The organism is Paenibacillus sp. 01T47, from assembly GCF_056398245.1.
This window is the reverse complement of record NZ_JBFTPA010000005.1, coordinates 346,028-430,279: the sequence shown is the minus strand read 5'-3', so window position 1 is coordinate 430,279 and position 84,252 is coordinate 346,028. Positions and strand designations below refer to the sequence as shown.

69 protein-coding genes and 2 pseudogenes (1 of these 71 running past the window's edge) are annotated in these 84,252 nt (G+C 44.3%); 31 read left to right on the top strand and 40 right to left on the bottom strand.

Going from position 1 to position 84,252, the window contains the following annotated elements; genetic code table 11:
* Positions 1-7: 7 nt before the first annotated feature.
* The 3 genes from AC1DOV_RS13735 to AC1DOV_RS13725 all read left to right on the top strand — a co-directional run bounded on the left by AC1DOV_RS13735 (position 8) and on the right by AC1DOV_RS13725 (position 2,240).
* The gene (locus AC1DOV_RS13735; protein WP_477513024.1) at positions 8-133 is read left to right on the top strand and encodes a WGxxGxxG family protein; all 126 of its coding nucleotides are present in this window, start codon (positions 8-10) and stop codon (positions 131-133) included.
* 204 nt (positions 134-337) lie between these two features.
* The gene (locus AC1DOV_RS13730; protein WP_477550222.1) at positions 338-856 is read left to right on the top strand and encodes a DUF3231 family protein; all 519 of its coding nucleotides are present in this window, start codon (positions 338-340) and stop codon (positions 854-856) included.
* Positions 857-1,898: 1,042 nt separating this feature from the next.
* Positions 1,899-2,240, top strand: a complete 342-nt coding sequence (locus AC1DOV_RS13725) for a DUF2238 domain-containing protein (protein WP_477512553.1) — start codon at positions 1,899-1,901, stop codon at positions 2,238-2,240.
* Here the strand turns inward: AC1DOV_RS13725 and AC1DOV_RS13720 are convergent.
* The 18 genes from AC1DOV_RS13720 to AC1DOV_RS13635 all read right to left on the bottom strand — a co-directional run bounded on the left by AC1DOV_RS13720 (position 2,235) and on the right by AC1DOV_RS13635 (position 28,030).
* The gene (locus AC1DOV_RS13720) at positions 2,235-2,594 is read right to left on the bottom strand and encodes a hypothetical protein (protein ID WP_477550221.1); all 360 of its coding nucleotides are present in this window, start codon (positions 2,592-2,594) and stop codon (positions 2,235-2,237) included. The genes AC1DOV_RS13725 and AC1DOV_RS13720 overlap by 6 nt on opposite strands.
* Before the next feature lie 135 nt (positions 2,595-2,729).
* Positions 2,730-3,692, bottom strand: a complete 963-nt coding sequence (locus AC1DOV_RS13715) for a carbohydrate ABC transporter permease (protein WP_305953938.1) — start codon at positions 3,690-3,692, stop codon at positions 2,730-2,732.
* A 20-nt stretch (positions 3,693-3,712) separates the two neighbouring features.
* Positions 3,713-4,615: a carbohydrate ABC transporter permease gene (locus tag AC1DOV_RS13710; protein WP_321166097.1), complete on the bottom strand. Its 903-nt coding sequence runs from the start codon at positions 4,613-4,615 to the stop codon at positions 3,713-3,715.
* The gene (locus tag AC1DOV_RS13705; RefSeq protein WP_477550220.1) at positions 4,612-7,161 is read right to left on the bottom strand and encodes a DUF5696 domain-containing protein; all 2,550 of its coding nucleotides are present in this window, start codon (positions 7,159-7,161) and stop codon (positions 4,612-4,614) included. Before AC1DOV_RS13705 ends, AC1DOV_RS13710 begins: the two co-directional genes overlap by 4 nt.
* 12 nt (positions 7,162-7,173) lie before the next feature.
* Positions 7,174-9,267, bottom strand: coding sequence for a YIP1 family protein (locus AC1DOV_RS13700; RefSeq protein ID WP_477550219.1), 2,094 nt, complete (start codon positions 9,265-9,267; stop codon positions 7,174-7,176).
* Between the two features lie 20 nt (positions 9,268-9,287).
* Positions 9,288-10,169, bottom strand: coding sequence for a carbohydrate ABC transporter permease (locus AC1DOV_RS13695; RefSeq protein WP_076271716.1), 882 nt, complete (start codon positions 10,167-10,169; stop codon positions 9,288-9,290).
* A gap of 5 nt (positions 10,170-10,174) precedes the next feature.
* Complete coding sequence (locus AC1DOV_RS13690; protein WP_477550218.1) at positions 10,175-11,149, bottom strand: carbohydrate ABC transporter permease; 975 nt, start codon at positions 11,147-11,149, stop codon at positions 10,175-10,177.
* 18 nt (positions 11,150-11,167) lie between these two features.
* Positions 11,168-14,110, bottom strand: a complete 2,943-nt coding sequence (locus tag AC1DOV_RS13685; RefSeq protein WP_477550217.1) for an extracellular solute-binding protein — start codon at positions 14,108-14,110, stop codon at positions 11,168-11,170.
* A gap of 84 nt (positions 14,111-14,194) precedes the next feature.
* Complete coding sequence (locus AC1DOV_RS13680; protein ID WP_477550216.1) at positions 14,195-15,508, bottom strand: ABC transporter substrate-binding protein; 1,314 nt, start codon at positions 15,506-15,508, stop codon at positions 14,195-14,197.
* Between the two features lie 291 nt (positions 15,509-15,799).
* Complete coding sequence (locus AC1DOV_RS13675; protein WP_477550215.1) at positions 15,800-17,236, bottom strand: response regulator transcription factor; 1,437 nt, start codon at positions 17,234-17,236, stop codon at positions 15,800-15,802.
* Complete coding sequence (locus tag AC1DOV_RS13670) at positions 17,226-18,239, bottom strand: sensor histidine kinase (RefSeq protein ID WP_477550214.1); 1,014 nt, start codon at positions 18,237-18,239, stop codon at positions 17,226-17,228. Before AC1DOV_RS13670 ends, AC1DOV_RS13675 begins: the two co-directional genes overlap by 11 nt.
* Positions 18,240-18,360: 121 nt before the next feature.
* A complete protein-coding gene (locus AC1DOV_RS13665) occupies positions 18,361-19,950 on the bottom strand; it encodes a DUF4091 domain-containing protein (protein WP_477550213.1) in 1,590 nt (529 codons plus the stop codon).
* Between the two features lie 30 nt (positions 19,951-19,980).
* Positions 19,981-20,946 carry a metallophosphoesterase family protein gene (locus tag AC1DOV_RS13660; RefSeq protein ID WP_477550212.1) on the bottom strand — a complete coding sequence of 322 codons (966 nt, stop codon included), beginning with the start codon at positions 20,944-20,946 and terminating at the stop codon, positions 19,981-19,983.
* Between the two features lie 180 nt (positions 20,947-21,126).
* Complete coding sequence (locus AC1DOV_RS13655) at positions 21,127-22,731, bottom strand: response regulator transcription factor (protein WP_441880558.1); 1,605 nt, start codon at positions 22,729-22,731, stop codon at positions 21,127-21,129.
* A gap of 78 nt (positions 22,732-22,809) precedes the next feature.
* Positions 22,810-24,537: a sensor histidine kinase gene (locus AC1DOV_RS13650; RefSeq protein ID WP_477512556.1), complete on the bottom strand. Its 1,728-nt coding sequence runs from the start codon at positions 24,535-24,537 to the stop codon at positions 22,810-22,812.
* 119 nt (positions 24,538-24,656) lie between these two features.
* Positions 24,657-26,189, bottom strand: coding sequence for an ABC transporter substrate-binding protein (locus AC1DOV_RS13645; RefSeq protein ID WP_477550211.1), 1,533 nt, complete (start codon positions 26,187-26,189; stop codon positions 24,657-24,659).
* Positions 26,190-26,232: 43 nt separating this feature from the next.
* Positions 26,233-27,123, bottom strand: coding sequence for a carbohydrate ABC transporter permease (locus tag AC1DOV_RS13640; RefSeq protein WP_477550210.1), 891 nt, complete (start codon positions 27,121-27,123; stop codon positions 26,233-26,235).
* 37 nt (positions 27,124-27,160) lie between these two features.
* Entirely contained in the window at positions 27,161-28,030 is an 870-nt protein-coding gene (locus AC1DOV_RS13635; RefSeq protein ID WP_430060320.1) for an ABC transporter permease, read from the bottom strand.
* Positions 28,031-28,365: 335 nt separating this feature from the next.
* On the opposite strand from AC1DOV_RS13635, the gene AC1DOV_RS13630 reads away from it, so the two are divergent.
* The 4 genes and pseudogenes from AC1DOV_RS13630 to AC1DOV_RS13615 all read left to right on the top strand — a co-directional run.
* On the top strand, positions 28,366-28,884 hold the full coding sequence (locus tag AC1DOV_RS13630; RefSeq protein WP_477550209.1) for a hypothetical protein: 519 nt from the start codon (positions 28,366-28,368) through the stop codon (positions 28,882-28,884).
* Positions 28,869-29,267, top strand: coding sequence for a sulfatase-like hydrolase/transferase (locus AC1DOV_RS13625; RefSeq protein WP_477550208.1), 399 nt, complete (start codon positions 28,869-28,871; stop codon positions 29,265-29,267). The genes AC1DOV_RS13630 and AC1DOV_RS13625 overlap by 16 nt, the downstream gene beginning before the upstream one ends.
* Positions 29,260-30,228: a metallophosphoesterase family protein gene (locus AC1DOV_RS13620; protein WP_477550207.1), complete on the top strand. Its 969-nt coding sequence runs from the start codon at positions 29,260-29,262 to the stop codon at positions 30,226-30,228. The genes AC1DOV_RS13625 and AC1DOV_RS13620 overlap by 8 nt, the downstream gene beginning before the upstream one ends.
* A 52-nt stretch (positions 30,229-30,280) precedes the next feature.
* Positions 30,281-30,706 (top strand): annotated as a pseudogene (locus AC1DOV_RS13615) (SpoVR family protein); the annotation flags it as partial.
* Between the two features lie 696 nt (positions 30,707-31,402).
* Here AC1DOV_RS13615 and AC1DOV_RS13610 read toward each other — a convergent pair.
* The gene (locus AC1DOV_RS13610; protein ID WP_477512536.1) at positions 31,403-31,684 is read right to left on the bottom strand and encodes a hypothetical protein; all 282 of its coding nucleotides are present in this window, start codon (positions 31,682-31,684) and stop codon (positions 31,403-31,405) included.
* Between the two features lie 192 nt (positions 31,685-31,876).
* Here AC1DOV_RS13610 and AC1DOV_RS13605 point away from each other — a divergent pair, with 192 nt between their 5' ends.
* The 5 genes from AC1DOV_RS13605 to AC1DOV_RS13585 are packed head-to-tail and all read left to right on the top strand — an operon-like array spanning position 31,877 to position 34,190.
* The gene (locus AC1DOV_RS13605; protein WP_339204144.1) at positions 31,877-32,119 is read left to right on the top strand and encodes a spore gernimation protein GerQ; all 243 of its coding nucleotides are present in this window, start codon (positions 31,877-31,879) and stop codon (positions 32,117-32,119) included.
* Between the two features lie 12 nt (positions 32,120-32,131).
* Positions 32,132-32,518: a spore coat protein gene (locus tag AC1DOV_RS13600; protein WP_053376866.1), complete on the top strand. Its 387-nt coding sequence runs from the start codon at positions 32,132-32,134 to the stop codon at positions 32,516-32,518.
* Positions 32,515-33,651: a zinc-dependent alcohol dehydrogenase gene (locus tag AC1DOV_RS13595; RefSeq protein ID WP_477512534.1), complete on the top strand. Its 1,137-nt coding sequence runs from the start codon at positions 32,515-32,517 to the stop codon at positions 33,649-33,651. Before AC1DOV_RS13600 ends, AC1DOV_RS13595 begins: the two co-directional genes overlap by 4 nt.
* 31 nt (positions 33,652-33,682) lie before the next feature.
* The gene (locus tag AC1DOV_RS13590) at positions 33,683-33,883 is read left to right on the top strand and encodes a hypothetical protein (protein ID WP_339204146.1); all 201 of its coding nucleotides are present in this window, start codon (positions 33,683-33,685) and stop codon (positions 33,881-33,883) included.
* Between the two features lie 10 nt (positions 33,884-33,893).
* On the top strand, positions 33,894-34,190 hold the full coding sequence (locus tag AC1DOV_RS13585; RefSeq protein WP_477550206.1) for a spore coat protein: 297 nt from the start codon (positions 33,894-33,896) through the stop codon (positions 34,188-34,190).
* Between the two features lie 459 nt (positions 34,191-34,649).
* Here AC1DOV_RS13585 and AC1DOV_RS13580 read toward each other — a convergent pair whose 3' ends face one another.
* Positions 34,650-35,747 carry an L-dopachrome tautomerase-related protein gene (locus tag AC1DOV_RS13580; protein WP_477550205.1) on the bottom strand — a complete coding sequence of 366 codons (1,098 nt, stop codon included), beginning with the start codon at positions 35,745-35,747 and terminating at the stop codon, positions 34,650-34,652.
* 356 nt (positions 35,748-36,103) lie between these two features.
* Here AC1DOV_RS13580 and AC1DOV_RS13575 point away from each other — a divergent pair, with 356 nt between their 5' ends.
* From AC1DOV_RS13575 to AC1DOV_RS13565, 3 genes are all read left to right on the top strand, one after another.
* Entirely contained in the window at positions 36,104-36,451 is a 348-nt protein-coding gene (locus AC1DOV_RS13575; RefSeq protein WP_477512531.1) for an AMP-dependent synthetase and ligase, read from the top strand.
* A 40-nt stretch (positions 36,452-36,491) separates the two neighbouring features.
* Positions 36,492-36,635 carry a manganese catalase family protein gene (locus AC1DOV_RS13570; protein WP_477512555.1) on the top strand — a complete coding sequence of 48 codons (144 nt, stop codon included), beginning with the start codon at positions 36,492-36,494 and terminating at the stop codon, positions 36,633-36,635.
* A 139-nt stretch (positions 36,636-36,774) separates the two neighbouring features.
* Positions 36,775-38,454, top strand: coding sequence for a ribonuclease J (locus tag AC1DOV_RS13565; protein WP_477512530.1), 1,680 nt, complete (start codon positions 36,775-36,777; stop codon positions 38,452-38,454).
* 171 nt (positions 38,455-38,625) lie between these two features.
* On the opposite strand, the gene AC1DOV_RS13560 is transcribed toward AC1DOV_RS13565, so the two are convergent.
* Positions 38,626-38,814, bottom strand: coding sequence for a hypothetical protein (locus AC1DOV_RS13560; protein ID WP_477512529.1), 189 nt, complete (start codon positions 38,812-38,814; stop codon positions 38,626-38,628).
* 148 nt (positions 38,815-38,962) lie between these two features.
* On the opposite strand from AC1DOV_RS13560, the gene AC1DOV_RS13555 reads away from it, so the two are divergent.
* The 6 genes and pseudogenes from AC1DOV_RS13555 to AC1DOV_RS13530 form a co-directional block, all read left to right on the top strand.
* Positions 38,963-39,202, top strand: coding sequence for a glycine zipper domain-containing protein (locus AC1DOV_RS13555; RefSeq protein WP_477512528.1), 240 nt, complete (start codon positions 38,963-38,965; stop codon positions 39,200-39,202).
* Between the two features lie 1,049 nt (positions 39,203-40,251).
* Complete coding sequence (locus tag AC1DOV_RS13550; protein ID WP_477508854.1) at positions 40,252-40,911, top strand: DUF2238 domain-containing protein; 660 nt, start codon at positions 40,252-40,254, stop codon at positions 40,909-40,911.
* A gap of 789 nt (positions 40,912-41,700) precedes the next feature.
* A complete protein-coding gene (locus AC1DOV_RS13545) occupies positions 41,701-42,405 on the top strand; it encodes a L,D-transpeptidase family protein (protein WP_477550204.1) in 705 nt (234 codons plus the stop codon).
* Between the two features lie 132 nt (positions 42,406-42,537).
* Positions 42,538-42,864 carry a WGxxGxxG family protein gene (locus AC1DOV_RS13540; RefSeq protein ID WP_339204196.1) on the top strand — a complete coding sequence of 109 codons (327 nt, stop codon included), beginning with the start codon at positions 42,538-42,540 and terminating at the stop codon, positions 42,862-42,864.
* A 174-nt stretch (positions 42,865-43,038) separates the two neighbouring features.
* Positions 43,039-43,236: a hypothetical protein gene (locus AC1DOV_RS13535; RefSeq protein ID WP_477508856.1), complete on the top strand. Its 198-nt coding sequence runs from the start codon at positions 43,039-43,041 to the stop codon at positions 43,234-43,236.
* 32 nt (positions 43,237-43,268) lie between these two features.
* Positions 43,269-43,486, top strand: a pseudogene (locus AC1DOV_RS13530) (manganese catalase family protein); the annotation flags it as partial.
* A 454-nt stretch (positions 43,487-43,940) separates the two neighbouring features.
* Here the strand turns inward: AC1DOV_RS13530 and AC1DOV_RS13525 are convergent.
* From AC1DOV_RS13525 to AC1DOV_RS13495, 7 genes are all read right to left on the bottom strand, one after another.
* The gene (locus AC1DOV_RS13525) at positions 43,941-44,438 is read right to left on the bottom strand and encodes a DUF1854 domain-containing protein (RefSeq protein WP_477550203.1); all 498 of its coding nucleotides are present in this window, start codon (positions 44,436-44,438) and stop codon (positions 43,941-43,943) included.
* Position 44,439: 1 nt separating this feature from the next.
* Entirely contained in the window at positions 44,440-46,674 is a 2,235-nt protein-coding gene (locus AC1DOV_RS13520) for an ABC transporter ATP-binding protein (protein WP_477550202.1), read from the bottom strand.
* Between the two features lie 37 nt (positions 46,675-46,711).
* Positions 46,712-47,134 (bottom strand): S24/S26 family peptidase, encoded by a 423-nt coding sequence (locus AC1DOV_RS13515; RefSeq protein ID WP_477550201.1) that lies wholly within the window; start codon positions 47,132-47,134, stop codon positions 46,712-46,714.
* Positions 47,135-47,147: 13 nt separating this feature from the next.
* On the bottom strand, positions 47,148-47,426 hold the full coding sequence (locus AC1DOV_RS13510; protein ID WP_477508859.1) for a PqqD family protein: 279 nt from the start codon (positions 47,424-47,426) through the stop codon (positions 47,148-47,150).
* Entirely contained in the window at positions 47,423-48,217 is a 795-nt protein-coding gene (locus AC1DOV_RS13505; protein WP_477508860.1) for a hypothetical protein, read from the bottom strand. The genes AC1DOV_RS13510 and AC1DOV_RS13505 overlap by 4 nt, the downstream gene beginning before the upstream one ends.
* Positions 48,218-48,318: 101 nt before the next feature.
* A complete protein-coding gene (locus AC1DOV_RS13500; protein ID WP_157265932.1) occupies positions 48,319-48,465 on the bottom strand; it encodes a hypothetical protein in 147 nt (48 codons plus the stop codon).
* 136 nt (positions 48,466-48,601) lie between these two features.
* Positions 48,602-49,759, bottom strand: coding sequence for a nucleotidyltransferase domain-containing protein (locus AC1DOV_RS13495; RefSeq protein WP_441880537.1), 1,158 nt, complete (start codon positions 49,757-49,759; stop codon positions 48,602-48,604).
* Between the two features lie 436 nt (positions 49,760-50,195).
* Here AC1DOV_RS13495 and AC1DOV_RS13490 point away from each other — a divergent pair, with 436 nt between their 5' ends.
* Both AC1DOV_RS13490 and AC1DOV_RS13485 read left to right on the top strand, forming a co-directional pair.
* Entirely contained in the window at positions 50,196-50,789 is a 594-nt protein-coding gene (locus tag AC1DOV_RS13490) for a ferritin-like domain-containing protein (RefSeq protein ID WP_477550200.1), read from the top strand.
* A 308-nt stretch (positions 50,790-51,097) separates the two neighbouring features.
* Positions 51,098-51,364 carry a translation initiation factor 2 gene (locus AC1DOV_RS13485; protein WP_441880531.1) on the top strand — a complete coding sequence of 89 codons (267 nt, stop codon included), beginning with the start codon at positions 51,098-51,100 and terminating at the stop codon, positions 51,362-51,364.
* A gap of 690 nt (positions 51,365-52,054) precedes the next feature.
* On the opposite strand, the gene AC1DOV_RS13480 is transcribed toward AC1DOV_RS13485, so the two are convergent.
* The gene (locus AC1DOV_RS13480; RefSeq protein ID WP_477550199.1) at positions 52,055-59,134 is read right to left on the bottom strand and encodes an S-layer homology domain-containing protein; all 7,080 of its coding nucleotides are present in this window, start codon (positions 59,132-59,134) and stop codon (positions 52,055-52,057) included.
* Between the two features lie 265 nt (positions 59,135-59,399).
* Between AC1DOV_RS13480 and AC1DOV_RS13475 the strand changes: the two genes are divergently transcribed.
* The 7 genes from AC1DOV_RS13475 (at position 59,400) to AC1DOV_RS13445 (ending at position 68,464) form a co-directional block, all read left to right on the top strand.
* Positions 59,400-60,311, top strand: a complete 912-nt coding sequence (locus AC1DOV_RS13475) for an AraC family transcriptional regulator (protein WP_477550198.1) — start codon at positions 59,400-59,402, stop codon at positions 60,309-60,311.
* A gap of 51 nt (positions 60,312-60,362) precedes the next feature.
* Positions 60,363-61,928 (top strand): response regulator transcription factor, encoded by a 1,566-nt coding sequence (locus AC1DOV_RS13470; protein WP_477550197.1) that lies wholly within the window; start codon positions 60,363-60,365, stop codon positions 61,926-61,928.
* Between the two features lie 12 nt (positions 61,929-61,940).
* Entirely contained in the window at positions 61,941-63,701 is a 1,761-nt protein-coding gene (locus AC1DOV_RS13465) for a sensor histidine kinase (protein WP_477550196.1), read from the top strand.
* A 110-nt stretch (positions 63,702-63,811) separates the two neighbouring features.
* Positions 63,812-65,491: an ABC transporter substrate-binding protein gene (locus AC1DOV_RS13460; RefSeq protein WP_477550195.1), complete on the top strand. Its 1,680-nt coding sequence runs from the start codon at positions 63,812-63,814 to the stop codon at positions 65,489-65,491.
* Positions 65,492-65,652: 161 nt separating this feature from the next.
* Positions 65,653-66,561, top strand: coding sequence for an ABC transporter permease (locus tag AC1DOV_RS13455; protein ID WP_430060463.1), 909 nt, complete (start codon positions 65,653-65,655; stop codon positions 66,559-66,561).
* A 19-nt stretch (positions 66,562-66,580) separates the two neighbouring features.
* The gene (locus AC1DOV_RS13450; RefSeq protein WP_477550194.1) at positions 66,581-67,501 is read left to right on the top strand and encodes a carbohydrate ABC transporter permease; all 921 of its coding nucleotides are present in this window, start codon (positions 66,581-66,583) and stop codon (positions 67,499-67,501) included.
* A gap of 198 nt (positions 67,502-67,699) precedes the next feature.
* Positions 67,700-68,464, top strand: coding sequence for a helix-turn-helix transcriptional regulator (locus AC1DOV_RS13445; protein WP_441880519.1), 765 nt, complete (start codon positions 67,700-67,702; stop codon positions 68,462-68,464).
* Positions 68,465-68,496: 32 nt separating this feature from the next.
* Here AC1DOV_RS13445 and AC1DOV_RS13440 read toward each other — a convergent pair whose 3' ends face one another.
* The 4 genes from AC1DOV_RS13440 to AC1DOV_RS13425 form a co-directional block, all read right to left on the bottom strand.
* A complete protein-coding gene (locus AC1DOV_RS13440) occupies positions 68,497-70,047 on the bottom strand; it encodes a carboxylesterase/lipase family protein (RefSeq protein ID WP_477550193.1) in 1,551 nt (516 codons plus the stop codon).
* 96 nt (positions 70,048-70,143) lie between these two features.
* Complete coding sequence (locus AC1DOV_RS13435; RefSeq protein WP_477550192.1) at positions 70,144-71,901, bottom strand: type 2 periplasmic-binding domain-containing protein; 1,758 nt, start codon at positions 71,899-71,901, stop codon at positions 70,144-70,146.
* A gap of 43 nt (positions 71,902-71,944) precedes the next feature.
* Positions 71,945-72,889, bottom strand: a complete 945-nt coding sequence (locus AC1DOV_RS13430) for a carbohydrate ABC transporter permease (RefSeq protein ID WP_477550191.1) — start codon at positions 72,887-72,889, stop codon at positions 71,945-71,947.
* Positions 72,886-73,809 carry an ABC transporter permease subunit gene (locus AC1DOV_RS13425; protein ID WP_441880511.1) on the bottom strand — a complete coding sequence of 308 codons (924 nt, stop codon included), beginning with the start codon at positions 73,807-73,809 and terminating at the stop codon, positions 72,886-72,888. The genes AC1DOV_RS13430 and AC1DOV_RS13425 overlap by 4 nt, the downstream gene beginning before the upstream one ends.
* A 514-nt stretch (positions 73,810-74,323) precedes the next feature.
* Between AC1DOV_RS13425 and AC1DOV_RS13420 the strand changes: the two genes are divergently transcribed.
* Positions 74,324-75,547, top strand: a complete 1,224-nt coding sequence (locus AC1DOV_RS13420; RefSeq protein WP_477508871.1) for an SGNH/GDSL hydrolase family protein — start codon at positions 74,324-74,326, stop codon at positions 75,545-75,547.
* A 249-nt stretch (positions 75,548-75,796) separates the two neighbouring features.
* On the opposite strand, the gene AC1DOV_RS13415 is transcribed toward AC1DOV_RS13420, so the two are convergent.
* From AC1DOV_RS13415 to AC1DOV_RS13385, 7 genes are all read right to left on the bottom strand, one after another.
* Complete coding sequence (locus AC1DOV_RS13415) at positions 75,797-76,804, bottom strand: endo-1,4-beta-xylanase (RefSeq protein WP_477508872.1); 1,008 nt, start codon at positions 76,802-76,804, stop codon at positions 75,797-75,799.
* Positions 76,805-76,928: 124 nt separating this feature from the next.
* A complete protein-coding gene (locus tag AC1DOV_RS13410; RefSeq protein ID WP_477508873.1) occupies positions 76,929-78,443 on the bottom strand; it encodes a glycoside hydrolase family 43 protein in 1,515 nt (504 codons plus the stop codon).
* Between the two features lie 33 nt (positions 78,444-78,476).
* Complete coding sequence (locus AC1DOV_RS13405; protein ID WP_477508874.1) at positions 78,477-80,006, bottom strand: glycoside hydrolase family 43 protein; 1,530 nt, start codon at positions 80,004-80,006, stop codon at positions 78,477-78,479.
* A gap of 127 nt (positions 80,007-80,133) precedes the next feature.
* Positions 80,134-81,417, bottom strand: coding sequence for an endo-1,4-beta-xylanase (locus AC1DOV_RS13400; protein ID WP_477508875.1), 1,284 nt, complete (start codon positions 81,415-81,417; stop codon positions 80,134-80,136).
* A 131-nt stretch (positions 81,418-81,548) separates the two neighbouring features.
* Positions 81,549-82,499, bottom strand: a complete 951-nt coding sequence (locus AC1DOV_RS13395; protein ID WP_339209718.1) for a carbohydrate ABC transporter permease — start codon at positions 82,497-82,499, stop codon at positions 81,549-81,551.
* A 16-nt stretch (positions 82,500-82,515) separates the two neighbouring features.
* Complete coding sequence (locus AC1DOV_RS13390) at positions 82,516-83,424, bottom strand: carbohydrate ABC transporter permease (RefSeq protein ID WP_339204233.1); 909 nt, start codon at positions 83,422-83,424, stop codon at positions 82,516-82,518.
* Positions 83,421-84,252: the end of a DUF5696 domain-containing protein gene (locus AC1DOV_RS13385; RefSeq protein ID WP_477550190.1), read on the bottom strand. 1,721 nt of this gene lie beyond the right edge of the window; only the last 832 of its 2,553 coding nucleotides appear in the window; its start codon lies off the right edge, out of view; its stop codon occupies positions 83,421-83,423. Before AC1DOV_RS13385 ends, AC1DOV_RS13390 begins: the two co-directional genes overlap by 4 nt.

Here is an 84,252-nt window from a genome sequence, read left to right as displayed (position 1 = left end):
CACGGGTATGAATGCAAACAACTATCGGACAAATGCGACAACAGACGATAGAAGAAATAATTGGGGCTGGCTTGGTTTGCTTGGCTTAACGGGCTTAATCGGATTAAGAAGCCGAGATCGGGAACGTACTTAAGCAAGAATAGAGAATCATTTTTCATGAACCCCTGCATTTATTGGGGGGTTCATTTGAGTGCAAAATAGCTTCGTTTATTTTTTCTGACTAATCCGAAGTGTTTCCAAGTATTTTTGTGAATTTCACCATTACTCGTATTWTTTCTGTGTAGTTAAGCATATTAAGTCAGTTCAAAAAATTAATGAATCAAAAGGAGCAAATCAAATGGGAATTTTAAGCGGYAATCCAAAGGATGAACCAATGCACTACGGTGAAATATTTAGTGTTTGGCAGGCTTCAACTGTAGCAAAAGGCGCTGTATCCTGTTACCAAGCATACTTAAACCATGCTGGAGACAAAGACTTAAAAAAAATACTGGATGCTCTCATTGATCAAGCAAAGATGGAGATTAAAGAATGTGATACATTGCTTACTGATAACGGAATTGCTTCCGTACCTATGATGCCTGAAAGACCCCCTGTTAAACTCGAAGACATCCCTGTAGGTGCAAGATTCTCTGATCCTGAAATTGCCGCTAAAATTGCTGCTGACACATCACTTGGACTAGTTGCTTGTAGCCAAGTTATGGGTCAGTCTATTAGAGAAGATATTGGAGCTTTATTTGCGAAATATCATCTTACTAAAACTGCACTAGGTGTTAAAATACTCGAACTGAGCAAAGAAAAAGGTTGGCTTATACCTCCTCCACTTCAAGTAAAGCGACCAGAGACTGCTAACGCATAAGAATAAGTTGCCAACCTGCCCAATGGGCAGGTTTTTTAATCCTCCTCATGTAATTACAAATTTCCTTTTCAAACTGCTTTGAGATTAATGTAACATGCTTGCTACTCCCGTAATCTTCAATGTTCAACTTACCTGTATATTCCTTAACGACCATCGGACATAATAACTCAGGAGGTGAGTGCCTATGAAATGTGCATATTGTGAAAACTTAAAGCTTATAAAAGGAAGAAAAAAGTTATGTTATATTTGTGCTATCATCAAACGTTAAGAGAATGACAATCTAGTTTCAGAGGTCCCGTACATTAAATACGGGTCCTATAGTAATTCAATATTCAACGAATCAGCTAATGAAATACATTTTTAACCATCAGGCTAATAACCTCGGAGTTGAATTGAAACTGTTGAATTTTCAACTATTTTCACTGTTGACTGTCACTTTACCCCTCTAAAGGATTATATTTACCCTCTTATCCTCAGCCATATTTGCCGAGGATTTTTGTTGTATTACAATATTCAAATGGTTTTCCTACTTATCCAGCACAATGTTCCCGGCATTGAACTTATCTGTCACTGGCGAATGCACAAGCGAGCTAATATCCTTAAACATAAAGTAATCTAATATCATAAACTTCAGGAGGTCTTGGCGATTAGCATGAAGAAGAAATCAAAGAAATTAAAACCGTACATTCGATTGAAAGGCAACCGCATTAAAAGTACGTTTAATGAGCTTGAGCTTCTGGAACCTCATCCAAATAAGCAATTAAAGTCTTTACTCCACCATATCTATACTTACTTACCATCTGGCTCCTCTAAATGACTTCTATTCCAATTGGGTTGTCTGGGATAAATCTGTTAATACTATCCCAGCTACCCGTTTAAAAAACACAACATGACCTTCTCTTGCATCTAGCACCTCCCACGGTCTTCGATTTTGCTGCGGTGATTAAAATTTGATTTGATGATTCATAACTTGCCAGCGTTTTGTATTTACTTTCTTAAAACCGGGAACCATACTGTCACCAATGTAAGGAGTGAAATTCCCATGACTAATGAACGACTGGATTGGACAAGTACAAGCATTCCTTTTGCTCGAAATAAACCTTTAAAATTAATGATCTTCATCTTCATCCTAATTTTTGGTCTTATGGCCTTATCACCCACTGATCGATCTCATTGGCTAGCTGATAGTATACCGCTTATCCTGGTTATCCTTATCCTTGTCTTTACTTATAAGTGGTTTCGTTTTTCAAATCTGTCCTATCTTTTGATGCTTGTTTTCTTTTGTCTTCATAGATTCCAAGCGCTAAATAATATCAAGATTGGTGTAAGTAATATTACCGTCATTACCCATTTCATGGCCGTTCCTCAATATATTCGCTCATAATCGTAATGGGGTAGTAGTAATCTCTTTCCTCGTCGCTACCAAACAGATTGAAAATTTGCGCGGACCTTGTAGGTACTGTAAAGATACTTCAATAATTTCCCCACGAGTAGCTGCAATAGCTGGACCCTTTAAATCAATTTTATCACGTCGAAAATAAGCTTTCTCTAGCTGACCAATGATTTCCTCTTTGACCTCTTCCGTTAAGCGACCATCCAGCGCTACTAAATGCGCGGCCTCATATTCCTTTTTTTTGCAGTACTTGATCCCTATATGTAAGGTTCTCTCCACGCTGGGCTGAAACAAAAAATAGAGAATGAACAGAGATAATATAACGAATGCAATAACAGCTTTCATATAAAAATGCCGGCATGCTCGCAAAGCATGCCGGCTCCCCCCTTACTTATTTTAATTTGGTTGGGACCGTTGTGTTTTCTGAGATGGTATGTGCTCGAGTCTTTTGCGTAGATAACTAAACACTTCATTGATCATTTACCCGATCAATCCGCTGCGCTCTACGCTTTCTACGAAATAGCGCTGTGCAAACATATACAAGAGTACGATGGGTGCAATAAACAGCAGCTCGCCCGCGTTTTTAACCATATAGGCATAGAGTGGGTCCGTCATAGAGAAGGAAGCCCACATGACAGGCAACTTGGTCGATAATACATCTGTTGATGTCAGGAATAGAGAGACGAAATAATTGTCATTCCACTGCCAAACGAACGAGAACAGGACAACTGTAACGATCGATGGAATGGCATTAGGCAGCATGATACGGTAAAACGATTGAAAAACGGTACATCCATCAATGTAAGAAACCTCCTCCAGCTCCATAGGAATGCCTCGGAAAAACTGGAGAAAAATGAAGATAAACAAACCGCTCTTTATTCCCATACCGGTAGCAGATTGAAGAATAAATGGCCAATAGCTGTCCAGAAGATTAATCCCCTTCTGTCCAGTGAACAACTCGATAAGACCGAATACATCGAAGTAACGATAATTGAGATAAGTTGTAATCATAATCGTTTGCACGGGCACGATAATAGTAAAGATAACGCCCCCGAATAAGATCTTACTCCCTTTAAAGCGCAATCGTGCAAATCCAAATGCCGCCAGAGAACAGGAAATCACTTGCAAGAGAGTCGAAACTCCCGCAATCGTAAATGAGCTCATGAATGTCTTCGGATAGCGGAGCGCCTCAAAGGCAATTTTTAGCGTATCCAATGTGAAGTTTTTCGGAATCCAAAGTACGGTCGTATCATACAAATCCACACGATCCTTAAACGACACCGATAGCTTGAAAAATAGCGGATATAAAATCACAAAGCAAAAACCGATCACGAGTATCGTTCGAACAGTCACCCAGCTCCAATGCTTACTCCAATTAAGCAGGCTGAATCGCCTTGCACGTTCTCTCCAAGCTGTTGCGCTTGAACGGATGGCCAGCTTCACTGTATTCCCCCCTTTGCCTGTTAATCGTAATAAAATACTTTGCGTGAAACGAGTGTCATAGTCACAAGTAGAATGACGGATACGATAAGAAAGTACACCCATGCCATCGCTGCGCTGAGGCTGAAATTAAGTGTTTGAAACGCCGTATCCGTTATCATCTGGCTTAATGCGTTTGTACTATAGGAATCAATAACGGTATACACGATATTCGTCAGTAAAATAGGGCTAAGCATCGGGAAAGTAATTTTCCAGAACGCTTCATAGCCTGTCGTCCCCTCAATTTTCGCTGCTTCATACAAAGATGGTGAGATCGATTGGAGCGCTGCAAGGAATATCAGTATCTGCACACCAGATGAGCTGATAATTTCATAAATCCGATCGACTGATCCTGTAATGTAGCTAATAATCCCATTACCTACACCCGCCTCAACCAGCATTCGCTGAAGCTCAAAGCTAGTAAAAGCAAAGCCTCCATCCTCACTTGAAGAACCCGTAATCGTCGAGGCGATGGATGCCATCTCGGAGCTGTTCTCCAGTGATAGCACGGGTGCTGCAAGAAGTACCGGAAGAAAAAATACGGCTCGCGCAAATATCCTTCCTCTAAATTTCTGATTAATCAACGTTGCGACAAATAAACTAAATATCGTAATGGACGGCACATTAATCAAAATATCAGAAATTGCCTCAATCAGCGTTCGATTGAACGTTGGATGCGACATAAATAGCTGCTTATAAAATGAAAATCCTTCATATTTGGTATCGAAGCCGCCCTTACCAAGAGTTAGCGTATTTAAGCTATACAGAAAGGACTTATACAGTGGAATGCTAAACAAGAAAACAAAGCCTAGAAACCAAGGTGTTACGAAAAGAATGCCTAGTCTAGACTTTTTCTGCTGCAGCGTCGGACTTTTACGCTTCATCATAATCCACCGCCGGTCACGCGGTAACCCTGTGCTTCAATAGAAATATCGTCTACTGTTACCGCTGATTTATTGTAGTTCACTATTATTTTTTTGCCTTGTTCAAAAGTTGTTTCGAATACTTCATCAGCTAACTTGCGGTGGCCCTTAATCGTCTGATCCTGCACATCCCTTAAGATGGCATTGGATTCCTTATATAGTTGAACGGCCTCCTCAAACCAGTCTCCATAATGCGGAGAATATAAGCTGTTCAGCTTCGTATCACGAATCATAGTAGGCTGTGCGTAAAACCATTGATAAAATACAGTGGATCCTGTCTCCAGCGTTTTTAGCAAGGCGGTTCTCTGATCTTGATCACGGCCGAGGTTTATAGGCGTTCCGGCATAGTCCACATATCCGTGCAAAACCATAGAGTAGAAAGGCACATCTTCGTCAGCAATATTAAATTCACTGCTCGTGAGCGGAGCATTTACGATCGTCTTCGCATACGGCAATGTGTAAGCATTCCCTCCGCTAAGCATGATTTTCCCGGTTTCTTCTTTAATCTTCTGTAGATTTTCACCTATAATCCCTATGACTTCCTGTCGGTTAACGGTTTCATGAGAGGTAACATCACTGTTTAAATCCTCTCCCAAATCACGTAAGGAAACGCCATCGGAGTCAAATGATTTATAGTTCTTCAGAAACTTATCTACCACGCCCGTCAATTTACGAGGTGAGAGCAAATAGTAGAGCATATCTGAAGGATTGGTTGTTACAATATCATCATCGAAGCTTTTAGCAAATTTACGATTAAGGAAGCGCGTGGCATCTTTTGATGCTTGAAAGCCCTTGCCGTTTTCATAAACCCTCTGAAAAGCAACGTCCGGATATACCTCGATATTGTTTTCCTCTGCATAATTTAATAATTTCTCAAACTTCTTTTTTCCACCAAGAATAGAATCCAGCTTGATCGATGAAGGCAGCCTGTGCTGAACGCCCTTGTTAAACCAACCTGAATATTTGAGCTGGATTTGGGATATGTCACGTTGCTGCAAAGACTCCAGTATTTCTATCGCCTGTGAATAGGTAGTTACCGCTTCAGTAGATGGATAAGGAATACCTAGAAAGTTTTTACGAACTGGAATTGAGCCGATTAACTCCAGAACGAATGGCGTGTCGCCCCCGCTTTTATGCCGAGTCAAGCCATAGTGCTTAATTAGATAGTCCCTGTAGTAATTAGCCATTCCCGTATAATCAGCAGAAGAGTCTTCTAAAAAAGCATAGCGAATTTGAAGGCCACTATCATACATCTCCGAGTATTTAGGAACCTGCTTGGTAACCGAGCCCGTTCTAAACACAACTGGTTCCATATCTTTCATTTTGAAAGTGGCACCTACCCGGTTATAGCTATTCAGCTTGCCGCTCGTATCCGCCGTTATTGTTGCCTGGGCATCGCCCTGTTCAATAATGGCAAACATCGCGTGATTCTCTTGCTTCATTCCAAAAACAGGAAATCTAGAAACCTGTGTATATTGAACCTCAGTTCTCGAATTTTGCAGCGGTGTCTGATCGATGCCATACAGCGGAACCTCATAGGCACGTGCTGCATGGTTGTTATTGTTCAAATAAATGAGTGCTCCTGATCCATCCGGCACAAACATATAACCTTCAGCCTCATTATCAGCGGCTCCGAAAAATGGAAGTAATTGCATCGTATGAAGGGGGAATGCGTCCGAATCCATCACCTCATCCGTTGCAATTCGTGCAATGAGATTCTCACCCTCAAGCTGGTAGATAAGCGGGATAGTAAATCGAGGTGCTACATTTTCTGCCTGATCCCCACTCTCCACCATCTGGTTATCTTCTTGTGCATCTTCAGCCGTATAGCCGATGGACTCAAGAACTGCCACGACGTCCTTTACGACATAATCCTGCATTTTTTTGCGCTCATACTGCTGCTTCTCCTCGTTGTAGAAAAAACGAGTACGAAGCTTATTTCTAACGGCTTCATCCGCAATTTTGTTCAAGATTCGTTCTTCAAACCGTTCTTTGCCGACAGCTTTTGGGATAGAACTTAGACCCTTCTCTGAGCTTCCGATTTCGTAAGTGATTTTGACGCCGTTATCAACGAGAGCAATCTCAAACTGATTCTTCTTAATGCTCTCTTCTTCATTGTTCATAAAGGACTCATGCCCTTTGTCATTGAAATACGAAATAATCAGCTGTGAGGCTAGATTGGTTTTATTAATTGCCGTTGCAATCGTATCTTTGGCATGATCAATGGGATTGGTCGACCATACTTGCCCGTTGCGTTTCTCCCTCACACTGACCTCAGTCGTCTTCTTATCGATAAATAGCTGCAGATACTCATTCTCAGCAATCATACCCATTCCACCCGGAAGTGCTCTCATTTCAGAAGCGATAGTCACTTCGTGGTTATCTTTCTTCATTGGCAGACTCTCGTTCGCAGCCTCCATCTCGTTCCTGAACATGGTTTCGTATAGGCATGATGCTGCAATAAGACAGCAGAGCATCATCAATATCGTCCGTTTCTTTCCCTTACTCATGTACGCACCTCCTCACGCTCTTGCCCTGATTTCTGAATAGATTGAAAGTATGAAAGTGGTCATCTGCTGCAGTAAGCTAAAACAAAGGATGCATAGAAAAACAATAAAAACCATGACTACAACGGTGAGGAATAAAGTCAGTAGTGTTTTGAAAATAGAGTATTGGTGAATGGTCATCATACCCACGAACAACAACCACAAAAACCAGCAAATAGCTGCAGACTCAATCAAATAATAAAAAGGGGCTTCTTCATGCGTAATCATATTACTGAATACGACTTGCGGCAGGTACAAAATAATGAACGGCAGCAGCGAATAACCAACAGCCGTAATAATCTCAAGAAACTTTCCTTCACCGTCCATTAATGTTGTCAGTGACCAGTTAGCCACACAAAACAAAATAAATGGCAGCACAATATAGATGAGCTCATCCACGCTGTTAAGTGTGCTTAGCTTATTGAAATTAACAACAAAGCCAGAGTATTGCCGCTTCAAAATCATCGTCACGACAAGTAACAACAGAATAATCAGCGCAATTTTCACTCGACCCTTCTGTTCATACTTCATCTCCCAGAATCCGTTGAAAGGTCTCATCATTGTATAGAAAGGCGCTTTTACAATATTGGTTTCAACAAAGTAGAGCTTCGGCTTTCTTCTGACCCAATAGATACGGATTGCAACGAAGAGCGCGGCAGCGGAGAGTAGAACCGTCATAATGGTACCAAAATGTTCCCATACATATTGCTTGCGGTATTGTTTGAAAGCTTCTGAATAATACTTCCTGTTATTTCCGTTTTTGAAATAATTCATGGCCATCTTGTTCTCATTTTTCTTAAGAAACGCTTTGCCCATACTAATATAAGCGATATCGAAATTAGCGTTTAATTGAAGCACCTTATTCCATGAATCAGCAGCTTCATCCACCTTGCCCGCATAATGGGCCTTTACAGCTTGCCGGATTAGTTTGCCATAGCGAGTCGGCGCAAAAATCGTCATCCGGTTCATCTCATTATCCAGAACCGCTATTCGCTCTCCGAGCATTGAAAGGGCAACCGGTTTTTGAAAGTTATTAGCCTGTGTGCCTATTCCCCCAAATTGATAGAGCAGGTTGCCATCGCGGTCATAGGTAAAGATGCGGTTGCGAGTGGAGTCTAAGCCGCTATACATGCCGCTTTCATCGGATACTACATCAATGAATCTGGAGCTTCCTCTATTTTTTTGGTCACTCACTACACTTTTTGTGGGGTCAAGACGAATAACCGAAATGTCTCCCATCGGAGGGAAATAGCCTTCACGGCGCAATATGTCCTCCCCACTGGGATTAAACCTCTTAATTGGTGTATTCGAATTAGCCTCCGAAGATACGGCATAGATTAGGCCGCGATCATCGACATCCAAATTACTGAATTCAATTGGCAGGAATAACTCCATTTTCCCGACTTGCTCCTTGGTCGATAAACGTTTCCACAGCAAGTCAGTTGGATTAAATCTCACTTTGTTCGTTCCGATATAACCTTTAAAACCGCCTGAAGCGTCAAGCTCCATAATCCCCTCAAAGGCACCTTGCGCAATCACGTAAATCCGATCAAACTTATCAACGTACAGCTTGAAGGGGAAATATTGAAACCCTTCCGGGATTATGCTGGACTCAGGGGCTCCGAACAATTGAATGAGAGTTCCATCATTGCTGAGCTTAACGATCCGATTGTTGTACGTATCCGCTACGTAAATATTTTGTGAAGCATCGACAAATACGCCATAGGGCTTGTTGAAGGTTTCCTTCTTGCCGTTATTGTCGAAGCCGTCTATCGTACGAATAAGTTTGCCATTCTCATCTAAGCTGACGATACGATTGTTACCTGTGTCTGCGATATAAATCCGATGATCCTTGGCAACAAATAAATCCTGCGGAACATTAAAATGGCCGATACCAAGCTCCGATCCGTCCACATGCTTCTCGGCCAGATAAGGATATGGCGCAGGCTCCGCCTCTTCCCAGTAGGAATAGTTGTATCCGTGTTCAGGCAGAGCATAAGCCGGAACAGCGAAGCCGGTAATGAAGCACATAAGGATAAGAAATGATGCAATGCCCCTTATGGACGCCAATTGCGTTCCCCCTTTCTCTTTTATTCTTTCAGGCCTGATGTCGACATTGTCTGAATCACGCTGCTTTGCGTCACGATAAAGATCGTGACCGGCACAAGCATCATAATGAGCGCAGCGGCAGCCATCGGTCCTGAACGAGCAAATCCTCCGGACAAAATTTGGCTAAAGGCATAATCCATCGTTTTTAACTGTTCACTAAACACATAGGAAGCGCCTTGGCCCCCGCTGCCTGTTCCCCATAAGCCTTTAAAGGAGAAAATAATAAGCGTTAGCCACGCTGGCTTAACCATTGGCATGACTATGGTCCAAAAGATCCGGTACTCGCTCGCACCATCAATCTTCGCGGCTTCAATTATCGCATCAGGGATTTGCTCCATAAATTGCTTCATTAGAAACAACCCCAGCGAAGTTGCTAAAGCCGGGAAAATCAACGCCCAATAAGAGTCGAGCAAACCCAGCCACGTAATCGTTAAATAGTTGGGAATGGAAGTTACCTGAGATGCAAACATCAGCGATAGGATAACAATCCCGAATAGGATATTGCCGCCTGGAAGCTTCAGCTTCGCCAACGGATACGCTGCCATGGAAGCTAAAATGACGTGCCCGACCGTGCCGGTTAATGCAACAAAGACCGTATTAAACACATAGCGAGAAAGCGGTACCCATGAATCAGAAAAAATAAGTAACAAATCATAAAAGTTATCCACTGTTGGAGAACGTACAATAAATGTGGGAGGAAACAGGAACATCTCATCCAAAGGCTTTAACGCAGTGCTGATCATGAAAACGAAAGGCACTGCCATGAATGCTCCTGCTCCTAGCAATATTAGAAATAGAGCTATATCAACAGGAAGGGAACGATTGAGTTTCTTCTCTCGACGCAGACGAAAGCTTATATTCATGCTCTCTAGTCACCCACCTTCCGAAGCAATTTCTGCACGACCAAGTTCGAGCCTAGCATAATCGCGAATAATACGGTTGCAATCGCACTAGCATAGCCCATCTCGAAACGGATCGTCCCGAAATCATTCAGATGCGTTACTATTGTATGTCCCGCATACTGCGGGCTTGGGAAGCCGACTAGGCTTGTTGCCACATCTGCGACCGCGAACGAAGATGTAATCTGCATAACCGCGCCAAACATCAGCATCGGACGCAGTGAAGGCAATGTAATAAACCACAGCTCCTGCCAGCGATTTCTTATGCCATCGATCGCACCAGCTTCAATTAGCGTCATATCCATTCCTTGTAATCCAGCGATAAAAGCCAGAAAGGCTGTACCGAGGCTTAACCAGAGCTGAACCAGCATAATAATCGCCAGCATGTATTTGGGATCCTGCAGCCATTGAATCGGTTCAAGAATAAATCCCCATTTCATCAGGAATGCGTTGATATAGCCGAAAGAATCGCCAGAGAAGGCAACTTGCCATATCAAATATACATTTCCTGAAATCGAAGGTGCATAAAATAGAAGCGTTATAATAGACCTTATCTTAGGTGAAAGCTCGTTGATGAGCCATGCCAGAAAGAAGCAAACGATATAGCTGAGCGGACCGGTTATCGCCGCGAACAGCAGCGTATTTTTCAACGCAATTAGAAACACTTCATCCTTGACGAACAAGTTGGCATAATTTTCCCAACCCACCCACCCTGGCGCTTCAAGTACATTAAAATCCGTGAAGCTAAGTCCGAATGCCATAAGGACTGGGAAGGCGGTGAAGATAAAGAAGAGTATGAAATATGGAGCAAGGAGTACATACCCATGCCGTTTCACACTAATCTCGCCCCGTAGATGAGCAAGCCTCTTCCGCCTCTCGCTAGGCTGCCTCTTCAATCTGCTTGGACCCTGCAATTCAACGCTTGCTTGATTTGGGCCTGACAATACAACCGCCCCCTCTCTCTAGTTTGGCAAGCCGAACTCTTTTCGCTTTTTCACAATTTCCTCATTAATAAATTTCGTATAATGGTCTATCGCTTCACGTGGATCCTCGTTAGAGATAACGACGCTGCGGAACGCATTGTCAAGATGACGGCCAGTGAAATATCCGCCAGCAACCTCAGGCAATCCCTTTGCCCATTTCCACTGCTCCATCAATACGTTGTAATCCTTCACCTGCCAAGGAATCCGAGCCACCGCTTCCAGATTAGCTGTGGAAGTTCTTCCAGCCGGCCCGAAAATGGCTTCAATTTCAAGACTGTACTTCGCCTGCACATCCGTGCTGGTCCACCAATCTAGGAAGGACCATGCTTCCTCCTTATGCTTACTGTCCTTCAGCATAATAGCAGCGGTTCCAGTTGCAGGCACTTCCCGGCGAATAGTGCCGTCAGCCTGCTCAAGTCCTGGAACCAGGGTGAAATTCCATAGTCCTTTCAGCTCCGGTGCAACGACGTTGATGAGATTGAATCTCGTATAGTCAGCAATCGCGATTGGCATCTCTCCACTGCGGAAACGGTTCACGAAGTCGGTCGTTAACGGCAGCTTATAGGTCGTATATAATTCCGTCCAATCGATAAATGATTTTACGGACACCTCAGTATCTAGTGCGCTGGCTTTATCACCTTTGCGATAAATTTCCCCGCCGTTTTGGAACAGCATCGTTCCGAATGTAAAGTTAACCGGCAATGTAGCGTTATCTTGTACGTTCGCCCCCGTTTTCACCAAAACCTGAATAGGGAAGCCGAACAACAGGTTTTGCTTCTGCAGCTCAGGAATAATCTCAAAGACATCCTCCCATGTTTGCGGAATTTCCAGATTCATTTCCTCGAGAATATCCTTCCGATAAAATAAAACCGGAAATTGCTGCTCAATAGGCAGTGCGAATGTTCCCTTATTGAATTCATAAGGAACTAATGCGCTCTCATGGAAGCGCTGCTTCACCTTGTTGAACCCAGGATATTTGGATAAATCCTCCACTGCATTCCGCAAGGCATAATTGACTGGCTTATCTTCCGGCAGAGCGAAGGAAACATCAGGACCGCGTCCTGCCAGCATGGCTTGCATGAGCACGCCTTCACTGACCACTTTTATGTCGACGGCAACTCCGGTTTCAGGAGTAAATGACTCATCAATAAGCCGCTTCGCAATTTTTGCCTGATCAATCCCCTGCGTCATCCACACCGTGATTTTTTTACCGCCTTTCTCCGTCGAACCGAGCACATTGTAGTCGGTGAAGAAAGAGAGCATGAACGTACCCGCTTGATGCTTCATTCTTTTGAAAAACTTCGCTTTGACAGCAGGCATTTTCTTATCAGGAGAGGCAATGACAAGATAATCAATCGATAAAGGCATATAATTGATGGAATAAATCCAATCTCCTAATGAGCTTGTATTGGATTTGAACGTCTCTAACCGGCGTGCTATTGTCTCTGGAGCATCTACCATGTCTTGCAGCTGAAAAATGAGCCGATTCAATGAAGCTGTGCGATCACTGCTGCCACCAGATATTTTCTCTACACGCTCAACTATAGATTTCAACACTTCCATTTGTTTGGTGAAAACTTCAATCATCTCTGGAATTTTTTTATCAAGCTGATAATCCCGATATTCATCCGGTACCGTGCCCGTCACCATAATAATGCGCCGGAAAATATAATTTAGATCCAGCACACTGGACTCCACTGTTCGCAGCAGCAATGCCATTTCTCCGAGTGTCACTTCAAGCTTAATCTCATGCTTGCCTTTCGTTAAATAAAATTGGTACGGACTCTTCCCGTCTCCAAGCTCATTCATTTCCCAATTCGTTGAGAAACCAAAGGCAATGCCATCAGCCTCCTGAAACGGCAGCTTGCCGTCAATATACATTTTGCGATAAGAAATCATACCTCGTTGAAAGCTTTGTTTATATTTAATGCCGATATGATAAAGTCCATCTTCCGGCACTTCTATATCCCAAGTCATCCACTGACCGGATTCCGCCCAGTTGAAGCCGCCAATCGTGTTGAGTCGGATTTGAGACATATGATAAGGCTCGGTAGAAGGGCTACTGCGATCCATCATCGGATAAAGTACTTGACTTGACTTCAAATCCGCTAATTCCCCTTGAACCTTGATCATGACATCAGAAGCATCTTTATAACCATTCGACTCATATTCAGCGGCAACCGCTTCGTAATCCTTTGCTTGTTCAACTTGGTTCAGCTTGATAGAACGAATCAGCATCTTTTCCTTTGCGGAAACTAAAGTGATGCTGTGCTTCCCTGGAGTAAAATAATATAAATAGGGTTCATTGTGGCGACCATCCGCACTTTGTGCGTACGTCTCCTGCCACATCGGCAGCTCTACCTGCTGGACATGGGTGTCATTCCCACGCTTATCACGTGCAATTTCTCCTTTGCTCGTCCAAACTCTTCCGAACACCAAATTTCTGCTCTCAGCAAACGGCGCTTCTCCATCAATCAGCAGCTCGCGGTCAATATCCGCACCCTTACCCTCCATTGGGTAAAAATTTATTGCAATATTATATAAACCTTCATTCGTTACATCGAACTCCCATGAGATACTTCCCGTTTCATCCGATTCAACCGCATTGCCCGCCAATCCAGCCATGTTGTTAACGACGTTAGCCTTCATGTCTACCACTTTAGAAAAGGTATCTCCTGGGATGATAATCTCTTGCCCTGGCCTAGGCGCATTCTGATGCTTCACCAAATATTGGTCGTATCCGTCCTCACTCTTACTACCGAGCATCTGCTCCGAGATAGCTTCAGAAGTATCAGCAGCATTTGAGGCTGCCTTTACCGTGGACATCCCCTTTGATTGAAAGCTCTGGGGCAGGATGCACACAGCAGATAGCGTCACTAAAAGTACTACCTTGACTATTCCATATTTATTGACGTTGGCCATATGGAATCCCCCTTCCCGCTTATGAGCAGCACCCCAACCATAGAAATGAATTGGGGTGCGCGCAGCGTTTTATGCAACCAAATCCTATTTCTTCAAAGTCACATCAATTGCAGCCTGAGCAAGCGGTTTAATTCTTGCAAGCTCACTTGCAGGTGTCGCTTTTCCTGTCATGATATTATTAATCGCTTCATCGAAATAACCCTGGAAGCCATCATAGGCAAAGAACTGCATCACCGTTCCGTTACCAAGCATTTTACGCAGCGTGTTGAGGCCCTCTTCACTTCTAAAGTTAGCTTCTTCTCCACGAATTACGCCATCATAGCCTTTTTCAGGGTTTCTCTCATAAAGCTCCTGCCAAACTGTCATAACTGCTTTAGGGTTTTCTACATCCGCCATCAGATGCCACATGTTTACAGTTATTGGAACAACATAATCGGTTGCTTTAGGACCCTTAGGAAAGAATACATAACCCCAGTCATCGGCCAAGCTGCCATTGAAATCTGCTGAAACCCAACGAGCTCCAGGATAGAATAGCGCTTTACCTTCCACAAAAGATCCGCCCACAACTTTATGAACATTGTATAAATCGGAGACAAACTGAATAGCTTCTAATGCTTCCGGTTCCTCAAATGTAATTTGGTCATCTTTCGTTACAGATCCGTTATTGGAGTAAATGAAAGGAAGCGTTAGGCTCGAAGCTGTATCGTAAGGAGTTACGCCGAATACGCCATCCTTCGTAGCGGCTTTGGTCATCGCTAGAAACTTATCCCAAGTCCATTCGCCCTTTTCCTGCAATTCATAAGGATCTTCTAAACCAAATTTTTGAATTAACGTTTTGTTATAGTAGAATCCATTGCCGTTATTGTCCTTGTCAGTGAAGCTGTACTGCTTCCCGCCGTAGCTGCCATTCTTCAACATAACTTGATTCCAGTTAGGGTCTTTCATATCCACTAGGTCGTCAATATTGCGAAGATACCCCTCACTAACCATCTTCGGAATCGCCCATTCCGTCGGAATCATAATAATGTCGGCAAAAGGCTGCCCTGCTACGGAAGTGGTTACTATTCTTGATTGAATCTCAGCGAAAGGTACGGTTACATATTCAATTTTCACATTGTATTTTTCCTCTGCTTTGCGTTGCATTTCCTTCTCTTCCTCATTCAAATAGTTTTCCATTCCCCACCATTGCCCGATGCGGATCGTTCCGCCTTTAAAGTCAATCTTCTCATCGACTGGCGCAGTTGAAGGTGGCGCTTCCGTTGCCGTCTCCTCGACGGTCTCCGTTGTAGGAGCCGGGGGTGGCTCATCCTTAGGCGCATTAGATCCGGAATTTTGTGAGCAGCCAGTAAATACAAACATTGCAAACACCAGCATCATCGTTAATAATTTTAGCTTCATTCTTCTTTCCCCCTTAATATCATTTTTTGGATACATTCCTTACTAAACCCAAATGAATGATCGCCTAATGTATAAGGATTGGAGTATATTTGAAAGCGGTTACATTTGGTTGTAATCCTAATTATAAGAGTTTGGTTTAAAGCGAGGTATCTGTACAAATTCATACTTTTTCTACATAAAAAACCTAAACGATAAGGTCCATCAAATCTCATAATAAATAACGATAGATTATCTAAAAATTTTACATACTACTACACCGTGAGCAGGTATACCCTCTAATAAAAGAAGCACCTACGCGAGCTTCATCTCCGCACGAAACCTTGATGGCGTGGTACCAACAACTTTTTTGAAAATTTTTGTGAAGTAGAAATAATCCTGATATCCCGCCTTTTCTGCAATTTCACCCACCATTAAATTAGTATTGCCAAGCAGCTTGCAGGCATAGGTAATGCGTAATTTGGCGATATATGCTGTAAACGTCTCACCTACTTCCTTTTTGAATAATTGACTGATATAACTAGGGTTTGTATAAAACTTGATCGATAAGCTCTGTATCGATATATCTTGAATGTAATTTTGATTCACATAGTTCAGAATAGCTCTAAAGGTTTCATTGCTAATTTCTTGTGAGACGTTTTCGGTCGCTTCAAGAATATATCTGCTTACATATTGACGTAAACAATGAATCATTTCAGATAGAGAGCCAAAAGAAGCAAGCAGCAGTTCATTGTTATATAACATCTTATCGGACAGCTCAATTCCAAACTGGTACATGAATGAAAGTACGATATTATAAAGCTGGAGTGCATGGCTCATAGTCAGACTTCCTTCTCTGAACAGGACGAGTACTTGGTCAAAAGCAACATTCGCAGCAGCTATATCACCTATTCGAATAGCATCATCAATTCTCTTCAGCATTTCGTAAAAAGGTTTGCGTAGCGGGGGTTTTTTGCGAAATATCGCTGCTTTACCAGAAATAAAGTAATGATCAGCTAATGAATTTACGATTTCAACCGATTCCTTTAGTTTCTCCATTTCTGTTATTTTTTCACTTACGCCAATTCCACGGATCCGATCAGGCATCCCTTTGCTTATTTCATTAATTGTCTTCTCCAATTGAGCCCATGCCACGAGATACAGAGACTTTGATCTGCCGATCTTAACCTGCAAATAGTTCTCTGAAGCCTGTACTGACTCATTACCGATAGTGGAACAGACGATTAGGCCAACTCCATCATTAAAGCCATCGCTTAGGCCATATTGCTCGAGCTTGTGTGTAAGCCTATTGCGATTTGTTTCGTTTGGTTCTTCCAAAAATAATTGAAGTGGATTATCAGCTGTCTCATGTTGTGCTTCATTATTTTTCTTAAATTTGCTTAGGATCGATATAATATCCTGTTCATCGAACGGCTTAAGGCAATACGCAAGCGCACCATAAGAGAGCGCCTTCTGCGCATAAGCAAATTCTGCATAGCCGCTTACGACAATAAATTGCGCTTTATGCGGAAACTCGCGTGCTTTTTTGATTAGCTCCAGACCATTCATACCTGGCATACGGATATCGGTGAATACGATATCGGGAAGTATAGCTTCAAACATGGTCAGTGCCTCTGTCCCGTTATAAGCCATTCCTACAACCTCAAACCCATAAGCATGCCAATTAACACTCGCCTTAAGACTCTCAGCAACCCATGCTTCATCATCAACTAGCAGAACCTTATAATACATTCGAAAATTCCCCCTTCGTCGACAGTTTCACCGTTACCCGAGTTCCTTCACCTTCCTTGCTAGCAATATCAAGTCCATACTCTGAACCACAGATCAGCTTGATCCTTACATTCACATTGGCAAAACCGATGCTGTTATCTCTCTCGCCTATCAGCAATCCATTCGGCCCCAAGTCCGACAATGTAGATTGGACCCGCTCCAGTTGAGCTTGATTCATCCCTACCCCATCGTCCTCAATGACGATAATCAAGTCTCTGTACACATCCAGATTTGCGCTTATCCTTAATAAACCTTGCTTCTCATTTAACTCTAGTCCGTGATAAACCGCATTTTCGACAATTGGCTGCAAGATCATCTTCGGCACATGGCAGTTGCGGGCAAGACCATCGATATCAAATATCACACTAAAGCGGGTACCAAAACGCAGCTTTTGAATTTGTAAATATGAATCGATGATAGAAAGCTCCGTGTCCAGGAGAACATTTCCTCCCCCCTTAACGCTGTAATGAAATATACTTCCAAGCAAAGCGGCAGCCTCTCTAATCTCAAGAACCCCTTTTACTGCAGCCATTCCTTTGATCATTTCCAGCGTATTATAGAGAAAATGAGGATTAATTTGGCAGCGCAGGTATGCAAGCTCAGCTTTCTTCTTCTCTAGCTGCATGAAGGAAAGCACCGCATTTGTATCCAGAAGCTCTTTCGCTAAGGAATCGTTCTTGTGAAGCAAAATGTTGCTTGTAATAATAATGAACATAACTGCTGCGAAAACAGCTCCAAACACAAATATCCAAATAAAAGAAAAGCGAATCGCGTTCATGTCGCGCATCAGTGCGTCTTTAGGGATCATATCTACAATCTCGCTCGAATATTTTTCACTGTTTGAGCTAATGATCTTAGCCATTTGCAAATAACTGATGCATAAGATGAAAAATAAGACAAAGGTGATGGATAACGCGATTATGGATAACTGTGAACGAATCGAAAGCTTACGCAGCAAGGACACGTCTATCGCTCCATTCTCATGCGTAGGTTGATGAAAATGATGTGGGGACTCCCCACTAAGAAACTGATAAATAAAAATATCAAGCGCTTAGCAGGAAGTTATGGTGTTAGTAAGGTATGAATCAGATGGATGCGGCTTCTAGCAATCGTCGATGTACTTGCTGAAATGCTGCTGCATCGGTATTTGCTTCTGTAAAGCTTGTCATGCAGGAGTTTACTAGCTCATCCGCTATTTTACGGTCAGCTTGAGCTATCTGTTGAAGCAATTCATAATCCTCAATGCCCATCCTCATCGACTCCAGCCTCATGCTTAGCCAAGGTCCATCCGTACCCGGATAGACGATATGAGTATCGCCGGCAGGCACCCTTTTGGCGTGAACGCTTGGAGCAAGCATGGGATTTGTCAATTCAAATGGATCTTGGCCTTCCAGGTAATAATTCAATCCCCAATGGAGATAGCCATTCATTTTGTATAAGTAATTGCCCCAGTGCAGAAATCTTGTTTTGAGAAGCGGAATATCTAGAAAGCGATTCATATAATGACCGCCTGGGTTCCAGCATGTATAAAACCATAGCGTATCGCCGCCAGCCTGGATTCTTTCGTAAGCCGATTTGTTACGATCATAGTCCCTATTCGTTGGCACCCAAATATCTAATGCTCCTTCCAGTTCCGTATGAATGATTGCGTCAATAAGTGGAACCCCCGGCATGAACTTTCTAACTATGCCTGCCAAGACCCGATAATCTTGAGCCGACTCTTCAAGCGGTTCATCAGCAATATGCTGTACGGTTAAGCTCAACCAGCCATTAGTGGCAAGGAACTTGTTCCAGGAAGATAGGTATTGCGATATAAATGTATAGCCTTCCGGGCTTGTTGCTTTTATGTTGGTATCATAGTTTAAAACGAAAAATGAATCGTCCCAGCCTCTTCGACCAGCTATATGTCCGCCTTCTATACGGGTGAAGCCCAGACCTAAAAACATTTTGATTAACGTCTCGACACGTGAGAAGTCAAATTCATAGCTTCCGCTTCCCTTTTCCTTGATATCAACCAATTCCATGCCGACTAAGAAATGAGTTTGACGAGTCCGGCGCATCGCTTCTCCGTATTGGTAAACCATGTTCCAGAAGGGCTCCGACCATTTTTCGAGGTTATGCCACTTTGCTATATTGCCAAATGAGAACCAATTCGTAATCGACAGCGTTTCCTCTTTGGCAACTTTAGCTTTAAAGACCTCTATTTCAACAGGAATGACATAGCTATTGCCATCAATATGAAAACGGAGCTCCCCGACATGCTGATGTGGATTTGCGGATTCGTCCACTTTCCAGCAAACATATAGGGCATCTTTCTCAGCACGCACTTGGAATTCCTTCCCGACCGGCTTTAAAGCATCATATACACGGAACGGCGCAAGTCGTGTTACATAATCGGCTGGAGTGCCTACAGGTACGGTGGAATAATCCGGCCCTGTATTCTCATTCACCTGAACATCAATGAGCTGATACATGGACGTATTCTTCACAAATTCAGACTCGGCCGAGACATATTCCCATGTTATTTTCGCATTAGAAGGGAGTCCCTCCAACAATATTTGGCAGCCAATATAGGTGCCTCGCGCCGTCTCTAGATTAATGCTTCTCGCCCCTGCATCTGATAATTCAGTATCCGGATAAACCCACTCATTCACATCGAATATTTGCCAATTCATCAACAAGCCTCCTCGCACAAGCTTTTATAATTAGTCGGACTGGTTCGGATAATGCTCAGGCAAAACCGCAATCGTTCCGTCATTTTGGCGAATCCATGTATCGAAATTCCGCTCGCCTGCCTTTAATCGGATAACTCTTGCTCCCGTTTGAAAATGATCCTTGCGGACATTATCCACATAACTCACATATCGCGTAGATCGGCCGTAACAAAGGCGGATACCATGCAGCGTTCCGCTAAAGTCATTCGCATGATCATGACCAACAAACGTCCCCATTATATCTCCCATCTCCACCATCGCCGAGAAGAAACCGGAATTTATAACCGGTGCGCTTACTCCATCAAAGCAGTGTCCCAGACAAGTCTGATTATTCCATACCTCTTGATACTCCGGCAGAGGAATATGAAAGAACGCCAATGCTGGTAAGGGCGAATCATTGTTAATGGACGACAATTTCTGCGATTCGGAGACATACCATTCAATTTGATCTCTTCGAATCCAGTCATAGCCGCCAACCGACGGGTTAGAAGAATAATCACCGCTGTCGAGGAAATACAAAGCAGCGGCCGTTTCATCATTTTGGTCAAGAAGAGTAATGATATAATTACCAGACCCGCTTACATTCGGTGGATCGGCTTCAGCGACACAGTAGCTGTGGGCTAGCTGTTCTTCATGCATTTGCTCACGAGAAACGGCTCCTTCTGAATCATGATTGCCGAAAACAGCTGCCCATGGTATGCCGCTCTCCTCCGCTACCGCGACAGCATCGCGTAAGGATTGAATCGGATCATTTCCTCTGGCGCTAGCTGTAACATCACCGGCAAATACGATTAGATCCGGCTTCTCTTGTTTGATAACGCTTTCCATTGTCTCCCTTGTCAAGCGATTAAATTCCGGTGTATCCGAGTCATAATCTCCCGCGTCTATAAACTCCACATCGGAGAATTGGACAATGACGAAGGTACCATCCTCACGAAATTTCATTTTATTGCTCATCCGGCTGATCTCCTTTCACTGTAAAGAATGCTGTACTTGAATTGTATGAACACAGCCCATTTCACTCTACCAGAATAATGACTATCTACTAACAGACTGGTGACTTCATTGCTTTCTATAAGCTGCGGCAAAAAAAAAGCCGCCCAATTAATCGGGCGGCGATGAAAAACAACGAACAATTCAGCTGTTCGAGCTGCCAGAAAGCTTCCTAAACTGCTGGGGGTTCGCTTGATAGACACGCTTGAACATTTTAGAGAAGTAGGAAAAGTTACTATATCCAATCGATTGAGCGATCTCTGAAATCGGCATTGTCGAGCTGGCAATCAACGCTTTGGCAATCCGCATCCTCTCGTTAAGCAAATAATCTGTAATACTCATCCCTACCTCCTTTTTAAACAAACGGGAGAGATAAGCAGGATTGAGATGAACGTATTCTGCGAGCATTTCCCGGGTGATATTCTCCCTGAGATGATCAGCAATAAATGCTTTAAGACGTGGAATGACTGACTCTTCCTGAAAGAGATAGCAATATACCTTTTGAATCAGATTTATACCCCACTCTTCCATCTGCTCTAGCGTACGCGGAGGCGCTTTCATTTGAGGGACGCTAGTGTCTTGAAGCAGTTGATGGGCAGAGAGACCTTTCTTCTGCAGCAGGTAGTGAATCATCTGCAGAAATCCCTGATAATAGGCTTGCAGCGCGTTTGCACCAAATCGTCGATCCGAAGCCAGCTCCTGAAGACTATTCCTCAGCTGCTGAACCAGTTCTTTTTCTTTGCCGTTTTCGAGCAGCAGCGCCCAAGCCGTAAAGTCAGGCAAGCAAGGATCTGGAAAAGGATCTGGACTCTGCTTGCTAAGCCAGTTCAGCTGATTGGACTCACTGAGATTATTGTACTCCATGGACAACAGCGTCTTATACATCACCGTTAACTCATGCAGTCTCACAGGCTCACCGATGTAGCAGGATACCGTACAGTTTAAGTATTGACTGCAAGCATCAATATACATATTGCATCTATCACCAATACGATCACGAAGCGTGGACTCCTCTTCCGGTGAGAAGTAGAGGATCGCCAACGTGACACCGTTCTTGGTCTGAACGACCTCTCCTCGTGAGTCGGCAATCAACAGCTCGGAGGAGGATTGACGAATGGCGTACTCCATCACTTCCTCATCCCGCGTGCTGAGTTCCCGCTTCCAATTTTCTACGCTGACTATGACTGGAAGCAGTCGATCATCCGGCTTCAATGTTATGCCGTACTCAGCTGGCAGGCTGCAGTTGTCATTCTCTCTAGCCACAATACGTTCTGACAGCAGATCGTACCAGAAGCGTTCGCTAAGCAGCGTCTTTTTTTTGTTCCACAACTCATAATATGGCTTGTATTGTTCGCTCTGTACCAGTTCTGCACTCTTCTTATTCACACTAAGAATAGCTTTCCGGATCGCTTCTTCCAAGACTTCATATTCCACAGGCTTCATCATATAGTCAAAGCTGCTGAGCTGGACGGCCCGCTGCATAAACCTAAAATCGTCGTGAGCCGTCAAGAAGATCGTCTCCGTATTCGGGGAATTCTCGTTTACCCACTCTAGCAATTCGATTCCTGTGTTTTTCGGCATTTCGATATCACTAATCATGATTTGAATTTCTTGCTCCTGAAAGATCTTAACAGCCTCTCTCATGTTATAGGCATCGAATACCGCAGAGACACCTAGTGCATCCCAGTTGATTGCATCCTTTATCCCCATGACGGAGTACATCTCATCATCAACAATCAGAACCTGCAAGCTCTTCGCCTCCTGCTATCATGATAAATCTATTGGAATCAAAAACCTCTCTATTATAATCCGAGTCAACGCTATACCCTAATCTACTGGAGCCTCGACAGGAATCTCCAACTCTATTAGAGCGCCAGAGTCAGCGCAATTATCGAATTCCAAGCGAAAGGTGTTGCCGTAAAGAAGCTGCAAGCGATGATAGCTATTCCAGATGCCCAAATGCTGATCATTTGTTTGATGGAAATAGCGACCACTCCGTAAGGAGTCCAGCAGCTCTTGCGAGAATCCACTGCCGTTGTCAACAATCCGAATGCGGCAACGTTTTTGATCGGTATCTATTATGGAATGAATCTCAATATGAAAAGGATCATCCATGAAGTCGAAACCGTATTTGATTGCATTCTCGATAAAAGGCTGCACGATCAAGGGAGGAATCTGTACCTTCTTCGAGTCCTCATCCATCACAAACCGATAGGTTATCCTTTCGGGAAAGCGGAGCTGCTGAATACGCAAATAACTGTCCATATGTTCCATCTCTTCGGAGAGAGTAACAAACTGCTTGCTCGTTTTGGTCGTAAAGCGAAAGTATTTCACTAGATTAAGGCACATCGCTTGAATTACGGAATAATTTTTGAGCTGAGCAAGGTTATAGACCACATTAATGCTGTTGAGCAGGAAATGCGGATTAATTTGCAGCTGTAAATGCTTAAGCTCCGCCTTATGAGCTCGAATATGTTCTTCATAAACGTTAATTTTCAGTTTTTGAATTTGATGCGCCATGTCATTGAAGGTTTCATTGACCATATAAAACTCCCTAGAAGGAGAATTGTTCAGCCTATATGCCCAGTCCCCTCTTTTGAGAGTGCGCATGCCTTTTATTAATTCATTCATCGGCCTGAGAATAATACCGTTAAGATAAATCAAATAGAGAGAGAGCATCACAACGGCAAATACCGGAATCCAAGCAATAATCATACGAAAACGAGCAAGATTATGAAGCATTCGCTTTTCCGGAATGAACGCAGCCAGCGTAACATCCGTTGAGATAATTGGATTACTGACGACAATGTATGTATCTTTTTCTCCCATAATCCTCTGGTATTTCTCGTAGAAGTCAATAAGAGGAGGATCGGCGAAACCGCCAACATCGAAGCTTCCGGTGATCAGTTTCCCCTCACTATCCGCAAGAGCAGCAAAGCCTTCTCTTCCCAGCTGAATCAGATCCAGAGGAATCATCAGCTTTTCAAGGCGAACCCATGCTCCCAAGTATACACCAGCGCCCGAATCCACAATGCGTACCAAGCCATGTATGTTACCAGAGCTAACTACCCTCCACCCTGAAAATAACGGGCTGCCAGGCTTTACTGTGTCAAGCAAGTCCTGAAGGCCTTGCTTGATGGCCAGATTTTCATCGTAAGAGGCTGTTTTGATATTGGTATGAATTAGATCAAGATATGCGTTAGAATAGGCGAACTGAATATCTACAGTGCTGTCAAACCGATTATATCGGCTTAAGCTGTTCAGGATCCGCATCTTGGTCAATGTATATTCGTTAGAGTTGTAGACCATCTTGTTCAATGACAGAATATCCACATCCGCGGTTGCTAAATCGTATAGAAAATTAGTTTCTATGCCAAGCGCAGTCTGGATCTGGTTAGAATATAGTGTGATCATACTTTTGCTCGACTCCGCCGCTTGTTCTCGTACGGAATTGGAGGCCGTGTAATTACTGTAAAGCAGCAGACAGACTAGAGGCAACGTAATGGTAATAAAGCCGACCGTTAACTTGAAACGCAAAGAGCCTTTAGGATTCATCACAGTTCTTCCCCTATTCCTTCATGTCGGTATACCTTTTGCATTTTATTATGGCATATCTCATCAGGTTGGAAAAGAAGGAGGAGTTGGAGGTTTACTCTCCAACTCCTGCATATAACTTATTTCGTATTCGCTTTGGCCCACTCGTCTAGCTGGTGCTGCTGTTCTTCCAAAATTTTCTGGTATCCCGCAGCATTACGCTTAGCTTTATACTTGGCAATTGTTCCTTCCACATCATCGACAGCACCTGAGTTCAGAACCATCTGGAACTCTTTATCTACGTTACCGACTGCAGCCTTCTCAGCCTTAACTGGTGCCTCATCGAAGGTAAAGCCAAGAGCGATAGAGCGTTCGGAACTTTCGTTGAACTTCTCGAATTGTTCCCACTTGTCAGCGTCTTCGTTTGCCCACAGGTATGAGATGAACTGATTTCCGAACATCCAACCGCCTGGGCTCGGGTAGCCTTGTGTCTCAGCGGTTACGCCTTCTGGATAATCAATGACGTTGTCTGCTTTTTTAACATAGTGCGTACCTTCAATTCCCCAATCCAGCATATTAAGAAGTTTAGCATCCGTATACAGCATATTAAGAAACATCATTGCTCTCTCAGGATCCTTGGAAGTACGGGAAATCGATAGCAATGCTCCATTTGCTTCACCTGTTGTTGTATAAGGTAGAGCTGTCTCAACTTGTACGAGCGGCAATCCCATTGTTACAGACATTTCTTTATCTTTACCAGGCTTCAATGATGAACCGATTGCAAAGGCTTTGCCGGCTTTCATCATGTTCTCTGCTTGACCGCTTGAATCTGAAGTCATAACATCCTTATCGAACCAACCATTAAGATTCCATTGTCTCATACGCTTAAGAAAATCAATAAATTTAGGGTCTTCTAGGGTATCAATAGCTTTCAACTCTTTGCTGTCACGTGAAATTATACCGCTATCGTAATTAGCTGCTCCCCAAGTGTTTGCAAATTTATTACTAACAACGGGTACTATACCTTGTTCTTTTTCTTTAATTACTTTAAACATTTCTTCCATTTCCTCCAGAGTTTTAACTCCTTCAGTATTGAATTTATATTTATCAACCAATTCTTTGTTTAGAAGGAAACCAAAACCTTGTGCGAATTCCTTTTTGGTAGGAACGCCATAAGTCTTGTTGCTAATTTGTGCGCCTTTCATAAAATCATCGCCCAAAATGGCAGGGATATCTTTACCGTGTTTTGCAATGAGATCTGTCAGTTCTACAAATTGTCCTTTGGATACGTCTAATCCATAACCAAACCATCCGGCAGTAAAGATGAGATCAAAGGATTCGCCGGAAATTTTCATCAGGTTAGTCTTGTCTGTCCAAGAGCCCCAATCAATCGGTTTCAATTCGATAGTTGCGTTGATTTTTTCTGTTAAGTATTTGCTCATTTCATCCTGAACAAGCTTTAGATCCTTAGGCACAGCACCAGGATAAATCAATGTAATTTTGTAAGGCTTGAGACTTGCAGCATCACCAGTCTCATTGGATGGTGTGTTATTCGTATCCTCTTTTGGAGTGTTGGAACCTCCTGTTTTGTTCTGTGCGCATCCGGACAGAACTAGCATAACAATGATGATCAGGGTTAATCCGATTTGCAGCTTTTTCTTCAATGTAACCATCCCTTCTTCTCTTTGTTTTTATCGGAAACCTAGATGCGTATTCTTAACCTTTAACCGCACCGCTGGTGATACCGCTGATGTAGAATTTTTGAAAGAATGGATAAGCGACCAGGAGCGGCGCGACGCCGATAATGGCGAGTGCCATTCGAACACCTTCGGTTGGCATTTTGGAAAGAAGTTCGCCTACTTGACTGAATGTATCCGCCTTCATAATTAGAAACTGTACATTATTTAGCGTCTTGGTCATAAGGTACTGGATATTCATCAAATCTGGTTTATCGATAAACAGCATACAGTTGTACCAGTCATTCCAATAAGCTAACAAATTGAAGAGGGCGACTGTCGCCATAATTGGAGCTGAAAGCGGCACCACTAGCTTCATGAAGATAGTCAGCTCGCTCGCCCCGTCGATCGTGCCTGACTCAACGATAGATTCTGGTATCGTGTTGGCAAAAAAACTACGCATCAACAAAACGTTAAAGGCACTCAGTAATAGATTGGGTATAATCATGCCAAACAGTGTGTTTTTGAGCCCAATCATTGTCACATAGGTGATATACCAGGGCACCATGCCTCCACTAAACAACATCGTGAAAAATAGAAGAAATGACATCGTGCGGCGCAGCGGCAAGTCTTTGCGTGATAAAGGATAAGCGAAGAGCGCCGTTATAAACAAGCTGACCGTTGTTCCAATAAGAGTTACGAGAATGGTTACTCCATAAGATCTCGCAATCTGACCAAAGTCATTAAATAAGAACTGATAAGAGGCGAAATTAATTTTGCTTGGAATTAAGCTGTATCCGTTCTGGGCAATAGAACTCTCATCTGAAATGGAGACCATGAATACTAAAATGAACGGGAATAGTGACGCTATGCTGAAGAGCACAAAGAACAGATGGATAAGTGGAGATCGCAAACGTGATGTAACTGGCATCTGCTTGATGCCTCCTCTCTTTATGAATTTTTATCGATTAGAATAACGCGTCATCCTTGCTGATTCGGCGAACTGCGAAGTTTGCCCCTAAGATCAAGAAGAAGCAGACAACAGATTGATAAATACCAGCGGCAGTCGACATTCCAATGTCTCCACGCTCAATCATTGCTCGGTAGACAAATGTATCGATCGTATTAGTTGTAGGCATTAACGGACCTGAGTTCATCGGTACTTGATAGAATAGACCGAAGTCTGAACGCATAATGGAACTGATCGCTAGCAGCGTCATGATGATAATCATTGGCGAGATGAGTGGAATCGTAATCCGAGTCATCTGTTTCCATTTGTTAGCGCCGTCGATGGTTGCCGCTTCGTAAAATTCCTTATCAATACCGATAATGGCCGCAAAATAAATAATTGCCAAATAGCCGACATTTTTCCACGCATTCACAATAACCAAAATATATGGCCAATAATCCGGCTCATTGTACCAAGAGATCGACTCGGCGCTAAACCATTTGTCTAACTGTCTATTGATAAGCCCGCTATCGGTATTTAAAAAACTGTATACCAGATAAGCGACAACTACCATTGAAATGATATGTGGCAGCAAAAACGTGCTCTGGTAAAAACGGGTGATGACTTTATCTTTGATCTCGTTGACCAACAGTGCGGCAAGAAGCGCAAAAGTGGTATTCACAACGATGAAAAACACGTTATACATAATCGTATTTCTCGTTATCAGAAAAGCATCGGGAGAACTGAACAAAAACTTAAAGTTGTACATTCCAGCCCAAGGACTGCCCCAAATGCCATCTACATAGTTCAGTTCCTTGAAAGCTAAGATGACTCCGTACATAGGAATATAATTGTTTAAAATCAAGTACGCTAGCCCGGGGACCATCATAATGAGTAAAGCCCTGTATTTCTTTATATTTTTTTTGAATGTTCGCATTCGGCTACTCATAGTTGTGGATGTATCGTTTGATGCAAACGCCGTCATAAGGCTCACCCTTTCATGTTGTCGTTCTCTGTCTCTCATTATAGTGGGCTGTTAATCAAGTGAACTACTATAATAATGACATATCTTTATCACGCTAATGACTAGTTGTCTCAGAGCATGAATTAGGATATTGACGGTTATAACGGGTGCTCTTATGCTAAAAGCGTGAACTGGTCGTGCCGTTTCCTATTAATGGAATACACGTCCTTCACGAGAGATTTAATATGAGGGAGTGAAAGATGATGAAGCAAACTAAGGCTGTACAGCGGGTATTTATTCTTGGAATGGATGGTGCGGGTAATTTCGTACAGCAAGCAGACACACCGAATCTAGATGCTTGGCTTCCACGTGGAGCCTACACCTTTGATGCCAAGGCGGAAATGCCGACGATCAGTGCAGAATGTTGGGGATCTGTGCTTCATGGGGTACAGCCTGACAAGCATAAATTAAATAATGAGAAGGCGGCAACACTATCCTATCCGAGTGATTCTCCCTTTCCTTCCCTCTTTCGACTAGTAAGAGAACAACAGCCAGAGGCTAAGCTTGCTTCCTTTAGCAGCTGGGGTCCGATTAACTCCGGTATTATTGAAGATAATCTCGGCGTACATAAAGTTTCTTTGCCGGATGCGGAGCTTGTTTCTTCTCTTCTCGTATACATGGAAGAGAATCAGGACGTTCGTCTGTTATTTCTACAACTGGATGAACCGGATGGCTCTGGACACCGTTACGGCTACAGAGATGATTGTCCGGAGTATTAGCTGCGATAACTACTTGTGACGAACTAATCGGCAGTGTGTTGAAGCGATTAGAGAAGTTAGGTCTTATGGAAGACAGCTTAGTTGTACTTCTCACTGACCATGGCGGAGGCGGTGATAACAAATACAGCCATGGCAGCGCCCATCCAATGGACCGTGACGTATTCTGGGGCTGTATCGGACCTGGGATTAATAGCGGTCTTCTAAAAGGACCTGTATCCATTACAGATACAGCTGCAATTGCTGCACTTGCGCTAGGATTAACCTTGACTCAGCAATGGGATGCTCGCTTACCAGAGGGATTGCTTGATGACACATGGGCATCCAAGAGCATTACTATCGTCGATAGCAAAACAGCTGCCGCTGAGGAGTCCCACAATGGCTAAGTCGCTGCGGTTTCGAGAAGATGGGAGCTTCAAAATTGTGCAGTTCACAGATCCCGAATTTTCTTCATACGAAGCGGAAGAACAAAGGATGGAAGCTATGATGCTAGATATCCTGAAAGACGAGCAGCCTGATCTGGTCGTCTACACAGGAGATGTCATCGCTTCAGCTGGTCACCCTAACCCGGTAGTCGCATTTCGACGCGCTTGCTCAGTGCCTGAGAGCTTGAACATCCCTTGGGCTGCTGTGTTCGGCAACCACGATACGGAAGGAACCGTCACGCGGGAGCAGCTTCATGCGCTGCAGCTGACCTACCCACATAATTATGCTAAGCCTGACCTACCTGGCATTCATGGCTCCGGTAGTTATGTCCTTACCGTAGAAGGTAAAGAACGCGAAACGGCTGCAGCCCTTTATTTTCTGGATTCAGGCAGCTACTCTCCGCTGGAATATAGCAGAATGGGCTATTATGATTGGATTCGCCGCGATCAGATTGATTGGTACACACGTGAGTCCTATCGACTTACCGGAAGCAATGGCGGAACGCCGCTGCCCTCCCTCGCCTTTTTTCACATACCGCTTCCTGAATATAACGATGTATGGGACTTCGGTGTCTGCTACGGAGAGCGTAATGCTCCTTTCTGCTGCGCGCCTTGGGTGAATTCCGGCTTCTTCGCAGCTATGATCGAGATGGGCGATGTCATGGGCACCTTCGCTGGCCATGACCACGGTCACGATTTCTGGGGCGATTGGCATGGCATCCGTCTTTGCTATGGCCGGACGACCCGTAACGCATATCTGGATCGGCCCTTTTTAACAGGAGCGAGGGTCATTTCCTTGAAAGAAGGAGAGAGAAGCTTCGATACTTGGCTGCACTTAGAGGATGGAACGGTGCTGTCAGAGCAGCCTAAGCATGAGCCTGAGGGACGTACACCGGAGAATGTTGCTATTTACTTAACATAAGCAGCACCGATTCGATAAGAATCTATATTATGGATTCGCTCAATCGCAGGCCGCTGACGCCAAGCGTTTTCCGCCATGGCCAGAAAAAGATCTCAGCTGGTTCATTGAGGAATACTCCCCTACTCTGGAGGATTGGCAGCGCGACATTCTATCTATGCTTCGTGATGAGATGCTCTACTTCTGGCCGCAAATCATCGAAACAAAGATTATGAACGAAGGCTGGGCATCCTACTGACATCAGCGAATTATTCGCGAGCTTGATCTAACGAGCGATGAAACGATTACGTTCGCTAAGCTAAACTCCTCTGTCGTGCAGCCATCCCGGCACACCTTGAATCCCTATTATTTGGGCTTGAAAATATTCGAGGATATCGAGCGCCGATTCGATAATCCAACGAAGGAAGAACAAGCACGCTTCGGACGCGTCCCTGGCAAGGGCAGGGAAAAAATGTTCGAGGTACGCGAGCTCGATTCAGATATAGATTGTGTTCATCTGTGATGGGAAGAAGACGAGTCGGAAGTTTGTTTGAGTTAATAGAATAGTGCTTCTTAATTCTGCATTGAAAGTATAATACTGAGACAAAAAACCCGATCTATTTTGATCGGGTTTTCTATTTTTCGGACAGAGGAGGTGAAGTGGGTCGATAACTCTTATATACAGAATATTTCCTCCATCATTTTCAAGCACAAATAAGAGTTATTGATTAGTGCATCATACGTCGCAGGTTTCCACTTTGCCGCCCGTAATGAGTTCGCGGTGCTCCGACACGTAGATGTTAATGCCCTTTGTCGATATTCAATTTGTAAAGTGAAGCAGGCTGTCTTCAGGGAGAGATCAAAGTCCAGCTAATTGTATAAATGGGGCTTCACTGCTTAATAATACCCGGATTCGAATAAATTTTTTGAAAATGTCCGAGACATCTCAAAAAACAAAAAGCTTCGGCACAAGCCGAAGCCTTCTGACGGTGACTCTCTGTTCCTGTGGCAAATACGTTCCTCCGAGCGTCAACGTAGATTCTTTGCCCATACGGAGAGTATCGGCTAAGGGTAAACATCATCGCAGCGTCTTCTCGACATCGATAGACGATCATACCTCGACATTAGTAAGCCTGACTCCACATGTATCCGAAAAAGAAGGAGACTCTCTACCAAGCCTATCTGCGCCAAGACCATTTTATTGTTGGTCCGGTAGACGTAATGCGTTTTCTGAGGTTTGTGCTTGATCTAAAAATTCCTCTGCTTGGGTCAATTGCTGCCGGGCCGTCTCCAAAGCTTGTGAATTTGTTGCCGCATTAGGTTCACTTATCGAGTTTATCGCCTGATTTAAAGCCGATTGCGCCTCAGAAACTGCGTTAAATGCATGCTGCTCCAGCGTATTGCCGCTCGAGTTAAGTGTACCTTCTGCCGGTTTTCTTGCATTTTCGGTAGCTAGATCAATTTTGTTTTCATTGGGCAAAGCGAGTCATCCTCCCTTGAGCAAAGATCATTAATTTAAACAGAAATAAGTATGCGGATGAGATTTTGTTTATATTCCTGCGACTGCATGGGAATATCCGGATCCCACTTTTCCGGCAAACAATTTTAGTATAAGATCCGGTGCCTCGGAAAATCTAACGTTGATGAAAAAACAGGAGGTGATAATTACTCAATGAATACGCCAACGCTAGCGCCGCACGAATCGATGGAACTACATGAAGCGTTAAACTTTAAAACGCTCTGCATCGCTAAGTCAAAACTTATGCAAGGCTTGGTCTTTGACCAAGAACTAAAAGCGTTAATGCAGAAAGACGTCATTCAATCCACACAACAAATCACCGAGCTGCAAGCAATCTACGCAAGAGTTCCTTTCCAAGCGCCTGTTCCGAATAGCCCGACACCTATAACACATTAAAGGGGAACGCAAATGAATACCGATTATTTAGACCCGATTAATTCATTAAATATGCCAGAAATGGCAGATATGACTTTTGCAATGGACTTCCTTCTTCGTGCCAAGGAGGGTGTGCGAAATTTATCCATCGCCCTGACGGAAACGGCTTCTCCGGATGTAAGAGCGCTGCTGCGCAATCATCTTAAGCAGGGGATTGCAATGCACCAAGAAATCACGGAGCTCATGATTCGTAAAAAATGGTTCCATCCTTACGAGCTGAACGAACAGTACCAACTCGACCAGCTTTCGGCGAAAAATACGGTGATGATCGGGCAGATGAATTTGTTCCCGGGTGATACGTCGCGTAAAGGGATGTTTGATCGGACCCCAGATGAACATATTGGAGGACATAAAGCATGAAGGCGGTAACGTATCAAGGGATTAAAAATGTCGTAGTCAAAGAGGTGCCGGATCCGAAGATTGAGAAACCGGACGATATGATCGTAAAGATCACCAGTACCGCCATATGCGGTTCCGACCTTCACCTTATTCACGGGATGATCCCTAACCTTCAGGAGAACTATGTCATCGGGCATGAACCGATGGGGATCGTAGAAGAGGTAGGCCCAGGCGTGACAAAGGTAAAGAAAGGCGACCGTGTAATCATCCCATTCAACATCGCATGCGGAGAATGCTTTTTTTGCAAAAATCAGCTGGAAAGCCAATGTGACAATTCAAACGAACACGGGGACATGGGCGCATATTTCGGCTACTCCGGAACGACCGGCGGATACCCTGGCGGGCAAGCCGAGTATTTACGAGTCCCGTTCGCAAATTTTACCCACTTCAAGATTCCCGAAAACTGCGAACAACCGGACGAAAAGCTAAGCTTGATCGCCGATGCCATGACGACGGCATTCTGGAGCGTAGATAACGCCGGCGTAAAGAATGGTGATACGGTCATCGTGCTCGGCTGCGGTCCAGTCGGACTACTGGCCCAGAAATTCTGCTGGCTAAAAGGAGCAAAGCGGGTCATAGCCGTCGACTATGTCGATTACCGCTTACAGCATGCGAAGCGAACGAACAATGTGGAAATCGTAAACTTCGAACAGGATAAGAATATCGGTAACAATCTCAAGGAAATGACCAAAGGCGGCGCCGATGTCGTGATTGATGCGGTAGGAATGGACGGCAAGATGAGCGATCTCGAATTTCTAGCAAGCGGTTTGAAACTGCAAGGCGGCACGATGAGCGCATTTATCATTGCGTCTCAGGCTGTCCGCAAAGGCGGGACTATCCAAGTCACTGGGGTATACGGCGGACGCTATAACGGATTCCCGCTCGGCGACATCATGCAGCGCAACGTGAATATCCGTTCCGGACAAGCTCCGGTCGTTCACTACATGCCGTATATGTACGAGTTGGTTACGTCGGGCAAAGTGGACCCTGGAGATATTGTTACGCACGTCATTCCGCTCAGCGAGGCCAAGCGCGGTTATGAAGTGTTCGATACGAAAACGGACGATTGCATCAAAGTCATCTTAAAGCCTTGAATATGGATAGATACATGGGAGGACAATCCGAATGAATTCCAATTACGCTTTGCATGAGATGCTGGAGGTTCATGAAATAGCTGCGTTCAAGACGGTTTGCATGACCAAATCCAAAACCATGCAAGCTCTGGTAACCGACCCGGAGCTCATGCAAATTTTGCAGCAAGATGTGCAATTATCACAGCAGCAGCTTCAGGAGCTCGGTGGAGTGCTGTCTAAAATGATCCTATAGGAGATAAAACATGAACACAATATTAGAACACATGGCAGGGCTTCATACGCTGACCGATGACGTGATCGCAATGGATTATTTGATGAACGCCAAGAGCGGAGTCAGAAACTACGCCATGGCCGTGACCGAATGTGCCACCCCTGAAATCAAGCAAATTTTGATGAAACAGCTCGACGAAGCCATAGACACCCATGAAAAGATAACAATCTACATGATGCAGCGGGGCCTATATCATCCCTACCATATTCCAGAGCAAATTCAGCTCGATCTGAAAAACATTCAGACCGCTATGAACATTCCGTCCTGACACCGTATTTCATCCCAGCAAAATGTGTAACCACAATGGTTCAAGCGCGTTTTTGGTTTTAACCGGAGACTTCAGAGAATAAAATGTTCTCCGTGTCAAAAATCCAACAATACAATAAGGGCGGATACTGTCTAGGCAGATCACAAAGAAGTGCTCCCGATCGTCATCCTCAAGAATGTGCCGTAGGATTTGGCTACATATACTGAGGTAAAGAGGATGGATGAGGATGGATCTGTCGGGGTACAGGATGGTGGACTCGCGGACCAACTTGAGGCTGATAATACTAACACGCTTCGCGGGAACTTACTTTTCGTAGTGGTTTGCCGAGAAGAACTCAAGTTGTTGATTAGCTTGTGTCATACGTTGTTCGCTCCTGGTTAGAATTGAAGATCCCCTACTCCGTAAGCGGAATAGGGGATTTAGTTTGGGATCAGGGATAGCTACATTCGTTTAAAATTATTATGAAAAGGTAGGAGCAGGGAATTCATCAATTCTCATACGAAGTAAACTATATGGTTTTTCCCGCAGGTCTCTTCCATAATGAAATCTCGCCTGCCGATGTAATTGATTCACAATGACATATAAGTATTGATCGGGGCCAATCGAAAAAGTATCCGGCCATAAAATTCTCGGGTCATGTGCGATGGTTTCCATTGCACCATTCGGCAATATCTTCCGGATACTGTTGTTTTCATAGTCTCCCGCATAAACGGTGCCGTTTGCGCCGGTGATCATTCCATCAGACGCACCTTTTTCCCCCCAATAGTGCACATATTGGGATAAATTCATGTCCTGTATCCTTCTATCTCTTAGGGCTTCTGTTGAGATTGAGAACAGTTGACGGCTGGTTAGCGGAGCATAAAATAAAACCTTTCCATCAGGAGAAATCGCTAAACTATCGGAAGCCAATCTAAATGGGGAAGTCGAGCCGTCCGGGTTTCGATTCATCAAAATTTCACCTTCTACTTTCGGTAAAAAATAGGGATCAGGTGAAGTTGATATTGCCCCATTTAACCGTCTAAACGCGTTCCCATTTTCTAAATCTACGACGATAATAGCTCCTGGCCCTCTGGAAGAAGAATCCGTTATATATGCATAACCTGCTCTTCCAACACGAAAATCCAAACGGACATCATTCAGATAAGTTGTTGGCAAGACAACATCTTCTGTAAAGGTATATACTCTTCTTATTGTATTCGTGCTTAAATCAACAGCAACTAATTTTGCTCCCCCTTGAATAGGTTCAGAAAAATTTGGTGCCCCTGTATCTAGTACCCAAAGTATTCCTCTTCCATCAGCAACGATACTTTGGACACTGACGAAAGACATTACAATGTTGCTAGTATTAATCAAATTTATTTTTAAACTGGGATAAGGCTGCATTTCACCCTCAACAATTTCCGCCACAGTAAATTGAACGTCGTCTCCCCATTTCGGAAAGCAAACAAAAATACGGCCAGTTTCAGAAACGCTGACACCTGTAGGCATAGCCCCATAAAAAGCATGCACCAGTTCAAACTGCCCAAAATATTTTTCCATAGGTAACATAGGTTGCATGATATCCTCCTCATCAAATCCGAACGGATATCAACTATATATGATGAATTTTTTTTGTAGTGCCTGGTTCTTGATAAATTTTTCTATCGTGATGAATGCTACCGCTACTTCGACCGTACTAATGCCGGTATCGGTTGTTCTCTCGTTAATAACAAAACGTTAATACGCCTAAAAGGGCTGAACGACCTCGTACGTCCTTCGTTCATTTCGCCAATTTCGGTATTAATGCCTTTTGACTATGAATCGGCAGCTCATGGATATGAAAATTAAATTTAGAGGAAATTGAATATTCCATCTTAGTTTGAGTCATTCTAATCAGGTCAGAAAATCCAAAATATCCAACAGGAGGAATTCATTTGTACCAGTTTCAGTCCAACAATCAGATTTCGCAACAACTAGCTCATGCCGAACAACTTATCCAACAATTGGTGAACCAAACTCAGCAAGCATCAGGGCAATATCAACAATTGTTAAACCAAGAACTCAATAATGCAAAAGCACTGGAACAAATAGCACAACGTGAACAGCAAGCCGCTCAAATTATACAAACCGCTCTGCAAGGCCATCAAACAGCACTTCAGCAATTGCAACAAATCTCAACCATCTGCAACCAAGTGGCTCAGTCATCACAAACACAAATGACTGCATATTCAACTATGAACAACCATCAACAACCACAAGGCTTTAACAACTATTCTCATTAATGAATTAGGAATAAGGGATAAATTTTATTTCTAAAAGAGAATTTACGCTGTAGTTAGACCATATCCAGCCGTTGCTAAAGTTCTTCAGAATACGCTCGGCGGTCTGTTTGGTGAAATGCGCAGCATGATGCGATATTTTCTTCCAAAGCAACAATACTCACGGAAAAACTATACTTCCGAGTGAACATAGTCTAGGTTTTACGATTTGAATGCTAGGATTTTAAAATATAAGCTGCTTCCTAATAGGAAAAACCCTGTTGAAAAGCAGGGTTTTTTCCTGTTTTCGTTTAACCATTTACCAATGATGCGGAGGTTTGTTGGAGATGAATAATAAAGAGTTGAATAAACTATCTATTTTTGCCCTTGGCGGTGTTTTTGAAATTGGAAAGAATATGTATGTCATCCAATATGCTGACGACATCATTGTCATTGACTGTGGCTCTAAATTTCCGGACGAGAGTCTGCCCGGCATAGATCTAATCGTCCCTGACATTTCCTATTTGATTGAGAATCAAGAAAAAGTACGCGCATTAGTGATTACGCACGGACATGAAGATCATATCGGCGGAATTCCTTATATATTAAAACAGCTGAATATTCCCTTATATGGAACTCGTCTTACACTTGGTTTAATCAAGGGAAAGCTAAAAGAACATCGTCTCAAAGGAACCTTATTTCATGAAATTAAAACAGACTCATTTATTGAGCTAGGAAAAAGCTTTCAGCTTTCTTTTTTCCGTACAAACCATAGCATACCAGACTGTGTTGGCATCGTATTACAGACGCCAGAAGGTACGGTCGTTCATACGGGAGACTTCAAATTTGATCTATCCCCTTCCAATAAACAATTCCCAGACATTCATAGGATGGCGAAAATTGGTGAAGCAGGCGTGCTTGCTTTATTATCCGAGAGCACGAACGCTGAGCGACCAGGCTTCACTCCATCTGAACGATTGGTAGGCGAAAAAATTGCAGATGCTTTTCAGAAAGCAACAAATAAAATATTTCTGTCCACCTTTGCTTCCAACATTAATCGCTTGCAGCAAGTTGTGGATGCTTCTATTCTAACAAACCGCAAGCTCCTGCTGCTTGGTCGCAGCATGATCAACGTCGTAACGATTGCTCAGGAGCTCGGTTATATCCATATTCCCGAAGGTATGATCATTGAAGCAAAAGAGGCCAATCAGCTCCCGAGAGAAAAAGTCGCGGTATTGTGTACGGGAAGTCAGGGTGAACCGATGGCTGCACTCTCGCGTCTTGCTAGCTCCACCTATCCACATACAGAAATTTCTTCTGGTGATACCGTCATCCTCGCGTCATCACCCATTCCAGGGAATGAAAAGAACGTTGCAAGCATGTTAGATCATCTGTATATGCTTGGGGCTCATGTTATTCATGGATCAGGTGTTGCGACAGGTATGCATGTGTCAGGTCACGGCAGCCAAGAAGAGCTTAAACTTATGCTTACGCTAATGAAACCAACCTATTTCATCCCTATCCACGGAGAATATCGCATGTTATACCAGCATCGCTTACTTGCTGAGTCTGTTGGACTAGAGAAGGATAATATATATATAATGAATATCGGAGATGTTCTTGACCTATCTGGAAATCATGTACAACAAACACGGAAAGTTACCGCCGGTAATACGCTTGTCGATGGTTTGGGCATAGGCGACATCGGAAACATTGTATTACGCGATCGAAAACATCTTGCCGAGGATGGCATCCTTGTTGTTGTTGTCACACTTAGTCGTATAGAAGGCTCCGTACTATCCGGGCCTGATATTATTAGCAGAGGTTTCGTATACGTTAGAGAATCCGAAGCTTTATTAGGCGAAGTAGGTCGACTTGTGATGAAAACCATTGCTGACTTACAAGAAAATGGAAACGACGGTAAGTGGTCTATATTAAAACATCGTATTAAAGAATCTACAAGTAAGCTGCTTTATGCAAAAACAAAAAGACGGCCAATGGTTCTACCAATCATCATTGAAGTGTAATGAATCCACATAATTACAAATCCCCTTGCTTCAATTTAAGGTATGGTATTATCCCCTTTAAGTAGACACTCAAAAAACTTCGTGTTGTTACATGAAGATTGAGTGAACCTTGGTGGGGATATTTTTATTGCAAAAAAGAGACGTGTTTTTGTATCCATACTAAAAATCGTTTCATAATTCGTGAGCCATGCTTCCAGTAAACGTCTCTGAATCTGTTGGGGCATCATATTTCATTTTTGTATCAAATCTTCCCCATATTACAGAATCCAATTCTGCATCCAAAATGGTTGCAGCATGTAATATACTCTCCGATTTTAATTCATCCAAGCATTGAAGCAGTGAATTCACCATGCGAGACATCCTTACACATCCCTTTGTCCGGATCGATTACCGCGCAATAGCTTCAAGCTCATCAAGGAATGAATCCTTTCATACTATTTAGGACATGATATCCATTGTGACTACGGTAAATGTAGCAGCTGTCATTAAAACGAAGGAGTGAAATTAAATGACTAAAAATGAAGAACTCAATCGAAATCTTGATTCTGACCAAAATAGTAACAATACGGATGGAGCTGACATCGGAAAAGCTGTAGGAACGGCGGGTGGTATTGCTGCAGGTGCAGTCGTAGGCTCTGCTTTGGGTCCTGTTGGAACTGTTGTTGGCGGTATCGTAGGCGCAGCATTGGGAAATAAGGTTGGAGAGGCTGCTGACGATAACAACGACGAAGCACAACGAAAGGATTAAAATGGTTAGTCACAAGCTTCAGTTGGGTATTAGATGTGTGAATGCAATTAAAATTGTTTTGAGATGGTTAAAATAAATAATTCTTCACTTCCTAATGCTGCATTTCGAATTAAATCGAATATGCAGCATTATTTGTTTTTAAATTAGGTGAAAATCTAATTATCAATGGCAAAATAAGCTATGCAATTAGTTATCATCAGCAAGCATCAGGTCAATATCAACAGTTAAACCAAGAACTCAATAATGCAAAAATACTTGAACAAACGTGAAAAAAAGCTGCACAAATTAATCAAGAGGTGTAAAAACAATTGACTCACGTTTTTTTATTCATAGCATAAGATATATGACTACCATATCTAAGTCCGTCTAGCCCTCCCAAACATCCGGAGGGTATTTTTTATGTAAGGTAGGACAGTTAGCTTCATACATTCGGCTGCTCGGGTACTTCTTCCGTTATGCATCCCATTAAGTCCTTCCATGTAGTTCTGTATTCAACGAATTTTGTTGCTCGATCGCACTCACAGCAAGTCATCTATATAACCCTTTAGATACAACACTTTTGGCGAATGCACAGGCGATCTGCCTTCCTTAGACATAAAATAAGCCATTATCATAAATTTCAGGAGGTCTTAGTGATTAGCATGAAGAAGAAATCAAAAAAACTAAAACCGTACATTCGATTAAAAGGCCGCCACATTGTAAGTACATTTAATGAGCTTGATCTTCTGGAACCTCGTCCAAATAAGCAATTAAAGTCTTTACTCCACCAGATCTATAATTACTTACCGTCTGGATCATCATCTAAATGACTTCTATTCCAATTGGGGTGTCTGGGATTAATACTATCCCAGCATCCCGTTTAGAAAGCACTACGTTACTTCTCTTGCATCTTGCACCTCCCACGGTCTTCGGTATTCACTCTTTTTTTGCTGCGATAATTTTGGCTTCCACTAAAATTTGATTTGCTGATTCATTACTTGCCAGTGATCTGTATTTATTTTTCTAAAACCGGGAATCATACGATCACCAATGTAAGGAGTGAAATTCCCATGACTAAAGAACGAATGGATTGGACAAGTACAAGCATTCCTTTTGCTCGAAATAAACCTTTAAAATTCATGATCTTCATCTTCATCCTATTTTTTGGTCTTATGGCCATATCACCCACTGAGCGATCTCAATGGCTAGCTGATAGCTTACCGCTAATCTTGGTTATCCTTATCCTTATTTTCACTTATAAATGGTTTCGTTTTTCAAATCTGTCCTATCTTCTGATGCTTGTTTTCTTTTGTCTTCATACTTATGCGGCACATTATACATATGAAGGCACACCATTTGACCATTGGCTAAAAACATTGTTTCATACAAGAAGAAGCTATTACGATCGAGTCGTTCATTTCTTCTTTGGATTGTTCTTTGCTTTTCCATTCTATGAGATTTTAAAATCCAAAGTTAAGTTACGCGGAATTTGGTCAATAGCTCTGCCAGTTGCCGTTGTGCTCAGTTTTAGCGCACTATTCGAGATCTTAGAAATGTCTGCCGCCTTAATAGCCGGACCAGGTGGCGAAGCCAAATTTGTTGGAATGCAAGGTGATATCTTTGATACGCAAAAAGATATGGCATTAGGATTACTTGGTGGAGTCGTATCGATGGGTATTCTCGTATGGATAATCTGGAAAGGTGATAATGCTGCTTCAGTTTCAGACTAATCTATATTTCGCCCAAATTCTAGGCAATGGCGTACATCTATGCATTATCCACTAATGGATATAATATCTCAGGAGGAGATATTAAAGACTTAAAAAAATACTGGATGCTCTCATTGATCAAGCAAAGATGGAGATTGAAGAATGTGATACATTGCTTACTGATAACGGAATTGCTTCCGTACCTGCAAAGAGAAAGGTTGGCAATTTCTTGCTCGGAATCAATACTAATTTTTATATCAATGAAATGCAATTGCTGAAACAGTCGAAATTCCTATAATTAGAAGTTTTTTGTTTTGATTCTGCATATGATTTATATATTTTTGTATTAAAACTTCTCAGAAGGATACAATAAATGATGCTTCACCATTCTCTATGCTGCATTTCGAATGAATTCGAAATGCAGCATTCTTTGTTTCTGTATCTCAGTCAAATGATTCTATTGATAATATATAAATCTGCCATTTGCCTTTCATTAGAGATGTTAAAGCATGGCAAAGCTCAGGGCCAATTAAACTACACCCCATTTGTTAGACACAAACTAATAATTGAAAGTGAATTACTAATGACCAGAATAAAAAATCATTCTGGTAGAAAGCCTTTAAACGGTTGTTACAATTGATCGAGTTTTTATAAATCACTACAATAAATTGGGGCTTCCTAAAATTGAGGTCGATATATTACCAAACAAAAAAATGTGCAATGATTAAATGTCATTATTCAGAATGAAAAATTAGATCAGAGGATAAGCTACAGCAATAGCTAAGAAAATAAATTTTATGGTGACTACAGATGAATCGAAAAATAACTTTCCTCTTTCTTCGAGTTTTTGCAATAGCTTTGCTTATTTTGAGCGCGATTGAGGTAATCAATTTTCAAACAACTAATGCCGAACCTTCGCTACCGATCGTAACTGATCAAAGAGGGTTTTCTATCGAAGTTTATCCTCAACAACACAGATTAATAGTACGGGCACAGGGAAAGGAAATTAAAACTTATATCGTCGCCGTCGGTAATCCGTCCACTCCAACCCCTGTTGGGGAATACAAAGTCGTATATAAGGGAGAAAACTGGGGTCCCTCTTTTGGTCCACGATGGCTAGGATTAAACGTCCCTTGGGGGAATTATGGCATTCACGGCACGAACAAACCGTTTTCTATCGGGCAGCATTTGAGTCACGGTTGTATACGTATGCGCAACAATGATGTCATTGAATTATTCGAAATGACTCCACTCGGGGCTAAAGTAACGATATATGGACACATATTGGGGGATCCGAATCATGAACCGAGGGATTTGGCGGAAGGTGACGTCGGAGGAGATGTACAACTAATTCAGTCTCGTTTAAAGAGCTCCGGATACTTTAATGGAATATGTAATGGAAAATTTCGCTCGAATACAACTACGGCTGTGAAAAATTTTCAACGTGATCATCATTTGGCGCAGAACGGTGTTGTATCAAATAAGGTATATGAGGAATTGGGATTGTTGGAATAAAAGAAACGTGATAGCCAAAGACGCAAAACATTTTCCGCCACGCCTTTTATAACAATTAATTTTTTGTATAAATTTAAGCTTTACTACAAAACATATCATTGTATTAAAATCAAAACAGAGCGAGGTAATCAAATGAAAAATATTTTATTAATTGGCTTTATCAGCTGTTTAATGATGTTCAACTCAATTTCTGTATCAGCGGAAAGTAACGCTAATACACCGGGACAAGAGCTTCGTTACGATGTCAATCGCGTCACTAATGACACTAATCGTGCATTAAATACAGATGACTATCAAAATTATCGAACCAATAATTACAATACATCTTTGAACGCTAACAACTATAGAACAAATGCAACATCAGATAATCGTGGTTCAAATTGGGGTTGGCTTGGTCTTTTAGGTTTACTTGGATTAGCGGGTGCTAGAAATCGTGCTCGAGATCGTGATCGTGCTTAAATGTTGAATTAGATTACTTAAATACCCTCAGTTACACTGGGGGTATTTGTTGGCGATTATTAATGCATTGTTTATCTACTCTCGAACACATTAATCAAGTCGTCAATGGAAATAATTGTGCTTGTGCTTGTATTCAAGTTATAAGTCAACCCATAAAAGAGGATAAAACAGCTAGTGTCAAAGCAAACTCAACAAGCTGCACAAATTATTCAAACAGCTTTACAAGAACATCAAATGGCACTACAACAACTACAACAAATCCCCAATATCTGTAATCAAATTTCACTTACACAAATAACAAACTCACAGGTATATGCCTATTCAAACATGAATAGCCAGCAACCATTAGGAGTAAATCACTATTCACATTAAATATATGTTCTTTGTAATCTCATGCGAAGAATGTGTGGAATGAGGAAAATAGGTACTTCTACAAAGAAGATTTAATTAACAACATCGTAATAGACAAGCCTGATCCACAGCAGCTAAGGTTATACAAGAAACCTAAGGACAATCTGGAGAAATGAGAACAATGATGCAATACTTTTTTCAGAGCAGCACCTGTGGATGCAGCGGAAACTTCCGTTTGTACCCGAAACGAATCGAAGAAGTATTCAGCGGACAAACTAGCTAAAACAATGGTAATTTGGAAGAGTCCAGGGGTCTACGATATGAACGCATGAATCCTTCCAGCCGTGAAATTATCATATTAATATCTATTTTTCTTCAACAAAAAAACCGCGATTTAGGCGGTCATTAATCGGCTCATATTCTTGTCATCCGACAGATGTTGTCAATGTATGATGATTTCTATTTGAGACATAAAAATAACTTCTCTTCCTATCATCTGATTAGTCTTAATTGTATTCTCAACATTTATTTCATTGATTCTTTGTCTTGTTATTCACGGGCAGATTTACGTATTTCAAGCGAGCGGGTGCATTCATTTAATAGGTATTGACAGAGTCTGCGCGGTTTCTTCTCGATAAGTAGTTAACAAAAAAAATCAGTGTTTTCATATGAGGATGACCCTTTGTTTTCCAAACGAATACCTCCTGACTTTTACAAACCGTTAATCAGATCAGCTTCTTCCAATATTCACGGCTTCGGGCATCCATCTGCTCCGGATCGGACAGCTCGAAGCGGCGTCCTTCATTGTCCGTTACCATCCAGCGACTTTCCGTTACGGGTTGGATATTTTCATGAAGGTTATCCATGACCAATGCTGCCGGGCCATAATTCGTATCGACCTGCAAATACCACTCGCTGCCTCTTTTTCTAACAGTCAGGATTTGTTTAATGACAGGAATCATATAATTTCGGTCAAGCTCTTCTCGTACCGCCTGAAAGCTATCTTCCGCGAGAAGCTTCACATCCTGTATCATTGCAATTTCACGCCCTTCCGCCGAGCGAACCGAGATGAACCTGTCGGGCATTGTATACGGAAAACTGCGAATAAGTGTTACGCGGGCAAAACCCTTACCTTCCTGCTCCAAATGCAAAATACCTTCAGAAGATCGGAACAAACGGATTTGACTCAGCTCCGAGCGGCTTAAAAAGAATAACGGGTTCATCTTATCCGACCTCCGATGGTATTTTCGCTGTTTGTTTTTGTGATTCGACCAAACGATAATAATGCGTTTGTTTCGCGTAAAGCTCTTCATGCGTCCCCATTTCAACAATGCGGCCTTGGTCGAGGACTACAAGCCTGTCTGCATGACGTAAAGTGGATAGGCGATGGGCAATCGCAATAGTGGTTCTTCCCCTGATTAAGCGGCTTAACGCTTCTTGAATGAGCCGCTCCGTCTCCGTATCAACAGATGCTGTCGCTTCATCTAAGATCAAAATCTCCGGATCAAGCAGCAGCGCTCTCGCAATTGCGATACGCTGTTTCTCCCCGCCCGATAAACGGTGTCCGCGTTCCCCGACGCGCGTATCGTAGCCTTCCGGCAGACGACAAATAAAATCGTGGGCATTCGCGGCGTGGGCAGCTGCGATAATGGTCTCCGGCGGACTATCCGGACGGCCGTAGGCTATGTTCTCGGCAATCGTACCATCGAACAAAAACGTTTCCTGAAGCACGACGCCAATATGCTTCCGGAGACTCTCCTGCCGGATATCTCTCAAGTCGTGCCCGTCAAGCGCAACGCTTCCAGCATTCGGGTCATAAAATCGGCAAATCATGTTTATGAGAGTCGTTTTCCCTGCACCGGAGCGGCCAACCAGTCCGATCATTTCACCGGGACGTATAGTGAGGTTAATATCTTTTAGCACCGGTCGTTCCACTTCATACCCGTAACGTACACCATGAAAGCGGATCTCGCCAGACACGGAAGAAAGCTCTACCGCGTCCCGCTTATCAGGGACATCAACCTTGGCATCGATGATTTCGAGAATCCGTTCGGCCGAGCCAAGCGAGCGGTTTAGCCAGCTTAATAGCTGTCCGGAGGCTTGAACAGGCCCGAAGAACATGAGCAAATAGGTCGTAAAGGCGGTCAATGTTCCAATAGACATGGTGCCGGACATGACCGATCGTCCTCCCAAATACCAAACAGCGATGCCGAACACAGCCGTCAGTACCGTAAAAATCGGAGATACGCCAAGCCAAAGATTACCGAAGGAAATCGTGCGATTGATCCAATGATTATTCACCTTGTCAAAACGGTTTTTCTCGGCATTTTCCTGCGCAAAGGCTTTAATGACTCGAATGCCTTGTAGCGCTTCGCCAATCACATTGTTGACATGCAAAGCAGATTGCCATTGCGAATACCAAAGTGAGCTCAGCCTCTTCCACAGCCAATAGAATCCAGCAAACAAGAATGGGGTCGGGATCAGAATCATCGCTGCCAGCTGCCAATTCAGATGGAATAGCATAAACAGGATGCCTACGGCGAGCAGCATCTGCGTGACTAGATACACCATGCCGTTTGTCAAAAATTCTTTTAATTCATCGGTATCATCCTGGATACGGCCGATAAATTGAGAGACCTGGCGGTGATCGAAGAAGCGCATCGAAAGCTTCATCAAAGCGCCGAACATATCCCGGCGGATCGCCCCTACCAGTTTCCCGCCTATACGAACGCCAAGGTAGCTTCGAATGACTTGCATCGCAGCAGATAAGACCTGTACAAGGGCCAAACCGCTTGCCAATGCAAAAAGCACGTTCAAGCTTCCAAACGGTTTGGCCACTTCATCCACAATCATTTTGATCAAATAGGGTGGGATCACTTCAATAAATACGGATAAAACAAGCAGCAGCGCGCTTACCAGCATGGGGCTTCGGTACGGGGTACAATAAGCCGCCAACCTGCGCAGCATGGACCATTTGCTGCTGCAGTTTAAACACTTGCTTGTACCGGGAGAGACGGTTTTGTCGCATTTTGAGCATCTATACGTTTCCGTACTTTCTTCTAGAGCTGGGAGGGTAAGACCTCCAGTTTCGTCCCTTTCCGCCAGCCAGTTCCTTATCGCGGGAACAGCCTGTCGGAAAGGTTCAATGTACGGAAGCGAGAATCTCGCAGCTTCTATCTCGCCATCACCGGTTATAATAAAAAACGATGCTCCGCCGAAAGCCTCGCGAACGGATACATCGATCATGTTATTCTTATGGAAGGTCATGATGGTTTTCCCTTGCCCGTCCACCATTTCCATGGTTAAGGTCTTGAAAACAACCTCGTAATGCCAAAATCGTCGTAGGTTGAAATCCACATCCGCCCTTATACGGAGCCATGGATTCTCCGTATCCTGTTGTTCTACTGCGACGCCGTTAACAGGTTTACCAGCTTCCCGCTTCGCATTCTCCGTTTTCAATTTAAAATACTCCTTTTTCAATGCCACTCTCCGGCAGTTACATATAACGCTCGTTTCTTACTGCGCACCATCGAATCACTTTGTGCCATTTTGGTACACGCAAAGCCAGTACAGCAAGCAGCCTGGATCTCCAATGATTCGCAGCTTGAAAATGATTGTTACGGCGAACGCCGGACCATCGACCCAGAATGCTTGTGAACGTTACGGGATCATCCGGCTCATAGCATGTATCTCCCTTGAAGATAAATAATTCCTTTGAGCCGTCCTGCTTTACGGCGTACAGCCGGTGTCCGATCAACGCACCTTGGTCCGTAACAAATAAACAGATATCGCCAATTTTCAATTTTTCCCGTTGCACGGACAAGAAAGTGCTTACGTTTCCTTCCTTGATCAAGGGATACATGCTGATACCCGCAGAGGGCAGCTCGATCTTTCCGGTTCGCTGGATTACTGCTGACATAATTGGCGTCAAATCATGCATTTATTAGCAGTCCGGCCTCAATCAGCATTTCAACAAACGCCTGAACGTCATCGAGGACAACTTCCATCTCAACGCCGTATTCGGTATGTACTTTTTCGGCCAGCTCTGCGACAGTTGGAAATTCGGGAAGAATCGACCAAATATAACCTCCAAGCTCGTTCACTTTCGTGATGGCGTGGGTGTCGATGTTCAGCAGCAGCCACTCGCCATCCAGCTCAGCCGTCTCGATATTTTCCCGTCTCAGCAGTGTTTTGTTTACCATTATCGTCATGATATCACTCCCCAAAAGGTATCGTTTTTCTGAAAATATAGCTCATAAGCCGGTACACCTTCTGCTGCCTGCTTGCAAAGTGCAATCATCTTTGCCGTTTCCAGCTTGTTATGCTCCCAATAAAAAACCTTATCCAGCAAAGAAATCAGCGCGTCGCCTTTGCGGATACCTACCCGCCTTACATCCTGCGATTGAATCAGAAAATGAATGCCTGCCAAGGGACTGCTTGGAAGCTCGCATGCTTCTTCCATTTCGCTCCGAAATGGGGAATCGTGGATTGTAATCGAACCATCCGGCTCAAACAATAGGAGCGTAGCCTCATCGGAAAGAATAGGACGGGGAACGGAAAGATCAGCTACCGTCGACTTGCCTGCTCCCGATGGCCCGGCGAACATCCAAGCGCGGTCATCCTCCACCACGCATGACGAATGGATGAGCAGCCCTGCGCGCCGATAGATCAGCCAGGCGCTGTAGAGATTGATTAAGGCGTGCTTGAGTGCAAGGTCATCGTGAACATAAATTTTTGCCTGGCTGTAATCAGGTGTTGTCACCAGCTTATAGTCCGCACGGATATAGACATATTCGCCGCCGTTCTCTTGAATCTCGACAGGACCGTCGTCGAAAGGTTTCCCGTAAAAGTCGTAGACCTCCACCTGAATGTCAGGCGCTTCAAGATTTCCACTTGCTTTAAAGGAACGAAAACGCGCGGTCAATTCATCATATAAAAAGGTAGTTTGAATTTGAAAATCGATCGAACTCCTGCCGACCTGTGTATGCAGTGTGTACGTCATTATGCACCGCCCGTTCTTCAGAAGTTATTCCTGAGAATAAAAAGGGAGCAAACTCGATCGTTAGCTCCGCTTCTCAGATAAAATCTATCATTGCTTTCTAGTTAGCCTCCAATATAATGCCTGCAAAACATAGGTTTAAAATTACGTTTTTGGCACCATTCGTAGCCACCGACTTTATCGCTTGGTCTAGCTGTTCCAAATTCGACAGTATGCTGCGTAAGTACTTTAGGAGCTTCATATTTTTTCATTTCATTCACCTCCTTTCAAGGAATTTATGTCATATTATAGTGATAGTCAATGATATTTATGAAATTTAGTAAAATAATACTATGATAAAATGTATTAATACCTGCTTTTTGTATATATAAAACAAGAATATTCGATTTAATTCTTCTTTTGTTTGGCACGAATGGTTCGAATCCAAAATTGTAGTCTTCTCTTATAGATTTTGGCATAGATTTTGCTCATCGGCTCATTCGAATCCGGGACATCTGATCTATTGGCATACTTTAATAGGTCCAAGGCATAATCTCTTGGCGGCAGCAGTAAATAACGCAGATGCGCCCACTGTTGTTTAACCGAATCGTAGGCGACGAAGGCAGAAAACAGATGGAAGCCATAAAATCGCCAGTTTCTGATCCCGAATTGGGCATTTCGCATCAGTTCGATATTCCAAAGCGGCCAGCGTCTCCGTACGTTTAGCGGCTTGGTTTCATGCAGCTCGGGAAACAAGTCATAGACAATTGTCAGCGCAATAAGTACTTTGGCATAGTTCCCATCGCTCTTTGCCTGTGCAAAGAGCTGGCCATAGTCTATTTCTGCGCTACAGCATCTCAGGACGTGCAAAATATCGATAACGTACTTCAGTGATAACATATTATGGTTATAGCCATGAAGGCATAGGTAGTAAAAGGTGTCCTTGGCCGAAAGCTCCTTCACCAATTGATAGGGAGAAATCGGTTCTGCATCCATCCAAAAGCAGCTCATATCCGTATCCGAGACATGTTCGCGCAAAATATTCCAATGCAGCTCCACCCCGAGCAGCGGGAAATCCTCATTCGCATAAAATTTATTCAACAGCATATGGAAATGATCCGCATCGTCTTCTATATACCGGATAAACTCATGGCGCTCCAATAGGGCGACCGCCTTATCCAAATCTTCTGGACGTACAAGCAGATCGATATCGGATGTTCCCCTGCCCGAAAAATGTCCAAAAAAACGTTCAGACAACCGAATGCCTTTCAGCACGATCACTTGAATTCCTGAACGCTCAAACGCATCAAGAAGCTTGTACATCTCGGAGCGGATCAGCATGTTTTGAAACAAAACAGCATCCACGCCCGATTTAATCCTGCTTCGGTGCTCGGAAGGCACGGCTTCCAATAAGCCGCTGCTCTTCAATAAATAATAAACTTGGGGAGCGACTTGGAAAATATCGATATCGTCAATTGCTGCTTTAGCTGTCTCCTCGGAATCAAATAACGGATGTTGGTTTTGGTAGATCCGGCTTATAAGCGTTACCGCTTTCGATTGTTTCATGAGCCGCTCCCTTCACTTTCGTTAATAAAGTAGTTTCGGATTTATAATGTCGTTTGTGGGGGTATGCGTACGAAGCCAATTGAGAAAATTTTCTAATCTTCGAAGATAAATCGATTATTCGTTGCAAAGATAAAGCGCTTGTCTTCACCGCGCAGTAATAGCATTTCACCACCTATAACACGAAAAGACCCTCCAAAAAAGGCAATCAGACTTTCTAGACAATCTTCTAATTCCGATCACCGGTTTGAAGGGAAGAAATAGTATTTTCGTTGCCGTTTGAATCCATCATTCCAACTGGATTGTTTCATCTGTCTTTGCAAATACTTCCTCTCCTACGTTCCTCAATATCCAGTGATGTTCCTATAGAGAAAGCCCACTCCCACTAATAGGTAACTGCATATGATGGGTTCGAGCCTAATTTTAAGGAGTGAATCTTTTGAATAAAATAAGTAATAGATTAGCATGGCAATATCATTTGAAACTGGCTTCAACTTTCAAAATGCTTGCTGATAAATATGAATATATGGACCATCCATTGCATCTCTACTATGGCGGCGAATACCGCAAACACTTAAATGAAGTTGAAAAACATTTTCTTGCGTTAAATCAGACACAAAATCCTTCTGAAGATATGATGTTTATTGGTATTGGAGAATTATCAAAATCTTTAAATGGAGAATATTCTGCCATTTACTGCTATGAACAACTAGCAAATCAAGCTCCAACCGCTGATATTAAAAATAAAATACTCGAAATAAGAAATGATGAAATTAGACATTTTAACATGTTTTCGCAAATATACACATGGTTAACTGGAAAACAACCAATTCCAGAAAGAACAGAAGAATGCCAAACAGATTTTCAAAAAGGAGTATCCGTAGCATTTAATGCTGAGCAAGAAACTGTTGATTTTTATCATGAGATAGCAAGAAAAACTGATAATCCTGTTATTAAAGATTTGTTTACACAAGCTGCAGCAGATGAACAAAATCATGCAGTTTGGTTTTTGTATTTTATGAATCACGACTAATTAATTTATCAGAAGCCGATTCCTATTTCGGCTTTTCTTTTTACATGGTTTGGTATCTAACCACTTGCTCCTTGTCAAGTTTCTCCGTATTTACGCTGATACTTGAATCAAAGTAGTAACTCCTTACCTCTTTAAGGCAATAAATTGAGTGATTACATTGCCAGGGTAACAAGCTAATCTAGTCAGCCCATGTACATCAACTATTCATCGAGTTAAATCAAACTAGGTACCTCTTCCCACATTAATTGCATATGTTGTGAGTATTAAGGAATCCTTTAACTTTTGATCTACGCAGGGAGAGAATGACTATGAACAACAATAAAAGCGAATTAAATGGAACATCTGATACAACAGATATTCAGGTTGCTAAACTTGCATTTATTGGAGCATCCATCACTACATTAGGAGATAGTATAACAGCAATCGCTGCTGGTCTTGCCCTAGAAGCATTAGTGAAATCCAGTAACAAGAGTTCTCAAAGCCAAAATAAACATTTAAAACAGTTAGAAACATCGCAAAAACAGTTAGACCATTTATTAACTGAATTAAAACAATTCAAAAAAAACATTAAATAATGTTTGATGACCTCATTGAATATTTTTTGTTTAATAGCACCTAAAAAATCAAAAAGTAAACCATTTGATATTGTTTATACAAAAATAGCGAGTAAACCTAATAATCAATATTCGGAACAAATCTATATCCGTTTACTATTTTTCTCCAACCATTGCGATAGATTACCTAGGCTTATCTTCTTCTGAGCCACTGATATAGCTTTCTAATACAGTTCCATCCTCTCTGCCTTCAGCTCATAAACATTGAGCTGCAGCTATACCTTCAAAATAAACAGCTGCCTTATAAAATAAACCAGGATACTGCACTTCTCCAAAATACTTGTAAATATTCATCTTGATTCCGAGCACTAAACAAATTAAATACTGGCGAAAGTAATAAAATAATCAATACCTATTTCATGGCCGTTCCTCAATGTATTCGCTCACAATTGTAATGGGAACGTGTACCGATTGGCGTTCGCTTCAGTCTTAGGTGTCCCTAAGTCAACTATGACTTTTGAGACAGCCCCTTCCTTATTTTTTAGTTATATGACTTATGCAGTTTGAGTAATTAACTGGTAATAAGCAACGCTGCGACAACTGCTTTCTCAGTTTTGTGAATGTCTCTCTCGGAAACCGTCCGGTGCTGTTATAAAATTCAGGCCCCCGGCTCATTTACCGGGGGCCTGGCTTTAAAGAGAGGATAAAGCTTTAATTGCTGGATATCTCGAGCGCTCTAAGCAGGATGACTGCTGCTTGTGCTCTCGTTGCCGTTTGGTTCGGCGCAAATTTATTGGCACCGATGCCCTGAACGATACCTTTCTCAACCGTTGCTGATACTGCGGCTTTCGCCCATGCCGGAATGTCGGCATGATCCTCGAACGCAGTTGCTGCATTGGCTTTTGCGGTCAGACCCTGCGCATTAGCAATCATCGTCACCATCTCGGCGCGGCTGATCTTCGCGTTCGGCCTGAAGCTACCATCGCTATACCCGTTCACGATGCCAGCTTTCACGGCCTGTGCGATGCCTTGCTTCGCCCAGTCGCCGATGCGTTCCTTATCGGTAAACGCCAGTACTGCTCCGTTGCCTTCCAGCTTCAGAGCACGGGCCAGCATCACCGCGAATTGGGCACGCGTTATCTCGCCGTTCGGCCTGAATGTTCCGTCAGCATAACCGTCGACGATGCCCTTCGCAGCCGCTTTCTTGATGCTTGCTTCCGCCCAGTGGCCTGTTACGTCGCTGAACGTTGCGCCTGCACCTGTGTTTTCTTCAGGTTCTTTCTTCGCTACGGCGAATACCGCGAACTTCGTGAAGTGATCGACTTCCGTCGTAATCCGGTTACCGCTCACCATCCCTCCGATTTCCACCCAAACCTTCTTCACCTCATCGTAATAGAAGAGAGAAGCGATCTGATTCGCTCCGACTGTTGCCGAATCGAACGTTAACGTGATCGTGATCGGTTTCAAGAATTTTTCTGTAAAGTTTTTCAGAATCTCATAGACCGGGCTAAGTAGAATGTCCTTGTTCGTTACGAGCTGCGAGGTTTGGATCACCTTCTCCACCGTAATCGTCAATTGCTTCTCCGATGCTCCGGCAGGAACCACGATGGTGACGGCATTTTTTTCGAACTGGGCCGTCCCCCCTGTGCCCGCAGGCAGTGTTTGTTTGCTGTCAGTTGCAGGTGCGGTCGTTCCTCCTCCGCCTGTCGAGGCGGCGGCGCGTTGCACGGTAATCGTGTATACTTTCTTCGTCGCTCCGTCTTCTGCCGTTACAGTTACCGTTACGGCGTTGTCACCGACAATCAGGCTGTTGCCGCCTGCGACAGCGACAGTTGCCTTCGAGTCGGACCCAGTTGCCGCTACCGTCACGGAAGTTTGACCGTTCGGCACATTCAACTTGTAGTTCAACGTATTGGCGTTAAATCCGTTTATTGTCGTGCCGTCCACTTTCAAATCGCTCAGTTCGGCATTGGAAGACAGATCCGCTGCCCCGCGCTTTGCGATAACCGTATAGACCTTCGTTGTTTCTCCGTCTTCTGCTGTAACGGTCACCGTTATAATATTGTCTCCAACAACCAGGTTATTGCCGCCTGCGACAGCGACAGTTGCCTTCGTGTCAGATGCATATACCGCTACCGTCACGGAAGTTTTTACGTTTGGCACATTCAACGTATAGTTCAACGTATTGGCGTTAAATCCGTTTATTGTCGTGCCGTCCACTTTCAAATCGCTCAGTTCGGCATTGGAAGATAGCCCCGCTGTCCCGCGCTTTACAATTATCGTATAGACCTTTGTTGTTTCTCCGTCTTCCGCCGTTACAGTAACCGTTATCGTGTTGTCTCCAACAACCAGGTCGCTGCCGCCTACGACAGCGACGGTTGCCTTCGATTCGGACCCGGTTGCCGCTACCGTCACGGAGGTTTTTACGTTCGGCACATTCAGCGTGTAACTCAGCGTATTCGCGTTAAATCCACTTATTGTCGTACCGTCCACCCTAAGATCACTCAAATCCGCGTTCGACATCGGTACATTTTCGAATTCAGCCGTCAATGAAACCGGGTTTGCCGGCATCGTAAATGTCAGTGGATTTGTTGTGTTGCTTCCATATGCAAGCCCTGCCGCACTCCATTTTACAAAGCGTTGTCCGTTTGGAACAGCCGCAGTTACTTTAACCGTCGAGCCTTCCTCAACCTGTGCAGAACTTCCTGCGGCAGCACCGTCTACTTCAACCGTTCCACCGGCAACAGTTAGAGCAGAGATTGTTCCTTCTTCTTCCTCACCAAGATTAAACACTCGAGGCACGGGAATGCTGTTCGTTGCATCCCAATACCATACGTTCGTAAAGTCCCATCCCAAGGCTTCGAAGGTTGCTTGCTGTGCAAAATCAGCAGCCGACTTTGAAGCAAATGCTGGGATAATCACTGAAGGCAACCCACTAGTGCTTAAACGCGCTCCGTCATAGTAATTGACTTTATTGGAGTCCACGATTGGCCTGCTGCTGGACCAATACCCTGCGATTGGACCAGGGGCAGGTCCATTAATTGCATTGGCTACCACATTGCCATTTAAGGTTTGGAGCAGATTTCCAGCAGAACCGCCCATATCACCAACCATTGCACCGGAATATGTGCCAAGCTTATTAAACGTTCCACCCACATAGTTATTCAGAATGACGGTTGGCGAAGTCTCATATCGAACGGGAATAGGCGAACCTGCACTGTTCCAACCTGTACCGCCAATCAAGCCTCCAACTGTTGTTCCACTCACATCTGCAGATACGAAGGAATTTAGCAAAGTGGCTGCATGGAGCGTACCTACAATACCGCCAGTAATGCTTCCACCGGTGACTTTACCACTCACATAGCTGTTTTCAATCGTGCCCATGGAAGTTCCTGCAATGGCACCTGTGCTATTGCCACCGGTAATATCGACATTCACCAATTTCAGATTTACGACTTTGCCTCCATTGCCGATGTAGGCAAAGAAACCTGTACTGCTGTTTGTCGTTGAAATTTTGAGATTACTTATCGTATATCTTTTTCCGTTGAACGTGCCTATAAATGGCTTTGATGTGTCTTTTCCGCCGATCGCGGCAAACTCCACATCCTTCATATCAATATCCGCCGACAACTCGTAATTCCCATCATACGGATATTCAGGCGTACCGAAATTCTGCGACAATGCAACCAAATCGCTTGAAGTTTTGATTGTTATTTTATCCGAGCCCCCGCCAAGTTCAAGAACGCGAGGCACGGGTGCGTTATTCGTGGCATCCCATTTCCAAATGCTCGTAAAGTCCCATCCCAAAGCCACGTAATTTGCTTGCTGTGCAAAATCAGCTGCCGACTTCGCTACAAAAGCAGAGACGGTTCCCGAAGGTATGCCGCTTGTGTTTAACTTTGCGCTGTCATAGTAGTTCACTTGATTGGATTCAACGATCGGCCTGCTGCCTGACCAATAGCCTGCGAGCAGCTTCGTAGGATTTCCAATAATTTCAGATGAGAATGTATTGCCATTAAGGGTCTGAAGCACGCTGCCCGAACCGCCGCCCATATCACCGACGATACCACCGGTATATTGAGTTGCACCGATTCTTGTAACCGTACCTCTCACATCGTTATTTAAAATTACATTTCCAACTGTTTGTTGAATAAGCGACCAACCAGAACCGTTATAATTGGTGCCTCCTATTAAGCCGCCTACTGTGGTCCCGCTAACATCTGCGTTCATGACCGTGTTTTGCAATGTGCCCGCATAGAGCAGCCCTGCTATACCGCCTGTATAACCGGTGCCGGTTACTTTGCCGTCCACATAGCTGTTTTCAATCGTACCGCTGGATACCCCTGCAATAATTCCAGTTCTATTCATACCGGTTATGTCTACATTCGCCAAATTTAGATTTACTACTCTTCCACCAGTTCCGATATAAGCGAAGAAGCCCGTGCTAGTGTCTGTGGACGAAATCTTGAGATTTCGAATGATATAACCTTTTCCGTTAAATGTCCCAATAAATTGTTTTGGAACCGTGTCTCTGCCGATCGATGTAAACGTAACATCTGTCATATCAATATCCGCCGACAGTTCGTAATTCCCGTCAAATGGATATTCAGGCGTGCCAAATTTCTGTGACAGTGCAACCAGATCGTTTGCTGTTTTGATTTTTATTTTTGCTGAGCCGCTGCTGGCAAGCGGAGTGACCTTGCCTGTGGCTATGCTGGTAACAACTCCGTTATAAAAACCTGTTCCCGTTGCAACAGCTCGCAAATATGAACCTACGTCCGCCGCTTTGATCGCGTAATTAGCAGCTGTTGCTCCTGCGATAGTCGTCCAAGACGTACCGTCCTTCGAGATTTCCCATTTGAAGGATGCAGTAGCGCTCGCCGGCGTAATCGAGGCATTCAATGTTTGCCCTTCTTTGGCAAACCCGTTGACGGCAATATTCGTGATCGTAAATTCATCGACTTCCTGCGGAACCGCTGGATAATTCCAGGCATTCAAATCATAAGTACGTGGTTTATTGGTAACCAGCACGTCAACATCCCCGGTTTGCAGTTCATCGTTTTTATCGAAACCTTTGCTTGTCACTCTAATTTGATCAGGCGAAATCGAAATATTGGCAAATCCCCGTCCGACTTCTCTAATATCGACGTACGCAATGGCAGGATTTTCTTTGTATAACGATCCACGGTTGTCATTATTTGCAGAGTAATTCGTTAGATAGGTTGTCCCGTCGCCGTACTCTGCAACGACTTTGCCGCTTGCGAGAAGCTTGGTGCGGGCATAAATATGGTCATGTCCCATCAGCACCACATCAATTCCCGCTTCATCAAAAGCGTTCGTCCAGGAGGCTACAGGAGAGGCCATCCGATATCCGAACAACGTTTTGTGAAACATTCCAACGCGCCATTTGGTCGGATTTTGTTTCACGACAGCTTTCATCCAGTCTTGCTGTGCTTTGATCTGCGCGGCGGTGCTCTGATCCTGATAATCCATCACCAAGAACAGCGTGTCGCCATGTACAAAATAATAGTTGCTGGATTCGAGTTGTAATTTCGTCATACCCGAAACCATTCGTTCCGTGCCTTCGCCGCCACCGTAAAAGGATGCGCCATTTTTAGGCGGATTGTGGCGGCCCAAAAAGTTCTGCAGCGTAGGGTCCACAGGAGTCCAGCTGTTGTTGGCCCAGCTGTTGCCCGCTCCATCGAACTCATGATTGCCCGTCGCCATGTAAAGCGGCACTTTCGAGAACAAATCCTGATTGGCCTCAAAGAATGCATCCCATTCCCATGTGTCGAAACCAAAGTTGACCTGGTCGCCCGAGCTCAGGACAAACGCAGCATCCGGAAAATCTGTAAAGGCTTGCGTCAGCGCCTTTTTACTCATTTTATTATAACTATCGAGCGTTGCTGCATAACCTCTGGTATCGTTTGCTTGGGCATCGGAAATCCAGTTGAAGTTAAAAGTATCGATGTTGCTGGCAGGTGTCATGAAGCTGGCAGGCGCTGTAACGCTCGTCACATTTTGAACGCCGTCACCTACGCTGTACACATACTCCGTCCCCGGCTCGAGGACAGCCGTTTGTGCTTTATGGCTTTGGACCGGGTCGACTGAGTATTGCGTCCCTGCGCCTGTATACTTCAAATTCTCAATATTGCTCCTCAAATCAACTGTGAAATTGGTTCCCAAAACAAAATCCGTGAACTTGCCGCCGTTGCTGTCAAAGTCGGATTTTTTCGCATAAAAGAGCTGCGTCGACTTCGTTGTTACTGGAGTTACCCAGTTAAAGCGGGCAATGTACTTGTCTTTCACCGTCTTGCGTGTATCCTCATTGAAGTTGTCGAACATAAATGTCACCGAGGCAGGCACTTTGCCGCCGCCTGTTGGCTGGGTGATCTCGTTCCCCGATTTGGTAATGGTGAATTCATCGATGACTCGGAAAGGCTTGTCAGAGCCTGTCGCTTTATAATACGTTTTATAAATGATTGCATTGCTTGTAACCTCAGCTCTGCTATATACACCTGGTGAATAGATGGATCCGCCACCTGGACTTGTTTTGTTGATACGAAGGTCATAGAAGAAGTCGTTCCATGAAGTGTCTTTGGTAGCATTCAAGCTGTACGCATAGTTGTACACCGATCCACCTATGACATAGGTCGGTGCTTCGCCAAAATTCGCTTTTTGAATGCTTCCTGTTCCTGCCACAGTTGAGATTGTCTTTAATGTGGTTCTGGCATAGGCATGCTCGTGACCGGCGAGAACCAGATCGATGCCGGCATCGGTAAACTTTTTACCGATTACATTGTCCACTGCATAGTGGCTTGAACCCGGGTCATAAGGCGAAGCGTGCAGATTTACGACCTTCCACTTTTTAGTCGACGCTGCCGTCTCATCAGCCAGAAATTTCCATTGTACGGCATCATCACTGGAATTCAGACCAAACGAATTAAGAGAGATGAACAAAGCGTCTCCATATTCAAAGGAATACACAGTTCCAGCAGCAGCCTCAGACAGACCGCTTGGTCTCTTCAGAGTTGTATAATTAAATCTGTTTGTATACTGAATGGAATCTTTATCATAGATTGAATTGTCATGATTACCAGGGGTAGCCATGATCGGCATCGTACTAGAAAGGTTTTGAGCGGCATCAAAGAAATACTGCCAGTGGTCTGAAAAACTCGCATCCTCTACTACATCGCCATTATGGACGAGAAATGCGGCATCCGGATGGTTCGCCTTGATATAATCGTACAAGTCGGCGGTGTTTTGATACGTGCTTGGGGATGTTCCCTGCGTATCAGGAGTGATCAAAAAAGAAAACGGTTTCCTAGCCGTAGGATCTGCAGGCGCAGTAAAGCTAGAGACCGCGGAATAACCGTTGGTTGTGTTTCCTACTTTGTAATAGTATTTGGCTTCTGGTGTCAGATCCTGAACAACTACACGATAAGTACGTACCTCTTTAACGTTAACCAGCTTGTTGTCCGGAACGCTGCCAGTCACAGTTGAAGCATTGACTGTGGCAACTTCGGCGCTTTTTGTTGTACCGCCGGCCAAGTCTGGAGAAGTACCGTAAACAATTTCTGATGTGTTAACCGTCGCATCCGCAACCCAGTTGAAAGCCATAGCCGTTTTACCATCGGCTGCGCCTCCGCCTATAGCCAGTGTGATTTGCGACGGAATGGCCGCGGGTGGAGCTGCTTGAGCCGGCATAGGCTTTACAATTCCGGTGGCAGCTACCAGCAAGACCAACATTGCCGTCATCCACCTTGACATTTTTTTTCGTACTCTACTCATTTAATACAAATCCCCTTTCGACAAAGTATGTTAACTATAACTGAGATTTGTTATATCAAATCGCCTGCAACTTTAATCATTTGTAAAGTTAAAGCATGACCTATGCAGTTCGAATCATTAACTGGTCCAAAAGGACAGCGAATATTCATTTCCTTCGTATACTGAATTCGAATCCTCAGCATTACCACGAAATTGATATTATAAATTAACTTATAACTCTATTTTGTTTATAATTAACTCAATATTGATAGGGTGGTGAATATCTTTGCTGGAATACCGTCTTCTGGAAAAAGTTCTGCACGGCTCCTCTGACTTTCCGTTCGCCGTCTATAACGTAGATTATCTTTCGGGCAATCAGTCTATTCTTCCGTTGCATTGGCACGAGGAAATCGAGTTGATTTATATTCGAGCAGGACAGGCCGTATTCTCCGTGAACCATGTGGAGATCCATGTGCAGGCTGGCGATTGTCTGATCGTCAATTCGGCAGAACTCCACAGCGGCTATTGCAACTCCGCATACGGTTGCTCCTACACCGCTATCGTATTTAAGCTATCGTGGCTATCCGCCCTGCAACCCGATTTCTGTCAGGAGCAATGTTTGAATCCGCTTCTTCGAGGAGATCTTTTGTTCCCTTCCCTGTTGACTCGGCGGCGAGTGCAGGATCGTCTATTGATCGACCGAATCGAAGATCTGCTCGCGGAATACCGCGTCGAACGCGAAGGATTTCAGCTTGGTGTCAAGGGACGGCTTTATATGATTCTCGCAGTTCTCTACCCTCATTTGATTCCAAAGCAGCTATACGAACGCGCCAATCCTTTAAACACGAACAAATGGAAAAACATGATTCAAGTGCTGGAGTACATCAACAAAAACTACAAATCTTCGCTCACGCTCGACGATCTGGCATCCATCGGCTCCATATCGCCGTCCCATCTATGCAGGCTATTCAAAGAGCTGACGGATATGAGACCACTCGAATATATTAATATGCTCCGCGTCAACAGCGCCGCGCTGATGATCCAATCCGGCTCGTGCAGCATGCTGCAGGCAGCTCTCGAAAACGGCTTTCAGCAGCTTAGCTACTTCTCAAAGCAATTCAAGAAGTATAAGGGGGTTTCGCCTTCAACGTTTAAACGCCTGCAAGGGAATGCATCATTACCGAAAGAATCGCTGTAGTTAAATAGCCGTAGTTAAGGCCGTAGTTTGTATCTCAAAGGAGGAAAAACCATGTATAAGGTGCTGATCGTGGATGACGAAATTTTTGTGCGCAAGGGCTTAATAAGTCTGATGGATTGGTCGTCTATGCAATTTGAAATTTGTGGCGAAGCGGAAAATGGGAAGCAAGCACTGGACCTTATCGAACAACAGACCCCGGACCTCGTCATTGTGGATATACGCATGCCCTTGCTAGACGGTCTGGAGCTGATTCAAAAGGTGAAAGCGGAATGCGAGCATCAACCGCTGTTTATTATCTTAAGCGGGTACCCCGATTTCTCTTATGCTCAGCAAGCCTTCCGCTACAATGTGTCGGATTATATCCTGAAGCCCGTTGATGAACAGGAGTTTACATCCACTTTGAAAAAAATAGCCAATTCGCTGAATCAAAAACAGCTCTTATCGATAACGAGAGAAAAGCCGCTTATCGAAACCGTCATCGAAAGCTTGCTGCAGACCGAACCAAGCGAGCAAGTGATGGCGCGGATTGCCCATGCGCTGGAGCTTCCACTCTCCTCTTCCTATACGTATATCATTGCAGAAATACAAGATAGGCTGCCTCAAGGGGCAATTGACTATTTTCCAGCACTGCAAACGGCACTCCAGCAATATTTTCATCATGAGGGACAAGCTCTGCTTATTCATGTACGCGCGTACAATCAATATGGCTTTATTGTGCCTCAGTTGTGGCTGGACGAGCAAAACAATGCAGAGCGGACGAACTACGCCAAGCTGCTGGACATGCTGGAGACGGAGCTTGCAACGACGATAGCTTTGTTTATAGGCCATTCTACAAGCCATTTAAAACAAATTGCTCAATCCGGAACCAGTGCCGAGGAATGCTTGAATTATCGTTTTGCCGCAGGCTTTAACGGCATCTTTATGGCATCGGACCTGTATAAGCTGCCCTTATATTACTTTGATGTGGATGAAGAACTGCATAGCAAGCTCATCTATGAGATTGAAGCCAATCAACTGAAAGGTTATCACTCCGCCATTGATGCCATTTTTATTGCCTTTCAGGAGCGGCATTTCGCTCCAGGTGCCGTTACGAATACAATTAGGCGAATCATGATTGCTATCATCAATATCATCCGGCAGCTGGGAGGAAACGAAAAAGATCTGCAATGGTTGGACGAATTGCTTAATTGGCAAATGAAATACCGCAATTTGAAGCAGATAAGGCATGTTTTCTTGCAGTTTATAGAAGAAGCGGCTAAATATATAGCGGAGAAGCGAGGCGAAAAGAACGAGGGCAGTATTGAAAAAGTGAAAAAATATATCGACAGCCACTACAAAGAAAACATCTATTTAAAAGGAATAGCTGCCGAATTCCATATGAATCCAGTCTATCTCGGTCAGTTGTTTCGCAAAAATTACGGCGTTTATTTCAATGAGTATGTGCTGTCGCTTCGCATAGAGGACGCCAAGCGGCTGCTGCGGCAAACGAAAAAACGCATGTACGAAATCGCGGATCTCGTAGGCTTTCAAAATGCCGATTATTTTGCCGCCCAGTTTGAAAAGCTGGAAAACATGACGCCAACGGATTATCGGAATAAGATTATCGGTAAAAAATAAGGAGGCTCCCCCGTGCTCAACTATCGGCTTCATCATCTGAAGCTCCGAAATAAACTGGTCTTCATTTATATTGTATGCGTATTCATACCGATCGTACTGACTAACGTGATGTTCTATCATGTGACTACCATTAACATCAAAAATCAGAAAACGACAGATGCGGAACAAGCCATAAATCTTTTAAAAGCCGAATTTGGGGCAGTCATTGAAGATGCAGCAGGTATTTCCTATCTGTATTCGATTAACAAGCAGCTCAACAATCATTTAAACACCCTCCATGCCTCCCATGACCACTATGTGGAGTCTCTAAATGCCATATCCAATCTGTTCAACCGAGCCGACAAGGAGTACAAATCCATCAGCTCTGTTGTGATTATGAGCGACAATCCGTCGATACTGGCTTCGAGCCATATCATCAGGCTCGAGAACGAGATGCGGAATACGGATTGGTATCATCAAATTGAAAATTTCAATAACACGTATCCCTATTTGTATGTGACGTCCGACAGTATCAGCGTTATTCAAAAGCTATCCGATCCCCGGTTTGAAACCTATGAGCATGTCATGAAAATCGACTTAAATATGAAATACATTAACCAAATTCTTGATTTATCCAGCTTTGAGGGGGATTTTTACTTTATGGATCCGTCTTCTCAAGCTCGATACGGCCGTCTGTCGAGCGGTCAACCAAGTGATCTGATCAAAACAGGACGGACACTAAGTCTCAAGGAAATACCCGTACCGAATAAGGCAATCATCATTAGCAAGCAATATCATAACAACCGCTATTTGGGAGACTGGACGATATACGGAGTATTGGATGAAGAGAAAATTTTATATGATGTCCGGCAATCAGGGCAATTTATCCTTTGGTTTGCAGGGATTAATTTCCTTGTGCCTACGATTGTGATTGTTATTGTTTCCCGCTCGATCCATACACGCATTCAAAAGATTCTGAAACACATGAAATCCGTAAAAGGCAAAAACTTCGAACGTATTCCTTATCATCGAGAACGGGATGAGGTTGGCGAGCTTGCAGTGGAGTTCAACCGAATGAGCGAGCGGATTGAGAATCTGATCAATGATGTGTATGTTACAGAAATTCAGAAGAAAGAGCTGGAGCTAAGTCAAAGACAAGCTCAACTGCACGCGCTGCACAGTCAGATCAACCCTCACTTTTTATTCAACGCGCTCGAAACGATCCGAATGCGGAGTCAGATGAAGGGCGAGCTGCAGACGGCCAAGACGATTCAGAACATGGCGAAAATTTTCCGTAAATCAATTCTTTGGAAGCGAAGCTTCGTTACGATTCGCGAGGAGCTTGAATTAATGGAAAGCTTCCTGGAAATTCAGAAGTACCGTTTCGATACGAAACTGGAGTTTCATATCGAGGTGGATCAATCCCTGCTGGATATTGAAATTCCGAAGATGACCTTTTTGCCGTTTGTAGAAAATGCAAGCATTCATGGCATTGAGAGTGTGCCAGGCATCGGTTATATTACGATTCAGATCGCGCAAGAACAAGGCCAGATTGTCTTCCTTATTGTAGACAACGGGGTAGGCATGGATCAGGAGAAGATCAGCGAGCTTCATCATTATCTCCATGAGGAAGCGATTATGGGCGATTCCATCGGAATGAAAAATGTCATTACTCGCCTGAAAATATGCTACGGTGAATCGTTCAGCTTCACGATTGACAGTTCTCCAGGGGGAGGCTCACGGATCATGCTGCGTCTACCGCTGGACAAAAAAAAGATAAATTCCGAGCAATAAGTACTTAATTATTCAAAGACCGATCTAAACTTTGCTATATAACAATCATAAACACTATCTTCTATACTGAAAGTGCTTACAATACTTTGATAGAGAAAGGGGATACAGCAATGCGCAACAAAAAATGGCTGCAATCCAGCCTGGCCGTTCTAACGGCTATGACAATCCTCCTTGCTGGCTGCTCAAATAATGATGCAGGTGGAAACAAAGCGGCAGAAGGAACGAAAAGCGAGGTAAGTACAGAACCGGTAACCTACGATTACTTCGCCTTCGGTACGAATAAAGACGTGCTTGCAAGCAACACAACCATCGGCAAGATCCTCCAAGGTCAGACAGGTGTCGATTGGAAGATGGAATATGTAGTAGGAGATGCAAGCACAAAGTCTGGTGTCATGATCGCCGGCGGCGATTATCCTGATGTCATCTCTCCAGTAGGCGAGCTTTCTAAGCTTCTGGATGCAGGCGCATTCATCCCGCTCAACGATCTGATTGAGAAGTATGGTCCTAACATCAAGCGTGTCTACGGCGATTATATGGACAAGATCACGAATGAGGACGGAAACATCTATATTCTTCCTTTCACGGCCAATGTAAACGGCTATTTGATGGAGCCGGACGCGTCCAGTACATTTTGGATGCAAAGACGTGTACTGAAAGAATTTGGTTATCCGGAAGTGAAAACGCTTGATCAATATTTTGATCTGATCGAGCAGTATCAAGCCAAATACCCTACGGTAGACGGAAAAGGTACGATTGGCTTCCTTACTTTCGCAGGCACCCCTGGCGAGTTTTTCACCATCACCAATCAGCCGATGCATCTAGCCGGATATCCAAACGACGGCAACGTCATGGTTGACATGCAAACTCATGAAGCCAAGCTTTATATGGCTAGCGAATATGAGAAGCGCTGGCTTTCTTCATTAAATGCGATGAACCGGAAAAGCTTGCTTGACCCGGAAACCTTTACTGCTAACAAAGACCAGTACCTCGCTAAACTTACGTCCGGCCGCGTGCTCGGATATGTCAACTATGCTTGGCAGATTGGCGATGCTACCAACAATTTGAAAGCGGCAGGCAATGACGACCTACGTTATGTGGCGCTTCCCATTGTCTTTGACGAAAGCATAACAGATGCCTATATCGATCCTCCCTCCTTTGTAAACAACCGAGGGCTCGGAATTACCGTGAGCGCTGAGGATCCAATACGAATCATTAAATATTGGGATAACCTATTGACCGAAGAAAATCAGAAGCTCATTCAATGGGGTGAAAAAGATGTCACCTATTCGGTAAATGAAGAAGGCCGTTTCATCATGAGCAAGGAGCAAGTAGCCAACCGCAACGACAATGAATTCAAACGTAAATACGGCTGGGCATACTTCGATTATGAGTGGCCGCGTTATGGCAACAACTCGGTGTACGAGGACGGCAACGCTCATGTGCCTACTAGTCAGCCAGAGGTTGCGGCGGTCAATTACACGGATGGCGATCTAGCCCTGCTAAAAGCCTACGGTCTGAAGACCTTCTCCGGCTTTTACTCCGAACCGGTAGAACGAGCTTGGTACCCTGCCTGGAGTATCGAGAAGGAACAAGGCTCTCCTGAACAAATCTTCAATCAGAAAGCAGGCGACCTACAGCAGAAATACTATCCAAAAATGGTGTTCGCTTCTGAGACAGCCTTTGAGCCCATTTGGAATGAATACATCGCAGAGTTTAATAAGCTAGGTTCTGCTGGATTTGAAAAATTTGTAACCGCCAAAGTAAAGGATCGTATCGAAGGAAATTGGTAGACAGCAGCATCTGAATGATAATAATGAACCGGGAAAAGTGAAGCCACTTCACTTTTCCCTTCTAAGCTTGCTCAAGAGAGACAGTTTTAGCCGGAAGGGAGACGGATCGGGTGAAGAAACATGCAGTACAGCTGGCAGGATCGACTTCTGACGATTCGCGCCTGAGAACCTTATTCAAAACATTATCCAAACAGAAAATGCTAATGCTGATGTCATTGCCTTTTCTCCTCTGGGTTATCCTATTTAAATATATTCCGCTCTGGGGATGGACGATTGCCTTTCAGAAATTCAAATTGGCAAAGGATCTTTTTGACCAGACCTGGATCGGTTTAGATAACTTCAAATCTTTGTTTCAGGAACAGCAGTTTTATCTCGTCCTGCGCAATACGCTCGTTATGAGCTCTATTAATCTGGTACTGGGATTTGCAACGGCCATTGTGCTGGCGCTGCTGCTAAATGAATTGCGTAAGGTTTATTTCAAGCGAACGGTGCAGACAATTAGCTACTTGCCGCATTTTATTTCATGGGTAGTCGCTGCAAATATTGTGCAAACAGCACTCGCGCCAGAGGGTATCGTCAATGTATTGCTGCTCCGATTGCAGCTCATCGATCATCCTATTTTGTGGTTGGGAGTTGGCGAATATTTCTGGGGAATTCTCGGAGTAACGGAAGTATGGAAAAATGTCGGCTGGAATACCATCATTTATTTGGCTGCTATTACAACGATTGATCCGACTCAATATGAAGCGGCTGAAATGGATGGCGCTTCGCGCCTTCAACGGATGTGGCATGTTACGCTTCCGGGCATGAAGCCGGTCATTGTCATCCTGCTCATTATGAATTTGGGCCATATTCTGGAGTCCGGGTTCGAAGCACAGTACTTGCTGGGGAACGGTATCAATGTTGAATTTTCGGAAAATCTGGACATCTTCGTCTTGAAATACGGGATGCAAATGAATAACTTTGGCTTGGCGACCGCCGCCGGGATGTTTAAAACCGTGGTCAGCTTCATCTTCCTCATCGCAGCCAACAACCTCGCCAAACGAATGGGCGAAAGCAGATTGTACTAATTGAAAGGAGGCAAAGGCTATGGAACAAGCCAAATCAGCTCGAAATTCATCGATAGGCGATAAAATATTCGATGTGTGTAATATTATTTTTATGATTATTCTGGTTATTTTGACCCTTTATCCCTTCTTGAACATGTTTGCCTTGTCATTTAACGATGCGAATGATTCGATTCGAGGCAGCATTTATATTTGGCCACGCGAATGGACGCTGAGAAACTTTGAATATGTGTTCAACGAATCCAATGTGTTTTATGCGACCTTTATCTCCGCGGCGCGCACGATTATCGGGACAATCATCTCCGTCTTTTGTACAGCGATGCTGGCCTATACCATTAGCCGTCCTGAATATGCATTAAAAAAAATGGTATCTATGATCTTTATTTTCACGATGTATTTCAGCGGCGGCTTGATTCCGACCTACCTGCTGACCAAAGAGCTTGGGATGTTGAACAGCTTCTGGGTATACATTATCCCCGGCATTATCGGCGTGTTTAATATGATTGTTATCCGTTCCTTCATTGAAGGATTGCCGGACGGCATTATGGAGTCGGCCAAAATGGATGGTGCTGGAGACTTTATCACATTTACGCGCATTGTGCTCCCGCTTACTATACCGGCTCTTGCTACGGTGTCTCTATTCGTAGCGGTATCCCAGTGGAACTCCTGGTTTGATGTATTTTTGTACAACTCTTCCCGGCCAGAACTAAGCACCTTGCAGTATGAACTGATGAAGGTATTGTCTACATCAAGCGCTACAACGAGCTCAGGCGGCTCGGCTGCCGATGCCTTTGCTAATGCCCAGGGCAATGTAACGACGGTTACGCCAACATCGGTTCGCGCAACGATGACGATTGTAGCCAGCTTGCCTATTATTATGGTCTATCCGTTTCTACAGAAGTATTTTGTCAAAGGGATGGTCGTCGGTGGTGTGAAAGGTTAATGACAACTATAACAAAGCTTCAACTAACGAGAATATAACTTTTTAGCCCTTTCGCTTCCGCTCGGAAAGCCGAAAGGGCATAATTTCAATTCAACCTTTTACCATTAGTTTATATTATTGGTTGTTGTAACGCATTTGAATATTAATCCATAAATTTCTTCTACTTAATATAGTAGATCTAATTACAAGGAGGGGCTCATGACCCATATTCATTATGTAGAATGCAATACTACGCACGAAAAAAATTTTGTTATCGATGTCCCTATTGGCAATCACTGGCTCCTTGTCATCAACAAAACTCCCGCACAATTCTGGGTCAATGGCGAATTAAAGGAATATCCCGCCCATAACGCCATTCTCTATTGCCCGCAACAAAAAGTATATTACCAGGCCTGTGCGGATCAATTCGTCAATGACTGGATTCGCTTCGAAACCAATGAACCTTACTTTACGGAATCTTCGCTTCCGTTAGGCGTTCCCTTTTTTCTAAATGATCCGGACTACTGCTACAAGTTATTTGAACTGCTCGTCATTGAACACAGCTTTAATCGAGATTACAAAAAATCCTCCATTGACTGTTTACTCCGTACGCTGTTCAACAAGCTATTAGAATCTTACTTTCAAGTTGACATTTTGCCTCAACATTATCCTTTATTGAAGCTTCGCATCGCCATTCAAAACCATCCTGGCGATTATTGGACGGTTTCGAAAATGGCGGATTATCTCTGTATCAGTCCGGGCTATCTTCAGAATATTTACAAAAAGACATTTGGTACCTCTTGCATGGATGATGTCATCAACAGCCGCATTCGAATGGCCAAAGAATACTTAATTCACAGCAATCAGAGCATTGCTGAAATAGCCTCTCTTAGCGGTTATCATAATGTGGAACACTTCTGCAGGCAATTCAAACAAATAACGGGGTATTCGCCAAGAAAATTTCAAAAGCATGCAAATGAATAATTTCCATCCCGGACAGCTATGTCAAAATCGGTTCATCCGAATGAAAGGGCGCTGCGGTTCAGCCTGTTGTTCTTGAAATATTGTTCCACTAGAAACTTCATAATTTCGCTAGGCTGCTCCTTAGAAAACTCGGCCCGATCTGCGAACAGCATCCCATACGGGGCTTCGGTAGTATAGGGCTCCCATTGCGGCAATTCCTCTCCTGTAGCATCGAGTCCGTTCGGGTCTCCCGACTGGATGAAATTCACCCAGTAATTGCACATCTGGCGCGCCAAATCATAATGTTTGCCTACAAATGGTCTCCAGCATTTAGCGAGCGTCTCGAAGAAAAACCAGAGGTCCACCGAGTGAAAAGTGCCAGGGTTATCCCAACCCGGTATTTCAGCATCAAAATTATAATAATACAGCGGGGTATCGGCACCAGCATCGGCGCTCCCTTGCGCAGCAATTCGAATGGCATATTCAATGCCGCTCACCGAGGCCTTCTTCTTGCTCTCTTCGAGATGATCAGGCTGAACGCTGCAAAGCTCCATAAAGGTATCGGCATCATTGCCAAACAAAGCGATGGCCATTTGCTTGAAGTCGTCAATGGTGTCGACTTGCGGAACGCTGAAAAACTCGGTGGACGTATGACCGAACATTACCGGTACCATCCAGCGCTTGTTTTGAAGAAACAATTCAAACGGGTTACCCAAGCTAAACACTTGATCTGCGACGGTGCCCCAGAATCCATGGTACTCCACCGCCTTGTCGCGGAGATACACCGCATCCAGCTTCCTGGCTTCTGCAAGCGAGGATATACCGAGATACTCAAAAAACTTCACACCGTCCTGTTCCGCTTCTGCCAAGCTGCTCCGAAGAAGCGGCATAAGATTTCCCGGGTATAACGGCGTAAAGATTCCGCTTTGTATAATTGCCCTTTGAAAGAGCCCTTCATTCTGAGGTGAAGTAAGCTGGCTCATGACGCTTCCACCGCCGGCGGACTGCCCTCCGATGGTGATATTGTCAGGATCACCGCCGAAAGCTTCAATATTGCTCTTGACCCACCTTGTAGCCGCCTGCTGGTCGAGATTGCCGAAGTTAGCGGGAGCTTCTGGGGCTTCCGCCGTAATGTCGGGATGGGACAAGAACCCAAAGACATTCAAACGATAGTTGATCGTAACCACCACGATGCCCCGTCTAGCCATGCGTTCGCCGTCAAACTCCATTTCGGAAGGATGGCCAACTTGCAGTCCTCCGCCAAAATACCATACATAGACTGGTAGTTTTTCATCTGCACGATTGGCTGGTGTCCATACGTTTAGGTAGAGGCAATCCTCGTCCATCGCAATGTCAGGTTCCACGGCCCACTCCCGGGTATAGATATTATTTTCGTCGATCTCTTGTCTCACCTGCATCGATATCGGCGCGAATTCGAATGCTTTGAATATGCCTTCCCAATCTTGCGCGGGCTGAGGGGCACGCCAGCGGTTTTCGCCCACAGGTGGAGCGGCGAATGGGATTCCTTTGAAGCTTGTAATTCGCGGGTCCGCTGCTGAAAGACCCTGGACCATTCCATTGTTAACCTTTATGACTCTAAGCAATGATAACGACTCCCTTCAATCTAAGTAATCTAGTAAAGGAGAGGAGTATGATTATTCATTCATACCCCTCTTGTTTGAAATTATGAAAGATTTTATTTATTTGCTTGCTAACGCTTCAGCACGCATTTGAACGATTTTTTTAGCTTTTTCCGTATCCGAGGCAACGACATCATTCCAACCCAGACCCACCACATCTGTCTTCATCTTTGCCCACAGCTGGTCGAAATCCCCTTGATTTTTTGCGAAAACCATTTTCCATGATGTGTTTTTTACATAATCCGATATTTGGCTTCGCTTGTTTTTGATATCTGATGAATCAACACCGAAACTTGTATTAATGTTAGGTACAATATCGATCATATTATTTTTCAGGTAGTATTCTGTTGCGTTCGTTGCATTAAATGTACTCTGCCAATCTGTCGTTAAAGTTGTCTTGTTAGCTTCTTTTGTAGAGCTCCAGTAATTATTGTTATAAAACTCTCCTGAATCGGGGTCCTTCACAAAATCGCTCATGATCATACTATTGATCTTGCTTTGGCCATCCTGGTACCCGCCGCCCCCGTATTCCTCCGGAACAGGTGTATTCTCCTGAAATGCCGTTTGACCGACTTGGGTCAGCTTAAACTTGCCGTCTGTTGTCTTTTCGTAGTTGAAGCCTTCAAAACCATTCGTCGTGTAGCGCAGGCCTTCAGGAGACACGAACCAATCCAAGAATTCCATAATTCTGTCGGGTTCCTTGGCTTTTGAACCGACTGCAAATACTCTCCCGCTGCCGTAATAAGCATCGCTGCTTTGAATGATTCGGGTGTCAGCGATCGGAACTGCGACATTCCCATCTCCGTTCATCCCTCTTTCAATCGAGTTGTAAAACCCTCTTTGCCATGAGTACCACAAAAGAAGCACCTGCTTGTTGGTAAGCTTCTCAGCAACCTTGTTCCAGTCCTGAGATGCCGAGTCCGGATCGATCAGACCCATTTGATTTGCAGTAAAATAGAATTGCACAATTTTTTTGTACATACTGTTGTCATCGATGAGCGGAACGATGTCGCCTTTGGCATTCAACTGTATCGTAGAGGTACCATTAGGCTGTTCATAACCGTACCAGTTGCTCAACCAGCGTACATTTTCCATCCCCCCGCCGTCCCAATCCTTCCACAGCGTGATCGGAACGATCGGTTTGCCGTCTGGCGTCTTAGGGTATTCTTCCTGCATCTTCTTCAGTACATTCAGTAGATCGGTCAGATTGTTCAGCTTAGGAGCTCCTACTCCCTTATAGTAATCCCAAGGCAGGATTGGACTGGAGTAAGGCAGTTCTTCTGAAAATGTTGTTGGTGAAGTATCCGCTACAAAAGTCGGCAGACCATAAATCTTGCCTTCCGGATTTACTTTATCAAACCCTCCATTAAAAGGCTTGAAGTGATTGTCCACATATTGTGACAGGTACTTCGTATTTGCAACCCGATCGGTGATATCCATTACAAGACCGACCGGAATCAACTCTTCCAATTGACTATTCTCGATGATCAGAATATCTCCCAGATCACCTGCTGCCGATCTTGTCTTGTATAACTGATCGCCGGCTACCTGAGGAGCAAGAATGTTCAATGTAATATTAAACTTGTCTTTGAGAAGCTTCCCATACCACCCGGTCTGCTCTCCTTGGTAATTTGCCGCGTTGCTGAATACGGTAAGGGTTAGCGGCTTGCTGTGATCAATCGTGGTGTGGTTTTGTGGTCCCTTTTCATCCGTGCTGGGCTCCGATTTGCTGCAGCCGGCCAATGCTGTTGTCACCATGAATATGCAAGTAAACAACACCACCATCGATTTTTTCACCGCTTTATGACGATTACTCAATGGTAAACCCCCTCAATTCATTTTTTTATTATAATGGTGCAGGTTAGCCTTTCACTGCCCCTATCATAATCCCTTTTACAAAAAACCTCTGGAAGATCGGATAAACCAGCAATATAGGCGCAACAACAATAATGGTAACCGTCATACGGATTGATGTTGTCGTTTGCTTGGTTGCCAGAGTTGCCATGGCTGTAGAACCGGCATTTTGAAGATTGACCATGGTAGATAATGAGCTTGCTTGATTGATATAGTTATATAAAATGAACTGCAGGCTATACAATTTGCTGTCAGTGACGAGCAGCAGCGTATCCTGAAAAGAGTTCCATTGATCCACCGCTGCAAATATGGCAACTGTAGCTAATATCGGCTTGCTTATAGGCAATATCACTTTGAAGAAAATGGTCATAACCCCAGCCCCATCGATACTTGCAGCCTGCTGCAATTCCTTAGGCGTTGATTCCACAAAGGTTTTTACAAGAATGATAAAAAACGGGGCTACTATTGTCGGCAAAATGTAGGCCAAAAAATGGTTAGTCAAATGCAAGGATCGCATGGTGAGATACCACGGAATAATTCCTGCATTAAAAAACATCGTAATTATTGTGAAGCGGTACCAGAACTTTCTCCCCCACATATCCTCCTGAGAAAACATGAATCCCAAAAAGGCTGAAGCCCCAACGGTCAAAGAAGTCCCGATCAGCGTTCTTCCCAAAGATACAACGGCAGCGTTCCATAGTCCCGGAATCTTAAATACATCCAAGTAGTTCTGGAAATGGATTTGCTGCGGGTAGAATACAATATCGCCTCTGGCGCTAAGATCATTGGCACTTATTGTATTGATAATGATAGAGTAAAATGGAAAAATGCATAGTAGAGCAAACAGCGTATACAAGGTATAAATCAATGATGAGATCAAGATGTCGGTTATGCTGGACTGCTTGTTGTTGTTAACAGTGTTCGCTGCCAGGCCTGCTGCTTTATCGCTCATACCACGCTCTCTCCTCTTATCATTTTTGATAATCCGTTCACTGAAAAGAGAAGCACAACACTGACCAAGCTCTTCAGCATGCTGATCGCAACAGAAACGGAATAGCTCCCGCCCCCCATGGCTAGGTTGTACACATATAAATCCAGAACCTGTATGTTTTCTTTGTTAAATGCATTTTGAAAAACAAAATATTGCTCCAAGCCATTATTCAGGAAGCTCGCAATTTGCAGCATTAACAGAACAAAATAGGTTGACATCAGACTTGGTAAAATCACATGCCATATGACCTGCATCCTTGTCGCACCGTCTACACGCGCCGCTTCATAAAGGGATTCATCTATACTCATAATGGCAGCTATATACAAGATGGCTGACCAACCCAACGTTTTCCAGATTGACCACCCCCACATGGTGATCCATACATGTTCAGAGTCTTGAAGGAATAGGATCGGAGAATCGATGAGTCCCAGTTGGTTCAATAGACCGTTAATGATGCCTTCACTCGATAACATAGAAAAGGCCAATGAATAGACTAGTACCCAGCTGATAAAGTTTGGCAAGGTCGTTACCGTCTGCACAAACTTCCGGAAACGCAAAGCTTTTATCTCATTCAAAAATATAGCAAAAATCATTGGTAGCCATGAGAAGAGCAGGCCCAAGCCGCTCATCCCAAACGTATTTTTGATAACCTGAAGCAATTGGTCTATCTTTACTTGGTTTTCGACTAAGGAACGAAACCACTTGAAACCAACATAAGTGGATTGAGACAAAGGTGTCGGCGGCGTATAGTCAAAGAAGGCATAAACCCAACCATATAGCGGGTAGTATGCAAAGGTAGCTAGTAAACCCATGAAAGGCAGTATGTAGAGAAATTTTTTAATAGATTCACTTCTCATCCTGTATTCTTTTATACGCACCATGTAATCCCCCTATAAATACGTTGTTTGGAAGCGCTTCCAACATTGTAGAAAAGAAATATTTCACGATGTCCAGGCAACCGGCTAACACTCCCCTATCCGTGCTTCCATTTCCTTTCCAGCCCATACACCTCCGTAAATGCATTGTTTATTCTTCAATTAATTACCAACTTTCTAATAAATAGTAAATTATCAGCAGCCTAAAAACAATGATCTATACTCACGTATAATTGATATATTCTGCGATGGAGTGATTGTAAATTTACTAGCCAACACTTCCAAGAAATTCTTAATGTGCAATAAAACCTACTTTTCAACATTTAGGATCTATCATATTAGTTGTTATGTAAAACAAGTACAGTACTCCTTTTCGTATAAATGGATGCGAATACTGCTAGCCAATCTATTTCGTTATCATGGCTCGAATTTCTGAACCTTTAACTATACTTTGACGGGTTTGCTGCTCGGTTGGTTTGTACTAAGATAGACTAATTGAAGCTAAGAAAGGGGAATCACAATGACAGATGGTCTATCCTTGAACGCAACTGAGAAGCTCGTTGATGTTAACTCGGAGGCTTATCATGAGATGATCGCCCAATCGCTGCTTGACAAAGGCAACAATAAGCGATTGAAAGCCGCCATTGAAAAGGCTAAGAGAGGCGATAACGTTACGATTGCTTTCATTGGCGGCTCCATTACTCATGGAGCTGGAGCAGACCCGCTCCATACGTCCTGCTATGCTCACCAAACATATACCGCTTTTAAAGAGATGTTCGGTAAGGACGGAGGTAATCAGATTCGCTTTATTAAAGCTGGCTTAGGCGGTACGCCTTCTGAACTGGGCATGATTCGCTATGAGCGAGATGTCCTGAGAAACGGAACGGTTCAACCGGACATCGTCGTCGTGGAGTTTGCCGTCAATGACGCTGACGACGAGACGAAAGGGATTTGCTACGAGAGTCTCGTACTGAAAATCCTGGCCGCCGCCAATTCGCCTGCCGTCATTCTGCTGTTCAGCGTGTTCGAAAACGATTGGAATCTGCAGGAACAACTTTCTCCTGTAGGCTATCATTATGATCTTCCCATGGTAAGCGTGAAGGATGCAGTTACAAAACAATTTCAAAAGTCGAAGGACGAGGGCAACATCATTTCCAAGTCGCAATTTTTTAGCGACATCTATCATCCGACAAATATGGGACATCTCATCATGGCCGACTGCTTGCGCTCGCTATTCATGGAGACCGATCGTTGCGCACCTAATCAAGAGGAAATCGTCCTCGACAAACCACCGATGTTCGGCAACGATTTCGCCGAAGTTCGTTTGCTGGATAGAGACAATGGTTCTAGTGTAGCAAAGATTACGGAAGGCAGTTTCTACGCATCCGATACCGAACTCCAATTCGCGGAGATGGATGATCATCCATACGGCACAGCCCAATTCCCCGACAACTGGATGCATACATCTGAATCCGGCAGCGACAGCTTCACGATGACGATTCACTGCAAAAGCCTGCTTCTCATTTATAAAAATTCCGGAAGCAACGACTTCGGAAACGCCGATATTTGGGTTGACGGCAAGCTTGTGAAGGTGGCGGAGTCCCAAACCGTCAAGTGGACGCGTTGCCACGCCCTCATTTTATTTCGGGAGCAGCAATCGAAAGAGCATACAGTAGAAATCAGAATGGCGTCAGAGCATGAGAGCAAGCGATTTACAATTCTTGGTTTCGGCTTCACACAATAGTCACTCGCAGCTCATTTTGCATTGAGAATTTCTTATTACTGATCTTTTCACCTGCATATTCAAAAAAGCATATTTAGGGAATCGCCTACATCATATAAGCGACATTTCTATATATAATAAATGACCATACAACATGAAAGCCCTTCTAGCCCTGATATAACCGGGCAGAAGGGCTTTCATGTTGTATCGAATCGCATGATCACCTAAGCAAAGAAAGCTTTACGATATTCTTGCTTTTAAACGTTTATGCTATCTGCTGACCAACTTGTGGTACGATCCTTTCGGCAGTTGTTCCTTGTCGAACAGCAATGGCCAATTTTTGCGCCCTCTGACTGGGAAGTTGTCCAACCAAGTATAATCGTCCGCGGCCCCCCAGAACGTCACGCTCGTCAGCACATTGCTATATTCGCAGAACAGCTGGAATAACTCGGAATACCTATCCTCCTGAAGACTCATCATCTCGGAAGTAGGTGATATCAGATCGGTTCGCTTATCTTCAAACTCGAACACCGACACGTCCATCTCCGTGATATGCAGTTTGAGCCCCAGCGAAGCATAACGTTCAATTGCAGTTCGGATATCGTGCAGTGACGGATGGGATAGATTCCAATGCGCTTGCAGTCCGATACCATGAATTGGCACGCCCTTCTCCTTCAGAGATTTTACCAGTCTATAAATTTTTTCCCTCTTCTCAGGTACGGACTCGTTATAATCGTTATAGAACAACAGCGCTTCGGGATCGGCTTCATGCGCATATTCGAACGCCTTGGAAATGAATTCCTCACCGACGATGTCGAGCCATTTGGACGAACGAAGTTGTTCTTCGCTACTATCAGATATGGCTTCATTCACGACATCCCATGCATAAATTTGACCCTTATAACGCCCAACCACTGTATTGATGTGGGCTTTCATTCGCTCCAACAGCGTATCGCGATCAACTAGACCTCCAGTCTCATTCTCGAACACCCAAGCAGGCGTTTGATTATGCCAGACCAGCGTATGCCCTCTTACTTGCATTCCGTTTACTTTCGCGAAATTCATTATTCGATCCGCATCCTCGAAAGTATATTGGTGTTCTGCAGGATGCAAACGCTCGAACTTCATCTCATTTTCAGCCGTTACACTATTGAAATGATAAGCCAACAACTCGCGTTGTGTGACCAGCGTCTTCATATTTACAGCTGCACCAATTAAAAACTGCTGACTAAACGATTTATGAAGTTTTAAAGATCCTTCATATCGGGAATTGTCCATTTCTCCGATCGCCTCCTCTTCATGTATAGGTTGACTTTAAACTTAATTTGATTGCCGATTTAGAAGAATATAGCGTTTTCCAGGTAATATGGGAAAAGCTTTTATTGTTCGTATGGATAATTTGTTACTTTGATTCATAATCGAACCAGTCAAAATGGGCAAGCGACTCCGATTTGGCGCCATTTCCGGTCGCATACAAGGCGAAGAGCACGCCAGTAAATCCGCCAGCCACTTCCGTTGCAAGAAGAGAGGTCTCTCCATGGCCGAACCAGAATGGTTCTCCGTTGCCATCAGAAAATCCGAAAGCATACAGGTCGCGATTTGCGCTCACATGAAGCACGATAGAATCGAACGGCCACGGCGCCTCGTTCTCGATCTTCCACAAGCTGCCAAGCTTTCTACGGAAAATTACTTTGCACACGCCAGCAATACGAGTCACAGCAATCTCATAATGGAAGCGATCGTTCATATAAACGGTAATGCCCGCTTCCTCTCCGTCACGCTCAGGTGCAAATTCCATATGTGTAGACACGCTGCAATCGAAATGCTGTTGTCTTCTCGCTAGAAATGCAGGCGCTCCGATTTCATTCAACGTCGTCTCGTTGCCCTGCAGCGTTAGACAACTATCCTTCTCGCTAAGGGACCAGTTATCCGGGTTGGGTGAACGCATAAAATTCCAATACGGTGCAAGCGCCGCCGCATCGAAGTTGTCCCGAACTGGGGCAGCGGCTACAGGCAGCAACGGAAGATTGCCTGCCGGCATCGTCTCGCTGACCGTTCCGTTATCGCCAATGATCGGCCAACCCTCTTCCGTCCATGTGACGGGAGAAAGAAACGTCTCTCTGCCGAGATGGTGTTTATTCGGATAGCCATGCGGCCTGATGCCAAGAAATACAGCCCACCAGTCTCCGTCCGGCGTTTGAACGAGGTCTGCGTGTCCCGTTGCATGAATCGTTTTTGACTGGCTGCGATGGGTTAAGATTGGATTGTGCGGACAGCTTGCGAAAGGTCCATTCGGACGTTCGCTTCTAGCGATCGTTTCCATATGGCCGTATTCGGTGCCGCCTTCGGCAATCATTAAATAGTACCAACTGCCGACACGATAAATATGCGGTGCTTCCGGGTACTGGCCTCCTGTTCCCGTCCAGAGGAAAGCAGGATCAGTCAGCCTTTTGCCGGTTTTCGGATCAATCTTGCTTTGATAGATGCCAGGCCCCTGATCCCCGTGAGCAGAGGAAGTGAAATACAATGTTCCATCCTCATCGAAGAACAAATCTGGGTCTATGCCGGGATGGTCGACGAATATCGGATTCGACCATTCCCCGCGCGGATCATTCGTATGTACGAAGAAGTTACCGCCGGCGGTAACGTTCGTCGTCACCATATAGAACGTTCCGTTATGCTCACGGATCGTAGGCGCGAATATGCCGCCGGAGCTTGGTGCACGGCTTAGATCGAGCTGCTCGGTCCTTGTCAAAACGTGACCGAGCTGCGTCCAATTCACAAGATCCTTGCTGTGGAACAGCGGAACACCCGGAAAATACTCGAAGGAACTCGTTACGAGATAATAATCATCGCCAAAGCGACAGACGCTTGGGTCCGGATGAAAACCGCTTATAACCGGATTGTTATAATTCAAGCAAGCGCACTCTCCTTATCGTTGCGAAATTAGTTAAATCAGACTCACATAGCGGAAGTAATCGAAATCAACGAAACCGCCAGCTTGCTTCGTGGCGTAATTGTACAGCCCGAATCGGTAGCCCATAAAGTGTTCAAGCCTATATTGCATATGAAACGGATCTCCGATCACAACCCAATTCACTCCGTCCGAGGAATAGCGGAACCAGGCAATATCCTCGCGATCGCCATTATCGAACTGGCACTCTATTTGCAAATAGATTTGGTCGCCCTCATACTTTACGCGTTCAACTGTGATTTCGCCTTGACCGTCGTCCACTCTGCCATTGACGCACATTGCTACGTAAAAATCGCCGTTGTCATCGACCTGAATACCGACCGAGCCGAAAGCATATTGCAGCGACACTAACCCTGCACGGTCGCCCGGTTTCATAGCCTTGATGTCCATAAACGTTGTACCGACACATGCCGGACCTTCTGTACGCTGTGTTAACGTATTGCGGGCAAATTCTACGCTATTCGTGATATGACCCGTCGTTAGGCGCAAGCAGCCCGGTCGCTCCGTTACCGACCATTTACCATTGTCGGGATTATGATTCCATTGCCAATGAAGCGCTAGACGATTCTCCCCGTAATCAAACTCATCACTGATGACAAGCGGCTTTGTCTCCGAGCTGGGCAGCTTCACTTCGAACGTCTTAGGCGCTTTGCCCTGTTGCCCCAGAACTGGCCAGTCATTATCCCAAACGACCGGCAGAACGCATGGAATACGGCCAACGGCCCCGTGATCCTGGAACAGTACCGCATACCAATCCCCTTCTGACGTATCAAAAATGCCACCTTGTGCGATGCCATTGTTGCGATAATCCATTTGATCATCGAGTACTAGCTTGTGCTCGTATGGACCGAGCAGATCACGTGAACGATAGCATAGCTGTCTGCGGCGCTTGTTACCTGCATTTGGCCAATCGATGAAGAATAAATAATAATAACCATTGATTTTGTAGGCATGGCAGCCCTCGGCACGAAGCATAATTCCGTCTCGTTCCGTCTCGAGCAGCAATTGATTGATGCCGTCCGGCTTCAGAGCAGTTGCTTTCTCAGACAGCTCTGTAATTCGAATATCGCCATTGCCGTGGAAGACGAACACACGGCCATCGTCGTCGAACAGTATGCTCGGATCATGGTGAAGTCCTTGAATAACGCTTCGTTCCCATTTCCCGTTCTCGATATCCTCAGTCGTATACACATAGAACTGATTCATATCCAGACTCGAGAAACACACATAAAAGATACCGTCGCGATAGCGTAAGCTGGCAGCCCATGATCCCTTGCCGTAAATGCCTTTACCGTCAAGCAAATTGTGCGCGTCATTATCCTCGAACGTCTCGTATACGTAATTAACAAGCTCCCAATTCTGCAGGTTTTCGGACTTCATAATCGGACAGCCTGGCATCGAATGCATGCTTGTACTTACCATATAGAAGGTCGATCCTACACGGATCACGCTCGGATCCGGAACGTCTGCCCAGATGACCGGGTTCGTTATTGTCGTATTGTTCATCGCTAGCTCCTCCTAGTAAGGCTGGATTAGTCCATCATCCAACCAGTCTAGCCTGTATGCGCCTCGGCAACAACCCGTCTATCTATAGGTTTTCCTACACAAATTATAGGCGGTACTTTTTATACTTTTATGGTCGTGCTTGCCCAGATGGATCGACGACGGCCCAGAATGCCGGCTTCGCGTGGAGCTGCTTGTCGAACAGGAATGGCGCGTTGGTACGCGTCACCGGGAAGCTGTTCAACCACGTATGGTCGTCCGCGATGCCCCAGAATACGACGCCGCTAAGAATGTCCTTATTGTTTCTGAAAGCCTCAAACAGCTCGCGATATCGATCCGCCTGCTTCTGCAGCAGGTCAACCGGTATATCGCTGCCAACATCGCTGCGATCGTTCCATGCGTAGAGACTCATATCCAGCTCGGTAACGAGATTATCAAGACCTAGCTCAGCAAACTTCTTCATCGATTCGATAATAGAATTCACCGTCGGCCCGAATAGGTCGATATGGGTCTGATGACCGACACCATCGATCGGTACGCCTTTATCCAGCATTTCCTTCACAAGCTCATACAATCGGTCTCGCTTCGCCGGATTGTCCGTTCCGTAATCATTAATGTACAGCTTTGCCTCGGCTCCGCCCGCTTCGCGTGCCGCTCGGAATGCCGTCTCGATAAAGTCTGTACCCGTTATCTTATACCATTCGCTAGCTCGCATCCCGTCCGGATCGGCTGGCTCTATTACTTCATTGACAACGTCCCATGATTGGATATCGTCCTTGTATCGTTCGACAATTGTGCGGACATGCGTATCGACTCGCTGCAGCAGCAGCTTTTTGTTCGCTTCGCGCTTAGCCACGTCTGTCTCCTCAACCATCGGCTTGCCCTCCGCATCCTTAAAAAACCAAGCGCCGACCTGACTATGCCAAAGCAAGGTATGGAAGCGCACCTCCATGTTGTTTTCTTTCGCGAACGCTACGATTCGATCCGCATTCCCCCAATTGAATTTACCTTCCGTAGGTTGAATCGCATCGGGCTTCATCACGTTCTCCGCAACAAGCCAATTCACGTGCTTCTTGAGCATCTCTGCCTTTAGGCCCTCCATCTGGGCCGGCTCGATGGCAGCTCCGATCGGGAAGTAATCAGCGAATGTCTCCGCAAGCGATGGAATATCCTGCTCAACCGATGGTTCCGGCGTCGGAGTTGGCTTCAAGGTTGGAGCCGGAGTCGCTTCAATCGTGCTTGTAGGCTGGCCATCTTCAGTATTGACGCTGCCAGCAGGTGCTTCCGTCTGAAGCGCAGCCGTTTCATTCACTGATTCCGCTTGATGCTTATTGAGAATAAGCACAGCAACAACCGCAATTAAGGTGACAGCAGCTATAATGCTGTATATTAGCTTGTTTCTTTTTTGACTCAATTCGTTTGCCCGCCTTTCAAACGTAATCTTGTTTTGCACACCAAACCTCTAAGCAGCAATAAGCGCCCTGCGGGCAGCTGACCGAAGTAGCTGGCCCCCCCCAAGGCGCTATACATGCGTCAGTACTTTTCTTAACCGACGATTCCAGTACGCTCGATACTTTCGACGAAGTATCTTTGAACGAACAAATAAAGAATAACGAGCGGCAGAATCGCAAGCAAAATACCGGTATCCTGCACCATGCTCATGAAGAACGGGTCTTTGTTGGTCGTTGCGCCGCCTTCTAGCAAAATTTGCAAGTTGTAAGGAAGGGACGACAACTGCGTGGACATCACTTTGCTCGACGTCAGATAGGTTGTCGTGAAGAAACTATCATTCCACTGCCACACAAAGGAGAAGAGCAATACGGTAACAATCGACGGAATCGCATTTGGCAGCATGATGCGAAGGAACGTCGAGCCAACGCCCGCCCCGTCGATGTATGCCGCTTCTTCCACCTCCTTCGGAATACCACGGAAAAACTGACGGAAGATGAAGATGTACAGCCCCGCCTTCAACGAATTCGCCGTAAGGGAAGTTAGAATAAACGGCCAGTAAGAATTAAGCAAATTCAAGGACTTTCCGCCGGTTAGCAGCGGGATCACGCCTAGAAGCGTAAAGTCCTTCAAGTTCATATAGATCGGAATTAGGATGGTCGTAGGCGGAACCAAGATGGTTAATATAACGCCAGCGAACAGCAGATTGCTTCCTTTGAACTTCAACCTGGCGAACGCATAACCTGCGAACGCGCAGGATGCGGCGGTCATGATCGTCGTCATGCTAGATAGCACAAATGTATTTGCCAGCGTTTCCCAATAATCCATAATGGAGATCGCTTGCTTGAAATTGTCGAGCGTAAAGTGCTCTGGAATAAACACGACGATCGGCGAATACAGGTCCGCCTTGTCTTTGATCGCCGTCGAAATTTTTTGAATAATGGGATACAAGATAACGAACGACAATCCGATAATCAGCACGAGCCGAACGATCGTCCACAGCCCTCGCTTCCAGCTTTCCAACGATAACAATCGGGCCAATATCAACGTTTTCACTCTCCTTCTATTCCTGGTAGAAGACCCGCTTGGATATGAAGTATGCACTAACTAATAGAATGATCATGATGACCAGGAAGTAGATCCACGCCATCGCCGAGCTAAGCCCGAAATTAAAGGTGGTAAAGCCGGTTTCTTTGATTAGCGTCGTCATGTTGTTCCTGGAGAAAGAGTCGATAATCGTATAAATGACGTTTACGAGTATGAGCGGACTGACCATCGGAAACGTGATTTTCCAGAATGCCTCATACCCCGTTGCCCCTTCGATTTTGGAGGCCTCATACAGCTGCGGCGAGATGGTCTGAATCCCAGCTAGGAAAATAAGAATTTGCACGCCGGATTGACTGACGATTTGATAAATCCTTTGGACAGCATCCATCAGGTACAAAACAATATCTTCATTGACTCCGGATCGCAACATGATGTTCGCCAACTCTATCGTACCGCTCGAAAATACGCCCCCGTTCGCATTTTGTTCATTGATCGCTTGCACCAGACTTGATGCCTCCAAAGTCGCAATGACGCCGGAAGCAAGTATAACTGGAAGGAAAAAGATCGATCTTGCCAGTGCTCTCCCGACGAACTTTTGATTCAGCAGCACAGCCAGAAACAAGCTGAAAATAACGATAAGCGGAACGTTTACGACCATATTAACGACCGATTCCGTCAATATTCGATTAAAGCTCGTATTGACCGTGAGCGCTTCAATATAGTTCGCGAATCCGATATACTTCATAGTCATTCCGTTCGCATTGGCCTTAATCGAGCTTAAGCTGTATTGCAGTGAAGTCAATAAAGGAATAAAAAAGAAAAATAGAAATCCAAGCAGCCAGGGCAGCACGTAGAGAAAGCCCCACAAAGCCTTCTGCTCGTTGTACGTTCTTGATCTGAATACCAGCTTCGTTATCGTTTTCAAGATTGCTCACCACCCGTCACATAGCCCTCGGCCTCTATCGTCATCCCGTTTACTGTTGCATTCGTCGCATTGTAGTTAACGATGACGTACGTCCCGCTTTCATAGACGGTTTTGAACAGGCCTTCGGCTAGCTTCTCGTGCGCTACGATACGCTCATTGTGAACTTTACCCAATACGCCGTTCACTTCAGCATATATGGATGCAGCCTGCTCCAGCCACTGCTCGTAATTGACGGCATATAGATTGCTGAATTCCGTATCCTTAACCTTATAATTCGGCGCGTGGATCCATTCGAAGTATACGCCGGAGCCATACTCGAGACATTTCAGAATGTATTGCCTTACGTTCGTGTAGCTGGTCAAATTAAATGGCGATCCCGTGTAATCGATATTTCCGCGAATCACCATTTGGAAAAATGGAATTTCTTGATCCTCAAGCTTATAGCGGCTATTCGTTAAAGGTGCGTTTGTAATATCTGATAAGTAAGGCAGTGTGTAAGCATTGCCGCCCTCGGCCAAAATATTCAAGTTTGCTTCACGAATTTTGTTCAACGCCTGAGTAGAAATATCTTCCGACTCTGTACGGTCGATTTGTTTGTTTTTGCGGAAATCGCTATTCAACTTGTCGCCCATATCACGAAGCGAAATCCCGTCCGTATCGAAACCTTCCATGTCCTTTAGAATAGCATCCACGTAAGTACCGACACGCCTCGGCGATACGACATAGGATGGGGACTTCGAGCGGTCTCGTCGCCCTAGCGCAAGGTCAAGAGGATAGAATGACGAAGGCACGCCACGCAGAGAACGCGACGCTTCCTCCTTCTCGTCG

Coding starts and splice junctions, on each gene's coding strand:
- AC1DOV_RS13430 (WP_477550191.1), bottom strand. CDS start 72,889: ATGAGCGATAAAGCAGCAGGCCTGGCAGCGAACACTGTTAACAACAAC.
- AC1DOV_RS13645 (WP_477550211.1), bottom strand. CDS start 26,189: ATGGTTACATTGAAGAAAAAGCTGCAAATCGGATTAACCCTGATCATC.
- AC1DOV_RS13550 (WP_477508854.1), top strand. CDS start 40,252: ATGACTAAAGAACGAATGGATTGGACAAGTACAAGCATTCCTTTTGCT.
- AC1DOV_RS13580 (WP_477550205.1), bottom strand. CDS start 35,747: ATGCAACCTATGTTACCTATGGAAAAATATTTTGGGCAGTTTGAACTG.
- AC1DOV_RS13675 (WP_477550215.1), bottom strand. CDS start 17,236: ATGTATTATAAGGTTCTGCTAGTTGATGATGAAGCATGGGTTGCTGAG.
- AC1DOV_RS13470 (WP_477550197.1), top strand. CDS start 60,363: ATGTATAAGGTGCTGATCGTGGATGACGAAATTTTTGTGCGCAAGGGC.
- AC1DOV_RS13665 (WP_477550213.1), bottom strand. CDS start 19,950: ATGAATTGGCAAATATTCGATGTGAATGAGTGGGTTTATCCGGATACT.
- AC1DOV_RS13510 (WP_477508859.1), bottom strand. CDS start 47,426: ATGACGATAATGGTAAACAAAACACTGCTGAGACGGGAAAATATCGAG.
- AC1DOV_RS13555 (WP_477512528.1), top strand. CDS start 38,963: ATGACTAAAAATGAAGAACTCAATCGAAATCTTGATTCTGACCAAAAT.
- AC1DOV_RS13605 (WP_339204144.1), top strand. CDS start 31,877: ATGAATACGCCAACGCTAGCGCCGCACGAATCGATGGAACTACATGAA.
- AC1DOV_RS13560 (WP_477512529.1), bottom strand. CDS start 38,814: ATGTCTCGCATGGTGAATTCACTGCTTCAATGCTTGGATGAATTAAAA.
- AC1DOV_RS13595 (WP_477512534.1), top strand. CDS start 32,515: ATGAAGGCGGTAACGTATCAAGGGATTAAAAATGTCGTAGTCAAAGAG.
- AC1DOV_RS13710 (WP_321166097.1), bottom strand. CDS start 4,615: ATGATGAAGCGTAAAAGTCCGACGCTGCAGCAGAAAAAGTCTAGACTA.
- AC1DOV_RS13735 (WP_477513024.1), top strand. CDS start 8: ATGAATGCAAACAACTATCGGACAAATGCGACAACAGACGATAGAAGA.
- AC1DOV_RS13585 (WP_477550206.1), top strand. CDS start 33,894: ATGAACACAATATTAGAACACATGGCAGGGCTTCATACGCTGACCGAT.
- AC1DOV_RS13720 (WP_477550221.1), bottom strand. CDS start 2,594: ATGAAAGCTGTTATTGCATTCGTTATATTATCTCTGTTCATTCTCTAT.
- AC1DOV_RS13685 (WP_477550217.1), bottom strand. CDS start 14,110: ATGGCCAACGTCAATAAATATGGAATAGTCAAGGTAGTACTTTTAGTG.
- AC1DOV_RS13515 (WP_477550201.1), bottom strand. CDS start 47,134: ATGTCAGCAGTAATCCAGCGAACCGGAAAGATCGAGCTGCCCTCTGCG.
- AC1DOV_RS13460 (WP_477550195.1), top strand. CDS start 63,812: ATGCGCAACAAAAAATGGCTGCAATCCAGCCTGGCCGTTCTAACGGCT.
- AC1DOV_RS13525 (WP_477550203.1), bottom strand. CDS start 44,438: ATGAACCCGTTATTCTTTTTAAGCCGCTCGGAGCTGAGTCAAATCCGT.
- AC1DOV_RS13545 (WP_477550204.1), top strand. CDS start 41,701: ATGAATCGAAAAATAACTTTCCTCTTTCTTCGAGTTTTTGCAATAGCT.
- AC1DOV_RS13485 (WP_441880531.1), top strand. CDS start 51,098: ATGAACAACAATAAAAGCGAATTAAATGGAACATCTGATACAACAGAT.
- AC1DOV_RS13695 (WP_076271716.1), bottom strand. CDS start 10,169: ATGAATATAAGCTTTCGTCTGCGTCGAGAGAAGAAACTCAATCGTTCC.
- AC1DOV_RS13480 (WP_477550199.1), bottom strand. CDS start 59,134: ATGAGTAGAGTACGAAAAAAAATGTCAAGGTGGATGACGGCAATGTTG.
- AC1DOV_RS13450 (WP_477550194.1), top strand. CDS start 66,581: ATGGAACAAGCCAAATCAGCTCGAAATTCATCGATAGGCGATAAAATA.
- AC1DOV_RS13500 (WP_157265932.1), bottom strand. CDS start 48,465: ATGAAAAAATATGAAGCTCCTAAAGTACTTACGCAGCATACTGTCGAA.
- AC1DOV_RS13635 (WP_430060320.1), bottom strand. CDS start 28,030: ATGATGGTCCCCGGGCTAGCGTACTTGATTTTAAACAATTATATTCCT.
- AC1DOV_RS13590 (WP_339204146.1), top strand. CDS start 33,683: ATGAATTCCAATTACGCTTTGCATGAGATGCTGGAGGTTCATGAAATA.
- AC1DOV_RS13505 (WP_477508860.1), bottom strand. CDS start 48,217: ATGACGTACACACTGCATACACAGGTCGGCAGGAGTTCGATCGATTTT.
- AC1DOV_RS13680 (WP_477550216.1), bottom strand. CDS start 15,508: ATGAAGCTAAAATTATTAACGATGATGCTGGTGTTTGCAATGTTTGTA.
- AC1DOV_RS13495 (WP_441880537.1), bottom strand. CDS start 49,759: ATGAAACAATCGAAAGCGGTAACGCTTATAAGCCGGATCTACCAAAAC.
- AC1DOV_RS13630 (WP_477550209.1), top strand. CDS start 28,366: ATGATGAAGCAAACTAAGGCTGTACAGCGGGTATTTATTCTTGGAATG.
- AC1DOV_RS13660 (WP_477550212.1), bottom strand. CDS start 20,946: ATGAGCAATAAAATGAAATTTCGTGAGGATGGTACCTTCGTCATTGTC.
- AC1DOV_RS13420 (WP_477508871.1), top strand. CDS start 74,324: ATGACAGATGGTCTATCCTTGAACGCAACTGAGAAGCTCGTTGATGTT.
- AC1DOV_RS13445 (WP_441880519.1), top strand. CDS start 67,700: ATGACCCATATTCATTATGTAGAATGCAATACTACGCACGAAAAAAAT.
- AC1DOV_RS13650 (WP_477512556.1), bottom strand. CDS start 24,537: ATGAATCCTAAAGGCTCTTTGCGTTTCAAGTTAACGGTCGGCTTTATT.
- AC1DOV_RS13705 (WP_477550220.1), bottom strand. CDS start 7,161: ATGAGTAAGGGAAAGAAACGGACGATATTGATGATGCTCTGCTGTCTT.
- AC1DOV_RS13565 (WP_477512530.1), top strand. CDS start 36,775: ATGAATAATAAAGAGTTGAATAAACTATCTATTTTTGCCCTTGGCGGT.
- AC1DOV_RS13600 (WP_053376866.1), top strand. CDS start 32,132: ATGAATACCGATTATTTAGACCCGATTAATTCATTAAATATGCCAGAA.
- AC1DOV_RS13540 (WP_339204196.1), top strand. CDS start 42,538: ATGAAAAATATTTTATTAATTGGCTTTATCAGCTGTTTAATGATGTTC.
- AC1DOV_RS13425 (WP_441880511.1), bottom strand. CDS start 73,809: ATGGTGCGTATAAAAGAATACAGGATGAGAAGTGAATCTATTAAAAAA.
- AC1DOV_RS13640 (WP_477550210.1), bottom strand. CDS start 27,123: ATGCCAGTTACATCACGTTTGCGATCTCCACTTATCCATCTGTTCTTT.
- AC1DOV_RS13620 (WP_477550207.1), top strand. CDS start 29,260: ATGGCTAAGTCGCTGCGGTTTCGAGAAGATGGGAGCTTCAAAATTGTG.
- AC1DOV_RS13725 (WP_477512553.1), top strand. CDS start 1,899: ATGACTAATGAACGACTGGATTGGACAAGTACAAGCATTCCTTTTGCT.
- AC1DOV_RS13405 (WP_477508874.1), bottom strand. CDS start 80,006: ATGAACAATACGACAATAACGAACCCGGTCATCTGGGCAGACGTTCCG.
- AC1DOV_RS13415 (WP_477508872.1), bottom strand. CDS start 76,804: ATGGACAATTCCCGATATGAAGGATCTTTAAAACTTCATAAATCGTTT.